This is a genomic window from Micromonospora globbae, from assembly GCF_003610785.1.
GTDB classification, from domain to species: domain Bacteria; phylum Actinomycetota; class Actinomycetes; order Mycobacteriales; family Micromonosporaceae; genus Micromonospora; species Micromonospora globbae.
Window position 1 is genome coordinate 228107 of sequence record NZ_RAQQ01000002.1, and the last position, 115343, is coordinate 343449.

Sequence of the window (115343 nt, forward strand, 5' to 3'; positions counted from 1 at the left end):
TCTTCCATCTGGCCCGCCCGAGCGTGCACCTTGGCCAGTCCGACACCCGCCGTCGCGTCCCCGGCCGCGATGGCTGTCCGGTACGCGGCGACCGCCTCGTCCACGCGGCCTGTCTTGGCGAGCAACGCGGCGAGACGGGACCGAGCGTGTGGCTCGCCCGCCTCCAGCGCTGCCCGCCATGCGGCGATGGCCTCCTCGGTGCGGCCGGCATCCGCCAGCATGTCCGCGAGGCCGCCGTACGCTCCAGGCAGGCCGGCCTCGATGGCGGCCCGCCATCGCGCCTCCGCCTCCTCGACACGGCCGTTCTCCAGGAGGAGGTCGGTCAGGCGGTCCACGTCCCGCCAGTCCCCGTTGCGGGCCCGGGCCTCGAGAATCGTGATCGCCTCGTCGACCCGTCCCCGCTCGACCAGCCAGTCGGCGCGGTCGTCCGGAGCAGTCGGCCCATCGATCATGACGGCACCATACGACCCGGATGTGCGACGGCCGTACCCGATTTCCGCGGTCATGGTTTCCCACCGACGGGCAGCTGGCTCGGCGTGTGCGCTGTCCGGCGTGCCGGGCTCGGGAGCGCTGAGCGCCCGCGCCGACCAGCCGGTCGAAGAGCAGTCCGTCGACGAACGCGACGAACTGTGCGCTGGCCGCGTACGACCGGTTGCGCCGGTCCCGCACCCAGGCCGTCGCCCGCGCGTCGTGGCGGGCGGGGCGGCTCGGCCAGCAACTGCGCCACCCGGCGGCCATCGCGGTCCGCGACGTCCTGATGCGGCTGACCCCGGCGCGCGTCGCCGTGCGCGCGATGACCCGGCAACTGGCACCCGCCGGCCTGACCGGCCGTTCAGGCGGCGGCGCGCCGTCGGACCCGAGGGCGTGCGGGTGTCGGGCGACGTCGAGGCTGGCGCCTCCCGTCTCCCGCCGCCCCGGAAACCAGGGGCCTCCGTGGGCCGTCCGGGACGCTGCCTGGCGTCTCGGACGGGCGCAGGCGGCCGCCTACGCTCCCCGCGACCCGGTCCTTCCTCGATCGCGCGCGCGGCGGCCGGCGGCCGGCGCAGGCCCGGGGGAGCGGGCCGGGGCGTCCAGCGTTCCGGTGTCGGCGTCGCCGGTGCCGGTTCGCCCGGTGTGGTGGTGCAACAGCCTGGTCAGCAGTTCGGTCAAGCGCTGCCGCTCCTCGGGTGACAGCGGAGCCAGTAGTTCGTCCTGGGTCTCGGCGAGCCGCTTCTCCAGTCGCCGCAGCTGCCGCCTGCCCGCGGCGGTCAGCGTGATGATGTTGCGCCGCCGATCGGCGGGATCCGGGGAGCGCTCGACCAGTTCGCGGTCGGCGAGTTCGTTGATCGTCGCCACCATGTCGCTGAGGTGGATGCCGCTACGCCGGCCCAGCGCGGCCTGGCTGGCCGGACCGAACCGCTCCAGCGTCGCGAGCAGGCGGTAGTGGTAACCGCGGGCGCCGACCGACGAGAACCCCTCGGCCACCAGGCGGTGCGCGTGGCCGGCGGTCTGGGTGAGCAGCCAACTGGGCAGGCTCTCCCAGGTGGCGGGCGTCTCCTCGGGCGGGTTCTCCATGTGACGAGTCTAACCAATCGTTCGGAGCACCAACGACTGTGCTACCGTTCGTGGCATAAACGTTAGTCGTATAAACGTTAGGAAGCCGACTGGATCCTTGAGCCGGGACCGCACCCCGCGTCCCTCGGGCCGACATCGCCTGGAGGTGCCGCACCTGTCCGCCGAGGAACTCTTCCGCACCCACATCGAGTGACACGAACGTCACCTGGTCGAACTGAGAGGCCATCATGACCAGCACCGAAACCGTCATCCGCACCCTCGCCGACCGCGCCGAACTCGCCGACCTGGTCGCCCGCCACAGTCTCTGGATCGACGAGCGCCGCTACGGCGAGACCGACCGCCTCTTCACCGAGGACGTCGTCGTCACGTCGCCGCGCGGGGAGGCCCGCGGCATCGAGGCGCTCGTCCACCTCGTGCGCGCCGGCCACGACACCTATGCCCGCACCCTGCACAGCAAGTCCAACCTCGTCATCGAGGTCGACGGCGACACCGCCACGGTGCGGGCCCACGACGTCGCCGTGTTCGTCATCGACGACAAGACCGAGGCCGTCGCGGCCGGTGTCCACCACTACGAGGCGCGCCGCACCGCGGACGGCTGGCGCTTCGACCGCCTCGTGGTCGCCCCGGTCGCCCTGACCGAAGCCCTCGGCCGAGCCCTCTAGGGGTCCCTGCCGGCCGCGAGCCCCCGGCGTCCGGGAGTTCGCGGCCGGCGGGCCGTGCGCCTTCGCCGAGTCGCGCCGGGCCGTCGTGCCCGTGGCGCCGAGAGGCGCGTGGGGGCCCGGCGCGCTCGCGCCCGCCGCACCACGAACCACCCCAGGCGGACGTGTCCGCTCGTCACCAGCCCAGCGCCGGCTGGCCCATGACCTCGCCTCCGACTGCCGCGGCAAGGTCGTACGCGAGCTCCGGTCGTGCGGGGTGGACGTGCACGTAGACGCTGTGGCCTGCCGGTGCGGGAGCGTGCCACAGTTCGGCGCCGTTGACGGCGAGTTCGAACCCGCAGCGGTTGTGCTGGCCCGGCCAGCACGTGTGCCACGAGATCGACGCGGGGTCGGTGTTCGTGGCGGCGAGGACGGTGCGGGCCACGGTGTTCGGCAGCGGGTGTTCGGGAGTGGAGACCTCGGCGTCGATTCGTGGCAGTCGACGGAGTACGGCCACGATGTGGGGCGTCATGTCCGTGACGAGGTAGCCGTTGCCGTCGCCGTCCCGGCTCGGCCGGTCGCCCGCCGGCAGATGGGGCAGCAGCGCGCCCGTGACCGGGCCGAGCGAGCGGGCCGGGATGGACAGAGCGAGGAACGCGGGTCCAACGCCCAGGTACCGGTCCAGATCATGGCTGTCGGTCTCCACCCGGGCACTGACGTCCTGGGGGCAGCGGCAGTCGATCGACCTGAGGGCCACCAGGCGCTGTGCCATCGCGTACGCGGCCTCACGGTCGTCACTGGTGTGTATCCGGTAGACAGCCGAGTTCCCCACGGAGCGCAGTCTCTCAGCCACCCGCACGGGAGCCGACGACCGGCTCGCCGCCCTGGCCACCGCGCTCGACGGAACGCAGCAGCGCGCGTACCTGCGGCTCGCCTCGGAACGCGGGCTGCGTGCTCCGACCCGGGACGCGACCAGGACGACCGACGACGGACGCTACGCGCCGCCGGTCAGGCCGGCGACCGGCCCTTACCCTGCTCGACGCAGAACTCGTTGCCCTCCGGGTTGCGCAGCGTGACCCAGCCGCGTCCGTCCGCGGTGCGGTGGTCCTCGTGGAGCTTCGCGCCGAGGGCGATGACGCGTTCCACCTCGTCGTCGCGGCTGCGTTCGGTCGGCTGCCAGTCGAGGTGGACCCGGTTCTTCACCGTCTTGGCCTCGGGCACCCGGATGAACAGGATGCCGGGCACGGGGGAGGGCGCTTCGACGAGCACCTCGTCGTCGCCCGGCTCGTCCACGTCGGACACCAGCCATCCGGTCACCTCGCTCCAGAAGGTGGCGAGGCGGTAGGGATCGGCGCAGTCGACCGTGACGTGGCGGAGGATCATGCGCCACCCTAACCGACGGCACCGACGTGAGCGGCGCGCCGGCCGCGTCCGCGCAGGTGACGGCATCCTCGCTCGGGCGGGACGACGGACGCCGTTTCGGGTGCGACCGACGTGACCGGCGCTGGTAGCCTGACGCGTCCCGCGCGAGAGGTGGAGTCTGCCCGGTGCCCAGGTTGGTGCTCTGGAGGTTGGTCGCGGTGGGGGCCGTCTGCCTGGCGGCAGCCTGCGGTCCGCCATCGGCTCGTCCCGAGAGCGACGGGATCCCCTCAACGGCAACGGCAACGGCGACGGGCTCGGCCACCGCCACGAAGCCCGCGTACGCGGTCCCGCCGACCGGCGGCCCCGGCTACTCCGCCGCGCTGTCCGCACGCCTGCTGTCCCCGGACTCGGCGCCGCCCGGATTCGACGTCGAGATCGCGACGACCATGTCGCCGGACGCCGGAGACCATCGCCCGGGCGTCGCCGACTCCTGCGCGGGCGGCATGATCCCGCTGCTGTCGGCCGCACGGCTGACCGGGACGCCGTCAGCGATGGCCGCGGCCGTCCTCAGCCTTGACGCGGGTCCCGACAGCCTCTGGGTGGGGAGCGAAGTCCTCCGGACCTACGCCGACGACGGTGCGCGGCGGGCGATGACCGACCTGCGGACCCTCGTCGGCCGCTGCCCGACGGTCGTGTCGCCCGGCGGCGAGGACACGTGGCGCTTCGCGGTGACGCCGGGGCCGCGGCTGGGCGACGAGAGTGTCCACGTCAGCTGCCGCATGACGTCCGGTCCGCACACGTTGGGCTGCGACGGCCTTCTCGTCCGGGTCGGCACCACTCTGGTGGTCGTCAAGGAGGAGGGCAACGAACCCGGTGGCGAGAGGTACCTCGTCCCGCTCGCCGAAGCCGCGGTCCGCCGGTACCAGGCGACCGGATCCGGAACGGCCTGACGGGCCCCGTCGCCGGCACTCTCCACGGCGCGGACGGGTGACCGCAGCACGGTCAACCCGTGGGGTGGGAGCCCGGCGTGTGCCCGAACGTGCGCCGGAAGACGTCGATGAAGGCGCTGGCCGACGACCAACCGCACCGGTGCGCGACGGCGGTGACCGGCGTCCTCTCGGCCAGCAGGACCAGCGCGACGTGAAGCCGTAGCTGGGTGCGCCACTGTGGGAACGTCATGCCGAGGTCGGCGCGGAACAGCCGCGACAGCGTGCGCGCGCTCGCGCCGACCTCCCGGCCCAGCTGGGCGAGGGTACGCCCGTCGGCGGGGTCGGCGCGGAGGATGTCGCACACCGCCCGCAGCAGGGGAGAGGCGGGGGTGGGCAGGTGGAGCGGTTGCTGGGGTGAGGCCCGCAACTGGTCGAGCAACACCGCGCGCAGCCGGGCCCGTTCCGGGCTGTCGTCGTCGGGGCTCCGGGTGAAGGCGACGATCAACTCCCGCAGCAGCGGGCTCACGGCGAGCACGGTCGGCACGTCCAGAGCGAGCGGGTTCTCGGTCGCGGGTAGGCCGACCAGATGCAGTTCGAGTTCCCCGTGGGCCTGGTGGGCGTGCACGGTGCCGGCCGGCACCCAGATGGCCCGGGTCGCCGGGGCGACCCACGTGCCCGCGCTGGTGGTGACCGTCAGCACCCCCCGGCGGGCGTAGACGATCTGGTGGTCGTCGTGCCGGTGGGCGTCGATCGCGCCGCCGGACGCCAGCCGGCGGGTGTCGGTCGGAGCGACCGGCTGGTGGCGGATTTGCGTCATCCTTCGGCAGTTTATCGGAAGTGAGACGCGGCACCGCGCGCCGATGATGACCGGGTGCGAAGGAGTACGTCAATCGGTCTGCTGTCCGTCGGACACGCGTGCGTCGACGTGTACCAGGGTGCCGTGGCAGCCCTGATCCCGTTCTTCGTCGCCGAGCGCGGGTACGGCTACGCCACCGTGGCGGGCGTCGTGCTGGCGGCCTCCCTGTTGTCGTCGGTGGTCCAACCCGTGTTCGGCGCCCTCACGGACCGGCGGGCGATGCCGTGGCTGCTGCCGGTCGGCACGCTGCTCGGCGGTGTCGGCATCGCCGCGAGCGGAGCCTCCGGCTCCTACGGGCTCACCCTCCTGTTCGTGGCGGTCTCCGGGATCGGTGTGGCCGCGTACCACCCGGAGTCCGCGCGGGTGGCCCGGCTCGCCAGCCAGGGCCGGCACAGCGCCATGGGTTGGTTCTCGGTGGGCGGGAATCTCGGCTTCGCGCTGGCCCCACTCATGGTCGGCGCCGTCCTGGCCGCCGGCGGGCTGCGCCGGACACCGCTGCTGGTGCTGCCGGCGCTCGTCGGCGCCGTGCTGTGCCTGCCCGTGCTGCACGCGCTACGGCAGCGGCAGGCCCACGGCACCGCCACGGCGATGCGCGCCGGCGACGACGACAGAGCCTCCTTCGTGAAGCTGTCGCTCGCCGTGATGTGCCGCTCGATCGTCTTCGTCGGCCTGAGCACCTTCATCTCGCTGCACGCCCAGCAGCGGATGGGTGGCAGCACCGCGGCGGGCACGGCCGCCCTGTTCGTGCTCTACCTCGGCGGGGCGGTGGGCTCGGTGCTGGGCGGCGCGTTGGCGAACCGGTGGGACCGGGTCACCGTCTCCGGCTGGTCGTACCTCCTCACGGTGGGAGCGGTCGCGGGCGTGGTGTTCGTGCCGGGCCCGGCTCTCTACCTGTTCGTGGCGCTGACCTCGGCCGGTCTGTACGTGCCGTTCTCCCTCCAGGTCACGCTCGGCCAGGACTACCTGCCCTCGCGGGTCGGCACCGCGAGCGGGATCACCCTCGGTCTCGCCGTGAGCGTCGGCGGCCTGGTGAGCCCCGTCGTCGGCCGCGTCGCGGACGCGACGTCCCTGCGGACGGCCCTGGCACTCCTGGTCGTGATGCCGGCGCTGAGCTGGCTGCTGTTCCGGACCCTGCCCGAACCCGCCCCGCCGCGGTTCGCGGTGGAGACGCCCGCCGGCGACGGGACGCCCGCCGGCGACGCGGAGGCGGTAAGGTCTCGGATCGTCTCAGGTGGACCGGCTCGGTGGGCGGGAGGCGGGCATGCCGATCACAGGTCAGCGGGTGGTACGGCGGACCCTCGGGCGACGTCTGACCCGGCTCCGGCAGGCCAGTGGCAAGACCCGGCGTGAGGTGGCCGAGGCGAGGCTGGGCATCTCCGAGCCGACGCTGCACCGGATCGAGACGGGCAAGGTGCCGGTGACGCCCGCGAACGTGCGGGCGCTGTGCTGGCTGTACGGCGTCGACCAGAGCGTCACCGACGTCCTCGCCGAACTGGCGCTGGGGACCTCGCAGGAGGAGTGGTGGGACGCCAACCCGGTGATCCCCGACTGGTTCAAGCTCTACGTCGGCCTGGAGGCCAGCGCCACACGGATCCACACCTACTACGGCGAGATCATCCCCGGCGAGTTGCAGACCGAGCGGTACGCGCTGGCCGTGTTCGCGGCCGAGGGGGTGACCGACGACGAGACGGCGCGGCGACACGTCAAGCTGCGGATGCAGCGGCAGAGGGCGCTGTTCGCGCGCCGTCCCGCGCCGCGGCTGGTGTTCGTCCTCGGAGAGAACGTGCTGGCGCGGCCGGTCGGCGGCGAGACGGTCATGGAGGAGCAGCGGAAGCACCTGTGGGACGTGGCCGCGAGCGGCGCCGCGGAGATCCGCATCCTGCCGTTCTCGGTCGGCGCGCACGCGGCGATGGCCGGCGCGTTCCGCATTCTGGACTTCGACGACCCCGACGACCCGGACACGGTCTACCTGGAGTCCCACGTCGGCGCGCTCTACCTGGAGGAGCCGCACGAGGTGGACGAGTACCGGCGGATCTTCCAGCTCGTCCACGACGCAGCCGTTCCGCTGGACGAGCACCGGTAGCCCGCGGGACGACACGCCCCGGCCCCTGACGGCCGGGGCGGTACCACTACTACCCACGAAAGAGGCGGCATGACTGGTGTGAGTGGCGACGGCGAGGCGAAGCCGGCGACCGCGGCCAGGATCTACGACTACTACCTCGGCGGCACCCACAACTTCCCGGCCGACCGCGAGGCCGCGCAGGCGATGCTCCAGGTGCTGCCGCTGGGTCCGCAACTGGCCAGGACGAACCGCGCCTTCCTGCGGCGTGCCGTGCGCCACCTCGCCGAGTCCGGGGTGCGGCAGTTCCTCGACGTCGGCTCGGGCATCCCCACCGAGGGCAACGTCCACGAGATCGTCCAGCAGGTCGCGCCCGACGCGCGCGTCGTCTACGTGGACATCGACCCCGTGGCGGTCGCGGAGAGCCTGGAGCTCCTGGAGGGCAACGAGCTGGCCACCGCCATCACGGGCGACCTGCGCGACCCCCGGTCGATCCTGTCGCACCCGCAGGTCACGTCGATGCTCGACTTCACCCGGCCGATCGGCCTGCTGCTCGGCGCCGTCCTGCACTTCGTGCCCGACGACGAGGTGGCGTACGACGCGGTGGGGCAGCTGCGCGCGGCGCTTGCGCCGGGGAGCTACCTGCTCGTGTCGCACGCGACAGCGGATGACGCGCCGCACGAGCAGGACGAGCTGGACGTCGCCCACGACATCTACCGGCGGAAGACCGCGACGCCGCTCGGCCTGCGCACCCGGTCCCAGGTCGAGCGGTTCTTCACCGGGCTCGACCTGGTGGAGCCGGGCTTGGTCTGGCTTCCACTGTGGCGGCCGGCTCCGGACGACCCGCAGTACTTCGCCGACGACCCGAAGCTCAGCTCAGGGCTGGGCGGAGTCGGTCGGATCCCCTAGTCGCGACCGACCGACGGAGCCCGCCGGTGGAAGCCGACGGAGCCCGCCGGTGGAAGCCGGCGGGCTCCGTCGTGCCTGTCGTCGTGGGCGGACGAGCGACGTCGTCCGACCGCGATCTCAGCCCAGCAAGCGGTCGAACTCTCCCCGCTTGGCGCCGTAGAGGAACGAGTCCCACTCCTCGACAGTGAACCGCACGATGCCGGCCGCGGGGTTCTTGCTGTTGCGCACCTCGATCATCCCGGCGTGACGGCGAGCCTCGACACAACTGCCACCGTTGCCCGTCGACCTGCTGGACATCATCCACCCATCGCTGTCAGGCATCAGTTGCTCCTCTGTGGACGGTCGTTTCCGGCCGTCTCGAACGTTGCTTGCCCCTGTGCAATCACACACGACGCGATCACTTTGGGTGACCGGCCGCGGAGAGCGGCGAGGGTCAATCGGGAACGTTTCCCCAGCACATCAGCCATTCTCTGACCCTCGCGTCCTGGATGCGCGCCCTCACTCGAAGATCGCGCCGCACGTAGAGTAACTGATGACCGCTCGGCTGCACGAGTTCACCGTGACATGTCGTCTCCGTGAAATCTTGCACGGTGCGGCTTGCGCTGCCATGCTCATCGGTGCGTACCCGCCACAGTGGAACCAAGGAGGGCGACGATGTCCGCGCCACCGCTGCGCCCACAGGACCATCCGACGACGTCCCCAGCCTCGGCACAGGAGTTCGGCGTGGGCGACCGCGTGTGGGTACGCCGCGACGACTCGTGGCGTCCCGGCGTCATCCTCTGCTCCAGCAGGTCCGCCGCCACGCTGCGGTACCGCCCGGCGGAGACCGTCGGCACCGCGGTGGACACGGTCACCTCGCACAGCCTCCGTCCCCGCCACGACGAGGACCCCTACCTCGATGATGTCCCCCTGGCGGACCCGGACCGGCCGCCGCCGGTCCTCGCCACCCGCCAGCCGGCGACCTCCACGGATCTCCGCGCCTGACCGCCGCGATCCGCACCCTCCACCGCCAGCGCCGCCCGCCTCCGCCGCCCTCCTCACGCACGCACCGTCTTGAGTGGCCAGTGCCCCGGAGAAAAGGTCACGGGGAGGTAACTCAGGGATCCATGTGCGGCGATGATCGCTAGCCTCGGTGGCTGACCAGGCGATCTCGTCTGGAGTTAGGTGGAGAGTGGATGAACATTCGGAGGAGGGTGGTCTCGCCCGTCGCGGCGGCCGGCGCACTGGCCATCATCACGAGCCTCACCACGGGCCTGCCCTCGGTGGCGCAGGCCGCTCCGGCGTCCGCGGCGGCCGACGCCCCGATCACCCACGAGGAGAACCCGCGGGTTCCCAAGGGAGCCGCGTGGACGGAGGCGTACTTCCCGTCCTCGGACGGCAGCGACGTCGAGCTGCACGCCGACGTGCTGCGCCCGGCGCACCTGCCGCCGCACGCGAAGACGCCGGTGATCCTGTCGGTGGGCCCGTACTTCTCGCACGCGGGGGAGACGTCGCCCGGCGGGTGGGACCGGGTCGGGCCCTCGGCGCGCTTCCAGGACTTCATCGACGGCGCGCGGCTCATGGAGCGCGGATACACTTTCGTGATGGTCGACCTGCGCGGCTTCGGCGGCAGCACGGGCTGCCTGGACTTCCTCGGGCCGGGGGAGCAGGCCGACATCAAGGCGGCCGTCGAGTGGGCGGCGAGGCAGCCGTGGTCGACCGGCAAGGTGGGCATGTACGGCAAGTCGTACGACGCCAACACCGGGCTGGCGGCCAACGTCCTCAAGCTCAAGCCGCTGCGGGCCATCGTCGCGCAGGAGCCGACGTGGAACCGGTACAACTACCTGTTCAGCAACGGCGTGCCGCGTTCCAACGCGACCAGCAGCCCCCGGAGCTACTACTCGATCGCCACGATGCCGCCGCTCGCCGACGACAGCGACCGCTACAGGGCGAACGCCGAGTACGAGAAGAACCACCCCGAGTGCGAGATCGACAACCGCACCAACACGCAGAACCCCGACCCGAAGTCGGAGTTCTGGCGTGTCCGTGACTTCGCCTCGCGGGCCGCCGGGTCCCACACGCCGCTGTTCGTCACGTCGGGCTTCATCGAGGACAACACCAAGCCCGAGGACATGCAGAAGTACCTGGCCAACCACCACGGTCCGGAACGCGGGTGGCTCGGGCAGTGGGAACACGTGCGCGGCAACGAGACCGACGCCGAGGGCCGGCTCAAGATGGGTCGGGCGGGCTGGTTCGACGAGGTGATGCGCTTCTACGACCAGCACCTGCGCGGCATCAGGCCGTCGGTGACCGACCCGGCGTTCTCCGTCGAGGACAGCCTCGGCAACTGGCGCGCCCAGCGGACCTGGCCGGTGGTCAACGACTCGTACAGGGCGCGGCTGTCGCCCGGGCGGTACGTCGACGACGGCGGCCAGACGCAGCGCACCGCCCAGCCGATGACGACGTCGCAGGCCGACGGCTGGGACATCGAGTACGCGCCGGAGGCCGGCTCACTGCCGACCGCCCGGACGGAGGCGCTCAGCGCCGACGCGCCCGGCAACAGCTACTGGACCTTCTCGACGCCTGCCGCCACGCAGGTGCGGCTCACCGGCACGCCGGAGATCACCCTGAAGACCAGGGGCCAGGGCAACGTCTGGGTACGGCTGTGGGACGTCGCTCCGGACGGCACGGCGACGATGTTCAACGAGAACGTCGCCGTGCTCGACGCCAGCGGGTCCACCTCGTTCGCCCTCAAGGCGACGGACTGGACCTTCGCGCGAGGACACCGGCTGGGCGTGCAGATCGGGACCATCATGTCGAGGGGGTGGCGACCCGTTCCCTCCGGTCAGACCGTCACGGTCACCGACGCGCGACTCGCCCTGGAGGTGCAGGACGCGCGGTCCGACCGGCCCACCCAGGGTGACCGGTCGCCGTACCTGGACCGGTACGTGGCGGCGAACACCATCACGCTCGACAGCGTCGGCGCCCCCACCTTCCCGTTGAGGGTGTCGAAGAAGGGCTGACCGGCGACGGCTGCCCGGCACCCTGCCGGGCAGCCGTCCGGGCGCGGAGCCTACGAGCGGCGCGGAGCGCCCGAACGGGGGCCGCACCGGTCATCGCCCGTGCGGCCTCCGCCGTCGCGGCGGCCCCGGTCTCCGTCGGGGCGCCGCACCCGGCGGCGTCGCTCATCGTGCGTCGCGCAGCGTGAGGACGTACGTGGCGGTCAGCGCGACGGCACGGTCCTCGTCCCGGGACAGGTCGGCGAGGACCCGGGACGCCGTGGCCCCCGGGATGTCCGCGAGCGCCTGCGCCAGCCGCCGACGTGCGGGCGGCCCGGCGGCGCCGTGCGTGAGGCGGTCGGCCATCCTGGTGGCGATCTGCTCCGCCACCGCGGGGTCGCCCGCCAGCATGCCCAGCGCGTCGGCGGCGTCGACGTCGTTCGCCTCCTCGACGACCATGTCGACGAGCGTCGGGATCACGTCGGCCACCCGACGCGACCCGAGCGCCAGAGCCGCGGACCTGCGGACCGCCACGTCGGAGTCCGTGAGGGCGTCCCGCAGTCGTGTCGTCGCCTCGTCGGTCGGGATCTCGGCGATGGCCCGCACCGCCCGTTCCCGCACCTCGGCCTTCGGCGAGCGGAGGCCCTCGGCCAGCGGCGCCACCGCGCTGTCGCCCGACTGCGCGAGGGCCCATCGGAGGGCACCGGCGACGTTCGGGTCCGTCTCGTGCAACGCGGCCTCGACCAGGGCGTCCACCGGCACCGGGACCCCGTCGACCGAGGACAGGGCGGCGCGCTGGCGCTGCCCGGCGCTGTCCGACGCGAGGGCCTGGAGGAGCGCGACGACGTGGAGGACGTCCTCCCAGTCGGCGGGTTCCGCGGCGCCGATCCGGCGCAGTCGCGTGAGCAGTTCCGTCTCCGCCGCGATGCGCGCGAGCGTCCGGCGGACGAGGTCGTCGACGAGCGCCGAGGGCGTGAAACCGGGATCGTCCAGCGCCCGCCCGACCTCGCGCAGCGACAACCCCAACGACCGCAGGCTCTCGATGTGGAAGATGCGCCGGATGTCCTCGCCCGAGTACTCCCGGTAACCGGACCCGGTGCGTCCTGTCGGCCGGACCAGGCCGAGCGACTCGTAGTGCCGGAGCATGCGGGCGCTCACCCCGGAGCGTCGTGCCACGTCACCGATCAACACTGCCTGTCACCCCTCCTGGGCGGTCGGGCCGATGGCCACGACGCGCTTCGCCTCCTCGATCGCGAACTCGAACCCGGCGTCCGGGTCGCGCAGCAGCCGTTCCGTGGCCCTCGCGTGCTGGCGCACCCGAGGGTCGGCATGCGTCAAGGCGGCGCGCAGGGACGGCACGACCACCTCACCGAGCGCGACCAGCGCGCGGCTGAGGCTCAACTGCGTCTCGCGTGCGCCGCGCCCGAGCTGTGTCACCAACACCCCGGCCAACCCGGGTTCCGCACCCTCGGGCACGAGGACGACGGCCGCTCGCCACGCGCTGCGCGCCACCTCGTCGTCGGCGTCGGTCAGGAGCGCCCGGGTGATGGCCGGCCACGCCCGCCGGTCCCCGATCTTGGACAGTGTGTGCAACGCCTGGCTCCGTGCCTGCGCCCGCTCGGAGCGGAGTTCGTCGACGAGCTTCGGCACCGTCACCGACGACGGGTGACGGGTGAGCGCCCACGTGAGCATGTCGCGCACGTAGAAGTCGGGCTCGACCGCGCACCGCTCGACGAGCGGGCCGACGAGCCGCTCCGCCGGGGTCGTGCCGGCCGCCAGCGCCGCCTGGAGCCGCACCGACGAGCTGCTGTTCGCCAGCCCCTGGAGTGTGCGCGCCGTGTGCGCGTCCTCCGCCGGCACGGTCATGGGGACCACCTCCGCGGCCCAGTGAAGACCTTGTCACTATGTCAAGGTCAAGCGCGGCCGCGCCGCGGGATGGGCACGCGCCTGCCGGGGGAGCGGCGCCGCTCTCAGGCGCGGTAGTAGGCCTCGACGGGTACGCGCGCCTCGTCGAACAGCGCGGGACCGTCCTGCGTCACGGTCGGCCAGGCGCCCGAGGCCGGGTTGAGCTCGACGAGCTGCTCGGTGGCCAGTGCGTAGACGACCCGGCCCAGTCCGGAGCGGACGATGCCGCCCGCGCACATGCCGCACGGCTGGCAGCTCGTGTACATGGTCGTGCGCCGCGCCGTCTCCGGGTCCAGTTCACGGGCCGCCCAGCGGGCGAGCTTCAGTTCCGGGTGGGCGCTGATGTCGTCGTCGCGCCGTACGGTGTTGTGCGCCTCGGCGAGGATCGTGCCGTCCGGCCCGGCCAGCAGCGAGCCGTAGGGCGCGTCGCCCAGGGTGACGGCGTGCGCCGCGATGGCGATGGCACGCCGCAGGAGTTCCTCGTCGGCAGTCGTGATCACGGTGGTGTCCTCCGGTGTCTGGCCAGGGCGGTCGGCGCCTGCCAGGCTACGGTAGGGCTGGCCCTACCCCGAGGATCCAAGGTCGCCATGTGTCGTGCGGCGCCTCCGCCGACCAGGCTGATCACCATGACACCAACGGTCGTCGAGGTCCTCGACGTGACGAAGAGCTACCCGGGCAGCGCCGGCGTGCGCGCCCTCGACGGTGTGTCGGTGGGCTTCGCCGCCGGCACGTTCTGCGCCGTGATGGGCCCCTCCGGGTCCGGGAAGTCGACGCTGCTGCACTGCGCGGCCGGCCTCGACCGGCCGGACAGCGGACGCGTGCTGCTGGCCGGGCAGGAGATCAGCGGGCTCCGCGAGCCGAAGCTGACCACCGTGCGGCGCCGGCGGGTCGGCTTCGTGTTCCAGTCGTACAACCTGATGGACTCGCTGTCCGTCTGGCACAACGTCCTGCTGCCGCAGCGGCTGGCGGGCGTGCGGCCGGATCGTTCCTGGGCGCGCGAGGTCATGCGGCGGGTGGGGCTCACCGGCCGGGAGAACGACCGGCCGGGCCAGCTCTCCGGTGGCCAGCGGCAGCGTGTCGCGCTCGCCCGGGCGCTGGCCGGGCGCCCGGAAGTGATCTTCGCGGACGAGCCCACCGGCGCCCTCGACCTCTCCACCGGACGCGAGGTGCTGGCGCTGCTGCGCGAGGCCGTGGACGGCTTCGGCACCGCCGTCATCATGGTCACCCACGACCCGGCCGCCGCCGCGTGGGCGGATCGCGTCGTCTTTCTCGCCGACGGCCGCATCGTGGCCGAGCTGGCGGACCCCACGGTCGAGAAGGTGGCGGCGCAGATGACGGCGGTGAGCGCCCGATGATGCGGCTCGCGCTCGGCTCGCTGCGCCGGCACCGCGGCGCGTACCTGGGCACCTTCCTCGCGGCCTTCCTGGCGGTGGCGCTGCTGGCCGGCGCCGGCCTGCTGCTCTTCTCGGTGCTGACCGCCAAGCCGCCGGCCGATCGGTTCGCCGCCACCGCCGTGGTGCTCTCCGGCGATCGCGAGGTCACCCTCCAGACGGTCAGGAAGAAGAAGGACAAGGTCAAGACGAAGACCAAGAGCGAGCGGCTGACCGGCGCCGGCACGCTGCCGGTCGACCTGGCCGGGCGGATCGCCGCGGTGCCGGGGGTCGCGGACGCGGTCGCCGACTACGCGTTCCCGGTGGCGTTCCCGGTGCGGGGCGAGGACGGCGCCCCCGTCGTCGGCCACGGTTGGGCGTCCGCCGCGCTCACCCCGTACACCCTGGAGCAGGGCCGCCCGCCGGCGGCGGGCGAGGTGGTGGTCGACGCGGACCTGGCCGCCCGCGGCGGCCTCTCCACCGGGGACCAGGTCCCGATCACGACCAGGACGGGCGTACGGACGCTGCGCGTGTCCGGCGTCGCCGCTCCCGCCGGACGGGACGGCCTGCCCGCCCAGGGCGCCGTGTTCCTCGCCGACCGGGAGGTCCCCGCCGTGTCCGGCCTGGCCGGTCCCACCGCGATCGGAGTGCTCGCCGCGCCGGGTGCGGACCGCGCCGCGCTCGCGGCGGCGGTACGCGCCGTGGCCGGCGACGCGACCCTGCTCACCGGCGCCGACAAGGTGCGCGGTGACCTGCCCGGGGCGCTGCCGGACTACATCGGCCCGATCTCCATCTTCGGCTTCACGATCGGGATCACCGCGTTCGCCGCCGTCTTCGTGCTCACCGGCACGGTCGCGCTGGGTGTGCGGCAGCGGCTGCGCGAGCTGGCCCTGCTGCGCACGGCGGGGGCGACCCCGGGGCAGCTGCGCCGCCTGCTCGGGCTGGAGAGCGTGGTGCTCGCGGCCGTCGCGGCGGTGCCGGCGATGCCGCTCGGTGTCGTGGTGGCCCGGGTGGTGGCCGCCCGGTTCCGCGCCCTCGGCGCGGTGCCGGCGCAGTTCACCGTCGGCGTGAACGTCCTGGTCCTCGGCGGGGCGGCCGCGGCCGGCGTGCTCGTGACGTTCGTCGCGGCCCGGATCGCCGGCCGGCGGGCGGTGCGGATCGCGCCGACGCAGGCACTGGTCGAGACCGCCACCGCCCCGCGCGGCGGCCTGCTCGTCCGCGTTCTCGCCGCCCTGGTCACCGCGGGCGGGGCCGTCGCGGTGCTCAGCTTCGTGCCGCTGGGCGGGCCGCTCGGCATGGGCATGAGCTTCGTGTCGTCCGCGCTGCTGCTGTGCGCGGTGGCCGCGCTCGGCCCGGTGCTGGTGCGCGCCCTGACCGCCGTCGTCGGCCGCCTGACGCGGGTGGCCGGGGTGACCGGCTGGCTGGCCGGCACGGTCGCCCGGGTGGAGAGCCGGCGCGTCGCCGCCGTCGCCGTGCCACTGGTGCTGATGTTCGCCGTCAACGCCACGATGCTGCTGAACAGCTCGCTGCTCGGCAGGCTCACCGCCGACGAGCACGCCGCCCGGAACGCGCCCGCGACCGGCCAGGTGACCGGCCCGGCCGGTCTGCCACTGGACGCGGTCGGCGACCTGGCCGCGCTGCCCGGCGTCACCGGAGCCGCCGCGACGCTGCCCACCCGGGCGATCGTCGCGCAGGGCGGCAAGCCGGAGGACCACCCCTCGCAGGGGCTGTTCCTGGCCGGCCGGGAGGCGGCCATCGACCTCGGCGTCCGGGAGGGGCGGATCGGTGGCGACGACACCTTCGCGGCCAGCTCCTACCTCGTGCGGCAGTACGGTTGGCGGGTCGGCGACGAGGTGCCGATCTGGCTGGCCGACGGGTACCAGGTCACGCTGCGGCTGGCCGCGGTGTACGAGCGGTCCCGGGGCTTCGGCGACATGGCGCTGCCCGCCCGCCTGGTCGCCGCGCACGACCCGCGCGGCCTGGTCGCGGCCGTCGCGCTGCGCTACGACGGAGACGTGGCGTCCCGCATCCGGGAGCGGTGGCCGGCCCTGCGGGTCACCCCGACGGCCGAGGCGGTCCGCGCCGGTGACGCGCAGAACCAGCAGGGCGCCTGGGAACTGATGGTGGTCATCTCCCTCGGCTTCACCGCCATCGCCGTGGTCAACACGTTCGCGATCGCCACCGCGGCCCGCCGGCGGGAGTACGCCGACCTGCGGCTGGCCGGGGCGACGGCCGGCCAGGTGCACCGCATGGTCACCGGCGAGGCGGCGATCACCGTGGCCGTCGGGCTGCTGCTCGGCGCGGCGGTCGCCGGGATCGTGGTGGGCGCGTTCAGCACGGCCCAGGACGGGGTCTTCCGGCTGATCGTGGACCCGGTGACGTACGCCGGCATGCTGGCCGGGGTCGCGGCCCTGGGCATGGTCGCCGGCGCCCTGCCGATCCGGCTGGTCCTGCGCCGCCGCGCGCTGCCCGCCGTGGCCGACGGTCGCTGATCATGGTGGCTATCCTGGTGCCGGTGAGGACGACCGGGCGGGCGCTGGGATACCTGGCCAGCGGTGTGCCCGCCGGGGTGGTGGGTCTCGTCTGGACCCTGGCGGCGACCCTGGTGGTCGGCCTGCTCGCCGTGACCCACCTCGGCGGACCGGCCTTCCTCGGCGCCGCCTGGGTCACCCGTCGGCTCGCCACCCTGGAGCGGCGGCGGGCCGGTTGGGTCCTCGACCGGCCGATCACGTCGCCCTACGTCCCGGTCACCGCCGACACCGTGGGGCGGCGGGTCGCCGCGGTCGCCGGCCAGCCGGCCACCTGGCGGGACGTGGCCTGGCTGGTGGTGCTGTTCCCGATCGGCCTCGCCGGCGGTGTCGCCGGCACGGTGATCGCGGCCGTCGACCTGGGCGCCGTCACCGCGCCGGCGTGGGCCTGGGCGGTGCCGAACCCGCACGCGCCGTTTCCCATGAAGCCGCTGCTCACCACCACGCCGGGCCGCTTCGGGCTCACCCTGATCGGGCTCGCGCTGCTGCCCCTGGCCGTGTGGCTGCTGCGCACCCTGGCCCGCGCCCAGACCGCCGCCGCCCGCGCGCTGCTGGCGCCGGGCCTGCACGCGCAGCTGGTCCAGGAGGCCGCCCGGCTCGCGCAGACCCGGGCCCGGGTGGTCGACGCCCAGGCCGCGGAACTGCGCCGGATCGAGCGCGACCTGCACGACGGTGCCCAGGCCCGGATCGTGGCCGCGGGCATGACCCTGGCGCTCGCGGCCCGCAAGCTGCGCACCGGCGGGGCGGCCGGACCCGACGTCGAGCTGGCCCGGCGCCAGCTCGACGAGGCCCTCGCCGAGCTGCGCCGGCTGGTGCGCGGCATCCACCCGCCGATCCTGACCGACCGCGGCCTTCACGCGGCCCTCGCGGCGCTGGCCGCCGACAGCCCGCTGGCCGTCGAGGTGCGCGGCGACCGGCAGGCGCGGTACCCCGCGGCCGTGGAGTCGGCCGCCTACTTCGTCGTCGCCGAGGGCCTCGCCAACGCCGCCAAGCACGCCGACGCGGCCACCTGCGTCGTCGACCTGACCCGGACCGACGCGGCGATCGTCGTGACGCTCACCGACGACGGCCGCGGCGGCGCCGACCCCTCCGGCGCCGGCCTCGACGGCCTGCGCCGGCGCGTGGAGGCCCTCGACGGCACGCTGACCATCACCAGCCCGCCCGGCGGGCCGACCGTACTGCGGGCGGAGTTCCCATGCGCATCGTGATCGCCGAAGACCTGCTGCTGCTGCGCGACGGCATCGTGCGGCTGCTCACCGACACCGGTCACACGGTCGTCGCCGCGGTGGACACCGCGCCCGACCTGCTCGCCGCGTACGACGAGCACCGGCCGGACCTGGCCGTCGTCGACGTACGGCTGCCGCCGGGCTTCCGCGACGAGGGGCTGCGCGCCGCGCTCCACCTCCGCGCCCGGGACCCGGACGGGCGGGTGCTGATCCTGTCCCAGTACGTGGAGCGGACGTACGCCGCGGAGCTGCTGGCGGACGGCCGGGGCGGGGTCGGGTACCTGCTCAAGGACCGGGTGACCGCGCTCGACGAGTTCCTCGACGCGATCGACCGGGTGGCGGCCGGCGGCACCGTGATGGACCCGGAGGTGGTCCGGCAGCTGTTCACCCGCAACAGCCGCACGAGCGGCGTCGGGGCGCTCACCCCGCGCGAGCGGGAGGTCCTCGGCCTGATGGCCCAGGGCCTGTCCAACGCGGCGATCTGCGCCGCGCTGGTCCTCGCGCCGGTGTCGGTCGAGAAGCACATCACGAACATCTTCGCGAAGCTCGACCTGCCGCCGGACGACGACGCGCACCGCCGGGTCCGTGCCGTCCTGGCCTACCTCAACCAGTGACCCCCACCCGGGTCACGGGTGCCGCGACCCCGACTCGTCCGCGACCTGGATGATCGTCCGGCCGGGCGTACGGCGGCGGCCGGCGAACGCCGAGGCCGCCTCGGACAGCGGCAGCACGGCGCCCACGACGGGCCGGAGCCGTCCGGCGCGGACCCGCTGGGCGAGGTCGGCCAGCCGGGCGCGATCGGGTTCGACGACGAAGAAGATCGCTCGCCCGTCCCGCGGCCGCACGGTGGGCGGCGCGGCGATGGTGACGACGGTGCCGCCGGGGCGTACCAGTTCGGTCGACCGTTCCAGGACGTCACCGCCGATGACGTCGAGGACCACGTCCACCTCGCCGGCGTCCCGCAGGTCGTCGGCGTCCAGGTCGAGGAAGGCGTGCGCGCCGAGGTCGAGCGCGACCTCGCGGTGGTCGGCGCGGCCGGTGCCGATCACGTGGGCGCCCACCTCGCGGGCGAGTTGGACGGCGATCGAGCCCACGCCGCCCGCGGCGCCGTGGACGAGGACGGTCTGTCCGGTCGTGAGGTGGCCGTGGTCGAAGAGCCCCTGCCAGGCGGTCAGTCCGGAGATGGGCAGCGCGGCGGCCACGGTGTGGTCGATGTCGGCCGCGAGGGGCGCGAGGTTGCGCGCCTCCACCGCCGTGTACTCGGCGAGCGTGCCGTTGCGGGCCCAGTCGGTCAACCCGAACACCCGCTGGCCCACCGTGAGGCCGGTGGTGCCGTAGCCGAGTTCCACCACGGTTCCGGACAGCTCGTGCCCCGGAATGCTGGGCGTCCGGTCGCGGCCGGAGCGATCGGTCCAGGTGGCGGGCCAGTCGAGCTCTCCGGGGGTGAAGCCCGCGGCGTGCACGCGCACGATGACGTCGTTCTCCGCCGCGTGGGGGTGGGGCATGTCCGTCAGGGTGAGGCCGCCGACGCCGGCGTCACGGTCTCGTACGGTGATCGCTCGCATGCGAGTCCTTCCGGGAGCGGTGGCCGGCACGGCGTGCCGCACCGACCACCGGGTTGGTGTCTGCTGGCTGTCCGGTCAGCTCGGCCAGGGCGCGCCGATGATGCGCTCGACCGTCGTCGTACGCCGGAAACCGGGGATGAAGTGCTCGATGATGTCGGAGTTCACGGTGCCGTTCGTGGTCTCCGGCCGGTCCTTGAACCCGTCGAACTGGGCGCGCAGGAACTCGTTCTTGAAGTCCCCGCGGGGGTGGACGGCGACGATCTCCGCCACCCGGTCCCGCTCCAGCCCGTCGAGACCGAGGCCGATCACGTCGGTCAGGACGCCGAGCTGCGTGATCGCGATCTCCGGACCCATCCGGTCGGGAATGCCCGGTGTGGTGTGCAGCGCGATCGCCGTCCAGACCGTCTCGGCGGCGGCCGTCGGGAACCCCCGCTCCAGCAGGAACCTCCGCGCGTGGTCGGCGCCGTCGACCTCGAACCGCTGCTCGACGTCGGAGAAGGGGTTCGCGAGGCCGACGTCGTGGAACAGGGCCGACAGGTAGAGCAGCTCCGGGTCCGGTTCCGCGCCGAGCGCGCGGGCGTGCATCAGGCCGAAGAGGAAGACCCGCCGGGAGTGGTGGTAGATGAGAGGGCTGGTCGTCTCCCGCACGAGCCGGGTCGCTTCGGCGACCGCCGCCGTCTCAGGAATCTCCAGTCCCGCGATGACCTCTGGCATGACCTCAGACTTTCCAGGAGCGTGGCTGGTGGTGTGGCCCGGATGGGCGACTTTCATGCTGCCCACCGACCCGGCCGCGGTGCCGCCTTCCTCCGGCCAGGAACCACCGATATCCGGACATGACGAGGACGCACCACCGCCCCACCCGCCACCGGCGGTCCGAAGCCACCCCCGGGGAGGGGTCCCCATCGTCGCCGGCGCGGAGCGTGCTACCAATGAACGGTGTCACGCCCCCCACGTCGCCGCCCGGGCGGCGGCCAGGGTCCGGCAGGTCGCCGCGCGGACCCGGGTTCCGAGGTACGCGCCGATCCGGGGGTGGCGCGGTGGTGAGCAGCGCCCCCCACCGCGTCGCGGTCCTCGTCTACGACGGGGTGACCCTGCTGGACGTCGCCGGTCCCGCGGAGGTGTTCAAGGAGGCGAACCGGTTCGGCGCCGACTACCGGATCGTGTTCCTGTCGCCGACCGGTGCGGACGTCACGTCGAACCTCGGGGTCCGCATCGCCGTCGACGGCGCCGTCGCCTCGGAGCCGGCCGCGGACACCCTGCTGGTGGCCGGATCCGACCGCTACCCGCGCGCCCGTGTCCCCGGCGACCTGGCGGACGCCACGCGGATACCGGCGGCCACCGCCGGCCGGGTCGCGTCGGTCTGCACCGGTGCGTTCGTCCTCGCCGCCGCCGGTCTCCTCGACGGCAAGCGGGCCACCACCCACTGGCAGGTCGCGCACCAGCTCGCCGCGTGGTGCCCGACGTGCCGGGTCGAGGCCGACGCGATCTACGTCCGCGACGGCGCCACGTACACCTCGGCGGGCGTGACGGCCGGCATCGACCTGGCGCTCGCCCTCGTCGAGGAGGACCACGGGCCCGACCTGGCCCGCGAGGTCGCCCGGGCCCTCGTGGTGTACATGCAGCGCGCGGGCGACCAGTCCCAGTTCTCGGCGCCGTTGCAGGGGCCGCCGCCCCGCTCGCCGGCTCTGCGCAGGATCACCGACCTGGTGACGGCGAACCCCCGCGGGGACCACTCCCTCGGCGAACTCGCGAGACACCTCAACGTGAGCCCCCGGCACCTCACCCGGCTCTTCCACGACGAGCTGTCCACGACGCCGGCCCGCTACGTCGAGAGCATCCGATTCGACATGGCCAGGGCACTGCTCGACCAGGGACACACCGCGACGCAGGCCGCGACCCTCGCCGGGTTCCCCAGCTACGAGAGCATGCGACGGGTCTTCGCCCGGAAGCTGTCCATCAGCCCCGCCGCCTACCAGCGCCGGTTCCGCACGACCCGCCGCGCCGGCGCGGGCTAGCTGTCCTGCCCAGGCACGTTGGTTGAGGTTGTGTGACGACATGACCTGACGGAGCGGGCGCGCCGGCGGCCAGCTGCGAGGCGCTTGGTGCCGCCCGCGCGCCGCACGGGCGCGGCACTCAGTCGAGCAGTCCGGCCTGGTGGGCGAGGATCGCGGCCTGGACCCGGTTGGCGAGGTCCAGCTTCGCCAGGATCCGGCTGACGTGGGTCTTCGCCGTCGCCTCGCTCATGTAGAGCGTCGCCGCGATCTCGCTGTTGGACATGCCCCGGCCGATGGTGACCAGCACCTCCCGCTCCTTGTCCGTGAGCACCGCGAGCCGCCGTTCGGCGTCGCCGCGCCGGTCCGGTGTGGGCTCGGCGAACGTCCGGATGAGCCGGCGCGTGACCCGGGGCGAGATCATCGCGTCACCGCGTGCCGCGCTGCGCACGGCGGCGAGCATGTCGTCGGCCGAGGCGTCCTTGAGCAGGAACCCGACGGCGCCGTTGCGGAGCGCGGTGTGCACGTACTCGTCGAGGTCGAACGTGGTGAGGACGACGACGTAGGGCGGCCGGTCGAGTCTCGCGATCCGCCCGGTCGCCGTCAGCCCGTCGGTCCGCGGCATGCGGATGTCCATGAGGACCACGTCCGGCCGGAGCGTCCGGGCGAGCTCGACGGCCTCGGCGCCGTCGGAGGCCTCGCCCACCACCGTGATGTCGGGGGCGGCCTCGAGGATGGTGCGCAGCATGGCACGCACCATCCACTCGTCGTCGACGATCAGCGTCCTAGTCGGTGCGGTCATCGTCCGCCTCGGGTGCGATCGGCATCTCGGCAACCAGCTCGAACGCGCCGTCGGCGGTGGGGCCCGCGGTGAGTGTCCCGCCGATCAGGCGTACGCGCTCGCCGAGGCCGAGCAGCCCGTGGCCGCCGGCGGGCAGGGCCGCACCGGGGGTGGGCCGGCCGCGGCCGTTGCTGATCGTAACCCGCAGCGACCGCCGCGTCTGCTGGACGCGGACGCGGGTCCGGGCGCCCGGAGCGTGCCGGTGCACGTTGGTCAGGGCCTCCTGCACGACGCGGTACACGGCGTGCTCGACGAGGAGCGGCGGACGCGCGCCGGTGGCGTTCTCCATCTCCAGGGTGACCGGTACGCCGAGCCGCCGGGACTCGTCGACCAGCGCCGCCAGGTCGGCGAGGCCGGCCTGCGGAGCCAGCGGCATGTCGTCGTCGGCGCGGAGGACCGCGACGAGGGAGCGCAGTTCCGCGAGCGCGGCGCGCCCGATCGCGCCGATCTGCCGCCCCATCCGCACGGCGTTCTCGCCCCCGGACGCCTCCAGCGCGGTGGCGTGCAGCACCATCAGCGACACCCGGTGGGTGACGACGTCGTGCATGTCGCGGGCGATCTGGGCCCGTTCGTCGCTACGGGCCTGCGCCACCCGCTCGTGTTGTTCGCGTTCGAGCCGCTCGGCCCGTTCCCGGATCCGTTCGACCAGGTTGCGCCGGGTGCCGACGTACAGACCGAGCAGCGCCGGCGCGACGCACACCGCGACGGTGACCGGGATGGCCCCGTCCGCGCCGGCGTACCACCAGATCGGGACGCCGACCAGGACCACCGAGACCAGGATGCTGACGGCGACCTTCGGCCACGCCGTCGTGCGGTCGGCCAGCGTGTAGAGCGCCAGCATGACGGCCACCTGGGCCGGCACGAGGACGTTGGCCACGAGCGTGCCGGCCAGCATGATCGCCGGGGCCCGGCGGCGCCGCCAGGACAGCACGCCGACCGCGACGCCGAGGGGAACGCCGAGCCACGCCGGGGGAAGGCCCGGCTCGAACCCGGCGAGGGTGGGCCCGAAGAAGTCGACCCCGAACTGGCCCGTCGCCACGCACAGCGCCGCGGCGGACGCCACCACCGCGTCGATCACCGGACGGCGGCGGGACCAACGCACCACCTGGTGCAGACGAGGCGAGGTCATCGTGCTCCCACCCTAGGGTCCGCCGACAGCCACCGGCGTCGGCCGAAAGTTGTACGCCACCTGCGCGGATTCTCACCGACCCGACGAGCGGCCATCCCGGATCCGCCGATGTCCGCGCGACCGCCGACGGCGACGCTCGGCACATGGGAAGAAAACGCCTCGACCCGCGAGGGCTGCAGCTCGTCTTCGGAGCCTTCGCCCTCATCGCGGGCACCCTGACCGCGCAGCGCCCCGACCCGCCCCACCCGCTGTTCACGACCGCGGCGACCTACGGCTACGCGGTCGCGGCCGTGCTGTCGATCGTCGGCTGGTTCGCATTGGGGCGCCCCGCGACCGCCGCGTACGCCCGGCGGGTTCTGATCGTCTTCCACCTGATCTTCGTGCCGGCGCAGTTCCTGTTCCTGCTGGCCCACGAGCTGCCGTGGCTGGGCATGGCGCTGTCCTCGGCGATCGTGGTCAGCCAGCGGCCCCGCTTCCCGCGGCTGGGGCGGACGTCGCGCAAGGTGTGGCTGACACTGCACGTCGGCATCGGGGTCGGCTGGTTGGGCGTGGCCACCGGCATGCTGGCGCTGGCGATCATCGGGGCGACGGCCGACACCCACGAGACGCAGCACGGCGCGTACCTGATGCTGCACCGGTTCGACCTTCTCCTCGCGATCCCGAGCGCCTTCCTGTCGATCATCACCGGTGTCGTGGTCTCACTCGGCACGCCCTGGGGTCTGCTCCGGCACTGGTGGGTGCTCGCCAAGCTGGCCATCGCGCTCGCCCTGCCGCTCCTCGCGTCGTTCGAGGGGCCCTGGATCGAGGAGCTCGAGGCCCGCAGCGCGGACGGCGTGATCGAGACCGGTACGACGGGGCTGCTGCTGACCGGTGCCATGGGGCTGTTCGCCGCCCTGCTGTGGACCGCGGTGATCCTCTCCGTCTTCAAGCCCGGCGGCCGGACCCGGTGGGGGCGTCCCAAGGGCGAGCCCCGCCGCACCCCGCGGACCGCGTCCACCGGGGCCGCGCGTCCGGCGCCCGGCGTGGCGCTCGCGCCGCCGGCCGGCAACGTCTGACACCCCCACCAGAAGGAGACAACCCGTGAGCAGTGCGTACGCCATAGAGGTCGACACCCTGACGAAGACGTTCGGTCGGCTCAAGGCCGTCGACGGACTGAGCTTCACCGCCGAGTACGGTCGCGTGGTCGGCTTCATCGGCCCCAACGGCGCCGGCAAGACCACCACCATGCGCGCCCTCGTCGGCCACATCCGGCCGGACACCGGCCGCGCGCACGTGGCCGGACGACCCTACCGGGAGCTGACCGACCCGCTGGGCACCGTCGGCGCCGTCCTGGAGGCCGGCGCCATGCACCCGGGCCGCAGCGGCCGGAACCACCTGCGGATCCTGGCCCGGCAGGGCGGGATTCCCGCGCGACGCGTCGAGGAGGTCATCGACGGAGTCGGTCTCGGTCGCGCGGCCGACCGCCGGGTGGGTGGCTACTCCCTCGGCATGCGCCAGCGGCTCGCCCTGGCCGCGGCGCTGCTCGGCGATCCCGCGATCCTGATGCTCGACGAGCCCGCCAACGGGCTCGACCCCGAGGGCATCCGCTGGCTGCGTGAGTTCCTGCGCGGCCTCGCCGCCGAGGGGCGGTCCGTGCTCGTGTCGAGCCACGGGCTGGCCGAGCTCGCGCTGATGGTGGACGAGGCCGTCGTCGTCGCGCACGGCCGGCTCGTCGTCCAGCAGCCCCTGGCCGAGCTGCGAAGGCTCGTGGGCGGCCGGACGGTGCGCATCAGCGTCCCCGAGCCCGACCGCCTCGCTGCCCTGCTGGCCGAACGGGGCCACCGGGTCCTCGGGTGCGCCGGGGACACCGTCACCGTCGGGGGCGACGACGCCCGCGCCGTCGGGAGGGTCGCCTTCGACCACGACATCGGGGTGGACCGTCTCCTCGTCGAGGAGCCCTCGCTGGAAGAGGCCTACTTCCGCCTCACCGCTGGAAAGGAATCGATCCGATGAGCGCGCTGACCCGCGCCGAGCTCATGAAGCTCCGCACCCTCCGGTCGACCTGGGTGGTGCTCCTCGTCCTGCCGGTCGTGGCTGTCGTCACCCTGATGGATGCCGCGCTGGACCCCGTGGAGCACAACACGCGCATCGTCGACTTCATGGACGTCTCACTCGCCGTGGTGAGCGTGGTCGTGGCCGCCTTCGCGGCGGCGCTGGTCGGCGGCGAGTTCGTCCGCCGGACCGTGGGGCTCGACTACCTGGCGGTGCCGAGGCGCGTCCCCGTGCTCGCCGCCAAGGTGTCGGCCTTCGCCGGCGTCGGCGCCGTCCTCGGGCTGCTGTCCGCGCTGCTGGCCACGGTCGTGGCCGCACCGATCGCCCTGGGGCGCGATGTCGTGCTCGACGGCCCGGGCGACGCCGTCCTGCGCGTCCTGGCGGTGACCGCCGCCGTGGCCGCCCTCAGCGCGCTGGGCGCCGCCGTGGGTGTGCTGGTGCCCCACCCGGCCGTCGCCGTCGGGGCGGTGATCGGGTGGCAGATCGTCGAGATGCTGCTCGGGACGGCCCTCGGCATCGGCGACTACCTGCCGATCCGCCTCGTCACGACGGTCGCGCACCTGGGCGGCACCGTGCCGCTGCCGGTGGCGTTCGGACTCCTGTGCCTGTACGTCGCCGGCGCGGTGGGTGTCGCCCTGCTCGTCGGGAGACGCCGCGACCTCGCCTGAGTCTCCGCGACGTGGCGAGGTGGGCTCCGGCCCGGCGGGGTCCCGCCGGGCCGGAGTGTCACTCGGGTCGGACGATCAGCTCGTCCGCACCGAACCGCTCACCTCGCTGTCGCGCACGGTGGCGCCGATGGCGTCCACCGAGCCGTTCACCCGGCTCTCCACGATCGACACCACGGAGGCGCCGGCGGCGTGGAGGGAGCCGTTGAGCGTCGAGTCGAAGGCGATCAGGCCCGCGCCCGGAGCGACCTTGATCGCGCCGTTCACGGTGGCCCCGTCCAGGCAGGTGACGCCCGAGCTGACCGTGAGGCCGCCGTTCTGCCGCGTGCTCAGAACGGTGGTGCAGGCCGGGTAGCTGGGCTGGGTCTGCACGTTCAGCTCCGCGAAGGAGAACGCCCGGGCGTTGTTCGTCCGCGGGTCGTCCAGCTTCAGGACGTCCAGGCCCTTCTGGATGTCGTTCGAGTAGATGTATCCGTTGTGGTAGTACGTCGACCAGGCCCCACCGAGGATGCGGCGGGTCTCCGAGAGCGGGCCGCGCTCCCAGTAGGCGATCTCGACCGGGTTGGCCGAGTCGGTGAAGTCGATCACCGAGATGCCGCCCTGGTACCAGGCCTGGACCATGATGTCGCGGCCCATGGCCGGGATCAGCGAGCCGTTGTGCGCGACGCAGTTCTCCAGGGTCGTGTTCAACCGCGGGATCTTGAAGTAGCTCCGGAACACCAGCTCACGGTCGGCGCCGGAGCCCACGATGTCGTAGATCGCGTCGGCGCCCTGGTTGGTCCGGTAGCTGCTGGTGCAGATCGCGCTGCTGCCGCCGCCCAGCTCGTCGGTGAAGACGACCTTGGTGCCGGTGTTGTTGAACGTGGCCGAGTGCCAGAACGCGAAGTTCGTGTCCCGGACCTGGCTGAGGACCACCGGGTTCTCGCGGTCGGAGATGTCGAACAGGACGCCGTCACCCATGCAGGCGCCGGCGGCCAGGTCCAGCTCCGGGTACGCGGTGATGTCGTGGCAGCCGCTCGTGGAGCCGGCGCCGGTGGTGCCCGGGAAGAGGACCGGGGTGGCCACCACGGCGGCGCTGGTCGGGTTGTCCAGCGGCACCTTGACGATCGAGATCTTGTCGTGCGGGGGCTTGCAGTAGAACGCGCCGTTCGACGGGCCGTACGACTGGATGTAGACGTAGACGCTCTTGCCGTCCTTGCTCGGCACCAGCGTCTGGGTGTGCGAGCCGCAGTCGGTCCGGACCGACTTGATGTACCGCGGGTTCGCCTTGTCGCTGATGTCGAAGATCCGGATGCCCTCCCAGGAACTCTCGAGGGCGGAGGACGCGCTCGTGCTGCTGCACGAGTCGTTGCTCCGGGGCGCGTCGACAGCGAGGAACAGCAGGTTGCCGAAGACCGACGGGTCGCCCTGCGAGCCGGAGCAGACCACCTGGCTGACCACCTCGGGCGAGGTGGGGTCGCTGACGTCGAAGACGTTGAAGCCCTCGTAGTTGCCGGCGAAGACGTAGTTGCCCTGGAAGGCCAGGTCCGAGTTGTACGCGCCCTCGCTGGCGAAACCGCCGAACTTCGGGATGTTGGCGATCTGCCGGATGTTGTCGCTGCTGGAGATCTCGTCGACGCCGGGGATCTCGGCGGCGGCGGTCACGTCGTCGGCCGCCTCCTCCGCGATGCAGTACTCGGCGAAGTTGTCTCCGGCGGCCCGGAAGGACTCGCAGTTGTCTGCGGCTCCCGTCGAGTCGGCGCCGCTGGCCGGCGCCGCGGCGCCGACGGCGGTGAGGAGCAGGGCGCCGGTGGCGGCGAGGCCGACGGCCAGCTTCCTGCTCCCTCGGGGGATCGGTTGGGACATGTAGTGACACCCTTCGTCGCGGGTGAGCAATGGGTAGCGGGACGATAACCCTGACTCGAAACTCAGTCGGCGTGGGTTTAGATCACGCTTCGGCAACACGGCCGACTTTGTGGCGGCTCAAATATCCGCAGGTCAGGCAATCGAGCCTTTTCGCTACCGGTGAGGCTGCCGTCGCTGGTCAACGCCGCGCTACCATCCCCGCCAACCTCGGGCGTAGGGCGGGAGTCGAGTGGTGGCAGGTGGACGGATGCGGGTCTTCTCCCGGCAGTCGCGGACGGTCGTGCTGGTCGAGCTGGCCGTCGTCGTGATCGTCGCGGTCGCGGCGGCGTTCGCCGTCTGGTGGCCCGACGGTGACCCGCGGCCGGCGGCGAGGACGAACGCGCCGCAGTCGATCGACCTGCCCGGCCTGCCGGACTCCACCGCCCCGGTGCTGATGCCCGGGCGTCCCGGCGAACCGGCGGAGAGTCGCCGGGCGAACGAGATGACGCCCGCGCCGCGCGCGTCGTACAACAACGCCGACATCCGCTTCGTCACGATGATGATCCCCCACCACGAGCAGGCGCTGGTGATGGCCCGGCTCGTCGGGGAGCGGAGCGGGAACCCGCAGCTGAAGATCATCGCCGACCGGATCCTGGCCGCTCAGGAGCCGGAGATCAGGACGCTCGAGACCTGGTTGACGGACCGCGGCCTGGACCGCACGTCCGGCGGGAACCACCAGCACGCGATGCGGGGGATGCAGTCGGCGGAGGCGCTGGACCGCCTCACCGCCGCGCGCGGCGCCGACTTCGACCGGATGTTCGTGAGCATGATGACCGACCACCACCAGGGCGCGATCGACATGGCCGGGGAGGTGCTGGCCCTCGGGGTGGACGGCATCGTCAACGAGCTGGCCAGCGGCGTGGTCGTCGAGCAGGGGGCCGAGATCAACCGGATGCGCCAGGTGCTGGAGGCCGCGCGCTGAGCTGCGCTCCGCGTACGCCCGCCGGCAGTGGGCCGGCGAAGTGAACGTTAACACGGCCGCAAGTGAGCGCTAACATACGCACGACTTCCGATCGTGTCAATAGTCCTACCTGCGCTGATATCTCCCGTTGACAAAGAGGACATGAGGGGTTGACATCTCCTGATGTTAACGCTCACACTTCTGCGCCAGATGGGCAGTGGCTGCCAGGCGGCGGAGTCAGGGCCGGCCGCACGGGAGGGCCCACCATGGCGTCAGAAAGGTGGAGGACAGTCCAATGTCGAAGAGGTTCCTCGCGGCCGTCGCCGGTGTGGTGCTGGCCGTCGGCCTGACCGGGTGCGGCGGGGATTCGTCCGCGTCCGGTGGAGGCGGATCCGACGACGGCACCATCACGATGGGCTTCGCCCAGGTGGGTGCCGAGTCCGGGTGGCGTACCGCCAACACCAAGTCCATCCAGGACTCGGCCAAGGAGGCCGGGATCGAGCTCAAGTTCTCCGACGCGCAGCAGAAGCAGGAGAACCAGATCAAGGCGATCCGGAGCTACATCCAGCAGAAGGTGGACGTCATCGCGTTCAGCCCGGTCGTCGAGACCGGTTGGGACGCCGTGCTGCTCGAGGCCAAGCGCGCCAACATCCCGGTGATCCTCACCGACCGCGCCGTGGACTCGGAGGACACGTCGCTCTACAAGACCTTCCTCGGGTCCGACTTCGTCGAGGAGGGCAAGAAGGCCGGCGAGTGGCTGGTCAAGGAGTCCGCGGGCAAGAGCGAGGTGAACGTCGTCGAGCTCCAGGGCACGACCGGCGCCGCCCCCGCCATCGACCGCAAGGAGGGCTTCGCCGAGGCCATCAAGGCGGCCCCGCAGATCAAGGTCGTCGCCTCCCAGACGGGTGACTTCACCCGGTCCGGTGGCAAGCAGGTGATGGAGGCCTTCCTCAAGTCCAACCCGAAGATCGACGTGGTCTACGCCCACAACGACGACATGGGCCTGGGCGCCATCGAGGCCATCGAGGCGGCGGGCAAGAAGCCGGGCGTCGACATCAAGATCATCACCGTCGACGCGGTGCGCGACGGCATGCAGGCCCTCGCCGACGGCAAGATCAACTTCATCGTCGAGTGCAACCCGCTCCTCGGCCCCCAGCTCATGGACCTCGCCAAGAAGGTCGTCAACGGCGAGCAGGTGCCCGAGCGCGTGGTGACGGAGGAGACGACGTTCACCCAGGAGCAGGCGAAGGCCGAGCTGCCCAACCGCAAGTACTGAGACCGGGCGGACCTCCGCCCACCGGTGCCCCCGCCATCACACCGATGGCGGGGGCCGCAACCCCGGCGCCCGGCCCCGCGGCCGGGCCATGGCCCGCAGCACGTGATGGAGGACCACCATGTCGGTGGACGCGAAGCAGGCACCGGCCGAACCCACCCCGCTCGTGCGGATGCGCGGGATCTCGGTGGAGTTCCCCGGTGTGAAGGCCCTCCAGGAGGTGGACTTCCGGCTGTTCCCCGGCGAGGTGCACGCCCTCATGGGGGAGAACGGCGCCGGCAAGTCGACCCTCATCAAGGCGTTGACCGGCGTCTACACCCCGGCCGCCGGGGTCACCACCCTCGACGGGCGGGAGGTGTCGTTCTCCGGGCCCGCCGAGGCCCAGGCGGCCGGCATCAGCACCGTCTACCAGGAGGTCAATCTCTGCCCCAACCTGACGGTCGCCGAGAACATCCTGCTCGGTCGGGAGCCGCGGCGCTTCGGCGCCGTCGACGGGCGGGCGACCCGGGCCCGCGCCGCCGAGCTGCTCGCCGACATGGGCCTCCACATCGACCCCGGCTCGGTCCTCGCCGAGCACCCCATCGCCGTCCAGCAACTCGTGGCGATCGCCCGCGCCGTCGCCGTGGACGCCAAGGTCCTCATCCTCGACGAGCCGACCTCCAGCCTCGACCAGGACGAGGTCGCCGAACTCTTCCGCATCATGCGCCACCTGCGGGACCGGGGCGTCGCCATCCTCTTCGTGTCGCACTTCCTGGAGCAGGTCTACGAGATCTCCGACCGGATGACGGTGCTGCGCAACGGCCGGCTGGTGGGGGAGCACCGCACCAGCGAGCTCAGCCGCCTCGACCTGGTCTCTCTCATGATCGGCCGGGAACTCGGCGCGCTGGCCGAGGTCGAACGGCTCGCTGGACAGGCCGGTGAGGAGGCCTCGACCGTTCCGGTGCTGGAGGCCAGGGGAGTCGGTCGCAAGGGCTCGGTCGCGCCGTTCGACCTGCGGATCAACCGCGGCGAGGTGGTCGGCCTGGCCGGTCTCCTCGGCTCCGGTCGCACCGAACTCGCGCGGCTGCTCTTCGGCGCGGACCGCCCCGACAGCGGCCAGGTGACCGTCGACGGCAGGGCCCTGCACCTGCGCGGCCCCCGCGCCGCGATCGCCGCCGGAATCGCCTTCTGCTCCGAGGACCGCAAGGGCGAGGGCGTGGTGGCCGACCTCAGCATCCGCGACAACCTGATCCTCGCCATGCAGGCCGCCAACGGCTGGGCCCGCCCGATTCCCCGCCGGGTCAAGGACCAGCTCGTCGAGAAGTGGATCAAGGCGCTCGACATCCGGCCGGCGAACCCCGACGCGCTCGTCGGCAAGCTCTCCGGCGGCAACCAGCAGAAGGTGCTGCTCGCCCGCTGGTTGGTCACCGAACCGAAGCTGCTCATCCTCGACGAGCCCACCCGGGGCATCGACATCGGGGCCAAGACCCAGATCCAGAAGCTCGTCGCCGAGCTCGCCCAGGAAGGCATGGCCGTGGTCTACATCTCCGCCGAACTCGAGGAGGTGGTGCGCCTGAGCCACCGCGTCGTGGTGATGAAGGACCGGGCCAAGGTCGCCGAGCTGGACCAGAACGCGACAGTGGACGACATCATGCGGCTCATCGCCCACGTCGACGAGCGTCCCGAGGCGGTGGCGGCATGACCTCCACCCGCCCCCTGGACCGCTTCCGCGCCAGCGGCCTGCTCTGGCCCCTCGTCGCCCTCCTGGTGCTGCTCGCGGCCAACGCCGTCGTACGCCCGTCGTTCCTGGCCCTGCGGATCCAGGACGGCCACCTCTACGGCAGCCTCGTCGACATCCTCAAGAACGGCGCGCCGACCATGCTCATCGCGCTCGGCATGTGCCTGGTCATCGCGACCCGGGGCATCGACCTGTCGGTCGGCGCGGTCGTGGCCATCTCCGGCGCGGTCACCTGCTCGTACATCGCGGGAGCGGGCGACCCCACCGGCGCCGGGGCGGCCTTCGCCGGCATGGGCATCGCGCTGGCGCTGTGCGCCGTCCTCGGCCTCTGGAACGGGTTCCTCGTCGCCGTCGTGGGCATCCAGCCGATCATCGCGACGCTCGTCCTCATGACGGCCGGGCGGGGCATCGCGATGCTCATCACCGACGGCCAGATCATCACCGTACGCAACCCGGCGTACCGCACCGTCGGCGCCGGCTTCCTGCTGCTGCCCGTCTCGATCCTCATCGCCGTCGCCGTGTTCGCGCTCGTCGCGCTCGTGACCAGGAGGACCGCCCTGGGCCTGCTCATCGAGTCCGTCGGCATCAACCCCGAGGCCAGCCGCCTGGCCGGTCTGCGCGCCCGCACCATCCGGTGGACCGTCTACGTGTTCGCCGCGATCTGCGCGGGCGTCGCGGGCCTGATGATCAGTTCGAACGTCAGCGCGGCCGACGCCAACAACGCCGGCCTCTGGATCGAGATGGACGCCATCCTCGCCGTCGTGATCGGCGGCACCTCGCTGGCCGGCGGCCGCTACAGCCTCACCGGCACCATGCTCGGCGCCCTGATCATCCAGACACTCACCACGACGGTGTACAGCATGGGCATCGCGCCCGAGATCACGCTCGTCTTCAAGGCCGTCGTCGTCATCGCGGTGTGCCTCCTGCAGGCGCCCAAGGCGCGGGCCGTGCTCCTGCGCCGCACCCGGCGACGGCACACGCCCCCCGATCCCGACGCCGAGGCCGCGGGGCGGCCGAGCACGCACACCCCGACCTCAGCGATGGTGGAGAAGGTGGCCCAGCCATGACGACCTCAGCGACGCCCGTCAAGGGCAAGAGCCCGCTCGCGCTCCCCGGCCGCCGGTCCGTCCCCGGCCGCGTCGTCCCGGTGATCGCCACGTTCGTGCTGTTCGTGCTCCTCTTCGGCGTGGGCACCGCCCGCTACGACGGTTTCCTGTCCGGCCAGGTCGTGGCCAACCTCTTCATCGACAACGCCTTCCTCATCGTCCTGGCCGTCGGCATGACCTTCGTCATCGTCACCGGCGGCATCGACCTGTCGGTGGGCGCGGTCGTCGCCCTGTCGACGATGGTGGCCGCCGCCGGCCTCCAGGCCGGGCTCCCGGCCCCGCTCGTGGTGCTGCTCGTGCTGGCCATGGGGTCGACGCTCGGCCTGCTCATGGGCCTGGTCATCCACTACTTCGAGATCCAGCCGTTCATCGTCACGCTCGCCGGCATGTTCCTCGCCCGCGGGCTGTGCTTCGTCGTCGGCGTCGAGTCGATCTCCATCAAGGACCCCACCTTCCGCACCTTCGCCACCGCCGCCATCCCGCTGTCCGGCACGGTCTCGATCACCTGGAGTGTGGTGATCGCCCTGGCGATCGTGGCGGTCGCCGTGTGGGTGCTGCACCGCACCCGCTTCGGACGGACGGCGTACGCGGTCGGCGGCAACGAGAACTCGGCGATGCTCATGGGTCTGCCGGTCGCCCGGGTCAAGGTCGGCGTCTACGTCATCAGCGGGCTCTGCTCGGCCATCGCCGGCCTGCTCTTCAGCCTCTACATGCTCTCCGGCTACGGCCTGCACGCCGTCGGGATGGAGCTGGACGCCATCGCCGCCGTCGTCATCGGCGGCACACTGCTGTCCGGCGGCGCCGGTTACGTCCTCGGCTCCCTGCTCGGCGTCCTCGTCCTGGGTGTCATCCAGACACTGATCTCGTTCCAGGGAACGCTCAGCTCCTGGTGGACGAAGATCGCCATCGGCACCCTGCTGCTCCTCTTCATCGTGATGCAGCGGGTCTTCATGCGGCGGCAGCCGTGACGACGTCCGCCGCCAAGGCGCCGGTGATGGCGGATGTCGCTCGTTTGGCGGGCGTGTCGCATCAGACGGTGTCCCGGGTCATCAACGGCTCGTCCAGCATCAAACCGGAGACCCGTGAGCGGGTGTTGCAGGCCATCGAGCGGTTGGGGTATCGGCCGAACACGGCGGCCCGTGCGCTCGTGCGCGGTCGGTCGGGGATCATCGGCGTCATCGGTACTGCCCGGACGTTGTTCGGTCCGATGAGTATTCATCGGACGGTGGAGGACGCGGCGCGGGCGGCGGGGTTTTTCGCGACGTCGGTGAGTTTGTCGGAGGTGACGCGGCAGGCGCTCAGTGATGCCACGGAGCATCTGATGCGTGTCGGTGTGGAGGGGATCGTGATGATCGCCGGTCATGACGAGGCGTTGGAGGTGGTGCGGACGCAGCGGTCGCGGGTGCCGTTCGTGGTGGTGGAGGGGGATCTGTCGAAGGCGTCGCTGACCGTCGGGGTGGATCAGGTGCTGGGTGCGCGGATGGCGACGGAGCATCTGCTGGGGCTCGGGCATCGTGAGGTGGTGCATGTGAGTGGTCCGCTGAACTGGGCGGAGGCGCGGGCGCGGGTGGATGGGTGGCGTCTGGCGATGGGTGGGGCGGGTCTGCGTCCGGTGGAGCCGGTGTCGGGGGACTGGAGTTCCCGTAGTGGTTATGTGGCGGGGCGGCGGATCTGTGAGATGCCGGGGGTGACGGCGGTGTTCGCGGCCAATGATCAGATGGCGATCGGTGTGTTGCGGGCGTTGCAGGAGTGTGGTTGTCGGGTGCCGGGGGACATCTCGGTGGTGGGGTTCGATGATGTGCCGGAGGCGGCGTATCTGATTCCTCCGTTGACCACGATCCGGCAGGACTTCGAGGCCGTCGGTCGCCGGGCGATCGAGGTTGTCACGCAGGCGATCCGGGGTGCGGAGTTGCACCCGTCGCCGTTGGTCGTTCCCACCCTCGTGGTGCGCGAGAGCACCGCGACTCCGACAAGGACCGAGACATGAGCGACGACAGGTACGTGGTGGGTGTCGACTTCGGCACGCTGTCGGGACGGGCCCTGGTGGTCCGGGTCTCCGACGGCGCCGAGCTGGGGTCGGCCGTGCACGAGTATCCCCACGCCGTGGTCACCGACGCCCTGCCCACCGGGGAGACGCTGCCTCCCGAGTGGGCGCTTCAGGTGCCCCAGGACTACCGCGAGGTCCTGCGGGTGGCGGTGCCGCGGGCCGTCGAGGCGTCGGGGATCGACCCGGCCGACGTCATCGGCATCGCCACCGACTTCACGGCGTGCACGGTGCTCCCGACCACGGCCGACGGCACCCCCCTGTGCGAGCTGCCGGCGTACGCCCGCCGGCCGCACGCCTACGTGAAGCTGTGGAAGCACCACGCCGCCCAGGGGCAGGCCGACCGCATCAACGAGCTGGCACGCCGGCGCGGTGAGGCGTGGCTGCCGCGCTACGGCGGGCTCATCTCCTCCGAGTGGGAGTTCGCCAAGGCGCTGCAGGTCCTCGAGGAGGACCCCGAGGTGTACGCGGCGACCGAGCGCTGGGTGGAGGCCGCCGACTGGATCGTGTGGCAGCTGTGCGGCCGGTACGTCCGCAACGCCTGCACCGCCGGCTACAAGGGCATCCTCCAGGACGGCGCGTACCCGTCACCGGAGTTCCTCGCCGGACTGAACCCCGCCTTCGCGGGCTTCGTGGCCGACAAGCTCGAACATCCCATCGGCCAGCTCGGCGAGGCCGCCGGCCGGCTCACCGCGCAGGCGGCCGCCTGGACCGGCCTGCCCGAGGGCATCGCGGTGGCCGTCGGCAACGTCGACGCCCACGTCACGGCCCCCGCCGCCCAGGCCACCGAGCCCGGCCAGATGGTGGCCATCATGGGCACCTCGACGTGCCACGTCATGTCGAGCACCGTCCTGCGGGAGGTGCCCGGCATGTGCGGCGTCGTCGACGGCGGGATCATCGCGGGGCTGTGGGGCTACGAGGCCGGGCAGTCCGGTGTGGGGGACATCTTCGGCTGGTTCACCCGGACCGGCGTGCCCGCGGCGTACGAGGCCGAGGCGGCGCGACGCGGCATCTCGGTGCACGACCTGCTCACCGAGCGGGCCGCCCGCCAGGCGGTGGGTGAGCACGGGCTCGTGGCGCTCGACTGGCACAGCGGCAACCGGTCCGTCCTCGTCGACCACGAACTCTCCGGGGTCGTCGTCGGGCAGACCCTGGCCACCCGCCCGGAGGACACCTACCGGGCGCTGCTCGAGGCCACCGCCTACGGCACCCGGGTGATCCTCGAGACGTTCCGCGACAGCGGCGTCCCGGTCGAGGAACTCATCGTCGCCGGCGGCCTCACCAGGAACCGGCTGCTCATGCAGATCTACGCCGACGTGACGCGGATGCCGCTGTCGGTCCTCGCCTCCGAGCAGGGCCCGGCGCTCGGCTCCGCGATCCACGCCGCGGTCGCCGCTGGCGCGTACCCCGGTATCACCGCGGCGGCCAAGACCATGGGCCGGGTCACCCGGGCCGCGTACCTGCCCGACCCGGAGCGGGCGGCGGCCTACGACGCGCTGTACGCCGAGTACCTGACGCTCCACGACTACTTCGGCCGGGGAGCGAATCCCGTCATGAAGCGGCTCAAGGAGATCCGCCGTTCCGCCCGGATCTCCGCCGGTCGAGAGGAGAGCTGACGTGACCGTCCTGGCCGACGTCGACGCGACGATCCGGAGCCTGCGCGAGGAGGTGTGCCGGCTGCACGCCGAGCTGACGCGCTACGAGCTCGTGGTGTGGACCGCCGGCAACGTGTCGGCGCGGGTGCCGGACCGCGACCTCCTGGTCATCAAGCCGAGCGGGGTCGCCTACGACAGGCTGACACCGGAAAACATGGTCGTCTGCGACCTGTACGGCCGGGTCGTCGACGGGGGACTGGCCCCCTCGTCCGACACCGACGCCCAGGCGTACGTCTACCGCCACATGCCCCACGTCGGCGGCGTGGTACACACCCACTCGACGTACGCCACGGCCTGGGCCGCGCGGGGCGAGCCGATCCCCTGTGTGCTGACGATGATGGCCGACGAGTTCGGCGGCGACATCCCGGTCGGCCCGTTCGCGCTCATCGGCGACGACTCCATCGGGCGCGGGATCGTCGAGACCCTCGCGCACAGCCGGTCGCCCGCCGTGCTCATGCGCAACCACGGCGTCTTCACCATCGGCCCGACGGCCCGGGCCGCCGTCAAGGCCGCCGTGATGTGCGAGGACGTGGCCCGCACCGTCCACATCGCCCGGCAGCTGGGTCAGCCGCTGCCCATCGACACACGCGACATCGACTCCCTCTACGACCGTTACCAGAACGTCTACGGGCAGCGCTGACCCGCCCGGCTACGCGAGGAGATCCACCCATGCCTGCTGACCCCCAGTACGCCCCCGAGTTGTGGTTCCTGACCGGTAGCCAGCACCTGTACGGCGAGGAGACGCTGCGTCAGGTCGCCGAACAGTCGCAGGCCATCGCCAAGCAGCTCGACGCCAGCGGGGTCGTGCCCGCGAAGGTGGTCTGGAAGCCGGTCCTCACCGACTCGGCCGCGATCCACGCCCAGGTGCTCGAGGCGAACGCGGCGACACGGTGCATCGGTGTGGTCACGTGGATGCACACGTTCTCGCCGGCGAAGATGTGGATCGCCGGGATGGACGCGTTGCGCAAGCCGATGCTGCACCTGCACACGCAGGCCGGCGCCGAGCTGCCGTGGTCCACCATCGACATGGACTTCATGAACCTCAACCAGGCCGCCCACGGCGACCGGGAGTTCGGATACCTCACGGCCCGCCTCGGTGTGGCCCGCAAGATCGTCGCCGGGCACGTGAGCAACCCGCGCGTGGTGGAACGCGTCGCCGCCTGGGCCCGGGCGGCGCTCGGCGCGCACGAGCTGCGGACGCTGCGGCTCGCGCGGTTCGGCGACAACATGCGCGACGTGGCCGTCACCGAGGGCGACAAGGTCGAGGCGCAGCTGCGGTTCGGGGTGTCCGTCAACACGTACGGGGTGAGCGACCTGGTCGAGCTGGTCGACCAGGTTCCCGACGCGGTGGTCGACGACCTGGTGACCGAGTACCTCGACAGCTACGACGTGGCGGCCGAGCTGCGCCCGGGCGGGGACCGCCACGAGTCCCTGCGCTACGGCGCCCGGATCGAGGCCGGCCTGCGGACCTTCCTCACCGACGGCGGCTTCCGGGCCTTCACGACCAACTTCGAGGACCTCGGCGGCCTGCGCCAACTGCCCGGCCTCGCCGTGCAGCGGCTCATGGCCGACGGTTACGGCTTCGGCGGCGAGGGCGACTGGAAGACCTCCGTCATGCTCCGCACCACCAAGGCCATGGAGGCCGGCCGGCCCGGCGGCACCAGCTTCATGGAGGACTACACCTACCACCTCGTTCCGGGGCAGGAGAAGATCCTCGGAGCCCACATGCTGGAGGTCTGCCCCAGCATCGCCGGCCGGAGGCCGACCCTGGAGATCCACCCGCTCGGTATCGGCAACCGGGAGGACCCGGTGCGTCTGCGGTTCACCGCGGCACCCGGCCCCGCCGTGGTGGTGGGCATCGCCGACCTGGGTGACCGGTTCCGCCTGACGCTCAACGAGGTCGACGTCGTCGAGCCCGACGAGGCGCTGCCGAAGCTGCCGGTCGCGTGCGCCGTGTGGCGGCCCCGGCCCAGCCTGTCGACCTCCGCCGAGTGCTGGCTGCTCGCCGGCGGTCCGCACCACACCGTCCTCTCGCGCGCGGTGGGCACCGAGGAGTTCCGCGAACTGGCCGAGATGCTGCGCACCGAACTCGTCGTCATCGACGCCGGCACCACGCCCGAGGCCCTCCAGCGCGAACTCCGCTGGACGGCCGCGTACCACCGCCTCGCCGCTCGCCTGTAACCCCGCTCCGACCACCGGGACCACCCGTTCGCACCGCACCGCGCGGACGGGCGGTCCCGCCTGCCTGCGTGCACCGCGCACGCGTGCCTCGAGAGGAGTCCCCATGTCACGTAGCCACCGCGCGTCCCACACCCGGCGGCGGCGACTACTCGCTGCGGCGCTCGCCGCAACCGTCACCTCGGCCCTGGCCGGCGCCCCGGCCCGGGGAGAGCCCGCCGCCGCTCACAAGCAGCGGGTCGACCTGGCGCCGCTGTCGCGGCCGTTCGTCATGCCCGGCTTCAAGGAGCAGGAGTTCAACGGCGCGCTCTTCGTCGGCGAGGGGGAGACCCGGTTCTCCGTGTCGGTCGACCTGCTCACCGGGGACAACAAGGTCGTCCACGAGAACATGGTCCCGAACATCCGACGCATCGGGCCCATCGCGACCGACGGGTCCTACTACGAGGTCGAGCTGAGCACCGACGACCGGACCCTCACCGCCGAGAAGCTCGGTGGCCTGCAGGCCATGCTCGACAACCCGGAGAGCTGGGACGCCGAGGACGTGGCGGCGGCACGGACCCAGCTGCCGACCCTCCGGGCCCGCTACGAGCAGATCCAGCGGGACCGGCGCGACATCGTCGTCCGCTTCGCCCGGGTCGGGCCGACCGAGCTCGTCGGATCCGTCACCGCGCTCGACGACGACACCACCGTGTTCATCGACGCGAGCGCGCCCTGGTCGGAACCGAGCCGGTACGTCGTGGCCGGCGAGCGGACGATGACGGGCACCACCACCGGACTGACCGATCCCGGCAGGCGGGCCCACCTGCGCGTCGACACCGACGCACCCGCCGACAGCGGCGCCTCGTACGCCTCCCTGAAGGACATGCTCAACGCGATGGTGGGCAAGAGCGGCGCGGCCGGCGACGCCGCGGCGGCCCTGCGGTGGGAGCTCGACCGCGACGAGACGGTCACCTTCACCGCCCGCATGGGAGACACGGAGCTGGCGCCGTCGGAGCGCTCGCAGGCCGAGGCACTCGCGATCCTGGCACAGGCCCGCAGCCGGGTGGACGACGGCAGCGTCGACGGCAGCGGGCCGGTCGGCCAGACGACGACGTACATGCGCGACGCCATGGCGCTCAACGCCAACTACGACGAGAAGTTCCGCCGCAGCTTCGTGATGTGGGGCCTCGGCGGCGGCGGTGACGACATCTTCAAGGGTTGGGATTCGGCCTGGGACGGCATCACCGCCCTGAGCCTCGACCCGGCGCTCGCGCTCGACCACATCCGGGACTTCTACGACCAGGGTGGGCCGCGGTACGACCAGCTCCACGCCGGCCCGATGCACGCCTACCTCGCCTGGCGGGCCTACGTCCGCACCGGCGACCGCAGCATCCTCGACCTGGTCTACCCGGTGATGGTTCCCTACATCGACCGGATGCGGGAGTTCGACACCGATGGTGACGGCCTGCTCGAGAGCCCGTGGGCGGGCGAGCGGCTCGGCGGCCGCGGCAACCACCTCGGCCTCGACGACAGCCCGCAGTACTACCACTTCGTCCAGGTCCCGACCGACGGCACCGACGACCGGGACAACACCAACCTGACCGACGTCGCGCTCAACTCGTACTACGGCCTCTTCGCCGAGACGCTCTCGCAGATGGCGGGTGTCCTCGGGCACGACGCGGACCGGACCCGGTTCGCGCAGTTGCACGACCGGCTGAAGCAGCGGGTCAACGACCGGCTGTGGAACGCCGAACGCGGCCTCTACCTGAACCGGTACCTGGACGGCTCGTGGGAGCCGACCACCACGCCCACGGTGTTCTACCCGCTGTTCGGCGGGCTGGCCGCCCCGGACCGGGCCGAGATCCTGGTACGTGACCACCTGCTCAACCCCGAGGAGTTCTGGGGCGAGTACGCCATCCCCAGTGTGGCGCGCAACGACCCGGCGTACTGCGCCGCGGGGGAGAGCCACGAGGAGGTTCCGGCCTACCGCTACTTCCAGAAGCACGACGAGGAGAACGCGTGCGAGGAGTGGCAGGGGGCCGTGTGGCCGCCGATGAACGCCACCGTCTACGACGGCCTCAAGCGGTACGGCTTCGACGGGCCGGCCGCGCAGCTGGCCGCCAAGAGCAGCGACCTGTGGCTGTCCACCTGGAAGGAGCTGGGCTGGTTCCCCGAGTACTGGGACCCGGAGCCGGGCCAGGTCATCAACGGCGCGGCCACCGACACCGCCTGGCGGACCTACAGCTGGTCCAACCTCATGCCGCTCATGGGCACCCAGGAGCTGATCGCCGACGAGCCGTGGGGCGACCCGCGGGGCGTGCGCTTCGGTACGCTCGGCCTGCCGGGCACCAACTCGGTCAACGAGGTGCCGCTGCACGGGCACCGGTACACGGTCGTGGCCGGACCCAGGTCGACGGTGGTCCACCAGGACGGCAGGCCCCTCTTCAAGGCGAACGGGGCGCGGGTCGTCGTGCGGGACTTCGTGGTCGACGGCGGGAGCGTGACCTTCACCGTCAAGGCCGACGGTGACGCCAGGATCACCGTCTTCACCGGCAAGGGGCAGCCCCGCACGGTGACGGTGCCGGAGGGCAGCACGCACGTGCGGCTCTGAGCCGGGGGTTCGGGCAGCGCCCTGCGCGGCGCTGCCCGAACCCGCCGACGCTCAGGCACGACCGGCCGCGGGGCGTCCGGGCGACCCGGAACCGTGCGCTCAGACCTCCAGCGGCAGCCCGTCCTGGTGCAGCCGGAAGGATCCGAGGGCGCCGGGGTCGGCCGCGAGCCGGAGATCGGGAAGTTGCCGTGCGATCCGCTCGACCATGATGCGGCTCTCCAGCCGCGCCAGGTGTGCCCCGAGGCAGAAGTGGATGCCGTGGCCGAAGGCGAGGTGCCGGCGGACGTCGCCGCGGTGGATGTCGAACACGTGCGGCCGGTCGAAGACGGCGGGGTCGCGGTTGGCGCCCCACAGCGACAGCGCCACCCGGTCGTACGCGGGGACCACTCCGCCGGCCAGCGCGACGTCCTCGAACGCGAACCGGGGTGGCACGATCTCGACCGGGCCCCGGAACCGCAGCGTCTCCTCGACGACCGCGTCCGCCAGCGACGGGTCGTCCCGCAGCGCCCGCCACTGCGCGGGGTGGGTGAGCAGCAGGCGGAGGCCGTTGACGATCAGGTCGACGGTGGTCTCCTGCCCCGCGATGAGCAGCAGTTGCACCAGGGCCACCAGCTCGTCCCGGTCGAGCTGGTCGGCCTGGTCCGAGCGCGCCACGAGCTCGGACACGAGGTCGTCCTCCGGGGCCGCCCGGCGGCGGGCCGCCAGCTCGTCGAGGTACGCGCCGAACTCCAGGGTGGCCGCCGGGCCGTCCGCGCTGGCCGACACGATTGCGGCGGACCAGGCGCGGAAGCGTGACCGGTCCGCCTCGGGGATGCCGACCAGCTCCGCGATGACGTTGACCGGCACCGGGTCCGCGAGGTGGGTGACCGCGTCGATGCGGCCCCGCCGCCGGGCGTCCCGGACCAGCCGGTCGGCGAGGTCGCCGATCCACGGCTCCAACCGGGCCACCGCCCGGGCGGTGAAGGCGCCGCTGACCAGCCCCCGCAACCGGGTGTGGTCGGGTGGGTCGAGGTTGATGAGCTGGCGGGACTCGATCCTCGCCACCTCGGCCAGGTGGTGCCGGGCGGGCTCGGGCAGGCCGGGGTGGTGGCGGTGGACCTCGTGCCCGATCGCCGGGTGACGCAGTCCCGCCAGCACGTCGGCGTGTCCGGCCACGACCCAGAACCGGTTGCCGGCCGGATCGATCTGCAGGACCGGCCCCGGGTTGTCCCGCACCCGGTCGTAGAAGGCGTGCGGGTCGCGGCGGACCGCCGGGTCCCACAACTCGGAGATGCCGAACGTGGCCGCCACACCGCCTCCTCAGGGCGTCCGATCGGCCCGGCGTGCGGACCGCGCGCCGGCGCGTCCGGAGGTCGCGTCGGCGCGCCGGGGGGTGTCGCGGCGCGCGACAGGGCAGCCCGCAGGACCGTCCGACGGGGAAGGTGAGCGTTAACATATGCGCGTTTCCAGGACGTGTCAATCGATAGACCTACTTGTACGTAGGGGATTGACGACGGGGTTTGTTAACGCTCACACTCCTGGCAACGGCCGAGCTCGGCTGCCGAGGGTCCGCGGTGGACGGCGGGGGCGTCCACCCTCCTGACCGGACCCCGGAACGCACGCTCGCCGCGTTGCGCGCGCGGCCAACCCGTCCTGCGGATGCCGATGTGCCAGGAGCCGTTCCGACCGGCGACCTGGCCCCCACACCACTGGAAGGACTGACCCAGGAGTGGCCCAATCCGACAAGGTCTCCGTCAATCGACGTCAACTGCTCCAGGCATCGGCGGCCGGGGTGGTGGCCGTCGCCGCCACCACCGCTCTCCCGACGGCGGCCGCCCACGCGGCGCCGGAGGCCGGGGCGGCGTCCGGCCCCTCACCGCTCGGCGTGACCCCACCGGACCCCGGTCCCGGCGGCACCGCTCCCGTCAGACCGTTCCCGCTGCACGACGTGCGGCTGGGCGACGGCCTGCTCCAGGAGAAGCGCGACCGCATGAAGAACTTCCTCCGGCAGTACGACGAACGGCGCTTCCTCGTGCTGTTCAACAACCAGGCCGGGCGGCCCAACCCGCCGGGCGTCTCCGTCCCCGGGGGCTGGGAGGACGGCGGCCTGCTCAGCGGCCACTGGGCCGGGCACTTCATGACGGCGCTCGCGCAGAGCTACGCCGACCAGGGCGAACCGATCTTCAAGAGCAAGCTCGACTGGATGGTCGACGAACTCGCCGCGTGCCAGGAGGCGATCACCGCCCGGATGGGCACCGGTGGTGGTTCGGGCGGCGCGGATCCACAGGCGCCGGCGATCGGCCGGGTGCCCGGCAGGTTCGGCCGGGGCCTCCGCCTGAACGGCCCGAGCGCCGCACAGCACGTGGCCCTTCCCCAGGAGACGATCAGCCAGCTCGGCAACTTCACGATCGCCACCTGGGTGAACCTGGCCTCCGCCCAGAACTGGAGCCGGGTGTTCGACTTCGGCCAGAACACCACCGTCAACATGTTCCTGACCGCGCGCGCCGGCGTCACCGGCAACGCGCCGCGGTTCGCGATCACGACCAGCGGTTCCGGCGGCGAGCAGCAGATCAACGGCGACGCGGCACTGCCGATCAACGAGTGGGTGCACCTGGCCGTCACGCTGTCGCAGAACACCGGCACCCTTTACGTGAACGGCCGGGTCGCCGGCCGGAACACGAACATGACGCTCAACCCGTCGCACCTCGGCAACCCGGGCAACCGGTGGATCGGCCGCTCGCAGTACGGCGACCCGTTCCTGGACGCGACCATCGACGAGTTCCACGTCTTCGACCGGGCGCTGAGCCAGCAGGAGGTCGAGTCGCTGCTGGACTCGCCGGCCGGCACCACCGGTGGCGGGACGATCGCCTGGTACCGGTTCGACGAGGAGGGCGGGACCACCCTCACGGACTCCTCGCCCAACGGCCGGGACGCGGGAGTCGTGGCCGTGCAGAGCGGGACCGAGCTGTGGGTCCCGACCCACCCCGGCTATCTGGGGGCGCTCCCGGAGGACACGGTGCTCCGGCTCGGCCCGCCCAGGTGGGCGGTCTACGGCGGCAACAAGGACACCAACACCTGGGCCCCCTGGTACACGCAGCACAAGATCATGCGCGGGTTGCTCGACGCCTACTACCACACCGGCAACCAGAAGGCGCTCGACGTGGTAGTCAAGATGGCCAACTGGGCCCACCTGGCGCTGACCGTCGGGGACAAGAACCACCCCGACTACACCGGCCCCATCACGCGGGACAACCTGAACTACATGTGGGACCTCTACATCGCCGGCGAGTCCGGGGGCGCGAACGAGGTATTCCCCGAGATCTACGCGCTCACCGGCGACGGAAAGCACCTGGAGACCGCCAGGTTCTTCGACAACCGGGAGTCGCTGTTCCAGGCCTGTGTGGAGAACCGCGACATCCTCGTCACGACGCCACAGACACGCCCCGGCCGGCGCCGCCCGGACCGCCTGCACGTCAACCAGCACGTCCCGCAGTTCGTCGGATACATGCGCGTCTACGAGCACAGCGGGGACCCGGAGTACTTCCAGGCCGCCAAGAACTTCTTCAAGATGGTCGTCCCGCACCGCATGTACGCGAACGGCGGCACGGGCGGCAACTTCCCCGGCTCCAACAACAACATCGAGATGTTCCAGAACCGGGACAACATCGCGAACTCGATCGCCCAGGGCGGCGCGGAGACCTGCAGCGCGTACAACCTGGGCAAGCTGGCGCGCAACCTCTTCCTGCACGAGCACGACCCCGCGTACATGGACTACTACGAGCGGGGCCTCATCAACCAGATCGCCGGCTCGCGGGCCGACACCTCCAGCGTCAGCAACCCGCAGGTCACCTACTTCCAGCCGTTGACGCCGGGCGCCAGCCGCAGCTACGGCAACACCGGCACCTGCTGCGGCGGGACCGGCCTGGAGAACCACACCAAGTACCAGGACACGATCTACTTCAGGTCCGCCGACGGCGGGACGCTCTGGGTCAACCTGTTCCTGGCGTCGACGCTGACGTGGGCCGACAAGGGTTTCGTCGTCACCCAGGAGACGAACTACCCGCGCGAGGACCACACCAGGCTGACCGTCGACGGCCGCGGCCGGCTCGACATCAAGCTGCGGGTGCCGGGCTGGGTGCGGCGGGGCTTCTTCGTCACGGTCAACGGCGTCGCGCAGGACGTCGACGCCACGCCGGGCAGCTACCTCACGCTGAGCCGCGACTGGGAGCCCGGCGACACGATCGAGGTCCGCATGCCGTTCAGCATCCGGATCGAGCGGGCGATCGACCGTCCCGACACGCAGGCGATCTTCTGGGGCCCGACCCTCCTGCAGATCCTCGGGAACCCGGGGGCGGGCAGCTACCGCGAACTGTCCCTCTACCGGTACCTCAAGCGGGACGGCGACTACGCCCGCGCGGCCATCACCCACGCGAGCACCACGCCGGCCGGTGACATGCTCTTCACCATCCACGGCTTCACCCTGCGGCCCTACTACATCAGTGACACCCAGCCCGTCTCGTCGTACTTCCGGCGGGTCGAGCCGACCATCGTGTTCGGGTCCGTCGACACGGGCGTGCCGAACCGCAAGCGCAACGACGGCCTTCCGAACTACGACGTCCCCGTGGCGGGCATCCCGTCGCCCGGCACCGACGGCCCGACCTTCCTCGACCTGGTGTGGGACGAGGCGCCCTTCGCCACCCACGGCGCGTTCGTCTCCACCGTCGCCCGCACCGCCGAGGCGTTCGTCGAGGCGGGAGTCTTCACCGACGCCGAGAAGGACGTCGTGGTCTCGCACGCCGCCCGGGCGAGCAGGGAACTCGCCCCGTAGGAGCACCGCGGTCGCCGCCAACCGTGTGGCGACCGACGTCGTGAGCCAGACGGCGGTCTGACCGACTCTCGTCGGTCAGACCGCCGTGCCACCCCCTGCCGGCGGCGAGCCGGGCAGTCTCCACTCCTTCCGCACACCGCCCCAGGCGGGAAGGCCGTCGGCTCTCGCGCACGCGCCGGCACGTCGCCGCACGGACCGCCGCTGCCCGCCGGGCCCGGGCGTAGGGCCGGCGGCACGACCAGTGCTGGCGCCTCCAGGACGTGGAGGCGACCCGAACATGAGGAGTGTGAGATGAGCAAGCAGTTCTCCCGCCGGTCGGCCCTGCGCCTCGGTGCGTTGGCCGCCTCGGCTCCCGCCGTGGCGTCGCTGCTTCCGGCCACCGCCGCCCACGGGGCACGTTCCACCACGGACCCGGCCACGACCGTCCCCCGACCCGGCTGGGTCGGCCCGAACTGGTCCGTCACACCGTTCGCGCTCAACCAGGTGGCGCTGCGGGACGGCATCTTCCAGCAGAAGCGCGACCGGATGCTCCACTACGCCCGGCACTACCCCGGCACCGGAGGCGTCCTCGACGGGCCCGACCGGATGCTGCACCTGTTCCGCGCCAACGCCGGGCTTCCCGCCCCCGGCACCTACCCGGGCGGCTGGGACACCCCGCGGCATCTGCTGCGCGGCCACTTCACCGGTCACTACCTGACGCTGCTCGCCCAGGCGTACGCCGCCACCGGCGAGGACGTCTTCGTCGACAAGCTCGACTATCTGGTCGAGGAACTCGGCAAGTGCCAGCGGGAACTGGACAAGCGGAACCTCGGTCGCGTGCCGGGCAGGTCCGGCAGGGCGGTCCGCCTCGGCGACCCGCACCCGAACCAGTACGTGCAGCTACCGGCGGGCATGCTCGACGGCGTCACCGAACTCACCATCGCCGTCTGGGTGAACCCGGCCGTCGCGCAGACCGGCGCCCGGATCGCCCACTTCGGCGCGAGTCCCACCTCGTACCTGTCCCTGACCGCGGACAGCGCGGGCCCGCGGTTCGCCATCACCAACCTCGGCAGCGCCAACGAGCAGCAGATCACCAGCAACACGGGGATTCCCGCCGGCCAGTGGACACACCTCGCGGTGACGCTCTCGCCGACCGGCGTCGGCCGGGTCTACGTCAACGGGGTCGAGGCCGGCGCCAAGGTGCTCGCGCTGACCGCCGCCGCGCTGGGACGGACCGTCGACAACTGGATCGGACGGTCCCGGAACGACAACGACCCCTTCCTGAACGCCACCGTCGACGACTTCCGGCTCTACCGCCGGGCGCTCGACCCCGCGGAGGTCCAGGCGCTGCACTCGGACGGCGCGCCGGCCCCCTCCGACCTCGTGGCGTGGTACCGCTTCGACGACGAGGGTGAGACGGCCGTCGACCACTCGGCGAACCACCGTGACGCCCGCATCGTCGGCGTCGGCTACCCCGGCTTCCTGGCGGCGTTCCCGGAGGGCCAGTTCGTCCGGCTCGAACCGCCCACCTTCCAACCGAACAGCGGCCCGAACGCGGTCTGGGCCCCCTGGTACACCTGCCACAAAATCATGAGAGGCCTCCTGAACGCCTACGACCTGACCGGCAACGAGGAGGCCCTCGACATCGCGTTCCGGATGGGCGACTGGGCCCACCAGCGACTGAGCCGCATCAGCCGGGACGACCTCAACCGCATGTGGGACATCTACAGCGCGGGCGAGGCCGGGTCGATGAACGAGGTGATGGCGGAACTCGCGGCGCTCGCGTCGGACGAGGACCGGAAGGCCCGCTACCTCGCGACGGCGAAGGCCTTCACCTTCGACACGCTGTTCGACGCCTCCGTGGCGGGACGCGACGAACTGAACGGACGCCACGCCAACCAGTACATGGCCCCCAACATCGGGTACCTGCGGATCTACGAGCAGACCGGCGAGGCGGACTACCACACGGCGGCCCGGAACTTCTGGTCCATGGTCGTCCCGCACCGGATCTTCAGCAACGGCGGCGCGGGCCGGAGCGAGCACTTCCGCCAGCGAGGTTCCATCACCTCCGGATTCACCTCCTCGTCGGACCCGAGACACGCCGAGACGTGCTGCGCGTACAACATGCTCCGCCTCACGAGGAACCTGTTCTTCCACGAGCAGGATCCGGCGTACATGGACTACTACGAGAAGGCCCTGCACAACCAGATCCTGAGTTCACGGCGCGACATCGACAGCGTCACGAGCACCGAGGTGACCTATCACCAGAACATGTGGCCGGGCAGGTCGCGCAGGATCGGAAACGTCATCGAGTACAGCCGGTACGGCGGCAACGGCAGCTGCTGCAACGGGACCGGCCTGGAAAGCCACACGAAGTACCAGGAGTCGATCTACTTCAGGTCCGCCGACGAGTCGACGCTCTACGTCAACCTGTTCATCGCGTCCACGCTCACCTGGCCGAGCCGGGGATTCGTCATCACCCAGGACACCGCCTACCCGACCCGGGGGGCCACCAGGCTGAGGTTCGACACGGGCGACGGCCCACTCCAGATCAAGCTCCGCGTGCCCTCCTGGGCCCGCAAGGGCTACACGGTGACGGTCAACGGCGTCCGCCAGGCCCTGGACGCCGCTCCGGGCACGTACGTCACGCTGGACCGGCACTGGACGGAGGGGGACGTGGTCGACGTCTCCATGCCCTTCAGCTTCCGCGTCGAGAAGGCGCTCGACGACAGGGCCATCCAGTCGATCCTCTACGGGCCGACGCTCATGGTCGTCCGTGACGACACACCGAGCTACCGGCAGTTCAGCTTCTACAAGGACCTCAAGCTGGACGGGGACCTGGCCCCCGCCATCGCGCCGACCGACGTCCCGATGCACTTCACGACGCACGGTTACACGCTGGCCCCGTACTACGTCTCCGACCCGGTCCCCGGCGAGTTCAACGCCTACCACCCCTACGTGAAGCGGGTGGAGCCGGAGGTCGTGTTCGGATCGGTCAGGACGGGTGTGCCGAACGACGGCATCCGCGACGAGGACGGCGAGACCTTCCTGGACCGGGTCTGGGAGGCGGCGCCGTTCGCCAACCACGGTCAGTTCGTCCGCCGCGTGGAGGAGGTCTCCGGCCAGTGGCTCGCGGCCGGCCGCCACACGCGGGAGCAACGCCAGGCGATCCTCGCCGGCACCGCGCGGGCCGAACGGGACCTGCGCGGCTGACCCCGGTCCGGAGACACGTCGGGATCGGGCGCGCGGTCGAAGGGCCCGTCCCGACACGGGCGGAGGGGCTGCCGGGAGCAGCCCCTCCGCCCGTGTGTCAGCTCGCCGTCATCGAAGGTGGAACAGCGCCCGGAGGGCGGTCCCGTCGTCCGCCGTGGCGGTGACCGCGTAGCAGGCGCCGGGCGTGGTGGGTGTCTTCCAGGTGAAGACGAACTGCCCGGCCGTGGTGTCGTAGCGCAGGGCGGTGCTGCCCGGGGTGAGGACCTCGACGGCCTCGACGCCGGACGAGGTGGCGCAGTCGATCCGCGCGGCCGTCATGGTCACGGCGTCGGTGTCGGTGATCTCGTCGGCCGCGAACAGCTCGAACTTCAGGGGCACGGTGCTGCCCGCCCTGACCTGGTTGCGCACGCCGTCCATCTCGACCGGCTGGTGGAACCCCTTCGCGGTCCAGGGCAGCACCGTGTACGTCTGCGTCGCCGTCGCGGTGTTGCCCGCGACGTCGGTCGCCGTGGCCGTGACCGTGTGCGTCCCGACGGTGGTGCGGTAGCCGCTCACGACGCACCCCGCCGGACCGGAGGTGGTGTCGCTCGCCGTGCACGTGGGGGCGGGCGGCACGGAGCCGAAGTGGACGACGCCGATGGTGGAGTCGAAGGTCGCGGTCGGCGCGACCGTGTCCACCCGGACCGTCGCCGATCCCGGCTCCTCGACGTTGCCGCGGCGGTCGGTGGAGCGGTACTCCACGCGGTGGGTGCCCTGCTGGTCGACCGGGACCGCCGTGCCGGGGTACGCCGTCCACTCGCCGCCGTCGATCCGGTACCGGGTGTCGGCCACGCCGAACGCGTCCGTCGCGGTGAGCGTGAAGGACGGGACGGTCCGGTACCACCCGTCGTCGCCGTCCGGTTCCGCCGGCGACCAGGCCACGGTCGTCGTCGGCGCCACCGTGTCGCCCGGGTCGTCGGCGAAGACCCGCCAGTCGGTGAGCGCCACCGCGGACCAGGTGGTGCCGTTGCCGTTGGCCCGGATGGTGGCCCGCACGCGGGGCGTGGTGACCGGGTCGAACGTCACGGTGTTGAACGCCGTCGTGCTCGTGCCGTAGCCGGACGCGCCGGGCACGTCGCGCCAGGTGGAGCCGGCCTCGTCCCAGTACTGCAGCACCCACCCGTCGGGCTCGGCGACGCCCTCGCCGCTGCCGCGGTTCGAGTCGCGCCAGAACTTCAGCTCCGTCCCGGTGATCCGCACCGGGCGGGACCAGTCGTACTGGACCCACTGTGTCGCCGGGCGGCTGCCGGACCAGGTGCCCCAGATCTGCGCCTGGCTCGGGTTCGGCGGGTCGGCGCCGTCGTTGAGCGCGGTGAGACTGTTCCAGCCGGCGGTGTAGGACGCGGACGGCGTCGCGAGCGGGGCGATGTTGCCGGTGAGCGGCCCCGACAGGTCCGCCGGGACGGTGGCCGTCCTGGCGGTGCCCAGGTTGCCCGCCACGTCGACCGCGCGGAACGACACGGTGTGCCGGTCGGCGTCGGGCGCCGCGATCGGGCCCGTGTAGGTGGTCCACGCTCCGGTGCCGATGGCGTACTCGATGCGGGCCACCCCGGAGGTCGCGTCGCTCGCGGTCACCGTGACCGTGCGGGTGTCGCCGTCCACGGTGCCCGTGCTGACCGGCGCGGTGGCGTCGATCCGTACGGCGAGGTCCGCGACCGCCGACACGTTGCCCGCGCGGTCGGTCGCGGTCGCCGTGACCGTGTGCCGTCCGTCTCCGGAGACGGTGACGTCGACGTACCGCACGTCGGTGGCGACGGCCGGCTCCCCGTCGTCCAGGTGGGCGGTGATGGTCATCCGGCCGCCACGGTCGTCGACCGCGGCGACCCGCACCCGTACGGCGGACCGGAACCACCCGGCCGCGCCGGCGCTGCCGACGGGCGTGAGGGTCAGGGTCGGCGCCGTCTCGTCGCCCTCGGTGTCGCCCGGCGAGATCACGGTGACCTGCGCGGCGACGCGGTCGGCGGCGTAGCCGAGCACGGTGCCCCGGACGGTGAACGTGCCGGGGGCGGCGACCTGCTCGGGTGTCACCGGGTCCCAGAAGACCGGCACCCGCAGCGTCTCGTCGCCGAACGACACCGGGACGGTGCCGGGCAGGTCGGTCTCACCCACCTCGACCGTCATCGGCGGTGGGGTGACCGACGGCGGTTGTGCGGCGAGGATCTTCCACTCCTCGACGGCGACGGCCGAGTAGGTGCTGCCGTTGGTCGACGCGTCGAAGATCGCCCGCACCTGCGTGGTGGTCACCGGGTCGAACGTGGTGTCCTGGAAGCCTCGGGTGCCGGTCGGGTAGCCGCTCGGGTTCGGCACGTCGACCCACTGCCCGGTGGCGAGGTTCCAGTACTGGATGCGCCAGCGCGCGGGCGCCGCGACGCCCACGCCGGTGCCCTGCGGCTGGTCGTTCCAGAAGTCGATCTGGGAACCGGAGATCCGCATCGGCTGGTCCCACGTGTACTGCACCCACTGCTGCGGCGGGTTGTCACCGGTCCACGTGCCCCACATGTCCGGTGGCAGCGGGTTGGACCGGACGATCTCGTCGTTGAGCGCCTTCACCCAGTACTGGGTGGGTACGGGGTCGTTGGAGACGGTGACCGTCGCCTCCTGGGCGATGTTCGGCCGAGGGGTGAGGTCGCGCCCCTTGACGGGCGTCGGCGTGACCGGCCTGATCCGCGGCGGGGTGAGGCTGTCGTCCCACTCGAGCCTGTCGATCGCCACGGACCGGCGGAAGTGGCCGCCGCCCACGGCGTCGGCGGTGTGGTAGGCCAGGTACCACCGGCCGTCGAACTCCACGATGCCGGGGTGGCTCGTCGTCGAGGAGACCGGCCGCAGGATGGTGCCCCGGTAGGTCCACGGCCCGGTGGGCGACGACGCCGTCGCGTACGCGATGCAGGCGTGGTAGTTCGCCGGGGTGCACGGCGAGGTCGGGCCGGCGTTGTTGCCGGCGTACGCCAGGTAGTAGGTGCCGTCGCGCTTGAAGATCCAGGGCGCCTCGAAGAGGCCGGTCAGGCCGGAGACGGCACGCTGGGTGCCGACCGGCGTCTTCATGTCCTGCGCGAACTCGAGCATCCGCAGCTGGCCGAACGTGCCCCAGTAGACGTACACCCGCTGGTTCGGGGCGGCACCGTCGATGAGGATCGTCGGGTCGATGTTCTGGATGGTGTTCGCCGTGGGCACCCGCTGGGAGATCAGCGGGCCGCCCACGTGGTCGCTCCACGGGCCGGTCGGGCTGTCGGAGACGGCCAAACCGATGGCGAACCTGTCGGCCGCCGGGCTGTCCCGTTCGTAGACCGGGACGTACCAGTAGTAGCGGCCGTCCACGCCCTGGATCATCTGCCCGGCGTACGCGCGGCCCGGTGTCGCCCAGGCGAAGACCGCCTCCGGGCGCATCAGTGACGGGAAGTGGGTCCACTGCCCGGACGCGACGTCCCCGGTCCGGAACGCGCCCCACTCGTTCATGACGAAGTCGTTCGTGGACGGCCCGGCCTGGTCGTGGCCGGTGTAGATGTAGAGCTGGTCCCGGCCGCTGTCGTTGCCGGGGGCGCCGGCCGGCACGACCACGGGCGCCGGGTCGGCGGAGTAGTAGCTGCCGTCGCCGAGGATCGGGTTGCGGGTGTTGGTGAAGGTGTACGAGTCGGCGGCGTGGGCCGGCGTGGCGACCCCGGTGATGCCGCCGGCGACGAGACCGGCCACCGCCGCCGCGGCGAGCGCGGCGCGGAAGCGGCTCACCGGTCCGCGGGTCCGTGGCGCGGCGTCGCGCCGGATGCTGTTCACGGTTCCGACCTCCTCGTCACGACTGCGCCGAGCCCTGGTCGTCGGTGGTGTCCGCCGTGACCGGCGGCGTGGCGACGGGCAACCACACGCGCATGGTGGACGGGCCGCGTTCGGCCCACTCGTGGTACGGGATGAGCGGCACGTCGAACGACACCGACGGCGCCGGCTCCAGCGGCCGCTCGGCGTACGGCCAGGGGCGGTCCCGCCCGGCGCCCGGCGCCGCGACGAGACGCACGAGCGGCCGCCCGTCCTGGTCGTCGACGCCGGCGGCGGTGTCGATCCGGACGTCGGCGACGTCGGTGACGGTGCCGTGGCTCGCGCGGTCCAGGTCGACGGACTCGAGGCAGCAGACCTCGGGTCCCCGCTCGACGGCGACGCTGCCGCGGACCGCGTCGATCCGGGGATCGGGGTGGGTGAGCCGGGGCCGCATCGGGAGGACCAGCTCGACCACGTCCCCGGCGCGGAAGGCGCGACGCACGGTGACCCACCCCGGGGCGGCGGACTCGGTGCTGGCGTCGCCGGCCGCGTCGTGCACCACCAGTCGCGCCCCGTCCGCCCACGCGGGCACGCGGATCGAGAGCGTCCAGGGGTCGACGGCGTCGCGCCTCGCGGTGACGCGGACCGATCCGGAGCGGGGATAGTCGGTCTCCACGTCGAGGGCCACGACCTCGCCGCTGTCCAGCCGGGTCCGGATCTCGCAGGTGGCGAACTGGTGGAGCTGGACGCCCTGCGGGTCGGCCGTGGCGACGAGCGCGTCGAGGCTGGCGAAGGTGCGTGCCACGTTCGGGGGGCAGCAGGAGACCCCGAACCAGGGGGCCCGGAGGGAGGACTCGGCGCGCAGCGATGCCGTGTCCGGGTCCGGCACGGTGCCGGGAGTGCGCTGGTGCAGGGTGTTGGCGTAGTAGAACGCGGTTCCGCCCGCCGAGGGGGACGTGGCGACCACGTTGTAGAGCGTCCGCTCGATGAGGTCGCCGTAGCGCGTGTCGCCGCGGGCCAGCGACAGCCGCCAGCTGAACATGATCGAGGCGATGGCGGCGCAGGTCTCGGAGTACGCCCGGTCCGGTGGGAGGACCCAGTCCTCGCCGAAGGCCTCGTCCTGGTGGTGGGAGCCCTGGCCTCCGGTGATGTACGTACGCCGGGCCACCGTGTTGTCCCACTGGGTGGCCAGGGCGGCGAGCAGCTCCTCGTCGCCGGTGTCGACGGCCACGTCGACCGCGCCGGCCGCCAGGTAGTTGGCCCGGACGGCGTGACCGCGCAGCACCGTGGCCCGGCGGACCGGCACGTCGTCCTGGAAGTACTGCTGGCCCCACTCGATCGGGCGCAGCGTGCCGGTGCCGCGGCGGGCGACGAACAGTTCGGCCTGCCGCAGGTAGCGCGGTTCGCCGGTGAGGCGGGCCAGCTCCGCGAGACCGACCTCGATCTCGGGGTGCCCGCACACGCCCTGGACGCCGTCGGGGCCGAACACCGCGCAGACCAGGTCGGCGGCGCGGCAGGCGACGGCCAGCAGGCCGTCGTCGGCGTCCGGCCGGGTGCGGCCCCGGGCCACGGCGGCCTGGAACAGGTGGCCGAGGCAGTACAGCTCGTGGCCCCACTCCAGGTCGGACCAGCGGGGCGCCTGCCCGGGCCGCCCGAAGTTGGTGTTGAGGTAGCCGTCGGGCTCCTGGGCGCGGGCCACCCGGTCGACCGCGGCCCGGAAGGTGGCCTCCAGCGCGTCGTCGCCGGTGCGGCCGATCTCCCATGCCAGCGCCTCGAGGTACTTGTAGACCTCGGAGTCGGAGAACTCCCGCCCGCGCCGGCCCTCGGGCAGGGAGCCGGCGGCGGCCCGGTCGAAGTTCGGGAGCCAGCCCTCCCGCTCCAGCCAGTGGCCGATGTGCGCCAGGGTGTGCCGGTGGTTGACCGACTGCCGCTGGGCCCAGAAACCGCCGGTGATGTGGACCTCGTCCAGGCCCAACGGGCGCAGCCGCCCGGTCGTGGGAGCGGCGGGGACGAACCCGGCCCGACGGCGGGCGGTCCGTGGATCTGCGATGGTCATCGTGGGGTTCATCCTTTGAAGGCGCCGGACATGAAGCCGCGGACGTAGTGACGTTGCAGAAGCAGGAACAGGACGATGCAGGGCAGGGCCAGCACCACCACCCCGGCCTCCGTGGCCCCGTAGTCGACGACTCCCTGCACCTGCCCGCGCAGGTTGGAGACGGCGAGCGGCAGGGTGAGCTTGTCGGAGTCGTTGATCAGGATCAGCGGTGCCATGAAGTCGTTCCACGCCGTCAGGAAGGCGAAGAGGCCGACGGTGATCAGGCCGGGTTTGACGGCCGGGAGCAGCACCCGCCACAACGCGGCCCAGGAGGAGCACCCGTCGACGAGGGCCGCCTCGTCCAGCTCGCGCGGGATGGCCTCGAACGAGATCCGCATCATGAAGGTGGAGAACGGCAGCTGGAACATCGTGAGGACCAGGGCCACGCCGATGAGCGAGTTCTGCAGGTTCAGCTCGTTGAGCAGGACGTAGAGGGGGATCAGCATGGTCGCGTACGGGACCATGAGGATCGCCAGGGTGGTGAGGAACAGGATGTTCCGGCCGGGGAAGCTGAAGCGGGCGAACGCGTACCCGCCGAGCAGGGAGATCGCCAGCGTGAGCACGACGGTGGTCAGCGAGACGAACGCCGAGTTGGCGAGGTACTGCCAGATGCCGGCCTGGTAGTCGGCCAGCGTGCGGTAGTTGCCGACTCCCCACCCGTCGGTCTGGTTGGTGCCGGCCTGCGGCGACACGGACGAGACGGCCGTCCAGACCAGCGGGAACAGGAAGATGACGGCCAGGCTCCCGGTGAAGATCCAGTACGGGGTGCGCAGGACGAGGCCGGCCACGCGGGTCGTGGGGGCACGGCGGACGGGACGGCGGCGTGGCGGCGCGGGCCTCGCGGCGCCGGGCAGGGGGTGTGCCGACGGGCCGGCGTCCGGTTCGGTGGCGACCGGGGCGCCGGCCGGGGTGGGTACGTGGGTGCTCATGTCGCCCTCACTTCTCGTCCGGGTTGTGGAAGGCCCGTAGCTGGACGGCGTTGATGACGACCAGGGCGATGAGGGCGATGACCGACAGCGCGGCCGCCACGCCCAGGTCGTTCTGCCCCTGGAAGGCCATGATGTAGATGAGCTGGACGACCGTGATGGTGCTGTTGTCCGGCCCGCCCTTGGTGAGGATGTAGAACTGCTCGAAGGCCAGCAGCGAGCCGGTGACGCACATGATCGTGGTCAACGCCAGCGTGGGCCTCAGCAGCGGCAGGGTGATCCGCCGGAACGTCTGCCAGCGGGACGCGCCGTCGATCCGCGCCGCCTCGTAGAGCTCGGAGGGGATGCCCTGAAGACCCACCAGCATCAGCAGCATGTAGAAGCCGGCGAACCGCCAGACGATGAGGAACACCGTGGAGAACAGGGCGGCGTTCGGGCTGCCGAGGAACGTCCAGCCGAAGTTCGCCATGAGGTCCGCGGCGGGACCGGCGATCGGTGAGTAGAGCACGTAGAACAGCAGGGACGCGGAGGCGAGCCCGAGGGCGCTGGGGATCAGGAAGGACGCCCGCAGCAGCCCCTTCCAGCGGCTGGACTCCTGCACGAGCAGGGCCAGGCCCAGGCCGAGCGCGATGAGCAGGACGGTGGCCAGGACGGTGTACTTGACCGTGAAGACCACCGAGTCGGCGAAGAACCGGTTGTCGAGGACCTTCGTGTAGTTGTCCGGGGCGTTGAAGCCCTGGTCGCCGGTGAGCAGCGGCCAGCGCGACAGCGACATCCTGACGACGAGGAGCAGCGGCACGACGAACAGGACCGCGACGAACACCGCGGTCGGCGAGACGTAGAGCCACCCCTTGACGGCCTGACCGCGTCGTGCGGGTGATGCCGGGCCGGAGCGCCGGCGGGACCGTCCGGCTCGGCCGGACATCATGGACACACTCATGGTGTGGCCTCCAAGAGAACTGCGGGGGCGGGGGAGCGGGACACGGCGGCGCCGGACCCGGACGGTCGACGGACCGGGCCCGGCGCCGGGGGCGGTGGGCTGCTACTGGGACAGCACCGAGGTGATCTGCTCGTTGTTCGACTGGAGTTTGCCGCCGTCGCCGAGCACGTAGTCACGCACCAGGCTCAGCCACGGGCTGTTCGCGGCGTTGTACGCCTGCTGGAAGTTCGTCGCGACGGGCGTCTGGCCCTTGCCGGCCACCTCGTTGATCGTCACGAGGCGCGGGTCCTTGGCGGCGTACGTGTTGTTGGCCAGGTCCTCGCGGGAGACGACGTCGTTGTTCTTGGCCAGCACCTCGACCTGGGCCTCCTCCGACATCATCCAGTTGAGGAAGTTCCAGGCCTGCGCGGCCTTCTTGGAGTCCTTCGAGATGCCGATGCCGTCGCCACCGACGAACGTGGACGCACCGCCGCCGGGACCGGGGATGCCGGCCACGCCGGCGTCGAACGGGGTCGAGGAGAGCAGCGTGGCCGGGTAGAACATCAGGCCCACCTTGCCCTCGGTGAACCCCGCGGTCCAGGTGGCGCCGGTCTCGTCCTTCGACGACGGCAGCACGGCGCCGGACCTCCAGAGGTCCCGCCACGTGTCGAGGACCTTCGTGCTCTGCTCGCTCGTGAAGGTGGCCTGCGTGCCCTCGCTGTTCATCACCTGGCCGCCGGCGGCCCAGATGCTCGGGAACCAGGTGAAGACGAGGCACCCGCCGCAGTTGAGGCCCGTGGCCGTCCCGTACACGTCCTTCCTGCCCAGGGCCTGGATCTTCTTGGCGGCGTCGGCGTACTCCTCGAGCGTCGCCGGCGCCTTCTCGGGGTCGAGCCCGGCCTCCTTGAACAGCGCCTTGTTCCAGAACAGCATCGACAGGTCGAGCACGAACGGCAGGACGTGCTCCTTGCCGTCCACGGTGCCCGCGCCGAGGTGGCCCTTGTTGATCGAGTCCTTGAAGCTCAGCCCGTCGATGTTGGCGCTGATGTCGCGGAACAGGCCCTGCCGGACCCAGTTCGGCACGTACACGATGTCGGCGGCGAAGAGGTCCGGCAGCCCGCCGGAACCGGCCGCGGCGCCCACCTTGGCGACGTAGTCGTCGTTCGGGACGACGGTGAGGGAGACCTGGTTCTTGTGGCTCTTGTTGTAGGCCTCGACGAGGAGCTTGGCCTGCTTCTCCAGGGGCGCGCGCGTCCAGAGCGTGAGTTCGCTGCCGTCGTCGGTCCCCTCCGCGGCGACGCTGACCGCCGCTCCCGGCGTCCCGTTTCCTCCGCCGCCGCAGGCGGCCAGCGCGAGGACGGCCGCGCTGAGCCCGAGTGTCATGGCGGCCCGCAGACCGCCACGCCGGTGGAATATCTTCATCGCTACTCCTTCGCCCATCGGTGAGCGGGAGCCGCTGCACGGCCCCGGTGGTGGTGTGGTGCCCCCGTCTTGCCGGCCCCGCGACGATGCCGGTACGGGTGGCCCGGGATGCGTCGGAGTCCGTCGTTGTCGTCGAAGATCGCGTAACGAACCGTGATCGGTGCCTGTCGCCGAAAGCACCGAAACCCTTTTCGTTTCGTGTAAAGTAGTGGCCGACGTCACCCTCGTCAAGCACTCGGCGTCCTGACGCAGGGAGCGGCCGCAACGATGGAGGAGAGCGCATGGCGGGCAAGGACCAGGCCGGGGGCGGCAAGGCCGTGACCCTGACGGACGTGGCACGGGTTGCCGGCGTCTCGGTGGCCACGGCGTCGAAGGCGCTCAACGGGCGCAGCCAGGTGGCGCCGCGGACGCGGGCCCGCGTGCTGCAGGCGGCCGAGCAGCTGTCCTTCGTCCCCAACACGCTCGCGCAGGGCCTGCTGGTGGGCCGCACCGGCACGGTCGGCCTGCTCACCAGCGACCTTCAGGGCCGGTTCGTCATCCCCATCCTCATGGGCGCCGAGGACGCCTTCGGGGCGGGCCGGGTCAACGTCTTCCTGTGTGACGCGCGCGGCGACACCATCCGCGAGCAGCACCAGCTCAAGGCGCTGCTGAGCCGCCGGGTCGACGGCCTCATCGTGGTCGGGAGCCGGACCGACGCGCGCCCGTCCATCGGCCACGACCTGCCGGTTCCCGTCGTGTACGTGTACGCCCCGTCCGAGGATCCGGAGGACCTGTCGCTGGTGCCGGACAACGTCGCCGCCGGGCGGCTCGCCGTCGAGCACCTCATCAGCTGCGGGCGCCAGCGCATCGCGCACGTGACGGGCGACCCCTCCTACGCGGCGGCCCAGGACCGGGTCCGGGGCGCCCTGGAGGCGCTGGACGCCGCCGGTCTGGAACTGGTCGGCGAGGTGATGTACTCGGAGTGGTCGGAGCGCTGGGGCCGCGACGCCACCGCCGTGCTGCTCGAACGCCACCCGGACATCGACGCGGTCCTGTGCGGCTCGGACCAGATCGCCCGGGGCGCGTTGGACACCGCCCGGGACCAGGGCCGCAAGGTGCCGGGCGACATCGCGGTCATCGGGTTCGACAACTGGGACGAGATGGTCACCAACTCCCGGCCGGAGCTGACGAGCATCGACCCGAACCTGCAACTGCTCGGCCGGTCCGCGGCCCAGCGCGTGTTCGCCGCCCTCGACGGCGAGGACCTGGGCAGGGGTGTACACACCCAGGCGCCCCGCCTGGTCATCCGTGGCTCCACGGTGGCCCGCCGGTGACCTGACCACCGCCGCGGGCGACGGGCGGCCCCGGCCGCGGCGCGGCCGGGGCCGCCTCGCCGTGCGGGGTGACGCCGGCGTCGCCCCGGTGGACCCGTGACCCCGTCGCGGCCGAATTGACATCGGCGGGCATCTTGCCGAAAAGGTTTTCGTACGCCAAGGTGAGCGCTAGTGACTCCGGTCACGTGAACGCACGGAGCGTGTCCGACCACCACTGCTTCCCATCCCGGCGGACCCCCCGCGCCCGTGCGTCGCCGTCCCCACACCGGCTCACGGAGGTAGGAGATGACCAGTAGACGCACGCGGAGAGGGCCGGTCTGGACGGCCCTGGCCGCGCTCATGGTGGGAGGGATCGTCGGGCTGCCCTCCGCCGCCCACGCCGACGGCCCCGTCCTGCCCGGCAACGAGAGCGACATCGGGCGCTACACCGACGGGCGAAGCCATGTCATGGACATCGGCGACCCCGTCTACAGCAATGTCGGCGACGTCGCCGCGCAGCTCGCACCCGGGGTCCCGTTCACCGCCGGCAACATGCACCAGTCGATCTTCGAAAAGGACCTGGCCGCCGGCGGGACCGACTACTACCTCGACCGCGTCCTCGGGGTGCGCGGAACCCTCGGGTCAGCGGTGCTGATGACCCGAGGCCGCTCCCTGTACATGCGCGGCGCGAGCAACAACAACTTCACCGTCATGGGCTTCGCCGGCAGCACGTACGTCGGCGGGCCCAACAACCTCGGCAACCTCTACACCGTCACGGTGCCCGGCCAGACGGTCACCGAGGTCAACGCCGACCGGTTCAACGCGCCGAGCCACGCGAGGAGCCGGTACACGATCGGCACGACCGGAGTCACGGCCGACCTCACGAAGTTCATCACGTACGACAACGTCGCGGTCACCGCCATCGACTTCAGCAACCCCGGCAGTTCCCCGGCGACCTTCACCGTCCGCGCCGCCTCGCCGCTGGCCACCCGGGCCGGAGACGGCGCGGCCGAGCTCACCGGCACCCGCACCATCACCAGCGGCGCCAACAACGGCCTGGTCGACACGCCCTGGAACACCGTCACGATCGACCTCACCGGCGCCGGCTTCACCCGCGACGGCAGCAACCTCGACCGGCAGGTCACCGTGCCCGCCGGCGGGTCCGTGTCGCTGTCGGTCGTGGGCGCCGTCTCGTCGGCGACGCTGCCCGGGACGGTCACGAGCTACCGGCAGTACGCGCAGATGCCGCCGGCCGAGGCGGTGCGCACCGGCATCACCGAGTTCCACCGCCGCTGGGCCCAGGACGTCCCCTACATCGACGTGCCCGACCCCGCGCTCGAGAAGGCCATCGTCTACCGCTGGTGGGGCGAGCGCTACAACACCCTCGACGCCAACGCGCCCGGCTACGTCTACCAGTACCCCACGACGGTCGAGGGGTCGCACCTCTACCAGAACGCCGTGGCCCTGACCCAGCCGATGCACCTGCAGGACACCAAGTGGCTGCGGACGCCGTACCTGCCGTACGGCCAGATCCTCAACATCGGTGAGCTGTCCGGCTCCTCGGCCTTCCTCGACAGCCCGGGCCACACGAGCTGGAACAACCACTACTCGCAGTACCTCGGCACGGCGGGGCTCGAGGCGTACAACGTGCACGGCGGCGGCCGGGAGATCGCCCGGAAGTTCGCGCACTACTTCGAGGGTGACGGCGTCGGTCAGCTCGAGCACTACGACGGCAACGACGACAACCTCATCGCCTACGACACCAACTACATGCCGGGCAACGACGCGGACGCCATCAGCTTCGGCTTCCCGAAGGCCAACGCCGGCGCGCCCGGTGCGCGGACCATCGAGCGTCCCGAGTCGGCGTACGTCTGGGGCGCGTTCGACGCCGCCCGCCAGCTGTACCAGCTCTCCGGCGCCGACCGGGCCACGGTGGACGCCATGGCGGCCCGGGCCGACGAGATCCGCGCGGCCGTCCTCGGCCGGCTGTGGAGCCCCGACATGCGGATGTTCCTCGCCGGCACCTCGCACGGCGCCACCTCGGCGGCCAGCTCCAACGGCCGGCCGAACCCGCTGCCCGCGGACGCCCGCGACCTGATCCCGGCCAAGGAGTCGAACCTCTACGACGTCTACGCCGAGAACCTCATCCCGTTCGACGAGTGGCAGAAGTACGTCGACGGCTTCCGGTTCCTGACCTACGGCGACAACTTCCCGATCTTCCCGTTCTACACCGCCAACCAGTACGACCGGGCGGCCTACGGGATCGGCGGCTCCAACAACTTCTCCAACATCAACTTCACGGTGCAGTACCGCGGCGTCCGCTCGGCGCTGCGCCACTACGACCCGGAGCAGAAGTACATCACCCCGGCGTACGCCAAGCGGCTGCTCGACTGGATGGCCTGGAGCATCTACCCGAACGCCGACCTGCGCGCCCCGAACCAGGCGGAGTACTACTCCAACTGGAACCCGACCACGAGGACCTACAACCGCAACAACCCGAACCACGTGATGCTCGGGAACATGAACTACATCTTCGTCGAGGACATGGCCGGTCTCCAGCCACGCTCCGACGACAGGATCGAGCTGTGGCCGATCCGGTTCGGCTACGACCACTTCATGGTCAACAACCTGCGCTACCACGGGCACGACGTCACCGTCGTGTGGGACCCGGACGGCAGCAGGTACGGTCTCGGCGCCGGCTACAGCCTGTTCCTCGACGGCGAGAAGAAGGTCAGCACCGACAAGCTCGGCCGGCTCACCTACGACCCGAACACCAACAGGGTGGAGGCCGAGGACGGCCTGACCGTCACCTTCACCGCGTCCGGCGGGACCACGTTCCCGAGCGCCGTGGACACCCCGATCACCGACGACCGGGTCGTCACGTACCTCAAGACGGCCGGCATCGACCTCACCGAGGACGCGCCGAACCTGGCGGCGGGCGCGGAGCTGAGCTCGTCGTACACCCAGCAGGGCGCCCGGCCGACCCCGTGGCGGCAGTTCCACACGCCGGGGTGGAGCACCACCTCGATGAACTACACGCCCGGCGCGATCAGGGAGACGGAACGGCCGGTGTCCCTGTCCGCCGTGACCGACGGCGTGACCGCCAACGAGCCGTACTGGGGCAACCACGGCACCACCGAGAAGAACGGCTACGTCGAACTCGACCTGGGATCGGCCAAGGCGTTCGACAACGTGAAGGTGACCTTCGTCAGCGACCGGCAGGCCGGCGGCTACCACGAACCCGCGCGCTGGTGGGTCCAGGTGCCCGACGGCGACGGAGGGTGGAAGGAGGTGCCGGGCCAGTTCAAGAACCCGACCGTACCGGCGGCCAAGTTCAACGAGGCGCTCTTCACGACCGTGACCTCGGACAAGCTGCGCGTCGCCTTCACCAACAGCCCGACGTACTACACCGCGATCTCCGAGATCCAGGTGTTCGACTCCGGCCGTGAGGTGCCGCCCGTCGCCAACCAGGCGCCGGTCGTCACGGCCACCCGTGACGCCTCGGCGGACGGCAACCTGTCCACCCGCCTGGTCGGCACGGCGTCCGACGACGGCATCCCCTACGACGACGAGCTGCGCTTCGGCTGGGAGACCGCCTCGGCGCCGGAGGGGGCCGGCGTCATCTTCTCCGACCCGAAGGCGCTGGCCACCCGGGTGACCGGCACCGTACCCGGCGACTACGTGTTCCGGTTCGTCGCCGACGACGGCGACAAGCGGTCGGAGGCGACCGTCGCCGTGACTCTCACGAGGCGGGCGGTCTCCGCGGAGTTCGGCTCCTCGGCGACGGTCACCACCAGCGGCACGGCGTCGTGGGAGAACCACCAGCGGGTCAACGAGGCCACCAACCCGGCCAACTCGAACCCGGGCACCGGCAACGGCTGGGGCAACTGGGGCCAGCCGCAGAACGGCACGAGCGTGGCCCGGGAGGCGTGGATCCAGTACAGCTGGACCTCGCCGGTGCGGCTGTCCTCGACCGACATCTACTGGTACGACGACAACGGCGGCACCCGCCGGCCGACGGCCTCGACGTACGCCGTCGAGACCTCCTCGGACGGCACCACGTGGACGCCGGTCACCCTCACCAAGGGGTCGACGTACGCGGGTGGGCTGGCCCTCAACGCCTACAACCACCTCGACTTCGCGCCGATCACGACGAGCCGGTTGCGCATCCGCATCTGGGGCGTCATGGGCAGCGGCGCGGGCACCGGTGTGCTGCGCTGGCGCGCCAACGGCGAGACGGTCGACTCGGTGCGCTCACCCGTGCTGATCCGGACCGCTGTGGGCCAGGTGCCCACCCTGCCGAGCGAGCTCGACGCGGTCTACGCGAGCGGCGCCCGCGGCAAGGCCGCGTTCAGGTGGCAGGAGATCACGCCCGAGATGGTGGCCGAGCCCAACGTCGATCCGTTCGTGGTCTACGGCACGAACGACGCGTACGGACTGGTCGCCGAGGCCCGCGTCTACGTGCGGCCCGAGATGTCCCACGGCGGCATCTCGATCCAGGGCGTCGAGACGTTCGCGCAGACCGTGGAGGTGGGTGAGCTGCCCTACCTGCCGGACAAGGTGGAGGTGTCCTACAACGACGGCTCCCGGGACAACCAGGCCATCGGCGTCGAGTGGCGCTTCGACCGGAGCGTGGTCGACACGCCCGGCCGTCACACCGTCATCGGCGACCTGGTCCTGCCCGACTACGTCAGCGAGGCCGGCGCGACGCGGACCACGCTGACGCTGACCGTCGGCGAGGACACGGTGGCCCCCACGACGGCGCTCACCCGGTCGCCGGCGCAGCCGGACGGCAGCGACGGCTGGTACACGAGCGTCCCGTCCTTCACGCTGGCCGCGTCGGACGCCTTCGCCGTGGCCCGCACGGAGTACCGGCTCGACGACGGACCGTGGACGACCTACCCGGGCAGCCCGGTCGTGGTCGACCAGCAGGGCAGCCACCGGGTGGAGTACCGCTCGACCGACGAGCGCGGCAACGTCGAGGAGGCGAAGGCCGTCACGATCAAGGTCGACACGGTCGCGCCGACCGCGAGGTTCGACGCCACCCTCGGCATCGTCCGGTTCGGGGCGGTGCCGCCCGCTCCGACGTGCACCGCGAGCGACGCCACCTCCGGGCCGGCGGGCTGCGTGGTCACGGGCTACCGCACCGACGTCGGCACGCACACCCTCACGGCCACGGCGACCGACGTCGCCGGCAACGTGGGCACGGCCACGCAGACGTACACGGTGCTGCCGTGGACGGTGAAGGGCTTCCACGAGCCGGTCGACATGGGCGGTGCCGTCAACACGGTCAAGGGCGGCAGCACGGTGCCCCTGAAGTTCGAGGTGTTCTCGGGCGACACCGAGCTGACCGACCCCGCGCTCGTGACGATGGCCGCCGAGCGGGTAGCGTGCGGCGACGCCACCGGGACGGACGACGTCGAGACGGTCACCAGCGGCGCCACCGGGCTGAGGTACGACCCGGACGCCGGCCAGTTCGTCTACAACTGGAAGACGCCGGCCACCCCCGGCGCCTGCTACACGGTCACGGCCACGGCACGTGACGGGTCGAGCGTCACCGCGCTGTTCGCGCTCCGGTAACGACCGACGTATCCACACGGAGGGGCCGCCTCGTGCGGCCCCTCCGCCTGCCCGCCCGGCTCGCACCGAGCGGCCGCCGGCCCGTGGGTAGGGACAGGGCGTTATCGGCGGAACCGGGCGCATCGGGTCGGCGCAGGGCATAGCGTCACGGTGGCGGCGCGACCGCCGGCCGCCCGTCCGGCGGCCCCGCCCCGGTGGAGGAACCGACGTGAACCGTATCGACGGAGTGCTCCTGCCCGAGCTGGAGGATCCGACCCGTGACCCCCTGCTGCCCCGGGCGCTCGGCTGGCTGAGCCTCGCGCTCGGAGCGGGCGCCGTGGCCGCGACCGGTCCGCTCGCCCGGCTGACCGGCGTGGACGACTCACCCCAGGCCCGTACGCTGATCCCCGCCGTCGGCGCCCGTGAGCTGGGGCACGGCCTCGGGCTCGTCCTCAGCGGCGGCCGGGCCGGCTGGGCCTGGAGCCGGGTGGCGGGCGACGCCGTGGATCTCACCCTGCACGCCCGCGCCTGGGCGGACCGGATCGGCGAGCGGCGCCGCCGCGTCGCCCTCACCGGGGCCGTCGTCGCCGGCATCACGGCCCTCGACCTGATCGCGGCGGTCGGCGCCACCCGGGCCCACCGCGCCCGGGGCCGGATGATCCGCGTCGACCTCGGGGTGACGGTCAACCGCACCCCGGCGGAGGCGTACCGGTACTGGCGCGACGTCGAGAACCTGCCCCGCTTCCTGTCCCACCTGGAGGCCGTCCGCGCCGACGACCTGCGCCGCTCGCACTGGATCGCACGCGGCCCGGCCGGCCGGCACATCGAGTGGGACGCGGAGATCGTCGACGACCAGCCGAACCGGTCGATCGCCTGGCGGTCGCTGCCCGGCGCCCGGGTGCCCAACGCCGGCCGGGTCCGGTTCGTGCCCGCGCCCGGCGACCGCGGCACCGAGGTTCGGGTGCAGCTCGGCTACGCGCCGCCCGGCGGCGCGGTGGGCCGGGCCGTGGCGAAGCTCTTCGGCGAGGAGCCCGAGCAGCAGGTCCGCGACGACCTGCGCCGCTTCAAGCAGGTGCTGGAGACCGGGGACGTGGTGCGGTCCGAGGGCAGCCCCGACGGGATCTCGGTGCGGCAACAGGTCATGCAGCGGCCCGCGCAGCCGCTGCCGGCCGGCCTGCGGCGCTGAACCGGGCGAGTGCGAGGAGGGGAACGATGAAGGCCACCGCCTGGATGGGCAAGGACAAGGTCAAGGTCATCGACGTGCCGGAGCCGTCGATCATGAATCCGCGCGACGCGATCGTACGGATCACGACGACCGCGATCTGCGGCTCCGACCTGCACCTCTACCACGGCTACATCCCCGCCATGCGCAAGGGCGACATCCTCGGGCACGAGTTCATGGGCGAGGTCGTCGAGGTGGGCCCCCAGGTGCGCAACCTGCGCCCCGGCGACCGGGTGGTGGTCCCGTTCCCGATCGCCTGCGGGCACTGCAACTCCTGCCAGCGCGGCCTCTTCTCCGTCTGCGAGAACTCCAACCCCAACGCGGGCGTCGCCGAGAAGATCATGGGTCACTCGCCGGCCGGCATCTTCGGCTACTCCCACCTGCTCGGGGGGTACGCCGGCGGCCAGGCCGAGTACGCCCGCGTGCCGTTCGCCGACGTCGGCCCGGTGAAGGTGCCCGACGAGGTGCCCGACGACCAGGCGGTGATGCTCGCCGACGTCCTCCCCACCGGCTACATGGGCGCGGAGATGTGCGACATCAAGCCCGGGCACGTCGTCGCGATCTGGGGCGCGGGACCCGTGGGCCTGCTCGCGGCGGCCAGCGCGCGTCTGCTCGGCGCCGAGCGGGTGTTCGTCATCGACCGGTACCCGTACCGGTTGCGGCTCGCGCGCGAGCACGTGGGCGCCGAGACCATCAACTACGAGGACACCGACGTGCTCGACGCGCTCAACGAACTGACCGCGGGACGGGGCCCGGACGCCTGCGTCGACGCCGTCGGCCTGGAGGGGCACCACGGCAACGCGGCCATCTACGCGTACGACCGGGCCAAGCAGGCGGTCCGCGCGGAGACCGAGCGCCCCTTCGCGCTGCGGCAGGCGATCCTGGCCTGCCGCAGCGGCGGCGTGGTCTCGGTGGTGGGCGCGTACGGGGGGATGGTCGACAAGTTCCCGATGGGCGCCTTCATGAACCGGTCGCTGATCATGCGCGCCGGGCAGTGCCACGTGCAGCGCTACACCCGGCCGCTGCTGGAGCGCATCCAGCGCGGGGAGATCGACCCCAGCTTCATCGTGAGCCACCGGATGCCGCTCAAGGACGCGCCGAAGGGTTACAAGATCTTCCAGAAGAAGCAGGACGAGTGCTCCAAGGTGCTGCTCTCGGTCTGACCGCCGGGGCTCGCTAGGCTGTCGCCATGCGCGCCACCACCCATGATCGCCGTGTCGGGACGCTGGTGGCGGAGCCGATCGGCCGGTGAGCGGCACCCCCGTGCCCCGGCCGCGGCGGGGGACCGGCGCGTCCACGTCCGGCCGGCCGACGCTGTCCGACCGCTGCGCCCGGGCCGTGCGGTCCCGGCCGTTCGAGGTCGCCATCGTCGTCCTCATCGTGGCCAACGGGGTCGTGCTCGGCGTCGAGACGTTCCCGCACCTCGGCACGGCCGGGCCGGTGCTGCGCTGGTTGGAACTCGCGTTCCGGGTCGCGTTCGTCACCGAGATCGCCATCCGGCTGCTCGCCTACGGACGCCGCCCGCAGGACTTCTTCCGGCACGGCTGGAACATCTTCGACTTCCTCGTCACGCTGGCGATCTTCGTGCCCGGCCTGCACGGCGACCCGGCGCTGCTGCGGGTGCTGCGCGTGGCCCGGGTGCTGCGCCTCGTGCGCTTCTCCCCGGGGCTGCGCACGATCGTGGCGGCACTGCTGCGCAGCCTCCCCGGCGTCGCCGGGTTCCTCGCGCTGGCCGTGGTGACGCTGTACGTCTACGGCATGGTCGGCTGGCTGATCTTCGCCGACACGTACCCGGAGCAGTACGGCGACATCGGCCGCTCCCTGCTGACCCTGTTCGTGCTGCTGTCCCTGGAGACCCTGCCCGACCTGATCGAGCAGGGCATGGCCGTGTCCCCGTGGACGCTGCTCTACTACGTCAGCTACGTGGTCATCACCGTCAACCTGCTGCTCAACATCCTCATCGCGGTCATCGTGAACTCCATGGAGGAGGCCCGGCGTCTGGAGATGACCGAGCGCCTGGCGCCCGGGTACGACGAGGACGGCGACGGCGTACCCGACGAGGTGGACCGCATCGCGCTGACCCAACGGCTGGACGACCTGCGGGCCGTCGTCGCGGAGCTGGAGCGGGAACTGCGCATCGACCGCGAGGACGGGCACGCCCGGCAGGGGACGGGCCGGCCGTCGGCCGGCTGACGGGCGACGCGGGCCGACCGGTCAGGGCAGCGGCCACTCGTGCACGGGCCGGTTGCTGTGCATGAGGTCGACGTAGTGGCGCACCACCTCGCGCAGGGCCGCCGGCCGGTCCAGGTGGTCGGCGGACTCCAGCCGGTGCAGCGTCTCCACCTGCCAGGTCGCCCCGTTGCGCCCGGTCAGGCAGCGCTGCTCGACGATGCCGAGCAGCCGGTCCCGCTCCCGCGGGTCCACACCCCACCGGTCGAGGCCGTGGTGGGCCAGCGGCAGCAGCCGGCGCAGCACCAGCTCGGTCACCGGCAGGTAGCCCAGGCCCGGCCAGAACACCTGCGCCTCGATGCCGTACCGGGCGCAGCTCGTGAAGTTCTCCTCGGCGGCGCTGAACGACATCTGCGACCACAGCGGCCGGTCCGCCTCGGCCAAAGCCCGCACCAGCCCGAAGTAGAAGGCGCCGTTGGCGACCGTGTCGACGACGGTCGGCCCGGCGGGCAGCACCCGGTTCTCGACGCGCAGGTGCGGCCGGCCGCGCAGCACGTCGTACACCGGCCGGTTCCACCGGTAGATCGTGCCGTTGTGCAGCCGCAGCTCGGCGAGCTTCGGCACGCCGCCGGCCGCCAGCGCCTCGGCCGGGTCCTCCGGATCGCAGACCGGCAGCAGCGCCGGGAAGTAGCGCACGTTCTCCTCGAACAGGTCGAACACGCTCGTGATCCAGCGTTCGCCGAACCACACCCGGGGACGTACGCCCTGCGCCTTGATCTCCTCGGGCCGGGTGTCGGTGGCCTGCTGGAACAGCGGGATCCGCGTCTCCCGCCACAGCTCCCGCCCGAAGAAGAGCGGCGAGTTGGCGCCGACCGCCACCTGGACGCCGGCCACGACCTGGGCGGCGTTCCAGTAGTCGGCGAACTGCGGCGGGCTGACCTGGAGATGGAACTGCGTGCTGGTGCAGGCCGCCTCCGGGGTGATGGTGTCGGCCGTGACCGCCAGCCGCTCCACGCCGTTGATGGCGATCCGCAGATCCTCGCCGCGGGTGGCGAAGATCTGCTCGTTGAGCAGCTCGTAGCGGGGGTTGGCCGAGAGCGTCCGGGCGGTGAGGTGGTCGGGACGCAGGGTCGGCAGGATGCCGATCATGACCATGTGGGCGCCGACCGTCCGGGCCTTCTCCTCGGCGGCGTTCAGGCTGGCCCGCACGTGCTCCTCGAACTCGGCGGTGCCGGTGCCCGACAGGCGTCGCGGCGGGACGTTGATCTCGACGTTGAACTGGCCGAGCTCGGTCTGGAAGTGCGGGTCGGCGACGGCCGCCAGCACGTCGGCGTTGCGCATGGTCGGCTGCGCGTCGTCGTCGACGAGGTTCAGCTCGATCTCCAGCCCGGTCATCGGGCGGTCGACGTCGAAGCGGGACTCCCGCAGCATCTCGGCGAAGACGTCCAGGCAGCGGCGGACCTTGTCGCGGTACCGCGCCCGGTCCTCCCGGCTGAAGCTCCGCACGCCGACTTCTTCGCCCATGGTCACCACCCAGTCACCGCCGGTCCTCCTAACCTCGCACGCGAACGGCGGGCGGGGGAAGACCACGAGCACTTCTCCGTACCCATCCCCGGCCCGGGTGATCCCTGTCGCGTCCGGCCGGTCGTGCCCGGTCCGGAACGCCACCACCGCTAGCATGGCCCGCCGAGAGGTGGTGGCGGTGGCGAAGCGAGACACGGTGACGCGGCTCTTCATCGGAGCGGCGATCGCCGAGGCGTGTTCCTGGCTCGGCCTGCTGGTGGGGATGGCGGTCAAGTACGGCCCGCCCGGGAACGAGCTGGGTGTGAAGGTCTTCGGGCCGATCCACGGCGGGCTGTTCGTCGCGTACCTGCTGCTCGTCCTCCTCGTCGCCCGCCGGCACCGGTGGAGCCTGCTGGCCACCGGGGTGGCCCTCGCCTGCGCCGTGCCCCCGTTCGCGACGCTCGCGTACGAGCGCTGGGCCCACCGCCGGGGGATGCTCGGCGCCGCGCCCGCCCCGGCGCGGCCGGAGCCGGCGGCGGTGCGCTGACGCCGCCGCACGACCTCACCCCGGCCGTCGGCGGGCTGGCCGCCCATCCCGGCCGGGGAGCACGCTGACCGCCGGCGCGCGGCTCGGCCGGTCCGCGCGCGGACCTCGCCTCAGCCGCTGCCGCCGTCCGACCCGAGCGCCGCGGCCCTGCGGGCCAGCGCCGTCAGCGTCGCCTCGTCCCGCGATCGGACCGCCGCGGCCGGGGTCAGCCAGGAGCCGCCCACGCACGCGACGTTGGGCAGCGCGAGCCATCGCGGGGCGGTGTCGGCGCTGACGCCGCCGGTGGGGCAGAACGTCAGGTCGGGCAGCGGCTGGGACAGCGCCGCCAGGTAGGCGGGGCCGCCGGCGGCCGCCGCGGGGAAGAACTTGACCGTGGTGAGGCCGGCCTCGGCCAGGGCCATCATCTCGCCGACGGTGCCGGCCCCGGGCAGGTACGGCAGGCCGGTGTCCAGGGCGGCCCGGGTGAGCCGGGCGGTCGCGCCGGGGCTCACGAGGAACCGGGCGCCGGCCGCCGCGGCCTCGTCCACCTGCGCGGCGGTCAGCACCGTGCCGGCGCCGACCACCATCTCCGGCACCCGCGTGGCGACCTCCCGCAGCGCGGGCAGCGCGGCGGGGGTGCGCAGGGTGATCTCCATGGTCCGCACGCCGCCGCGCAGCAGCGCCCGGGCCAGCGGTACGGCGTCCGCGGCGTCGTCCAGGACGACGACCGGGATGACCGGACCGAGCCGGACGAGGTCGGCCGCGGAGCGGATCGTAGTGGGCGCGTCCATCGTCAGAACACGATCGGTTGCAGCGGGATGCCGTGTTCCCGGCAGTGGTCCTCGTACCGTTTGAGCTTCGTCTCCGCCGTCTCGACGTACGCGAGGTCGCCGGTCTCCGTCACGTACTCGATCGGGCCGTGGATGGCGAACAGCGTCAGCATCGGCTCCGCGTCGGTGACGTCGGCGACCAGCGTGTGGACGTCGCCCGGCGGCTCGTAGACGTACGCGCCGGGTTCGGCCTGCCAGTCGTGCTCCAGGTAGTGCCAGCGGCCCTGCACGACCCAGCCCTCGACCTCGGACAGGTGGCGGTGCCGGTTGACGACGCCGCTGCGGGCGACCTTGAGCAGGTTGACCCAGCTTCCGGCGCGCAGGTTGATCCGCAACGGCTTGAACCAGACGTTGGCGGACCCCTGCGGGATCCAGGGCAGGTCCCGGGCCCGGACCAGCGAGTCCGAGACGGGCTGGACGTTCTCCATGATCCTCCTTGACGGTGGTGCCGGACGTGTGGCGGGCGGCGACCCCTCGGGCCCGCCGGTCAGTGCGGGTGGTGGTGGCCGTCCTCGCCGTGCCGGTGCCCCACGTGGAAGTCGACGACGCGGCTGCTCACCGTGCCGGTCACCGCCGCCTCGGTGGTGAGCAGCATCCCGGTCACCGACGCCGCGGCCTCCAGGGCGCGCAGCACCACGCCGACGGGGTCGCCGACGCCCTCACCCAGCAGGTCCCGGTAGTCGCCCGTGCGCGCGTCGTACCCGACGTGCCCGGGCAGGTCCGCGACGCGCTCGGCCACCGAGGCCCCGTCCGCGCCGCCGTTCGCCGCGATCCGGCGCAGCGGTTCGCCGAGCGCGTGGCGGACCACCTCCACGCCCGCGCGCTCGTCACCGGAGGCCGGCAGCGCGGCGAGGACCGCGCGGGCCTTCACCAGGGCGCTGCCGCCGCCGGCCACCACGCCGTCGCGGGCCGCCCCGCGGGCGGCGGCCAGGGCCTCCGCCACCCGCTGCCCGCGCGCCCGCCGCTCCACCTCGGTGTGGCCACCGACGCGCAGGACGCAGACCCCTCCGGACAGCCGGGCGATCCGCAGCCGGTGCCGCTCCCGCTCCCAGTCGGAGGTGGCGGCGGCCAGCTGGGCGCGGATCCCGGCGACCCGCCGGTGCCGCGCCGCCTCGGTCCCGGCGCCGCCGACGATGGTGGTGTCGGTACGGGTGACGACGACGCGGCGGGCCTCGCCGAGCATCCCGAGCCCCACGTCGGCCAGCCGCAGACCCGCCTCGGGCGTGACCAGCTCACCGCCGGTGAGGGCGGCCACGTCCCGCAACGTCTCCCGGCGGGTCTCGCCCAGCTCGGTCGCCCGCACGGCGACGCTGCGGAACGAGTCCTCCACGTTGTTCAGCAGCAGCGTGGCCAGGGCGTCGTCGACCACGTCCTCGGCGATGACGAGCAGGGGACGTCCGGTCGCCACCACCTGCCGCAGCAGCGGCAGGAACTCGGCGACCGCGCCGATGCGGCCGTCGTGCGCCAGGACGTACGGGTCGTCGAGGACGGCGACCGTCCGCTGCGGGTCGGTGACCATGTACGGGCTCAGGTAGCCCCCGGGCAGCCGCATCCCGTCGAGCAGGTCCGCCTCCGTGCCGGTCGCGTCCCACTCCTCGACGGTCACCACGCCGTCCGGTCCCACCTTCTCCCACGCGGCGGCCACCAGCTCGCCCACCTCCCGGTCGCCGGCGGCGGTGGTGGCGACGGCGGCGAGGTCGGCGAAGCCGGCGACGGGCCGCGCCTCGCGGCGCAGGTGCGCGCGGACCGCGTCGACGGCGGCGTCCATGCCGCGCCGGACCGCGACGGGGGAGGCGCCGGCGGCGACCGCCCGCAGACCGTGCCGGGCCATCGCCTGGACGAGGACGACCGCCGTGGTGCCGCCCCCGCCGGCCTCCCGCCGCGTGACCTCGGCGGCCGCCCGGACCAGCCGCCGCCCCAGGTCGGCGTACGGGTCGTCGAGGGTCAGGGCGGCGGCGACCTCGGCGCCGTCGGAGGTCACCCGGGGCGGGCCGGCGGGGCGGGCCAGCACGACCGTCCGGCCGCGCGGGCCGAGGGTCACCGCGGCGGCCTCGGCGAGCGCGTCGACACCCGCCCGGAGCCGGCGACGTGCGGACTCCGCGAACAGGATCTCGGGCATGGCGGGCGCGTCCTTCCGGTCGGGGGAGCGGGGGTGCGCGGGCGCCTCCGGCTCCCGTCGCGGCTCAGGTGGGCAGCTGCGCCTTGAGGTACGCGGCCATCGACGTCAGCGACGCGCGGGCCTCCGCGTCATCGACCCCCTCGGCCACGTCGGCGAACCGGTCGATGGCCGCCTCGCTCTGCTCGGCCAGCCGGTCGGCCGCCTCGAGGCTGGCCCGCATCCGCGCACGGTCGGCGAGCTTGACCGCCCCGGCCGCGTAGAAGCGGTTCACCAGCGCCTCGGCGTCGTCGAGCACCGGCCTGCGCCCCCGCTCCATGATCAGCGCGGCCTGGAGCATGGCGCGGGCGTAGCCGGTGTCGTAGAGCTCCCCGCCGTGCCCGCCGCCGCCGACCCCGGCGTACTGGCCGCCGATGGAGCCGTTCTCCCGGTCGAAGTCCAGCGCGCGGGGGTGTTCGGCGAGCACCCCGCGGTCGTAGCCCTGCCGGACCAGCTCCCGCATGAAGGCGAACATGTCGGTCTCGCCGTTGTCGGGGAACACCTCCGCGTACCGCTCCCGCGGCTTGTCCACCGTGACGTTGCGGTAGTGGATGTGGTTCACGCGATCCTTGGCGCCCACGTAGCGCAGGAACTCGACGGCGTCGTGGCCCACCTCGGGCGTCACCCCGGCGTGGACGGTCAGCCCGTTGGCCGGGCTGTCGTACGTGTCGATGAGGCGCTTCCAGTCGGCCACCGACGCGAGCACCTGCGGGTTGCCCCGGCTGATGACGGCGGGCGGGTCGTTGGGGTGCACGGCCAGCCGGACGCCGGCCGCCTCGGCGACGGGCACCACCCGGTCGAGGAAGTACTTGTAGTTGTCCCAGATCTGCTCGTACGTCAGCAGGGGGGTGCCCGGGCGTGGCGGCAGGTCCTTCACCGGGACGCCGTCCACCTCGCGGTGGTAGTCGAAGGCCGTGTAGCCGGCGCCGAGCCGGTCCTCGTCGTCGATCAGCTCGTAGTAGCCCTCGGTGAGCCGGTGGACGTAGAAGTTTGTACTCGACCACGCGGATGCCGGCCTGACCGGCGGCGACCAGCGACTGCCTGATGTACTCGATCTGCTGGTCGCGGCCCTCCTGCCCGCGCACGATGCTGTCGGTGATGTTGATGAGGTAGGCGGTGATGTGCAGCCCGGCCGCCTCCAGCCGCTGCCGGTCGGCGATGAGCGTGGCCGCCGTCCAGGGCAGGGGCGGCGGGTTGGTGATGAGGGCGCCGGTGACACCGGCCTGGCGCCAGCGGCGGACCGTCGCCTGGCTCGGGTTGCGCGAGAACCACTGGCACAGCCGCGGCGTGTTCGCGCTCTCCTTCACCTGCTCGGGCCACTTCAGGTACGGGTACGGCAGGCCGCTCGACCCGGCCGTACCCGCCTCGCTCGCCTCGGCGGCGGCCGGCCCGCCGCTGCCCGCGATGGTCAGACCGGCGGCCGACACGGCCGCCAGCGATGCGCCCTGCCTCAGGACGTCCCGGCGGGATTGCGCCATGATGCGCTACCTCTCGTTCGTCGGTACGGGTGGCGGTGCGGGGGTGCGTAATCGACGCCGACACGGCCGAAACTGTCTGTTACCGCGCCGTGATGCGTTTTCCGGCACTGCGGTAGGACGATGTGGCGGCGCCGCGATTGGGCGTGCGAAATCGCCGCCGGCGCCCGGTGAGGGTGGGGCTTTCGGCTCGTCCGGGTGGGCGGAAATGTGTCGACCGGGCGCGCCCTGCCGATTTCGGGCGTGGCCCGCCCCGCCGGGTCGGTGGCCCGCCACCTGCGGGGACACCGCGCGCTCAGGATGTCGGATCTCGTGCCACGGCGCCTCCCGGCGAGGTCGAATGGACACAGTCGACACAGCAGGACCAACCGTGAAGGGATCGACGGTCCCCATAACAACGCAGTAACGAAGAACCCGGGTTCGTGTTGGCAGACGCTAGCCTCGGCCCTCGTCGGTTGTTAAGAACGAGTTACGAATGATGCCATCCGCATCCTTGATTACTCGTTGTCGACGCTGATCCGGTGACGCACACCCACCGATCGGCGGCGTGCCTGGCGGCAGGGGGTTCTCGGTGCTCAGGACGGATACCCGGCTGGAGTGGTTCGTCTCGTTTCTCGGCGTGGTGGACACCGGGAGCTTCGTGGCCGCCGCGGAGGCCACGCACCGGTCGCAGCCGCGGGTGAGCATGCACGTGGCGGCGCTGGAACGGGAGGTGGGGCTGCCCCTGTTCGACCGCCGCAAGCGGCCCGTCGAGCTGACCGAGGCGGGCGCCGTCCTCGCCGTGCACGCACGCGCCGTCCTGCGCGAACTGGAGGCCGCCGAGGCGGCGATGGCGCCCTGGCGGGGCGGCGCGCGTGGGGTCGTCACACTCGGCTGCTACCCGAGCGCCAGTGCGGCGTTCGTTCCGGCGCTGCTGCGCGAGTTCGCCCGGACCGTCCCGGACGTCAAGGTGGTGCTCATCGAGCGCGCGACCCTGGAACTCGACCACGCCCTCACGACGGGCGAGGTGGACGTCTGCCTGCGTCCGATGTCACCGCCCCCGACGACCCCGTCGGTCGTCGGCCATCCTCTGTGGCGGGAGCCGCTGGTGGTGCTGCACCCGATCGACCACCCGCTGTCCGAGCTCCCGGAACCGTTGGCCGTCGCCGACGTGGCGACGTACCCGCTGGTCTCCATCGGACGCCTCGACGACGCCCAGTCCTCGGAATTCGAGGTCTACCGGCTCTTCCGGGAGCACAGCCGCGAGCTGGAACCGGTGCAGGCGACCAACCAGCCGCAGACCCTCGTCGAGATGATCCGGGCGGGGCTCGGCGTCGGCGTCACGAACTGGCTGGCCGTACGCATCGCCGACACCGAGGGGGTGCGGATCCGCCGGATCGAGGGCGACTGCGGTCGCCGGGTCGCCGTCTACCGGGACATGTCGCGGCCCATGAACCCGGCCGCCCGCAGCCTGCTCGAACGCATCGTGCAGGCGCCCCGGCCGCCCGGCACGCAGCCCCCCGGCGCGGTGCCGGAGGCCCCCGCGATGGCGCGCTGACGTGCCACCTCGGTGCATCCGTTGTGCGGATAGGTCCATTCCGTTTCCGTTGTTAACGCCCTGCAACAACTCGCCTAGTGTCATCCGCACGCAACCGCCGGAACGGCTCGACGGGGAGGGAGGACACGGTGCGTACGCCACAGGAACCGTCTCCGACCTTCCTCCTCACCGGACGGCGGGCCCTCGTGACCGGAGCCGGAAGCGGCATCGGCCGGGCCATCGCCGTCGCGTACGCGGCGGCCGGCGCCGACCTCGTGCTGCTCTCCGAGCGGGACAACCTCGACGAGGTGGCGGAGGCGGTGCGGGCGCACGGCGCGACGGCCACCTGTGTCCGGTTCGACCTGGCCGACGTGGCCGGCCGCGCCGGGTTCGTCGAGGCCCTCCTCGACGAGCACGAGGTGGACGTCCTGGTGAACAACGCGGGTGTCATCCGCCGCGCGCCCAGCGAGACGTTCCCCGACCACGACTGGTACGACGTCATCGAGGTCAACACCCACGCGGCGTTCCACCTCGCCCGCGCGGCCGGCCGCCGCATGCTCGCCCGCGACGGCGGGAAGATCATCAACATCGCCTCGGTGCTGAGCTTCCAGGGCGGCGTCTTCGTCCCGTCCTACGCCGCGAGCAAGCACGCGATCGCCGGCCTCACCCGGGCCCTCGCCAACGAGTGGGCCGGCCGGGGTGTGAACGTCAACGCCATCGCGCCCGGCTACGTCGAGACCGCCGTCACCGAAGGGCTGCGCGAGGACCGGGAACGCCGGGCCGAGATCACCGTCGGCATCCCGGCGGGCCGGTGGGCCACGCCGCAGGACATCGTCGGGCCGGCCGTCTTCCTCGCGTCCGCGGCCGCGGACTACGTCCACGGACACATCCTCGTCGTCGACGGCGGCTGGCTCTGCCGTTGACGCTTCGCCGACAACCTCGAAAGGAGCGGGAGCACGTGACTTCCGTACCGACGCACGACATCGTCGAGGCCTACCGCGGCCTGGCGACCGCCTCGGTGGCCGACGCCGTGGAGAAGACCGGTGAGCGCGGGTACCTGACCGGTGCCATCGGCCCGGTCCTGCCCGGCAAGCTGGTCGGTCCGGCGGTGACCGTGCTCGAGGAGCCGTGCGACTGGGCCGAGCCGCCGACCCTCGCGCTGCGGGCGATCGACGAGTCGCCGGCCGGCAGTGTCCTGTGCATCGCCGCCGGCGGCGCGGACGTCGCCGTGTTCGGCGGGCTGATGGCCGCCGGCGCGGTGGTGAACGGGATCGCCGGCGCCGTGCTGGACGCCCGGGTGCGCGACATCGAGGAGATCCGGCGCGACTACCCCCAGCTGGCGATCTACGCGCGGGGCGGCGTCCCCTCGACGACGGTCGGCCGCTACCGGACGGTGAGCCTCAACGAGCCGGTCGAACTCGGTGGTGTCGTGGTGTCGCCGGGGGACCTGATCGTCGCCGACAGCGACGGCGTGGTGCGGGTGCCGGCCGACCGGATCGTCGAGATCCTCGAGATCGCGCAGGGCATCGAGAAGGCCGAGCGCGAGCAGACGCAGCTGATCCACGAGTCGGGGTCCCTGCTCACCGGCCTCGCCAAGCACAACCGGGTCTGAGGCCGTGGACATCCTCGCCCTCGGCGAGCCGCTGCTGGAGTTCACCGCCGGCGACGACCGCCCGTTGGAGGCGGCGCGGACCTTCGCCGTGGGGTACGGCGGCGACACCTCCAACGTCCTCATCTCGGCCAGCCGGTGCGGCGCCGCCACCGGCTACATCACCCGCATCGGCGACGACGGCTTCGGCACGGCGCTGCTGCGACTGTGGCAGGCCGAGGGCGTGGACACCGCGCACGTCGTCCGCGAGCCCGGCGGCCGGACCGGCATCTACTTCATCTCACGCGACGCCGCGCACAGCTCCTTCACGTACTACCGCGCCGGCTCGCCGGCCAGCCGGCTGAGCCCCGCCGACGTGCCGGGCGACGCGGTCGCCCGGGCCCGGGCCCTGCACGTCTCGGGGATCACCCAGGCGATCAGTGTGTCGGCCTGCGACGCCGCCTTCCACGCCATGCGGCTGGCCCGCCGCCACCAGACGCTGGTCACCTACGACCCGAACCACCGGCCGGCACTGTGGCCGCTGGACCGGGCCCGGGCCGTCGTGACCCGCAGCGTCGAGCTGTGCGACGTGGCACTGCCCAACGTGGAGGAGGGGCGGCAGCTCACCGAGCTGGACGACCCCGAGGCCGTCCTCGCGTGGTTCGCCGCGCGCGGCCCGCGCATCGTGGCGTTGAAGATGGGCGACCGGGGCGTCCTGCTCTGGGACGACGGCCACGTCAGCGAGATCCCGCCGCACCCGGTGGTCCCGGTGGACAGCACCGGGGCCGGTGACGCGTTCGACGGGGCGTTCGTCGCCCGGCTGGTCCAGGGGGCCACGCCGTCCGACGCCGCCCGCTACGCCGCGGTCGCCGGCGCCCTCACCACCCAGGGCGACGGCGCCGTCCACCCGATACCGCGGGACGCGGCGATCCGCTCCGCCCTGCGGAAGGACCCGATCACGATTCACCAGCGGAGGCGATAACCATGCCGTTGCGAGACGTCTGCGACTCGCCGCCGTCGGCACAGCGGTGGTCCTGCTGGCCGCCGCCTGCGGCGGTGGCTCCACGGTCGACGACGACGACGGCGCCGGCGGGGCGGCGCTCACCAAGGTCCGTGCCGGCTACGTGTCGGCCATCGACCAGATCGGGCTGCCGGTCGGCCTGGAGGGCGGCTACTTCGAGGAGGAGGGGCTCGACGTCGAGCTCGCCCAGCCGTTCCCGACCGGCGTCGACGCCCTCAACGCGTTGCAGGCCGGCACCGTCGACATCATCCAGGTCGGCACGCCCCTCATCGCCGCCGCCCAGAAGGGCATCGACCTCGTGCTGCTGGGCAACTACACCGGTTCGGCGAGCCAGCGCAGCATCGACGAGACGATGGCGGTCGTGGCCGCGCCCGGCGCCGAGATCGACCCGGCCGACCTGAAGACGCTGCGCGGCAAGCGGATCGGCGTGTCGGTGGCCTCGATCAACCACCTCTACCTGCTGGGCCTGCTCGACTCGGTGGGCCTGTCGACGAACGACGTGAAGATCGTCAACACCGCGCCGCCGGACATGGGCGTCGCCCTGCAGACCGGCGGCGTGGACGCGGCGGTCATCTGGGACCCGTGGCCGATCGTCGTCACCGAGCAGGTGCAGGGCGCGCGGGAGATCCTGCGCGGCGGCGGCCACATCCCGTTCGTCGGGTACATCGTCGCCACCCGCCAGTTCGTCGACGGAAACCCCGAGGTCGTCGAGAAGTTCCTCACCGCCCGGGCGGCGGTGGACCAGTGGATGCGCAAGAACCCGGACGAGGCCGGGGAGTCGGCGACCCGGTGGCTGCCCGGCACCAAGCCGGAGGTGGCCAGGAAGGCGATGCAGTACAACACCAAGCAGCTCGACCCCCGCTTCAGCGCGTGCAACTACCTGGCGCTCGACACGATCAGCCGGCTCCTCGCCGAGCAGGAGGTGGTGCAGCCCGGCTTCGACGTGAGCAGGTACTTCGCGCCCGAGCCGATCCTCGGCATCATGTCGGCCGAGCCGGCGCTCTTCGACGACCTTCCGGCCGTCCCGGAGGCGGCGGCGATCGGTGCCGGGTACACCTTCAACCGTGACGAGGCGGTGAAGGCTTGTCCGTGACACTCGGCCGGACGGCCGGCCCGGGCTTGCGGGGGCGCACCGCCGCCCCCGCGAGCCGCGGCCCGCGCGGCCGCCTGGCCTCAGCGTTCTGGTTCCTGCTGCCCTTCGCCCTCCTCCTGGTCGTCTGGGCGGTCGTGGTCGCGGCCACGGGCACACCGATGCGGATCTTCCCGCAGGTGACCGACGTCGGATCGGCCATCGCCGACATGTGGGCCAGCGGCGACCTCCTGCGGCACCTCGGCGCCAGCCTGCGGCGCGTCGGCGTCGGCGCCCTGCTCGCCGTGGCGACGGCGCTGCCGTTCGGCATCGCACTCGGCGCGAGCCCCAAACTGGCCGCCTTCTTCACCCCGCTGCTGCGGTTCTCGGTCTCCCTGGCCGGCATCGCCTGGATCCCGATCGCCACGCTCTGGCTCGGCTACAGCGACCAGGCCGTGATCTTCATCGTGTGGAACGCCATGTTCTTCGCCCTCACCTACAACGCGCTGCTCGGCGTGCAGCAGATCCCGATCGAGCTGATCCGGGCAGCGCGGTCGATGGGCACCGGGCGGCTGCGGATGTTCTGGGAGGTGCTGCTCCCGGGCGCCCTGCCCAGCGTCGTGACCGGCCTGCGGATCGGCCTCGGGTACGGCTGGCGCGGCCTGGTCGCCGCCGAGATCATCGCCAGCAGCGCCGGTCTCGGATACGCGTTGTTCCTGGCCCAGAAGAGCTTCGACACCGACGTGGTCATCGCCTCCATGGCGATCATCGGGGTGCTCTGGCTCCTCATGGACCGGCTCGTCCTGTCGCCGTTGGAGCGGCGCACGGTCGAGCGGTGGGGCATGAAGTCGGTGGTGAGCTGAGGTGGCGGACATGGTGGCACCCACCGACGGCGCGCTGGACCGGGCCGCGACGCGGACTCCCCGCCGTCGGCTCGCCGTCTGGCTGCGACGCGTCACCCGGACCGGGGCGGTCCGCACGCTCGGCCCGTTCGTGCCGATCGTCGTGCTGTGGTGGCTCGCCGCGGAGCTGGAGGTCTTCCCGGCCGCGTTCTTCGTCGGCCCGGACGCCGTGCTGACCGAGTTCCTCGACCTCATGCGCAAGGGGGTGCTGCCCGGCTACCTGTCGGACTCGCTCACCCGGCTCGCGTACGGGATCGGGTTCGGGCTGCTCATCGGCCTGCCGATGGGCTTCCTCGTGGCGATGTCGGCCTGGGCGCGGCGGCTCACGTGGCCGTTGCTGCTCTTCTTCCAGGCCATCGCCGACATCGCCTGGCTGCCCATCGTGATCGTGTGGTTCGGCTTCAGCCTGACCGCGGTGACGTTCGTGATCGTCTACACGATCGTCTTCCCGCTCGTCCTGGCCGTGGTGTCCGGGGTGGAGCAGGTCCCGCAGGAGCTGGTCCGCGCCGCGCGCAGCCTCGGCGCCGGCCGGTTCCGGGTCTTCGTGGAGGTCATCGTGCCCGGTGCGCTGCCGGCGGTGGCCGGCGGCATCCGCACGGGCCTGGGCTACGGCTGGCGCGCCCTGATCGCCGCCGAGATCATCGTCGGGACCAGCGGCGTCGGCTTCATGATGTTCGACGCCCGCCGCGTCGGCGACGTCTCGGAGGTGTTCCTGGGCATGATCGTTCTCGGCGTCCTGTGGTACGCGATGGACGCCCTCGTCCTGGCTCCGTTCGAACGGGCCACCGTGGAGCGTTGGGGAATGGTGCGACAAGTGGAGGCCGGCAGGTGACCGCGCTCGAGATCAGTGGGCTCGCCAAGGAGTACGTCGACAGCTACAGCGGTGACCGGGTGACCGCGATCGGCGAGGTGACCTTCACCGTCGAGGAGGGGGAGTTCGTCTCGATCCTCGGCCCCAGCGGCTGCGGCAAGACGACGGTCCTCAACATCATCGCGGGGTTCGTGGAGCAGACGGCCGGCACGGTGAAGGTCGGCGGCCGGGTGGTCGACGGTCCCGGGCCCGACCGGGGCGTCGTCTTCCAGAACCACGCCCTGTTCCCCTGGAAGACCGCGGCCTTCGGCCTGCGGATGAAGGGGATTCCCGCCGCCCGGCGCCGGGAGATCGCGCTGGAGCACCTGGAGCTGGTGGGGCTGGCGGGCTTCGAGAACCGGTATCCGCACGAGCTGTCCGGCGGTATGCGGCAGCGGCTCGGCGTCGCGCGGGTGCTCGCCAACGAACCGGCGGTCATGCTCATGGACGAGCCCTTCGCGAGCATCGACGCGCAGACCCGGCGCAAGCTCCAGGAGGACCTCACCCGGGTGTTCGAGCTGCGCCGGCCGACGGTCTTCTTCGTCACCCACGACATCGACGAGGCCGTGTTCCTCTCCGACCGGGTGGTCGTGCTCTCCCGCCGGCCGAGCCGGGTCCGGGAGATCGTGACCGTCGACCTGCCCCGGCCGCGCGACTGGCAGGGCACCACGGCGCTTCCGGAGTTCCGCGAGATCGCCAACCACATCACGGCGCTGCTGTCGGAGGGGGGTGACCGTGAGGGACCGGAGCTCACCGCTGCGTAGGGCGTGGCGGGCCCGCACCCTCCGCCGGGTCGTCGTCGTCCTGGTCCTCGTGCTGGCCTACCAGGCGTGGCTGGCGATCCAGGCGTCCGGCAAGGTCGCCGAGGGTGTCGGCGAGCGGCGCGACGCGCGGGGACGGTTCACGGTGTCCGTCGAACTCGGTTTCGCCCCCGAGCGCTACCACATCCTGGAGCTGCAGAAGCACGGCCGGATCGCCGGCACCGACGGCAACACGGTCCGGCTGCGGTCGGTGTCCGACGCCGGTGTGGACGCGCTGGCGAGGGAGTACTGGATCGAGCGGATCGTCCCCGCGCGCTGACGGTGCCGTCCGCCGCGCGGGCGGTCACCGCAGCGCGGACCAGAGGGCGACGCCCAGCGCGACCAGCAGCCCGACGACGGCCTGGAGCAGCAGCGGCGGGCCGAGGTGCGTCCAGAGCGTCGCGGTCCGCGGGGTCAGCAACTGGCCGGTCGTGAGGTTGACGATCCGCTCGATCCGTGGCGGCAGCTCCGGGTCGCGTTGCGGACGCAGGGTCAGCTGGACGTGGTCGGCGGGGTGCAGCGCGCTCTGCGGCAGGTGCCCGTGCAGCTCGACCTCGCAGAGCCGGCCGGCGCCGTCGCGCAGCCGCAGCGGGGTGACGAGGTACTCCGGGCCCTTGCGCAGCTGTTTCCAGCTCCGGCGACCGCCACCGCCGGAGCCGGGCAGGATCGCGCGCGCCAGCAGGCGCAGCAGCGCGCCCACGCCCGCCGCGGCCAGCACCACCACCAGCACCGGCTGACTGACCGGCAGCTCCCGCGTGTACCCCTCCAGGAGCCGGACGACCCGGCCCGTGAGGATCCGTTCGGTGGGATGGGCGATCCGCCGGGTATCGAGTCCGCTGTCCATGGTCACCACCGAGAGTCCTGATCGGTTCACTCATGGTATCGGCGTGTCGGGTTGAACGGCGTGAATGAAACCTGGTCATGCGCTCACGACCGGTCAGGTGACATCCGGGACGGCACGGGTAAGCGCAGGGCCGAGCTGGAAAGGGGTCGAGCATGCAGCTGTCCTTCCTGCGCCCGCTCTACGACCGCCCCGGGCCGTGGTGCTCGGTGTACCTGGACGCGTCGGCCGACACGCACGACGCCCACCCGGCCCTCGACCTGCGCTGGCGCGCACTGCAGGGCCAACTCACCGACCAGGGCGCGGACGAGCCGACCGTCGCCGCACTCGACCGGGTGGTGCGCGGGCACGACCCGATGCCGGGGGACTACGGTCTCGCCGTCTTCGCCACCCGCGGGCGGGTGGTGCTCACCGAGTTCCTCTCCGCGCCGCCGCTGCGCGACCTCGCCTCGTACGCGCCGCTGCCGCACGTGATGCCGCTGCTCGCCCAGCGCGGCGAGCAGGTCGCCTGGGTGCGCGTCCTGGCCGACCGCACCGGCGCCGACGCCATGGCGGTCAGCGCCGGCGGCGTGCCGCGGCGGGCCAGCGTGGTCGGGCGCGAGGAGCACCAGCTGCGGCGGGTGCAGCCCGGCGGCTGGTCGCAGTCCCGTTACCAGCGCGCGGCCATGGAGGCCTGGCACCACAACGCCGGCGACGTCACCGCCGCGACCGTCGAGCTGGCCGAGCGGGTCGGCGCGGACGTCGTGGTGGTGGCCGGCGACGTACGCGCCACCGGCATGATCGCCGCGCAGATGCCGCCGCGCTGGCAGGACCTCGTGGTCCGCACCGACGCCGGCTCCCGCGCGGGCGGCGCCGACCAGACCCTCCTGGACGACCTCACGGTGCAGACCATCGCCGAGGTGGCCGACCAGCGCATCACCGCCGCCCTGGACCGCTTCGGCATGCAGGAGGACGTCGGCGCCGGCCTGGACGCGGTGGTCTCCGCGTTGCAGCGCAACCAGGTCGAGAACATGCTGATCGTGGACGACCCCTCCGCCAACGGGGAACTCTGGATCGGGCCCGAGCCCACCGAGATCGCGGTCGACCCGGGGCAGCTGAGCGCCATGTCGGTCGACGACCCGCAGCGGGTGCGCGCCGACGCGGCGCTGGTGCGGGCGCTGGTCGGCACCGACGCGGAGCTTACCGTGCTCGGCCCCGACGAGGCGCCGGAGCTGACCGACGGCGTCGGCGCCGTGCTGCGGTACGTCGACCCGAGCACCCCGGGGCGGGGCAATGGCTGAGCGGACCGCCGCCGACCTGGTGGTCGAGCGGCTGCGCGCCTGGCGGGTGCCGCGGGCGTTCGGCTACCCCGGCGAGGCCATCGCACCGGTCGTCGCGGCGCTGGACCGCGCCGGCGGCGACCCGGAGTTCGTTCCCGCGCGGCACGAGGAGACCGCCTCCTTCATGGCCACCGGGCACGCGAAGTTCACCGGCGAGATGGGGGTCTGCCTGGCCACCCAGGGACCGAGCGCGGTGCAGCTGCTCAACGGCCTCTACGACGCCAAGCTGGACAGCAAGCCGGTGGTCGCCATCGTCGGCGAGGACGTCGCCGGGCCGCTGGGCGGCGCGCACCAGGAGATCGGCCTGAGCCGGCTCTTCGCCGACGTGTGCAACCAGTTCGTCCACTACGCCCGCAGCGCCGGCCAGGTGCCGACCCTGCTCGACCAGGCGTTCCGGACCGCCGCGGCCACCCGCAGCCCGGTCTGCGTCGTGCTGCCCCGGGCCGTGCAGGAGGCGGCCGTGCCCGACCTCCAGTCGCACGCCGCCGGGGTGATCACCGCGACGCCCGGCGAGCCGCTGGCGCGCGTACTGCCGCACGAGGTGGACCTGGCGGCCGCCGCGCAGCTGCTGGAGACCGGCTCGCGCGTGGCCGTCGTCGTCGGCCAGGGCGCCCGGGACGCGGCGGACGAGGTCCTCGCGCTCGCCGACCGTCTCGGCGCCGGTGTGGCCAGCTCGCTCCTGGGCAAGCCCGTGCTCGACGAGCGGCTGCCGTTCCACGCCGGCGTCCTCGGCGAGGTCGGCACGCGGGCCGCCGCGGAGCTGATGGGCGGCTGCGACCGGCTGCTGCTCGTCGGCACCAACAACCCGTGGACGGGCTACCTGCCGATGCCCGGTCAGGTGCGGACCGTGCAGATCGACATCGACGGCCGCCGGATCGGCAGCCGCTACCCGGTGGACGTCCCGCTCGTCGGTGACGCCGCCGAGACGCTGCGCGCGCTGCTGTCCCGGCTGCCGGACCGGCCCAACCCGCGGTGGCGGGCCACGGTCGAGAACTCGGTGGACCGGTGGCGGCGCGAGCTGGCCGACCAGGCCGCCGCCCCCGCCGAGCCGGTGAACCCACGGCTCGTGCTTCAGGAACTCTCCACGCGGATGCCGCGCACCGGCTCGGTGGCGGTCGACGTCGGCTCGGTCATCTACTGGTACGCCCGCCACCTGGAGCTGCCGCCCGGTGTGAACGCGCAGCTGTGCGGCACGCTCGGCTCGATGGGCTGCGCCCTGCCGTACGCGGTCGCCGCGAAGCTGGCCGCGCCGGACGAGCCGGTGCTCGCGCTCGTCGGCGACGGCGCCATGCAGCTCAACGGCCTCGCCGAGCTGATCACCGTGGCGAACCACTGGTCGCGGTGGCGCGACCCGAGGCTCGTGGTGCTCGTGCTCAACAACCGCGACCAGTCGGGCACGGGCGGCGGACGGCAGCCGGTGCACGATCCCGCACGGCGGCGCCCGGACGTGCCGTACGCCGGCTGGGCCCGGCTGCTCGGGCTGCACGGCGTACGCGTGGACCGCCCGGAGCTGGTCGGCGCCGCCTGGGACGAGGCCCTGGCCGCGGACCGGCCGTGCGTCGTGGAGGCGGTGGTCGACGCCCGGGTCCCGCTGTCGCCCCCGGAGCCGGCCTTCGCCGACCTGCGTGGCGTGTTCGCCGACGGCGACGCCGCCCGTCGGGTCCGTGAGCAGGTCGACCGGCAGCTCTCCGTGGCCGCGGAGGACCTGGTCTAGCGGTCGGCCGAGCCCGTCGTCCACGCGGCTCTGGCGTGTCGACGCCGGCGGCACCCGGGCCCGGGTGACCCGGACGGCCCCGGTGCCGCCGAGGTGCGTCGTCCCGCGCGTGCGGGCCGGGCCTCGTCGTGCCCGGCGCTCGTCGTGGGGCGCGTCCGCCACCACCGGGGACGCCCCGCCCCGCGCGACCACCGGCGTCGTGGCGCGCGCGTCCCCGAGCCGCGCTCCCGTCTGGGGGACGCCCGGCAGAACCGGCCTCATCGGCGGGGTTGGTCGTCGTCGCGTGGTCCGGTCGCCGTGGGCGACCCGTCCCCGGACCGCGTCAACCGTCCGGGACCGGCGAAGCGTCCCCCATCAGCGGAATGGTCCCGACAGGTGGGGGAGGGCCCGTTTGAACCCCATCCGGACGGGAAGCCGGGCCGCGTGGTGAGCGAACGAGGCAAGGTGGGGCCGGTGCGCAAGATGCGCGAGGGGCTCGTGGCGGCCGACGCCGGGCTGGCCGGCGACCGGGTCGTGGCGGCCGGCAGTACCGCCCGCATCCTGGTCGCCGCCACGGCCCGCGCGCTGCGCGGCATGGACTGCGCCGATCTGGGACATCCGGGGCCGGTGTCCCGGTTCCCCGGCGCGCCGGACCCGGTCCGCCGGGCGGCGGCGACGCGGGCGGCGGGCCGCGTCGCGCTCACACCCGCGCAGGTCGCCGAGGTGGACGCGGAGCGGGTGGCGCGCTGGTTCGTCGACCAGTACCCGCGCCGCAGCTACGCGGGCGCGGTGCTCGGCTCGCCGCACGGCGCCGCCGCGCACCTCGCCGTCGCCCTCGGGGTGCCCTGGCTGCCCGCCGGCTTCGAGATGACCGCCCACTGGGCGCAGGGCGGGGTGGACCGACCCGGCGCCGCCCTGGAGCACGGGGCCGGACTCGCCGCGCGGCTGCTCGCCGGCAACGACGACCTGCACGTACGCCAGGTGCACTGCCCGGCGAGCCGAGGCGCGCTGGCCGGGGCCACCGTGCTGCTCGCGGCCCGCTGGCGGTCCCTGCCGGCCGCGTACCGGCGGTTCCTCACCGACCGGCTGGCCCCCGGCGCCCCGGTGCTGCTGCTGCGGGACGCGCGGACCTGGCCGGTGGTGGACCCCGGGCAGGGGCACAGCTTCCAGGTCGGCTGCCCCGGCAGCGGGCTGGACCCGGTGGACTTCCACCCGGACAGCCACGCCCTGCGCCAGGTGCTCCGCTCCGCGGGCGGTGACGCCGCCCGGTGGGAGCCACCGCAGGTCTCGTCGCCCTCCGGGTACGCCGAGCACGGCGTGGAGTCCGGTTTCGAACTCAGCGCCCGGGACTGGGCCGGGCGCGCCGGTCGCCGCCTGCACCGGGTGCTCTTCCCGCGGCCGGAGGCGCTGAGCGCGGCAATCGCCGACCTGTACCGGCGGTGGCTGCGCGCCGCGGGGAAGACGGGGGACCGGTTGGTGGTGGAGTGCGGGCGGCTGCTCGACCCGTGGCAGGTGGTGCGCGCGGGGATGGTGCCGTACTGGTGCGAGAACGCCACCCGGCGCAGCGTCGAGGGGGTCGAGTGGTGGCTCGCCGGCAGCGAGCCGTTCAGCTCGGTGGACGTGCTGCCCGAGCCGCCGGGGGTGCGGTCGCCGGCGCTCGCCGGACTGCCGCAGTGGCTCGCGGTGGCCGGGTTCGGCCGCCGGCGGCGGGCCCTGGACCGCACCTCCGCCCGGGGTTACCCGGTCACCTCGGTGCCCACCCGCCGGGCCACGGAGGTACTCCGCGCCCAGCCGTACGACCTGCCGGTGCCGCCCCCGCTGACGGCTGCCGAGGCCCTGGAAGCGCTCCGCGACAGCGGCACCCACCAGGGGTTGCTGGTCTCTTGAGGGGAGCCTAGCGAAACATCCTCGCGAACCCGGGATCCCGTGATTGAGTACCTACGGAGCGGGAACATCGCTGGCTGCGATGGACTGATCACGTTGCGCAGCGTGTCGTCGCCCGCTGGCGTCCCAGTCACGTAACCCACTTCCGGCCCGGTGCGTGGCCCGACCACGCGCACGACCGGTTTCCCAATCCGGGCGGGGGACCTTCCTGAGGGAGGCGCGGATGTTCGGACAGACCACCACAAGCACACCACCACCGACCGAGCGGGGCCTGGAGGACCTCGACGCGGCCGCCCTGGCGTACGCGGCGCGGATCCAGGGACTTCCACCCGAGCGGCGGCAGGAGGCCCGTGACGACCTCGTCCGGTTCGCCCTGCCGTTCGCCGGCCGGCTCGCCCGCCGGTACCGGGGGCGCGGTGAGCCGCTGGAGGATCTGGAGCAGGTGGCCCGACTGGGGCTGGTCAACGCCGTCGACCGGTACGACCCGGAACGGGGCTCGTTCACCGCGTACGCGGCGATCACCATCGTCGGCGAGATCAAGCGGCACTTCCGCGACCGCACGTGGGGCGTGCACGTGCCCCGCCGGCTGCGTGACCTGATCCTGGAGGTGGGCCAGGCCACCGCGGCGCTCACGAGCGAGCTGTCCCGGGCGCCGTCCGTGGCCGAGCTGGCCGAACGGCTGGAGACGCCGGAGGAGGAGATCCTCGCCGCGCTCGAGTCGGCCGCCGGCTACAGTCCCGCCTCGCTGAACGCGCCGGTCGGCGGGGAGAGTTCGGCCGAGTTCGGCGACCTGGTGGGCGAGTCGGACAACGCGCTGGAATCCGTCGACGACCGGGTCACCGTGAGCGGTCTGCTGCACCGCCTGCCCTGGCGGGAGCGGCGCATCCTCGCCATGCGCTTCTACGGCAACCAGACGCAGGCGGAGATCGCCGCCCGCTTCGGCATCTCGCAGATGCACGTCTCCCGGCTGCTGTCGCGCGCGTTGACCTGGCTGCGCCAGGCGATGCTCGCCGACACACCGCCGCCCTGGCAGAACGGTGCCGCCGAGGAGCCGGCCAAGCCGCGCATCTCCGTACGGCAGAACGGCGACCGCGTGGTCGTCGAGGTCGGCGGCGACGTCGACCGGGACGGCGCGGACCAGCTGCGACGGGCCATGCTGGAGGCCGTGACGGGCCAGCCGAGCGAGGTGGTGGTCGACCTCGTCGGCGCCGGCGGGGTCGACGCCGGCGGGATCGCCGCGCTGGTGGCCGGCCGCGACGCGGCGGCCCGCACGGGCGTGCCCCTGCGGCTCACCCGCGTGCAGCCGGCGGTGCGCCGCTCGCTCACCGCGGCCGGCCTCGCACCGGCCCGCGACTGAGCCACGACCGACGCGGGGCCGGGCCTGCCCGGCCCCGCCGTCGGCCGGTCGACGGCGACCGCGGGCGGGCGCCGTCCACCCACACCGGCGCGGGGCCGGCACCCGGAGAGGGTGCCGGCCCCGCGGCCGTCGTGCCGCCGCGTCACTCGGGCGGGTCGCCGTGGCTGCGCGGGTGCCGCCACTCGTCGTTCTCCTGTGGTGCGCGCTGGGCGCCCAACCGGGTCTCCTCGGGCTCGTCGGTCTCCTCGAAGCTGGGCCGGCGGACGTGCTCCGGGTCCGGCACGTTGACCGGGCGGGCGCCGGACTGCGGCGCCGGGGTGTACTCGGTCGCCTCGCGCGGGCCGTGCGCGCCCTCGGCGGCCGGGGACTCGGGCACCTTGCGGACGTGGCGCATCTCCTCGCGGAACTCCTGCGGCGGCCGGGTGGTGCGCTGCGGGAGGTCGCGGCCGAGGTCGGCGACGACGGGGCCGTACTTCGCGTCGAACGCGGGCCGCTCGGAGCGGATGCGGGGCATCCGGTCGAAGTTGCGCAGCGGCGGCGGGCAGGTGGTGGCCCACTCGAGCGAGTTGCCGTAGCCCCAGGGGTCGTCGACCGTGACCATCGCGCCGTACCGCCAGGACTTCCACGCGTTGTAGATGAAGAACAGCGTGGAGAAGCCGAGCACGAACGCGGAGATGGACGAGATGGTGTTCAGCGTGGTGAAGCCGTCGGTGGGCAGGTAGTCGGCGTACCGCCGCGGCATGCCCTCGTTGCCGAGCCAGTGCTGCACGAGGAACGTGCCGTGGAAGCCGAGGAACATCGTCCAGAAGTGGACCTTGCCGAGCCGCTCGTCGAGGAGCCGCCCGGTGAACTTCGGCCACCAGAAGTAGAAGCCGCCGAAGAGCGCGAACACCACGGTGCCGAACAGCACGTAGTGGAAGTGCGCGACGACGAAGTACGTGTCGTGGGTGTGGAAGTCGACCGGCGGGGCGGCCAGCTGCACGCCGGTGAGGCCGCCGAGCAGGAAGGTGACGAGGAAGCCGATGGCGAACAGCATCGGCGTCTCGAACGTGATCTGCCCCTTCCACATGGTGCCGATCCAGTTGAAGAACTTCACGCCGGTCGGCACGGCGATGAGGTAGCTGAGGATGCTGAAGAACGGGAGCAGCACCTGGCCGGTGGCGAACATGTGGTGCGCCCACACGGTCATCGACAGGAAGGTGATCGCCATGGTGGCGAGCACCAGACCGGTGTAGCCGAAGATCGGCTTACGGGAGAAGACCGGGATGATCTCGGTGATGATGCCGAAGAACGGCAGCGCGATGATGTAGACCTCGGGGTGGCCGAAGAACCAGAACAGGTGCTGCCAGAGCATCGGCCCGCCGGTCGCGGCGTCGTAGACGTGGGCGTTGATCAGCCGGTCGGCCGCGAGGGCCAGCAGCGCCGCGGCGAGCAGCGGGAAGACCAGGATCACCAGCACGCTGACGAAGAGCATGTTCCAGGTGAAGATCGGCATCCGGAACATGGTCATGCCGGGGGCGCGCAGCGTCAGGATCGTGGTGATCATGTTGACCGCGCCGAGGATCGTGCCCAGGCCGGAGACGACCAGCCCGAGCACCCACAGGTTCGCGCCGACACCCGGGGAGTGCTCCACGTCGCTCAGCGGCGTGTACGCGGTCCAGCCGAAGTCCGCCGAGCCGTTCGGCGTCGCGAAGCCACTGATCACCATGAGGCCGCCGAACAGGAACAGCCAGTAGGCGAGCGCGTTGAGCCGGGGGAACGAGACGTCCGGCGCGCCGACCTGGATCGGCACGATGAAGTTCGCGAAGCCGAATGCCGCGGGGGTGGCGAACAGCAGCAGCATGACGGCGCCGTGCGAGGTGAACAGCTGGTTGTACTGCTCCGGCGACAGGAACTGCATCCCGGGCCGGGCCAGCTCGGCGCGCATCAGCATCGCCTCCAGGCCGGCCACGAGGAAGAACCCGAACGAGGTCAGCAGGTAGAGGATGCCGATCTGCTTGTGGTCGGTGGTGGCCAGGAACCGGATGAGCGAGGACCCGGGGAGGGACTTGCGGAGCGGCCCGGGGTACCCGCCGAAGCGGGCTGGCGCCAGGATCGCCGGTCCCCGATCTCGGCCTGGCTCCGTCGTCACCCGCTCGGGCATGGCTCTCACCTCATGGTCGGCACAAGGGGACGGGCGTGCCTACCCGACCCGCTCCCTATGAAACCAGGCCGAAGGGGTAAATCTGCTCAATTCGCGGTGCCGGTCAGTTCACCGGCAGCATGGCCCAGACCGCCTTGCCGTCCCCGACGGGCGCGCTGCCCCAGCGCTGGGCCAGCTCCCGGACGAGCAGCAGGCCGCGGCCGCCCTCGGCGCGCGGCTGGGGAGCGCGGGCCTGCACCGACCTGCGGCACCCGTCGACCACCGCGAGATGCAGGTACGGCGGCCGCAGCGTCAGTGTCACCTGCATCGGTGTGCCGGCGTGCCGGACGACGTTGGCGACCAGCTCGCTGAGGACCACCGAGGCGGGCCCGGCCACCTCCGGCAGGTTCCACCGGGCGCAGGCGTCCCGGACCAGCTCCCGCGCGCGTCGGCACGCCTCGGCCACCGGCTCCAGGCGGGCGCCCAGCCGGGGCGCGACCGCGGCCCGGGCCGCGCGGGTCGCCTCGTCGCAGTCCCGCCGCACCGGCACCACCCGGCAGGTGGTCGACTCGGCCAGCCACCGCGCGGCGGGCGGCGGCGGGGCGCACAGCACCACGGGCACGGCCGGCCACTCCTCGGCGCGGCGGGCCGCCGCCGCGAACACCGAGAGCGCCAGGCGGTCGCGGACGGCGACCCCGCCCAGGTCCACCACGAGGGCGTCGGGCTGCGCGGTGAGGCACGCGTCCAGCGCCCGGTGGACCGCACGCATCGTGCCCAGGTCGAGCGTCCCGTCGAGACGGACGACGGTGACCGGCGAACCCTCGCGCACCTCGCAGGTGATCCGGCTCGACATCAGGACCTCTTCGCGTCTCGTCGGTGGGACTCAGGAACTACCCCCCGCCCCGACCGACGAAACCGGCCTCACGCGAGCCGCCCTCGCGCTCCCGGGATCGGAGCGCGACGGCGTCGCGGCCGAGCGTGCCCGCGTCCGCGCGGGCTCGGCTCAGCGGCGTCGGCCGGTCAGCGCCCCGAGCGCGATCATGATCACGCCGAGTCCCAGGTGCAGCCAGTTGTCCGCGGCGTTGAGCGGCAGGACGTTCGCGCCGCTGTCGGCGTCGACGGCGAGCCCGTAGAGCCAGAGCACCAGGTAGATCGCGCCGCCACCGACCAGGTAGGTCCGGGCGCGGGTGACCGTCCGGGCCATGACGAGGCCGGCCACCCCGAAGGCGAGGTGGACGAGGTTGTGCAGCACCGAGACCTGGAAGGCGCCGAGCAGCGTGGCCCCGGAGTGGTGGCCGGCGAGGCGCAGGTCCCCGATGGGGTCGGTGACCCCGGGAACGAAGCCGAGAACGCCGACGATCAGGAAGACCACGCCCACGACACCGGCCGCCCGGCGTACCGGCGGCTTGCCGTCGGCCGGGTTGGCCCGGGCGCGGGAGTGGGCCATGGGTCCGGTCACCGCCGTCTCCTCCCTCTGCGGGCCTCGGCCGGGGCGCGGCTACCCGGGATCGGGACGGACAAACCGCGCCCGGCGGTGGCGGGGCGCCGGCGTCACGACGGACCCCCGGCCATGTCGAACGCCGTGAGGTGGGACTCCTCCCGCCAGGCCGGCCGGCGGGGCGTCGCGGCCAGCTTCCGGACCCGCTCGTAGAGGGTGAGGTACCGCTCGGCCATCACCGCCGGGGTGAACCGGGCGACCGCCTCGCGGCGGCACTCGTCCGGGTCGAGGACGCTCGCCGCGAGCACCAGCTCGCCCAGCTCCTCCTCGTCGGCGGTGAGCAGGCCGGTGCGGCCGTGCGCGACCAGCTCGGGCAGGCAGCCCCGGGCGATCCCCACCACCGGGGTGCCCAGGGCCAGCGACTCGACCACGGCCGTGCCACCGGGCTCCTCCCAGCGCAGCGGGAACAGCGCCACCCGGGCGGTGGCCAGCAGGTCGTCGCGCTCCCGTCCGGCGACCGTCCCGACCCAGCGCACCAGGTCCCCGTCCACGTACGGCGCGACCTCCTCGACGAAGAAGCGGACGTCGGGGTTCTGACGGGCCTCCTCGCCGGCGGCGGCGAGGTCCTCCGGCCGGTGGTACGGGCCGACGGGGCCGGCGAGGACCAGCCGGAAGCCGACCCGGTGGGCGAGCCGGGCGCCGAGGTCCTGGCCCTTGCCCGGGTTGATCCGACCGAGCACCACCACGTGGTCGCCCTTGGCGGGCCGGGGCCGGCGGTCGGCGTCCACGGCGAGGGGGGTGGACAGGTGCACGTGCCCGACCGAGTGGTCCCGCAGCGCCTGCGGCGCCCGCGCCAGCTGGGAGGCCGAGACGCCGTTGACCCGTACCCGGCCGCCGCCGTCGAGGGTCCCGTAGAGGGCGGGGTGCTTGGCCAGGTCCCAGTGCAGCGTGTGCAGCACGGGCGGTGCGTCGGCGCCCATCGCGGTGAGGGTGGCCAGGCCCACCGCCTCGACGTGGTCGTGCACCAGGTCGATGTCGTCGCGGGTGTGCAGCTCGCGGACGACGCCCGCCAGGTGCGCCTGCGCGACGCCGCAGACCTGGTTGTACGGCCGCTGGAGGGAGGCGAACTGGCCCTCGGGGAAGACCGACACCAGCTCGTCCACCGGCAGGGTGCTGTCGCCCACCGAGGCGAGCACCACCCGGACCCCGAGGCGCCGCAGTTCCGGCACCAGCGTCGCGATCACGTTCTCGATGCCGCCGTAGCCGGGCGGCGGCACCGACAGCCAGGGGCCGGCGTTCATCAGCACGGTGAGGCTCATCGCGCCCACCTCCGTCCGTGGGCGCGGCGGGCGGTGGACGGCCGGCCGTTCACGCCGCCGCCATCCGCCGGCGCGGCACCCGGTGCCGCAGCTCCGCGAGGGGCGGACGTTCCTGGATGGACACGTCGCTCACCACGATCTCCCGCTCCAGGTTGGGCAGCGCCTCGGAGCCGCCGCGGCGGAACTGGGTCAGCAGCGGGGTCGGGTCCGCGCCCGGCGCCGCCCAGCCGCGGCGCTGCAACCGGGACCAGACGGTCAGCAGGATCTGGGCGGACATCCGCCCCAGCGCCGCGGTGTCCTGGTGCCGGTGCTTGCGCTCGCCGAGGTCCACCTGCGCCAGCGCGTCCAGCCCGACCAGTTCGAGCAGGTCGATGAGCATGGCCGTCTCCACGCCGTAGCCGGAGACGAACGGCACCTGTGCGAGGACGTCGCGGCGGCCGGCGTACTCGCCGGCGAGCGGCTGCACGAATCCCGCGAGCTCCGGCCAGAACAGGTTGAGCAGCGGCCGGGCCATCAGCTCCGTCACCCGCCCGCCACCGTCCGGCTCCACGCTCGTCGCCCCGACCAGGGGCCGGTGGTAGAACCCCTTCACGAACTCGACCGACGGGTCGGTCAGCAACGGGCCGACCAGCCCGGTCACGAAGTGCGGGCGGAACTCCCGCAGGTCGGCGTCGACGAACGCCACCACGTCACCCTCGGCGGCGGCCAACCCCGCCCACAGGGCGTCCCCCTTGCCGGTCAGCCGGGGCAGCCCCCGGGTCATCGCGTCCTGGCTCACCACCTCGGCGCCCGCCGCCCGCGCGACCTGCGCGGTCCGGTCGGTGGACCGCGAGTCCACCACGATCAGCTCGTCGACGAGGGCGACCCGGTCCATGAGGTGCTCGCGGATGGTGGACACGATCGCACCGACGGTCGCCTCCTCGTTGCGCGCGGGCAGCACGACGCTCACCCGGCTCGCCCCCTTGGCCCGGACCAGCCGTCGGGCGTTCCACTCGGCGGCCGACGTGGTCCGGTAGGTGGCCCAGGCCTCCACCACCGGAGAGACGGTCGAATCACTTTCCCGCACGGGACACACCCCCAGATCGTGGCGGAAAACACGGCCTCGCATTTCCCAGTGCCGGCGTCGCGCTAACCGGATCATGCCTACCAGCTTGATCACGATTCGTGCCGCGTCGGGTTCCCTCATCGTGAACGTTTGGTTGCCCGGCCCCCGGGGGAGTGCTTGCGTCGATACACGAATCCCTGGCGGGAGAGGGCGGGTCGCATGCGTACGTGCCGGGTGGGACTGGTCGGTGCCGGCGGGGTGGCGCAGCGCCACGCCCGCGTGCTGTCCGGATTCGAGGACGTCGAACTGGTGGGGGTGACCGACGTGCGCCCCGCCGCGGCGGCGGCGCTGGCCGGCACGCACGGCGCCCGGACCTTCCGCGACGTCGACGAACTGCTCGCGGCCGGGCCGGACGCCGTGTACGTCTGCGTGCCGCCGTTCGCCCACGGCGCCGTCGAGGAGGCGGTCGTGGCCGCCGGGGTGCCGATGTTCGTGGAGAAGCCGGTCGCCGTCGACCTCGTCACCGCCGAGCGGATCGCCGACCTGGTCGCCCGGCGCGGGCTGCTCACCGCCGTCGGGCACCACTGGCGGTACCTGCCCGTGGTGCAGCACGCGCGGGACCTGCTCGCCGGCCGTACCGTGCGGATGGTCAGCGGCGCCTGGTGGGACAGGGTGCCGCCGGTCGACTGGTGGTGCCGGCGCGACGGCTCGGGCGGCCCCGTGGTCGAGCAGGCTGCCCACGTGCTCGACCTCGTCCGGCTCCTCGTCGGCGAGGCGACCGAGGTGACCGCGTACGGCGACGGGAGCCCCCCGCCGGTCGAGGGGGCCGACATCGACTCGGTCACGGCGGCCACCCTCCGCTTCGCCGGCGGCGCGGTCGGCACCCTGACCGCCGCCTGCGTGCTCGGTTGGAAGCACCGGGCCGGGGTGGAGATCCTCGCCGACGGGCTCGCGCTGACCCTGACCGAGGACGGCCTGCTCGTCTGCGACGGCGACGGGGAGCGGCGCCTGCCCGCCGACCCGGAGGCCGCCCGGGTGGCCGTCGACCGGGCCTTCGTCGACGCCGTCCGGGGCCTGGGCGACGACGTCCGCGTCCCGTACGCCGAGGCCCTGGCCACCCACCGGCTGGCGCTGGCCGTGGCCGACTCGGCCCGCACCGGACGCGCCGTACGCCTCGACCAGCCGGCCCCGGCGACGCTCCCGGCCAGCGGGGTGACCGTCGATGCGTGACCGGGTCGTGGTCGTCGAGGGCCCCGGCCGCGTACGCGTGGTCGAGCAGGACGCCGGGCCGCTGCGACCCGGCACGTTCCGGGTCCAGACGCTGTTCAGCGGCGTCTCCGCGGGCACCGAACTCAGCTACGTCAAGGGCACCAACCCCTATCTCAACGTCACCTGGGACGCCGACCTCGGCCTGTTCCGCCCCGGTCCGCCGAGCAGCCCGTACCCGGTGACCCGGCTCGGCTACATGCAGGTGGGCCGGGTGGTCGAGAGCGCCACCCCGGCGGTCGCGGAGGGCGCGGTCGGCGCCATGACGTACGGCCACCGCACCGGCTGGGTGGCCGACCCGCTGGCCGAGCGGTTCGTGCCGCTCCCCGACGACCTGGACCCGCTGCTCGGCGTCTACGCCGCCCACATGGGCCCGATCTGCGCCAACGGGCTGCTGCACGCCGCCGCCGACCTGCACGGGAGCGACGTGCGCTCCCTCGACGACGGGGTGGCCGGCCGCCGCGTCGCCGTGGTCGGGTGCGGGGTCGTGGGCCTGCTCACGGCGCTGTTCGCCCGGCGGCACGGCGCGGCCTCCGTCGTGGTGCTCGACCCGACGCCGCAGCGGCGGCAGGTCGCCGAGGCGCTGGGGCTGGAGGCCCTCGACCCGGACGCCGACGACGCCGCCGTGGTGCTCAAGACCCGCTGGGCGCACGCGGCCGGCGACCGGGGCGCCGACGTGGTGTTCCAGTGCCGCGGCCAGGCGTGGGCCCTGCACCTGGCGCTGCGCCTGCTGCGGCCGCAGGGGACCGTGATCGACCTGGCGTTCTACCAGGCGGGCGCCGACGAGGTGCGCCTCGGGGAGGAATTCCACCACAACGGCCTCTCCGTCCGGTGCGCCCAGATCGGGCGGGTGCCCCGTGGTCTCGCTCCCACCTGGGACCGGGAACGCCTCTCGGCCGCGACCGTCGACCTGCTGCGGGACGACGGCGACGCGATCGGGAAGCACCTCGTCTCGGCGGTGGTGCCGTTCGACGAGGCGCCCGCCGTGCTGACCGACCTCGCCGCCCGGCGGCGCCACGAGCTCCAGGTGGTGCTGGCGGTCTGAGGCGCCGGTCGGGCGCCCGTGCCGACATGCCGACCGGGCGGGACGCGGAAGGCGGCCGAGTTCGCGTACCGTTGCGGCTCATGGGTGTGTCGCAACGGTTGAAGAGCAGGTTCCGGCGGTTCCTCCAGCGCCCGGGCACGACGGTGGACCTCGCGCCGCTGGAGAAGCTGCTGCCGGCGATCGCCGCGCGCGAGGACGACCTCGCGGCGCTGGACGACGCCGAACTCACCGAGGCCGCCGGCAAGGCCACCGGCTACGAGGAGATCTGCGCGATCGGCCGGGAGGCCGCCCGGCGCGGGCTCGACCAGCGCCCGTACGATGTCCAGCTGCTCGGCGCGATGGCGCTGCTGTCCGGCAAGGTCGCCGAGATGGCCACCGGCGAGGGCAAGACGCTCACCGCGACCATCGCCGCGTACGGGCACGTCCGGATGGGCAACGGGCCGGTGCACGTGCTCACCGTCAACGACTACCTGGCCCGCCGCGACGCCCAGTGGATGGAGCCGGTCTACACCCTGCTCGGCCTCACCGTGGGCTGGGTCAACGAGGCGTCCACCCCGCAGGAGCGCCGGGAGGCGTACGCCTGCGACGTCACCTACGTCTCGGTGAGCGAGGCGGGCTTCGACTACCTGCGCGACCAGCTCGTCACCGACATCGCCGACCGGGTCCAGCGGCCGCTGAGCACCGCCATCGTCGACGAGGCCGACTCGATCCTCATCGACGAGGCCCGGGTGCCGATGGTGCTCGCCGGCACGGTCCCCGGCGAGCAGGACCCGGTGCACACGGCCGCCGCCCTGGTGCGCGGCCTGCGCAAGGGCAGGCACTACACGGTGGCCGAGGACGGCCGCAGCGTGGCGTTCACCTCGGCCGGGCTCGCCGCCGTCGAGGCGAAGCTCGGCATCGACCTGTACGACGAGGAGAACGTCCAGCAGCTCTCGGCCGTGAACGTGGCGCTGCACGCGCACGCCCTGCTGCACCGTGACGTGGACTACATCGTCCGCGACGGGTCGGTGGAGCTGATCGACGAGATGCGCGGCCGGGTCGCCCAGCGGCGGCGCTGGCCGGACGGGCTCCAGGCGGCCGTGGAGGCCAAGGAGGGCCTCGACGCGACGGCCGAGGGCGAGGTGCTCGGCACCATCGCCGTGCAGGCGTTCATCGGCCTCTACCCGAGGGTCTGCGGCATGACGGCGACCGCCGTCCTCGTCGGTGACCAGCTGCGCGAGTTCTTCGGCCTCGAGGTCGCCGTGATCCCGCCGAACACCCCGTGCATCCGGGAGGACGAGCCGGACCGCATCTACGCCACCCGGGCCGAGAAGGAGGAGGCGCTGATCGACGAGATCCGGCGCTGCCACGAGGTCGGCCGTCCGGTGCTGGTGGGCACGCTGGACGTCAAGGAGTCCGAGCAGCTCGCCGCCGGCCTGCACGCCGCCGGCGTGCCGTGCGCCGTGCTCAACGCCAAGAACGACGACGAGGAGGCGGCGATCATCGCCGAGGCCGGCGCGTTCGGCGCGGTGACCGTCTCCACGCAGATGGCCGGCCGGGGCGTCGACATCCGGCTCGGCGGCAGCGACCAGGCCGACCGGGAGCGGGTGGCCGCCCTCGGCGGCCTCTACGTGATCGGCAGCGGCCGGCACGACAGCCGCCGGGTCGACGACCAGCTGCGCGGCCGGGCCGGCCGCCAGGGCGACCCGGGCGGCTCGGTGTTCTTCGTCAGCCTCGAGGACGACCTGGTGGTCCGCCACGCCGCCGACGTGGTGCCGCCGTCGCCGCGGATGCACGCCGACGGCCTGGTCACCGACGAGCAGGTCGACTACGCGGTGGAGCACGCCCAGCGGGTCGCCGAGGGCGTCGACCACGAGATCCACCGCAACACGTGGCGCTACAGCGTGGTCATCGAGCAGCAGCGCAAGGCCCTCGCGGAGCGGCGGGAGCGGCTGCTCACCACCGACGTGGCGGCGCTGATGCTGCTGGACAAGGTGCCGGAGAAGGCCGGCGAGATGGACGAGGACCTGCTCTGCCGGGTGGCGCGGTCGATCGCGCTCTACCACCTCGACCGGCTCTGGGCCGAGCACCTGGCCGAGCTGTCGGAGGTCCGCGAGGGCGTGCACCTGCGCGCGCTGGGCCGGCTGGACCCGCTGGACGAGTTCCACCGGGCCGCGGTCCCGGCGTTCAACGCGCTGATCCCGGAGATCGAGGCGCGCACCATCGCCACCTTCACCGAGACCGAATTCGATGAGGACTGGGAGCCGGACGAGGCCGCGCTGGTCCGCCCGAGCGCCACGTGGACGTACCTCGTGCACGACAACCCGTTCGGCTCGGAGCTCGACCGGCTGATCGCCTCGGTGGGCCGCCGGCTCACCGGCGCGTCCCGCTGACGTCACCCGGGGCCCGCGCGGCGCAGGCCGGTGCCGGGCAGGCCCCGTTTTGGCCCGTTTCGACCCGTGTACGCGGGGGTAGTAGGGCGGGTCCGAAGACTCGGGAGAGAACAGAGCATGACACAGGTGATGGCACCGGCCGACCGCGCCGTGGCCGGCGGCGGAGCGGGGGCTGGGCGCCGGTGAACCTCGACACCGACCAGCCGGCGGTCGCGACCGTCGGCGTCCTGGAGACCGCCGCGCTGTTGCGCGAGCTGACCGCCGGCCTGATCGCCGCGACCGATTTCGACGAGGCGCTGGCCGCGCTGGTCCGGATCACCCGGGACGCCGTGGCCGGGGTGAGCTGGTGCGGTTTCACCGCCCTGCGCGCCGGGGAGCCGGCCGCTGCCGCCGCCTCCGATCCGCGCCTCGCCGGCCTGGACGACCTGCGGCACGGCCCGGACACGCCGGCCATGGACGCGATCCGCCGGCGGGAGATGGTGCTGTCGGAGAATCTGCGCCACGAGCGGCGCTGGCCGGACTGGACGCCCCGCGCCGTCGACCTCGGCGTCCGCGGGGTGATCTCCGCCCCGCTCGACGTCGACGACCACGTGCTGGGCGCCGTCAACCTGTACGCGGGCGCCGCCGACGCGCTCACACCTCAGCACCAGCTCACGGCCATGCTGCTCGCCGAACACGCCGGCCTGCTGCTGGCGGCCGTCCGCGACCGCGCCCGCCAACTGGAGGCGGCCGGCGAGCGGGACGCCTCCCTGCTCGACGGCGGGGTCGTCGGCCAGGCCATCGGGGTGATCATGACGCAGCGCGGCTGCCCGGCCGAGGAGGCGTTGGAGGTGCTCCGCACCGCCGCCTCGTCCCTCGACATCCCGCTGCGCGAGGTGGCCGAACGCCTGGTCCGCACCGTTTCCCGACCCCGGGACAACTGACGGCCGTCCCCTCCGCGTCGTTTCGGCCCGTTCGCACCCGGGTAGCACCCTGGGCTCAGGGGCGAGGCGACCAGAGGAGGGGACGATGCAGAGCCGGCTGCGGGTGCAGGGGCACCCCATCCAACCGATGCTGGTGACGTTCCCGTACGGGCTCTTCGTCAGCGCCGGGATCTTCGACCTCACCGACGTGATCGGCGGGCCCGCGTTCCTCGGCGAGGTCGGCTACTGGACGGCGGTCGCCGCGCTCGTGAGCGCCGCGCTGACCGCCGTGGCCGGGATGGTCGACCTGTGGGACGTGCCGGGTGACCGCACCCGCGCGACGGCGATCGCCTTCAACCTCGTGAACCTGGCGACGGCCGGGCTCTTCCTGCTGGCCTGCCTCATCCGGGCCGACTCCCCGCAGCGGGGCGCCTCGGTCGCGCTGCTCGCCGTCGAGGTGCTGGCCCTCGCCGTGGGCGGGGTCGGCGTACGGCTCGGCGCGCGTCTGGTGCGCCGGTTCGACGCGGGCCGGGCCGCGGAGACCACGAGCCTCGACGCGCTCGACGGCGTGGCCGGCTCGACCGTCGAGATCGTCACCCCGACCCGGTCCCTGCGCGGCCGCTGACAAACGGGTTGCCGCCGGCCGGCGCCGGCCGGCACCCTCGCCCGGTGGACACCGATCCGGACTTCGCGCGACTGATCGAGGAGGGCGCCGCGGCGCCGGTCGAGGGCTGGGCGTTCGACTGGCTGGCCGGTCGCGCCACCGAGGAACGTCCCCCGTGGGGGTACGCCCGCATGGTCGCCGAGCGGATGGCGACCGCCGACGCGGCCCTGGACGTGGACACCGGCGGCGGCGAGGTGCTCGCCGAGGTGCCCCGGCCGCCGCGGCTGCTGGTGGCCACGGAGGGTTGGCCGCCGAACGTGCCGGTCGCCCGCCGGGCGCTGCGCCCGCTGGGCGCCACCGTCGTGGCCGTCACCCCGGACGCCCCGCTGCCGTTCCGCGACGCGAGCTTCGATCTCGTGGTGAGCCGGCACCCGGTCCGCACCGACTGGCCGGAGACGGCCCGGGTGCTCCGCCCCGGCGGCACGTTCCTGTCCCAGCAGATCGGTCCCGGCACCGTGCGGGAGCTGAGCGAGGCCATCCTCGGACCGCTGCCTCCGCCCGCGCAGCGGCATCCCCGGCAGGCGGTGGCGGCGGCCCGGGCGGCCGGACTCACCGTGGTGGACCTGCGGGAGGCGACGCTGCGGACGGTCTTCAACGACATCGCGGCGGTGGTCTGGTTCCTGCGCAAGGTCGTCTGGACCGTGCCCGGCTTCACGGTCGACCGGTACCGCCCCCAGCTGTACGCCCTGCACCGCCGCATCCTGGCCGAGGGCCCGTTCGTGGCCCACGCCCGCCGGTTCCTCGTCGAGGCCCACCGCCCCACCCGCTCCGGCCGATCATGAGGTTGGCGGGGCCGGGCGCCCGCCGAGTGGTCAGCGGGGTGCGGCGGCGGTGTGGTGGGCGGCGAGGACGTCCTGGCCGAAGTCGCTCTCGGGGCGGCGCAGCACGGTGTGCGCGTGGTTGCCGTCGTCGGTGGTGTTGTCGTACTCGATCAGCAGGTCGTCACCCTGCACCCGGTAGTAGTGCCGCTGGCCCGGCTGGACCGGGCCGGCCCAGGCGACGTGCAGCTCGCGGCCGTCCAGCCGGCGCGCCTCGCGGGTCGCGAGCTCCGGCGGGAGCCGGTCCAGGTAGACGGCGACGAGCTGGTCGAGCAGCGCCCGGGCGGTCGGGCCGAGCCGGTCGGCCGGGACGCCGAGCGGCTCCACCGGCCCGCGCACCCGGGGGCGGGTGGCGCTCACGATGTCCCCGGGCGCCTCATCGGCGATGATCGCCCGGGCCCGGGCGGCCGGGCCCATCGAGTCGAGCAGCGCGCGGGCCAGGTCCTCCTCGACGCCGAGCGGCCGGGAGACCGGGTGCCCGGCGTGCCGGACCGTGGCCGGGTTCGCGCCGAAGAAGATCGGGGCGGGGGAGACCTGGTCGTCCACCACCGTCATGCTGACCGACAGGTGGTGGCCCTCCAGCCGCCAGGCCCAGCGGTCGTCCCGCACGGGGTCGCCGAAGACGGCCACCCAGTAGTCGCCGCTGTGCCGGCCGCCCCGCCACCCCTCGGCGCGGTCCAGCACCTCCTCCAGCGCGACGATCGCCATGGCCTGCGCGTACGCGGCGGGGCTCAGCGCGGTGGCCAGCAGCCGGTGCGCGGCCTTGCGGGCGGGGCGGCCCAGGTCGTCCAGGCAGACGCCGGGCCGGGGACGCGGCCGGTACCCCAGCCACTGCCGGGCGTCGGTGTCGTCGAAGCGGTACACCGCACGGGCCCGCGCCGGCTCGTCGAGCGCCGCCAGGAGGTCGCCGGCGGCGGCGCGCATCTGTTCGGGCAGCGGGTCGTCCACCGCCTCTGTATACCGGGCCGGACCGCGGCCCGCCCGCGATGTCGGCGGGAAGGCCGCGACCCCGCCGGGGCGCGGTGACCGCGGGGCGGCGGGAAGCGGGCGCCCTGGTACGGTCTGGCGCGCGTGGGGGAGGGCGATGGACGACGCGATCTACGTGGGTAACGCGGGTGTCGACGGCGCGACCAACGGTGGATGGCTGCTGGGGCACTTCATGCCGCCGGGCGAGGTCCGGCACAGCACCGACGTCGAGATCAAGTGGGGTGTGCACCCGCCGGGGGAGACCCGGGCACGGTGGGCGACCGGGGAGCGGCGTACGGCGTTGCTGGTGCTGGTGAGCGGGCGGTTCCGGGTGGAGTTGCCGGACCGCACGGTGGTGCTCGGCGCCCCCGGCGACTACGTGGTGTGGGGCCCCGGGGTCGACCACTCCTGGTACGCCGAGCGGGAGTCGGTGGTCCTCACGGTCCGCTGGCCGTCGGTGCCGGGCTACCGGGTGGAGCCGCCCGTCATCCGGTGAGCCGGCCGCGCCGCGGAAGGGTCCGCGCGCGCGTGAGCGGTGGCCGGGGTCCGCGAGCGGGAACGCCCGCCCGAGCCCGACGACCCGGAATCCCAGCATCCGATATCCCCACTAAACCGATAGGGTTTATGGGCTATGGTGGACGGTGTCGCCGACCCGTGAGGACAGCCCGATGACCCACCGCACCACCGATCTGCTCGCCGTGGCCGCCCGGTGGGCGGCGGACCCGGGCGGGTGGCCGGAGCCGCTGCGCTTCGATCCCGTCACCCGCTGGTACGCGCGACTCGCCGCCGACGCCGACCACGAGGTGTGGGCGCTCAGCTGGCTGCCGGGGCAGGGCACGGACCTGCACGACCACGGTGGCTCGGCGGGGGCGTTCCTCGTCGTCGCCGGAGTCCTCACCGAGGAGACGGTCAGCGGCGGCCGGCTGCGCCCCCACCGGCTGCCCGCCGGCGCCGGCCGGCGCTTCGGCGCCCGCCACGTGCACCTCGTCGCCAACCGGGGCGACGCCCCGGCGGTCAGCGTGCACGTCTACCGTCCGGCGCTGCGCTGGATGACCCGCTACGACCTCACCGGCGGCCGGCTGCGGGTCGCCGAGGTGGCCGAGGCCGGGGTGGCGTGGTGACGACCGCGCCGCGCCGTCCGCTCCCGCCCACCCGGCCCGGCCGGTCCCGCTGTCGACACCGGAAGGACACGACCATGAGCCAGCTCCAGGCCACCGGTGCGCCGGCCTCGCCGCCGCCCGGCTCCCGCGGCATCGACGAGATCCTGGCCGCCGCCCGGGCCCGGCTCGACCGACTCGACCCCGAACGGGCGCACGTCGCCTGCCGGACGGGGGCGCTGCTGGTCGACATCCGCCCGGCCGCCCAGCGGGCCGCGCACGGCACCGTCCCGGGGGCGCTCGCCGTCGAACGCAACGTCCTCGAGTGGCGCTTCGACCCCCGCTGTCCCGCCCGGCTGCCCCAGGCGGTCGGCTACGACCTTCCCGTCGTGGTCATCTGCCAGGAGGGCTACACCTCCTCGCTGGCCGCCGCCGCCCTGAAGGACCTCGGGCTGTGGCGGGCCACCGACGTAGTCGGCGGATTCGCCGCCTGGCGGATCGCCGGCCTGCCGGTACTCGGCCCGACCCCGCTGCCGCCGTCCCCGTTCCCGCCCCCGGTCACCGCCGCCCGGGCACGTCGCTGACCGCCGCGCTCCACCGGGCGCGGCGGGCGTACGCCGCAACAGGAGGCACCATGTCCGTCGTCGCCGTCCCGCCCCGACCCCGCCCGCCGGCCCGCGCCGACCGCCCCGGGCCGCGCCGCGCCACCGCGACCCTCACCCTCACCGTCGACCTCCCGCCGGGCCCGCTCACGCCTCGGCTGGCCCGGCTGCTCGACCTGATCGGTGAACTCGCCGAGTCCGGCGAGGGCAGGCTGCGCGCCGCCGGCGCCGCGCCGGCCGTACCCGGCCCGCCGTCGCCCGTACCGGCGCCGGGCCCCGCGGCGTCCGGCCCGCTCCCACCCGGCCCGGCCGCCGCCGGACCCGAGGAGGTCCGCATCCTGGCCGGCCCGCGGGTGGTGCGCCACGGCGGGCGTACGGTGACGCTGACCCGCATCGAGTACGACCTGCTGCTCTTCCTGGCCGAACGCCCCCGTCGGGTCTTCACGCGGCGGCAACTGCTCAGCAGCGTCTGGGGATACGACCACGCCGTGGCCCGCACGGTCGACGTGCACGTCCGCCGGCTGCGGGCCAAGTTCGGCCCCGGCGCCCCGCTCGTGACCACCGTGCACGGCGTCGGCTACCGGCTCGCCGACGACGCGCGGATCACCGTGGAGCGGGACGGGTGACGGCCCCGGATCCACATGGGAGCGCGCCCGGTCGAGGTGAACGATCCTCACCGGACGCGGCCCGCGCCGGGCGGCGTGGAATGTGAACCGGGCGGGGACCCCCCGTATCGGGTCATCTCGGCGGCTCTGCTGTAATCATCAGGCCTCGTACGCAGAGCGAGCATTCGGCTCCGATGTGTTCGTCAATTGTCACATTCATGCAACGCAGCCGCCTCTTGACCCTCGCACGGGTGCCGGGAAGCATCGATGAAGCGGCGTCCCGGGCCGTGGGGATATACCCGGACCAGCCAAGGAGGACCATGTCGGTCAGCCCCGCCTCGTCGCGCGCCGGATGGCATACGTCCCAACCCGCGGTTCCCGGTCGGCCCCCCGGCGGCCAGCGCCGCCCGGCGAGCACGCCCGCACCGGTGCTCACCGTCACGCTCTCCATCCCGCTGGCGTGCGAGGAGTCGCTGACGCCGCCCGCGCGCCGGTTGCTGGAGGCCGCCCGGGAGCTGATCGAACGCGGCGAGGGCACCGTGACCGGGGTCCCCGCGACCGTCGAGCGTCGGGTCGACGTGCCGGCGAACCGGGCCGCCTCCCGATCGGTCGCCCCCACGATCCCCACCCTGCACATCCTCGCCTCGTCCCGCTCGGTGCTGCGCGACGGCGAGCCGCTGCCGCTGACCCGCCTCGAGTTCGACCTGCTGCTGCACCTGGTCGCCCACCCCCGCCGGGTCTTCACCCGGCTGCAACTGCTCAACGCCGTCTGGGGCTACGAGCACGCCGGCGTACGCACCGTCGACGTGCACGTACGCCGTCTGCGCGGCAAGGTCGGCGTGGACGTGCCGCTGGTCACGACGGTGTACGGGGTGGGCTACCGCCTCGCCGACGACGCGCGGGTCACCGTCGACCGCAACGGCTGACCCCGCCGCCGGCCCGGCAGGATGGTCGGGTGCGCATCCGTCCCATCTCGCCCGAGCGGCTCGTCGCGGAACTCACCGACCACCTGGCGGAGCGGGCCGCCGGCACCGGCACCGGGCGGCTCCGGGTCGGCGTCGACGGCCCGGACGCCGCGGCCCCGGACGAGCTGGCGGCCGCCCTGGTCGACCCGTTGCGCGCCCGGGGCCGCCCGGTGCTGCACGTGCGGGCCGGCGACTTCCTGCGCCCCGCCTCCGTCCGCCTCGAACGGGGGCGCACCAACCCGGACGCGTACTACGAGGGCTGGGTGGACGAGTCCGGCCTGCGCCGGGAGGTGCTCGACCCGGCCGGTCCGGGCGGCTCGGGCCGGATGCTGCCCTCGCTCTGGGACGCCGACGCCGACCGGGCGAGCCGCGCGGCGTACGTGCGACTGCCGCCCGGCGGGGTCGTGCTCGTGAGCGGGGCGCTGCTGCTCGGCGGAGGGCTGCCCTTCGACGTCACCGTCCACCTGGCTCTCTCCGCGGCCGCGCTGCGCCGGCGCACCGCACCGGAGCGGCGGTGGACCCTGCCGGCCTTCGACCGGTACGCCGCGGAGGTCGCCCCCGACTCCTTCGCCGACGTCGTCGTGCGGGTCGACGACCCCCGCCACCCGGCCCTCGTCGAGCCCGCGGAGCCCGCCTGAGCGCGCCGACGGCAAGCCCGGCGGGCGGCGCACGGCACCAGCGCGGGCGGGTGGGCGAGGCGCCGGCGAGCGTGGCGCGCTCGCTCCGGCGCAGGGGTGACGGAACCGCACCGGCGTCCGGAAAATCCCCGGTTTGATCGACTGGCGGGGTGGGTATTCGCCCGGCTCACAGAGCACGGGTGACCGCTCGTGCACCGGACGCGACGACCGGGGCCACCGCGCACCGGGCCCCGGTTGACCAGAGGCCAGGAAAGGCAGGCAGTCATGCTCGTCCACGACACGGTAGGAACGGGCCGTACCCAGGCGGAGATCGACCAGATCCGGCAGTCCCTCCAGGCGCGCTACGACGAGCTGTCCGCGGAGTACGAGCAGGCGGTGCTGCAGAGCCAGGTGCTGCGGCTGGTCGAGGTCGGCGACACCGCCGGCGACGACCAGGCCGACAGCGGCACCAAGACCGCCGAGCGGGACACCGCCCAGTCCCTGCTGCGGACGATCCTCGACCGCCGCGCCCAGTACGAGCACGCCCTCACCCGCCTCGAAGAGGGCACCTACGGCTTCTGCGAGGGCTGCTCGGCGCCGATCCCCGTCGAGCGGCTGGAGATCTTCCCCTCCGCCACCACCTGCGTCACCTGCAAGCAGACCCGGGAGCGGCGGGCGGCCTGACGAGCCAGCGGTTGCCGGTCGGTCCGGAGCGCGGTGGACTCCACCCATGGGTGACATCAAGGTGGGCACCGCGTCCTGGACCGACCGGACGCTGTTGGACTCCGGCTGGTACCCGCAGACCGCGGACACCCCGGAGAAGCGGCTGGCGTACTACGCCCGGCAGTTCCCGCTGGTCGAGGTGGACGCCACCTACTACTCACCGCCGGCCGAGCGGACGGCGCGGCTGTGGGCCGAGCGCACCCCGGCCGGCTTCACGTTCAACGTCAAGGCGTTCAGCCTGCTCACCGGGCACCCCACCCGGGTGAGCGCCCTCTACAAGGACCTGCGGCCGCAGACCGACAAGCGCAACGTCTATCCCGACGACCTCGCGCCGCAGGCGTACGAGGAGGTGTGGACGCGCTTCCTCACGGCACTCGACCCGCTCGTCGAGGCGGGCAAGCTCGGCGCGCTGCTGTTCCAGTTCCCGCCGTGGTTCACCATCCGGCGCGACAACAAGCAGTACCTGCTGGAGGTCGCGAAGCGCTGCGCGCCGCTGCGGCCGGTGATCGAGTTCCGGCACGCCTCCTGGTTCGACGGGGACAACCGGGACGAGACGCTGGAGTTCCTGCGCAAGCACCACCTGCCGTACGTCTGCGTGGACATGCCGCAGGGACACCGCTCGTCCGTCCCGCCCGTCCTGGCCGCCACGGCGGACCTCGCCGTGGTGCGCTTCCACGGGCACAGCGAGAAGTGGACCAGCACCGACATCCACGAGAAGTTCGGCTACCGCTACTCCGACCGGGAACTGCGCGACTGGGCGCCGAAACTGCGCGAGCTGGCCGACTCGGCGCGGGAGACGCACGTGCTCATGAACAACTGCTACCGCGACTACGCGCAGACCAACGCCGCCACCCTCGCCGGGCTGCTCGGCGCCGACTGACCGGGCTCACCCCGGACGGGTGACGCCACCTCACCCACCCGAGCGGCACCGTGGAGGGTGCGTGCGGTCGGTCCACCGACCGGCGCACCACGAGGAGGTGACCGGGAATGACGGCTCGGGTGGTGACGGATCCCCGGCGCGGGGCCGTCCTGCACGTGGTCGGCGCGTCCGGCGACGCCCGGCAGGCCCCGCGGGCCGGCCGGCGCAGCCCCGTCCGGGCGCGTCCCGGACCGGCGGGTCCGCCGCGACGCGACGACGACCGACGCTGGGTAACCGACGAACGGGGGTGGGAAGATGGCTGAGCAGTTGGTGTCGGCGTTCGAGTCCTCGATGGACAAGACGAACCTGATCCTGAAGGACATCGAGAACGCCTACGGCTGGCCCAAGGAACAGCGCAACCAGTCCTACGCGGCGCTGCGCACGGTGCTGCACCTGCTGCGCGACCGGCTGCCGGTGCAGGAGAGCGCCGAGTTCGCCCAGCAGCTGCCGGTGCTGGTGCGCGGCATCTACTACGACGGGTGGAACCCGTCCGACGTGCCGATCAAGCTGAACCGGGACGACTTCCTCTACGAGGTCCGGCAGGGCTTCCCGTACGACGTGGAGGGCGGCCCGGAGCGGGTCGTGCAGGTGGTGCTCGACACCCTGCGCCGGCACGTCACCCAGGGCGAGTGGGAGGACGTCAAGGACACCATGCCCCGGGACCTGGCCCGGATGATGCCGTGAGGTGACGCCGGCCCGCCCCGCCTCCGGGGCGGGCCGAAGGTCACCCGGCGGGGACGCGGCTCACCGGCAGCCCGGCCCGCCGGGCCAGGCGGGCGAAGGCGACGGCGTCGACGATCGCCGCCCCGCCCGGATCGTTGTTGAAGTAGACGTACGCCGGCGCGTCGCCGAACGCCTCGGCGATCCGGCGCACCCAGGAGGCGAGCGCCGCGCGGCCGTACCGCGGATGCGGGTGCGCACGCCCCTCGTGCAGCCGCAGGTAGCCGAAGTCGGTGGTGCGCCACAGCGGCGTGACCGGCCGGCCCCGGCGGTCCGCCCAGACCAGCGCCGCCCGGTGCCGCTCCAGCACCGCCCGGGTGGCGGCCGTCCACCACGACGGGTGGCGCGGCTCGACGGCCACCCGCACGTCCGGCGGGAACAGCCGCAGGGTGCCGTCGAGCGCCGCGGTGTCGGCGCCGAGGGTCGGCGGCAGTTGCAGCAGGACCGGCCCGAGCCGGTCGCCGAGCGCGGTGGCCCGGCCGAGGAAGCGGGCGACCGGTTCGGCGGGCTCCGCGAGCCGCCGGATGTGGGTCAGGTAGCGGCTCATCTTCACCGCCACGCAGAAGTCGTCCGGCGTACGGGCCCGCCAGGCGGCGAACGTGTCCCGCTCCGGCAGCCGGTAGAAGGCGTTGTTGACCTCCACGGTGGCGAACCGCTCCGCGTAGTGCTCCAGCCAGAGCCGCTGCGGCAGCCCGGGCGGGTAGAACCGGTCGCGCCAGTCGCGGTACTGCCATCCCGAGGTGCCGACCAGGACCATCGCCGGCTACCAGAGGTCGAAGCGGAACACCTCGAACGCGACGCCGTAGCGGACGCCCAGCCGGGTGCCGGTCGGCCGCGCGAGCCCCTCCAGGAACTCCTCGGCGTCGAAGCCGCCGTCGCCCAGCCCGGCCAGGTACGCCTCGTGCGCCCGCAGGGAGGCCACCCCCCGGTCGAACGTGTCGGTCACGTCGACACCGTGCGCGGCGAGGGGCGACGCCGCGGCCCACACCTGCCGGACCCCGGCCCACCGCTCGAGGCCGTCGGTGAGCTGCTCCGGGAACACCCACCGGTTGCCGGCGTCGCGCACGGCGTCCAGCACCGCCCGCCCCGTGGCGATGTGGTCCGCCTGGTTCAGGGCGTACGCGCCGTCCCACGTCTCCCGGAAGTTCGTCGTGATGACGATCTCGGGCCGGTGCCGCCGCACCACCTCGGCGATCGCGCGTCGCAGTGGCACGCCGTACTCCAGGACGCCGTCGGGCAGCCCGAGGAACTCGACGGTGTCGACCCCGACGAGCGCCGCCGAGTCCCGCTGCTCCTGCTCCCGGATCTGCCGGGCGCGCTCGGGCGGGATCCCGTCGATGCCCGCCTCCCCGCTGGTGACGAGGCAGTAGGCGATCCGCTTGCCCTGGCCGGTCCAGCGCGCGATGGCCGCGGCCGCGCCGAACTCCAGGTCGTCGGGGTGGGCCACGACCGCCAGCGCGCGCTGCCAGTCCTCTGTCACCGGTTCGAGCGGAAGCATGGTGGGCTCGGTCATCGACACCTCCTGCGCGTCCGCCCCATCCTGCCACCGCCGTCCGCGGCGTGCCGCCCGCCGTCCGCGCGGCCGGCGCCGGCGGGTCGGACCGTCGGTGCGGCCGCGCTGGCCGAACCGCCCGTGCGCGCCCTACCGGCCGTCTACGGTGTGGTTAGAGGAGACCGAGGGTGGGGTAGCACCCGCTGCACGACGGACCCCGGCGTAGGCGGGGCGGCATGAGGGAGCAGCGATGGCACTCAGCGACGACGACATGACGACCAGCGGCGCCGGTGGCGGCGAGGGTCCCGCCGACGGGGGCGCGACGCCGGGCAAGCGCGACGGCGGCGCGGACGGCAGCGCCGACGAGGGTGTCGAGCGCGGTCTCGACCGGGGGGCCGACGAGGGCGCGGAGGGCCCGGCGGACGGCGGCGCCACTCCCGGCAAGCAGGACGGCGGCGCCGACGGCGCGGCCGAGGGCCCGGCGGACGGCGGCACCACCCCGGGCAAGCAGGACGGCGGCGCCGACGGCCCGGCCAACTGACCGATCGCCATGACGGACATCGACCCGCCGGGCGGCAACGGCCGCCCGGCGGTGCCGTCGCAGGCCGCGGCGGACGCCCTCGCCCGCTGCGTGGCCGTGGAGCCCGCGAAGTTCGCCGCCGCGCACTGGGGCCGGACCCCGCTGCTGTCCCGGGCCGACGAACTGCCGAACCGGGCCGGCTTCACCGACCTGTTCAGCCCCGACGACGCCGACGAGCTGCTCAGCCGGCGCGGCCTGCGTACGCCGTTCCTGCGGATCGCCAAGGACGGCGAGCTGGTGCCGCCGGCCCGCTGGACCGGCGGGGGCGGCGCCGGCGCCGAGATCGGCGACCAGGTCCTCGACGAGCGGGTGCTGGAGCAGTACGCCGCCGGAGCGACCCTCGTGCTGCAGGGCCTGCACCGCACCTGGCCGCCGCTCATCGACCTCGCCCGCGACCTGGGTCTCGCGCTGGGCCAGCCGTTGCAGGTCAACGCCTACCTCACGCCGGCCGGCAACCAGGGGTTCGCCACCCACTACGACACCCACGACGTCTTCGTGCTCCAGGTCGACGGCCGCAAGCACTGGCGGATCCACCCGCCGGTGCTGCCCGACCCGCTGGAACGGCAGCCGTGGGGCGGCCGGGCCGACGAGGTCGCCGCGACCGCGGCCGGACCGGCCACGCTCGACGTCGTCCTCGCCCCGGGCGACGCGCTCTACCTGCCGCGCGGCTGGCTGCACAGCGCACAGGCGCAGGAGTACAGCTCGCTGCACCTGACCGTGGGCGTGCGCGCCCTCACCCGGTACGCGCTCGTCGAGGAGCTGCTGGCGCTGGCCGCCGAGGACGGCCGGTTGCGGACGAGCCTGCCGCTGGGCATCGACGTGGCCGACCCGGACGCCGTCGAGCCGGAACTCACCGAGACGGTGGAGGCGCTGCGGGACTGGCTGCTGCGCGTCGACCCCGCGGCGGTGGCCGGGCGGCTGCGGAGGCGGGCCTGGCCCGCGGCCCGGCCGGCGCCCATCCGCCCGCTCGCTCAGGCCGCCGTGCTCGCCACACTGGACGCCGACACGCGGGTCGCGGTGCGGCCCGGGCTGCGGTGGCAGCTCGAACCCGAGGGCGACGACCGGGTCGCGCTGCGGCTGTTCGACCGCACCATCACGCTGCCCGCCCAGTGCGCGCCCGCCGTCCGGGCGCTGCTCACCGGCGCGGTCGGCCGGGTCGGTGACCTGCCGGGCCTCGACGACGACGCCGACCGGGTGACGCTGGCCCGCCGGCTGCTGCGGGAGGCCGTGCTGGTCCCCGCCTGACGCCGCCGCCCACCGGCCGGCGACCCAGCGGCACGACGCTGGTCACCGGCCGGCGACCAGCAGCACGACGGTGGTCACCAGCCCGGCGGTCAGCACCACGATCATCGGGCGGGGGCCGAGGACGGCGTGCCGCCGGTCGGCGAGCACCTTCGCCGGTACCAGGCCGACCAGCGGGCCGAACAGCGTCACCACGAGGGCGAGCACCGGCATCCCGACCGCGAGGTCGCCGCCGTAGCCGACGCCGGCGGCCCGGGCGGCCGCCCCGAGGGCGTACGCGAGCACGGCGCCGGCCACCCCGCAGAGGGCGAGCAGCGGGTTCGTCGAACCGGGCAGCTCGCCCGGCTTGCGGGTCCGGTCGAGCAGTTCGCGGACCCGGTCGAGCAGCAGGACCGGGTCGGCGTCGACACCGGACGTGGGCGCCGGGGGTTCGGCGAGCCGCCGACCGGCGGCGCCGAGCCGCTCCCGCAACTGCTGCCACAGGTGCGCCACCTCCGCGTCCACCCGCTCCTGGAGTTCCCGCGCCTCGGCCAGGTCCCGCTCGGCCCGCCGGACCCGCTCCTCGGCCTCGGCCACGGCCCGGTCGGCCGCCGCGCACTGCCGCTCGTGCCAGGCCCGCGCCTCCTCCCGCTGGGCGTGCACCCGTTCGCTCACGTCGGCCAGCCGCCGCACCTGCGCGGCGTACGTCTCACTGGGCACCGGTTGGTTCATCGCGACGGTCCGTAGGGGATGATGACCTGGCCGGTGCGGTGCACCGCCCGGTCGAAGAAGAGTCCGCGCCACGGGCGGGGATACCAGTCGGGGCCCCCGGTGCCCGGGTGGAGCGAGCCCAGCTCGCCGCCGTGCGTGTCGAGCGCCACCCACGCCCCGATCTGGTCGGTGCGCGCCGCCGGCCCGCCCAGGTCGGCGCGCATCCGGGCCACACCGCGCCACCAGGCCAGCACGTGCGTACGCCGCTCCGGCCCGTCGTGCAGGATGCGGCGCAGCCGCTCCAACCCCGTACGCCCGCCGGCGCGGGCGGCCAGCGCGCCGGAGGCCGCGTCCACGGCGAACAGCAGCAGGTAGTGCGGGTCCGCCGCGGCCGCCAGCCCGTCGGCGGTCTCGGCCATCAACTCGGGCACCGTCTCCTCGTCGTACCAGGCGGCGTCGTCGGCCAGGTCCTCGTAGAGGGCCCGGGCGACCGGGTCGGCGTCCGGGTCGAGGCAGGCGATGGAGAAGCGGGCGG

The 115343-nt window shown here is 73.1% G+C and carries 98 protein-coding genes and 2 pseudogenes (2 of these 100 running past the window's edge); 63 read left to right on the forward strand and 37 right to left on the reverse strand.

Going from position 1 to position 115343, the window contains the following annotated elements:
* Positions 1-452, reverse strand: partial view of a tetratricopeptide repeat protein gene (locus D7I43_RS03430; protein WP_158610069.1) — the 5' portion only. It extends 451 nt beyond the left edge of the window; only the first 452 of its 903 coding nucleotides appear in the window; it begins with the start codon at positions 450-452; the stop codon falls past the left edge of the window.
* 532 nt (positions 453-984) lie between these two features.
* On the reverse strand, positions 985-1554 hold the full coding sequence (locus D7I43_RS03435; RefSeq protein WP_120326888.1) for a MarR family winged helix-turn-helix transcriptional regulator: 570 nt from the start codon (positions 1552-1554) through the stop codon (positions 985-987).
* Between the two features lie 227 nt (positions 1555-1781).
* On the opposite strand from D7I43_RS03435, the gene D7I43_RS03440 reads away from it, so the two are divergent.
* Positions 1782-2216, forward strand: coding sequence for a nuclear transport factor 2 family protein (locus D7I43_RS03440; protein WP_120326889.1), 435 nt, complete (start codon positions 1782-1784; stop codon positions 2214-2216).
* A gap of 172 nt (positions 2217-2388) precedes the next feature.
* On the opposite strand, the gene D7I43_RS03445 is transcribed toward D7I43_RS03440, so the two are convergent.
* Entirely contained in the window at positions 2389-3024 is a 636-nt protein-coding gene (locus tag D7I43_RS03445; protein WP_120326890.1) for a hypothetical protein, read from the reverse strand.
* Positions 3025-3200: 176 nt separating this feature from the next.
* Positions 3201-3575 carry a VOC family protein gene (locus D7I43_RS03450; protein WP_120326891.1) on the reverse strand — a complete coding sequence of 125 codons (375 nt, stop codon included), beginning with the start codon at positions 3573-3575 and terminating at the stop codon, positions 3201-3203.
* A gap of 164 nt (positions 3576-3739) precedes the next feature.
* Here D7I43_RS03450 and D7I43_RS03455 point away from each other — a divergent pair, with 164 nt between their 5' ends.
* Positions 3740-4504, forward strand: coding sequence for a sensor domain-containing protein (locus tag D7I43_RS03455; RefSeq protein ID WP_120326892.1), 765 nt, complete (start codon positions 3740-3742; stop codon positions 4502-4504).
* 52 nt (positions 4505-4556) lie between these two features.
* On the opposite strand, the gene D7I43_RS03460 is transcribed toward D7I43_RS03455, so the two are convergent.
* Entirely contained in the window at positions 4557-5300 is a 744-nt protein-coding gene (locus D7I43_RS03460) for an AraC family transcriptional regulator (RefSeq protein WP_120326893.1), read from the reverse strand.
* Positions 5301-5354: 54 nt separating this feature from the next.
* Here D7I43_RS03460 and D7I43_RS03465 point away from each other — a divergent pair, with 54 nt between their 5' ends.
* The 3 genes and pseudogenes from D7I43_RS03465 to D7I43_RS03475 all read left to right on the forward strand — a co-directional run.
* Positions 5355-6689, forward strand: coding sequence for an MFS transporter (locus D7I43_RS03465; protein ID WP_120327082.1), 1335 nt, complete (start codon positions 5355-5357; stop codon positions 6687-6689).
* 1 nt (position 6690) lies between these two features.
* Positions 6691-7422 carry a helix-turn-helix domain-containing protein gene (locus tag D7I43_RS03470; RefSeq protein WP_240032780.1) on the forward strand — a complete coding sequence of 244 codons (732 nt, stop codon included), beginning with the start codon at positions 6691-6693 and terminating at the stop codon, positions 7420-7422.
* A 59-nt stretch (positions 7423-7481) separates the two neighbouring features.
* Positions 7482-8307 (forward strand): annotated as a pseudogene (locus D7I43_RS03475) (SAM-dependent methyltransferase); the annotation flags it as partial.
* A gap of 117 nt (positions 8308-8424) precedes the next feature.
* Here the strand turns inward: D7I43_RS03475 and D7I43_RS03480 are convergent.
* Positions 8425-8628, reverse strand: a complete 204-nt coding sequence (locus tag D7I43_RS03480) for a DUF397 domain-containing protein (protein ID WP_120326896.1) — start codon at positions 8626-8628, stop codon at positions 8425-8427.
* Positions 8629-9030: 402 nt separating this feature from the next.
* Here D7I43_RS03480 and D7I43_RS03485 point away from each other — a divergent pair, with 402 nt between their 5' ends.
* Both D7I43_RS03485 and D7I43_RS03490 read left to right on the forward strand, forming a co-directional pair.
* A complete protein-coding gene (locus D7I43_RS03485; RefSeq protein WP_120326897.1) occupies positions 9031-9291 on the forward strand; it encodes a hypothetical protein in 261 nt (86 codons plus the stop codon).
* Positions 9292-9482: 191 nt separating this feature from the next.
* A complete protein-coding gene (locus tag D7I43_RS03490) occupies positions 9483-11309 on the forward strand; it encodes a CocE/NonD family hydrolase (protein WP_120326898.1) in 1827 nt (608 codons plus the stop codon).
* 162 nt (positions 11310-11471) lie between these two features.
* Here D7I43_RS03490 and D7I43_RS03495 read toward each other — a convergent pair whose 3' ends face one another.
* The 3 genes from D7I43_RS03495 to D7I43_RS03505 form a co-directional block, all read right to left on the reverse strand.
* Positions 11472-12476 carry a HEAT repeat domain-containing protein gene (locus D7I43_RS03495; protein WP_120326899.1) on the reverse strand — a complete coding sequence of 335 codons (1005 nt, stop codon included), beginning with the start codon at positions 12474-12476 and terminating at the stop codon, positions 11472-11474.
* A 6-nt stretch (positions 12477-12482) separates the two neighbouring features.
* Complete coding sequence (locus D7I43_RS03500) at positions 12483-13151, reverse strand: HEAT repeat domain-containing protein (RefSeq protein ID WP_120326900.1); 669 nt, start codon at positions 13149-13151, stop codon at positions 12483-12485.
* A 104-nt stretch (positions 13152-13255) separates the two neighbouring features.
* Complete coding sequence (locus D7I43_RS03505) at positions 13256-13690, reverse strand: nucleoside deaminase (protein WP_120326901.1); 435 nt, start codon at positions 13688-13690, stop codon at positions 13256-13258.
* Positions 13691-13816: 126 nt separating this feature from the next.
* Between D7I43_RS03505 and D7I43_RS03510 the strand changes: the two genes are divergently transcribed.
* The 4 genes from D7I43_RS03510 to D7I43_RS03525 are packed head-to-tail and all read left to right on the forward strand — an operon-like array spanning position 13817 to position 18928.
* Positions 13817-14545, forward strand: coding sequence for an ABC transporter ATP-binding protein (locus D7I43_RS03510; RefSeq protein WP_120326902.1), 729 nt, complete (start codon positions 13817-13819; stop codon positions 14543-14545).
* The gene (locus D7I43_RS03515) at positions 14542-17052 is read left to right on the forward strand and encodes an FtsX-like permease family protein (RefSeq protein WP_120326903.1); all 2511 of its coding nucleotides are present in this window, start codon (positions 14542-14544) and stop codon (positions 17050-17052) included. The genes D7I43_RS03510 and D7I43_RS03515 overlap by 4 nt, the downstream gene beginning before the upstream one ends.
* A gap of 23 nt (positions 17053-17075) precedes the next feature.
* Complete coding sequence (locus D7I43_RS03520; protein WP_240032781.1) at positions 17076-18296, forward strand: sensor histidine kinase; 1221 nt, start codon at positions 17076-17078, stop codon at positions 18294-18296.
* On the forward strand, positions 18284-18928 hold the full coding sequence (locus tag D7I43_RS03525; RefSeq protein WP_120326905.1) for a response regulator transcription factor: 645 nt from the start codon (positions 18284-18286) through the stop codon (positions 18926-18928). The genes D7I43_RS03520 and D7I43_RS03525 overlap by 13 nt, the downstream gene beginning before the upstream one ends.
* A gap of 12 nt (positions 18929-18940) precedes the next feature.
* Here D7I43_RS03525 and D7I43_RS03530 read toward each other — a convergent pair whose 3' ends face one another.
* Both D7I43_RS03530 and D7I43_RS03535 read right to left on the reverse strand, forming a co-directional pair.
* Entirely contained in the window at positions 18941-19819 is an 879-nt protein-coding gene (locus D7I43_RS03530; RefSeq protein ID WP_240032782.1) for an NADP-dependent oxidoreductase, read from the reverse strand.
* 135 nt (positions 19820-19954) lie between these two features.
* Positions 19955-20593 (reverse strand): HD domain-containing protein, encoded by a 639-nt coding sequence (locus tag D7I43_RS03535; RefSeq protein ID WP_120326907.1) that lies wholly within the window; start codon positions 20591-20593, stop codon positions 19955-19957.
* A 326-nt stretch (positions 20594-20919) separates the two neighbouring features.
* Here D7I43_RS03535 and D7I43_RS03540 point away from each other — a divergent pair, with 326 nt between their 5' ends.
* The gene (locus tag D7I43_RS03540; RefSeq protein ID WP_240032783.1) at positions 20920-21894 is read left to right on the forward strand and encodes a GlxA family transcriptional regulator; all 975 of its coding nucleotides are present in this window, start codon (positions 20920-20922) and stop codon (positions 21892-21894) included.
* 118 nt (positions 21895-22012) lie between these two features.
* Here D7I43_RS03540 and D7I43_RS03545 read toward each other — a convergent pair whose 3' ends face one another.
* Positions 22013-22672, reverse strand: a complete 660-nt coding sequence (locus tag D7I43_RS03545) for a response regulator (protein ID WP_120326909.1) — start codon at positions 22670-22672, stop codon at positions 22013-22015.
* A complete protein-coding gene (locus tag D7I43_RS03550) occupies positions 22656-23840 on the reverse strand; it encodes a sensor histidine kinase (RefSeq protein WP_120326910.1) in 1185 nt (394 codons plus the stop codon). The genes D7I43_RS03545 and D7I43_RS03550 overlap by 17 nt, the downstream gene beginning before the upstream one ends.
* A gap of 143 nt (positions 23841-23983) precedes the next feature.
* On the opposite strand from D7I43_RS03550, the gene D7I43_RS03555 reads away from it, so the two are divergent.
* Genes D7I43_RS03555 through D7I43_RS03565 form a run of 3 tightly spaced genes read left to right on the forward strand, consistent with a single transcriptional unit; the run spans position 23984 to position 26539 of the window.
* Positions 23984-24895: a hypothetical protein gene (locus D7I43_RS03555; RefSeq protein ID WP_120326911.1), complete on the forward strand. Its 912-nt coding sequence runs from the start codon at positions 23984-23986 to the stop codon at positions 24893-24895.
* Positions 24896-24920: 25 nt separating this feature from the next.
* Positions 24921-25832 (forward strand): ATP-binding cassette domain-containing protein, encoded by a 912-nt coding sequence (locus tag D7I43_RS03560; RefSeq protein ID WP_120326912.1) that lies wholly within the window; start codon positions 24921-24923, stop codon positions 25830-25832.
* Positions 25829-26539: a hypothetical protein gene (locus D7I43_RS03565; RefSeq protein WP_120326913.1), complete on the forward strand. Its 711-nt coding sequence runs from the start codon at positions 25829-25831 to the stop codon at positions 26537-26539. The genes D7I43_RS03560 and D7I43_RS03565 overlap by 4 nt, the downstream gene beginning before the upstream one ends.
* A 75-nt stretch (positions 26540-26614) precedes the next feature.
* Here D7I43_RS03565 and D7I43_RS03570 read toward each other — a convergent pair whose 3' ends face one another.
* Positions 26615-28381 (reverse strand): LVIVD repeat-containing protein, encoded by a 1767-nt coding sequence (locus D7I43_RS03570; RefSeq protein WP_420870180.1) that lies wholly within the window; start codon positions 28379-28381, stop codon positions 26615-26617.
* Positions 28382-28628: 247 nt separating this feature from the next.
* On the opposite strand from D7I43_RS03570, the gene D7I43_RS03575 reads away from it, so the two are divergent.
* The 10 genes from D7I43_RS03575 to D7I43_RS03620 all read left to right on the forward strand — a co-directional run bounded on the left by D7I43_RS03575 (position 28629) and on the right by D7I43_RS03620 (position 41884).
* Positions 28629-29342 carry a DUF305 domain-containing protein gene (locus tag D7I43_RS03575; protein ID WP_120326914.1) on the forward strand — a complete coding sequence of 238 codons (714 nt, stop codon included), beginning with the start codon at positions 28629-28631 and terminating at the stop codon, positions 29340-29342.
* A 274-nt stretch (positions 29343-29616) separates the two neighbouring features.
* Complete coding sequence (locus D7I43_RS03580; protein ID WP_120326915.1) at positions 29617-30597, forward strand: ABC transporter substrate-binding protein; 981 nt, start codon at positions 29617-29619, stop codon at positions 30595-30597.
* Between the two features lie 118 nt (positions 30598-30715).
* Positions 30716-32275 (forward strand): sugar ABC transporter ATP-binding protein, encoded by a 1560-nt coding sequence (locus D7I43_RS03585; protein ID WP_204985150.1) that lies wholly within the window; start codon positions 30716-30718, stop codon positions 32273-32275.
* On the forward strand, positions 32272-33378 hold the full coding sequence (locus D7I43_RS03590; RefSeq protein ID WP_120326916.1) for an ABC transporter permease: 1107 nt from the start codon (positions 32272-32274) through the stop codon (positions 33376-33378). The genes D7I43_RS03585 and D7I43_RS03590 overlap by 4 nt, the downstream gene beginning before the upstream one ends.
* Positions 33375-34385: a galactofuranose ABC transporter, permease protein YjfF gene (yjfF, locus tag D7I43_RS03595; protein WP_120326917.1), complete on the forward strand. Its 1011-nt coding sequence runs from the start codon at positions 33375-33377 to the stop codon at positions 34383-34385. The genes D7I43_RS03590 and yjfF overlap by 4 nt, the downstream gene beginning before the upstream one ends.
* Positions 34382-35404, forward strand: a complete 1023-nt coding sequence (locus D7I43_RS03600) for a LacI family DNA-binding transcriptional regulator (protein ID WP_240032784.1) — start codon at positions 34382-34384, stop codon at positions 35402-35404. The genes yjfF and D7I43_RS03600 overlap by 4 nt, the downstream gene beginning before the upstream one ends.
* Positions 35401-37077, forward strand: coding sequence for a ribulokinase (araB, locus tag D7I43_RS03605; RefSeq protein WP_120326918.1), 1677 nt, complete (start codon positions 35401-35403; stop codon positions 37075-37077). Before D7I43_RS03600 ends, araB begins: the two co-directional genes overlap by 4 nt.
* Before the next feature lies 1 nt (position 37078).
* Positions 37079-37756, forward strand: coding sequence for an L-ribulose-5-phosphate 4-epimerase (locus D7I43_RS03610; protein WP_120326919.1), 678 nt, complete (start codon positions 37079-37081; stop codon positions 37754-37756).
* A gap of 29 nt (positions 37757-37785) precedes the next feature.
* The gene (gene araA, locus D7I43_RS03615) at positions 37786-39297 is read left to right on the forward strand and encodes an L-arabinose isomerase (protein ID WP_120326920.1); all 1512 of its coding nucleotides are present in this window, start codon (positions 37786-37788) and stop codon (positions 39295-39297) included.
* 103 nt (positions 39298-39400) lie between these two features.
* A complete protein-coding gene (locus D7I43_RS03620; RefSeq protein WP_120326921.1) occupies positions 39401-41884 on the forward strand; it encodes an amylo-alpha-1,6-glucosidase in 2484 nt (827 codons plus the stop codon).
* 99 nt (positions 41885-41983) lie between these two features.
* Here D7I43_RS03620 and D7I43_RS03625 read toward each other — a convergent pair whose 3' ends face one another.
* Positions 41984-43174 (reverse strand): cytochrome P450 family protein, encoded by a 1191-nt coding sequence (locus D7I43_RS03625; protein ID WP_120326922.1) that lies wholly within the window; start codon positions 43172-43174, stop codon positions 41984-41986.
* Positions 43175-43592: 418 nt separating this feature from the next.
* Between D7I43_RS03625 and D7I43_RS03630 the strand changes: the two genes are divergently transcribed.
* Both D7I43_RS03630 and D7I43_RS03635 read left to right on the forward strand, forming a co-directional pair.
* The gene (locus D7I43_RS03630; protein ID WP_120326923.1) at positions 43593-46691 is read left to right on the forward strand and encodes a beta-L-arabinofuranosidase domain-containing protein; all 3099 of its coding nucleotides are present in this window, start codon (positions 43593-43595) and stop codon (positions 46689-46691) included.
* A 291-nt stretch (positions 46692-46982) separates the two neighbouring features.
* Complete coding sequence (locus tag D7I43_RS03635; protein ID WP_120326924.1) at positions 46983-49883, forward strand: beta-L-arabinofuranosidase domain-containing protein; 2901 nt, start codon at positions 46983-46985, stop codon at positions 49881-49883.
* A gap of 108 nt (positions 49884-49991) precedes the next feature.
* On the opposite strand, the gene D7I43_RS03640 is transcribed toward D7I43_RS03635, so the two are convergent.
* The 5 genes from D7I43_RS03640 to D7I43_RS03660 form a co-directional block, all read right to left on the reverse strand.
* The gene (locus D7I43_RS03640; protein ID WP_192902052.1) at positions 49992-53690 is read right to left on the reverse strand and encodes an OmpL47-type beta-barrel domain-containing protein; all 3699 of its coding nucleotides are present in this window, start codon (positions 53688-53690) and stop codon (positions 49992-49994) included.
* Positions 53691-53706: 16 nt separating this feature from the next.
* Positions 53707-55722, reverse strand: a complete 2016-nt coding sequence (locus tag D7I43_RS03645) for a glycoside hydrolase family 127 protein (protein ID WP_120326925.1) — start codon at positions 55720-55722, stop codon at positions 53707-53709.
* A gap of 8 nt (positions 55723-55730) precedes the next feature.
* Complete coding sequence (locus D7I43_RS03650; protein ID WP_120326926.1) at positions 55731-56690, reverse strand: carbohydrate ABC transporter permease; 960 nt, start codon at positions 56688-56690, stop codon at positions 55731-55733.
* 7 nt (positions 56691-56697) lie between these two features.
* Entirely contained in the window at positions 56698-57627 is a 930-nt protein-coding gene (locus D7I43_RS03655; RefSeq protein WP_120326927.1) for a carbohydrate ABC transporter permease, read from the reverse strand.
* Positions 57628-57729: 102 nt separating this feature from the next.
* A complete protein-coding gene (locus tag D7I43_RS03660) occupies positions 57730-59028 on the reverse strand; it encodes an ABC transporter substrate-binding protein (protein WP_240032785.1) in 1299 nt (432 codons plus the stop codon).
* Positions 59029-59309: 281 nt separating this feature from the next.
* On the opposite strand from D7I43_RS03660, the gene D7I43_RS03665 reads away from it, so the two are divergent.
* The 5 genes from D7I43_RS03665 (at position 59310) to D7I43_RS03685 (ending at position 69294) form a co-directional block, all read left to right on the forward strand.
* Positions 59310-60341 carry a LacI family DNA-binding transcriptional regulator gene (locus D7I43_RS03665; RefSeq protein ID WP_120326928.1) on the forward strand — a complete coding sequence of 344 codons (1032 nt, stop codon included), beginning with the start codon at positions 59310-59312 and terminating at the stop codon, positions 60339-60341.
* A 285-nt stretch (positions 60342-60626) separates the two neighbouring features.
* Positions 60627-65900, forward strand: coding sequence for a PxKF domain-containing protein (locus tag D7I43_RS03670; protein ID WP_192902053.1), 5274 nt, complete (start codon positions 60627-60629; stop codon positions 65898-65900).
* 208 nt (positions 65901-66108) lie between these two features.
* Positions 66109-67065, forward strand: a complete 957-nt coding sequence (locus D7I43_RS03675; protein WP_120326929.1) for an SRPBCC family protein — start codon at positions 66109-66111, stop codon at positions 67063-67065.
* A gap of 26 nt (positions 67066-67091) precedes the next feature.
* Positions 67092-68264 carry a zinc-dependent alcohol dehydrogenase gene (locus tag D7I43_RS03680; protein ID WP_120326930.1) on the forward strand — a complete coding sequence of 391 codons (1173 nt, stop codon included), beginning with the start codon at positions 67092-67094 and terminating at the stop codon, positions 68262-68264.
* Positions 68265-68349: 85 nt separating this feature from the next.
* Positions 68350-69294 (forward strand): ion transporter, encoded by a 945-nt coding sequence (locus D7I43_RS03685; RefSeq protein ID WP_120326931.1) that lies wholly within the window; start codon positions 68350-68352, stop codon positions 69292-69294.
* A 21-nt stretch (positions 69295-69315) separates the two neighbouring features.
* On the opposite strand, the gene D7I43_RS03690 is transcribed toward D7I43_RS03685, so the two are convergent.
* Positions 69316-70794, reverse strand: coding sequence for a glutamate-cysteine ligase family protein (locus tag D7I43_RS03690; RefSeq protein WP_120327087.1), 1479 nt, complete (start codon positions 70792-70794; stop codon positions 69316-69318).
* 178 nt (positions 70795-70972) lie between these two features.
* Between D7I43_RS03690 and D7I43_RS03695 the strand changes: the two genes are divergently transcribed.
* The gene (locus tag D7I43_RS03695; RefSeq protein ID WP_396844462.1) at positions 70973-71320 is read left to right on the forward strand and encodes a DUF3817 domain-containing protein; all 348 of its coding nucleotides are present in this window, start codon (positions 70973-70975) and stop codon (positions 71318-71320) included.
* 110 nt (positions 71321-71430) lie between these two features.
* Here D7I43_RS03695 and eda read toward each other — a convergent pair whose 3' ends face one another.
* From eda to D7I43_RS34310, 5 genes and pseudogenes are all read right to left on the reverse strand, one after another.
* Positions 71431-72090: a bifunctional 4-hydroxy-2-oxoglutarate aldolase/2-dehydro-3-deoxy-phosphogluconate aldolase gene (eda, locus tag D7I43_RS03700; protein ID WP_120326933.1), complete on the reverse strand. Its 660-nt coding sequence runs from the start codon at positions 72088-72090 to the stop codon at positions 71431-71433.
* Between the two features lie 2 nt (positions 72091-72092).
* Positions 72093-72557 carry a 2,4'-dihydroxyacetophenone dioxygenase family protein gene (locus D7I43_RS03705; protein WP_120326934.1) on the reverse strand — a complete coding sequence of 155 codons (465 nt, stop codon included), beginning with the start codon at positions 72555-72557 and terminating at the stop codon, positions 72093-72095.
* Positions 72558-72616: 59 nt separating this feature from the next.
* The gene (locus D7I43_RS03710; protein ID WP_120326935.1) at positions 72617-74248 is read right to left on the reverse strand and encodes an Hsp60 family chaperonin; all 1632 of its coding nucleotides are present in this window, start codon (positions 74246-74248) and stop codon (positions 72617-72619) included.
* A 64-nt stretch (positions 74249-74312) separates the two neighbouring features.
* Entirely contained in the window at positions 74313-75176 is an 864-nt protein-coding gene (locus D7I43_RS33185; protein ID WP_204985151.1) for a mannonate dehydratase, read from the reverse strand.
* Between the two features lie 106 nt (positions 75177-75282).
* Positions 75283-75762, reverse strand: a pseudogene (locus tag D7I43_RS34310) (mannonate dehydratase); the annotation flags it as partial.
* A 568-nt stretch (positions 75763-76330) separates the two neighbouring features.
* On the opposite strand from D7I43_RS34310, the gene D7I43_RS03720 reads away from it, so the two are divergent.
* From D7I43_RS03720 to D7I43_RS03760, 9 genes are all read left to right on the forward strand, one after another.
* A complete protein-coding gene (locus D7I43_RS03720; protein WP_120326936.1) occupies positions 76331-77296 on the forward strand; it encodes a LysR family transcriptional regulator in 966 nt (321 codons plus the stop codon).
* Between the two features lie 128 nt (positions 77297-77424).
* Positions 77425-78198 (forward strand): SDR family NAD(P)-dependent oxidoreductase, encoded by a 774-nt coding sequence (locus D7I43_RS03725; protein ID WP_120326937.1) that lies wholly within the window; start codon positions 77425-77427, stop codon positions 78196-78198.
* A 35-nt stretch (positions 78199-78233) separates the two neighbouring features.
* Positions 78234-78887, forward strand: a complete 654-nt coding sequence (locus D7I43_RS03730; RefSeq protein WP_120326938.1) for an RraA family protein — start codon at positions 78234-78236, stop codon at positions 78885-78887.
* A 4-nt stretch (positions 78888-78891) separates the two neighbouring features.
* On the forward strand, positions 78892-79845 hold the full coding sequence (locus D7I43_RS03735) for a sugar kinase (RefSeq protein WP_120326939.1): 954 nt from the start codon (positions 78892-78894) through the stop codon (positions 79843-79845).
* Between the two features lie 46 nt (positions 79846-79891).
* Positions 79892-80977, forward strand: a complete 1086-nt coding sequence (locus tag D7I43_RS03740) for an ABC transporter substrate-binding protein (protein WP_204985152.1) — start codon at positions 79892-79894, stop codon at positions 80975-80977.
* On the forward strand, positions 80974-81816 hold the full coding sequence (locus tag D7I43_RS03745) for an ABC transporter permease (protein WP_240032792.1): 843 nt from the start codon (positions 80974-80976) through the stop codon (positions 81814-81816). Before D7I43_RS03740 ends, D7I43_RS03745 begins: the two co-directional genes overlap by 4 nt.
* 10 nt (positions 81817-81826) lie before the next feature.
* A complete protein-coding gene (locus D7I43_RS03750; protein ID WP_120327089.1) occupies positions 81827-82687 on the forward strand; it encodes an ABC transporter permease in 861 nt (286 codons plus the stop codon).
* Positions 82684-83469, forward strand: coding sequence for an ABC transporter ATP-binding protein (locus D7I43_RS03755; protein ID WP_120326941.1), 786 nt, complete (start codon positions 82684-82686; stop codon positions 83467-83469). Before D7I43_RS03750 ends, D7I43_RS03755 begins: the two co-directional genes overlap by 4 nt.
* Positions 83441-83785 (forward strand): hypothetical protein, encoded by a 345-nt coding sequence (locus D7I43_RS03760; RefSeq protein WP_120327090.1) that lies wholly within the window; start codon positions 83441-83443, stop codon positions 83783-83785. The genes D7I43_RS03755 and D7I43_RS03760 overlap by 29 nt, the downstream gene beginning before the upstream one ends.
* A gap of 24 nt (positions 83786-83809) precedes the next feature.
* Here the strand turns inward: D7I43_RS03760 and D7I43_RS03765 are convergent, their stop codons facing one another.
* Entirely contained in the window at positions 83810-84358 is a 549-nt protein-coding gene (locus D7I43_RS03765; RefSeq protein WP_120326942.1) for a hypothetical protein, read from the reverse strand.
* A 143-nt stretch (positions 84359-84501) separates the two neighbouring features.
* Between D7I43_RS03765 and D7I43_RS03770 the strand changes: the two genes are divergently transcribed.
* The 4 genes from D7I43_RS03770 to D7I43_RS03785 all read left to right on the forward strand — a co-directional run bounded on the left by D7I43_RS03770 (position 84502) and on the right by D7I43_RS03785 (position 90599).
* Positions 84502-85626 carry a baeRF2 domain-containing protein gene (locus tag D7I43_RS03770; protein ID WP_120326943.1) on the forward strand — a complete coding sequence of 375 codons (1125 nt, stop codon included), beginning with the start codon at positions 84502-84504 and terminating at the stop codon, positions 85624-85626.
* Complete coding sequence (locus D7I43_RS03775; protein ID WP_120326944.1) at positions 85619-87379, forward strand: thiamine pyrophosphate-binding protein; 1761 nt, start codon at positions 85619-85621, stop codon at positions 87377-87379. Before D7I43_RS03770 ends, D7I43_RS03775 begins: the two co-directional genes overlap by 8 nt.
* A 462-nt stretch (positions 87380-87841) precedes the next feature.
* Complete coding sequence (locus tag D7I43_RS03780) at positions 87842-89245, forward strand: hypothetical protein (protein ID WP_120327091.1); 1404 nt, start codon at positions 87842-87844, stop codon at positions 89243-89245.
* 220 nt (positions 89246-89465) lie between these two features.
* Positions 89466-90599, forward strand: a complete 1134-nt coding sequence (locus tag D7I43_RS03785) for a SigB/SigF/SigG family RNA polymerase sigma factor (RefSeq protein ID WP_120326945.1) — start codon at positions 89466-89468, stop codon at positions 90597-90599.
* Positions 90600-90741: 142 nt separating this feature from the next.
* On the opposite strand, the gene ctaD is transcribed toward D7I43_RS03785, so the two are convergent.
* From ctaD to D7I43_RS03810, 5 genes are all read right to left on the reverse strand, one after another.
* Positions 90742-92742: an aa3-type cytochrome oxidase subunit I gene (ctaD, locus tag D7I43_RS03790; RefSeq protein WP_120326946.1), complete on the reverse strand. Its 2001-nt coding sequence runs from the start codon at positions 92740-92742 to the stop codon at positions 90742-90744.
* A gap of 103 nt (positions 92743-92845) precedes the next feature.
* On the reverse strand, positions 92846-93574 hold the full coding sequence (locus tag D7I43_RS03795) for an ATP-binding protein (protein WP_120326947.1): 729 nt from the start codon (positions 93572-93574) through the stop codon (positions 92846-92848).
* A 150-nt stretch (positions 93575-93724) separates the two neighbouring features.
* Positions 93725-94180: a DUF4383 domain-containing protein gene (locus D7I43_RS03800; protein ID WP_240032786.1), complete on the reverse strand. Its 456-nt coding sequence runs from the start codon at positions 94178-94180 to the stop codon at positions 93725-93727.
* A 92-nt stretch (positions 94181-94272) separates the two neighbouring features.
* The gene (locus D7I43_RS03805; RefSeq protein WP_120326948.1) at positions 94273-95478 is read right to left on the reverse strand and encodes a glycosyltransferase; all 1206 of its coding nucleotides are present in this window, start codon (positions 95476-95478) and stop codon (positions 94273-94275) included.
* Between the two features lie 49 nt (positions 95479-95527).
* The gene (locus D7I43_RS03810; RefSeq protein ID WP_396844458.1) at positions 95528-96586 is read right to left on the reverse strand and encodes a glucosyl-3-phosphoglycerate synthase; all 1059 of its coding nucleotides are present in this window, start codon (positions 96584-96586) and stop codon (positions 95528-95530) included.
* Between the two features lie 156 nt (positions 96587-96742).
* On the opposite strand from D7I43_RS03810, the gene D7I43_RS03815 reads away from it, so the two are divergent.
* The 6 genes from D7I43_RS03815 (at position 96743) to D7I43_RS03840 (ending at position 103554) form a co-directional block, all read left to right on the forward strand.
* Positions 96743-97753 carry a Gfo/Idh/MocA family protein gene (locus tag D7I43_RS03815; protein WP_120326950.1) on the forward strand — a complete coding sequence of 337 codons (1011 nt, stop codon included), beginning with the start codon at positions 96743-96745 and terminating at the stop codon, positions 97751-97753.
* The gene (locus D7I43_RS03820) at positions 97746-98834 is read left to right on the forward strand and encodes a zinc-binding dehydrogenase (RefSeq protein WP_120326951.1); all 1089 of its coding nucleotides are present in this window, start codon (positions 97746-97748) and stop codon (positions 98832-98834) included. Before D7I43_RS03815 ends, D7I43_RS03820 begins: the two co-directional genes overlap by 8 nt.
* An 80-nt stretch (positions 98835-98914) precedes the next feature.
* On the forward strand, positions 98915-101206 hold the full coding sequence (gene secA2 / locus D7I43_RS03825) for an accessory Sec system translocase SecA2 (RefSeq protein WP_120326952.1): 2292 nt from the start codon (positions 98915-98917) through the stop codon (positions 101204-101206).
* Between the two features lie 182 nt (positions 101207-101388).
* The gene (locus D7I43_RS03830) at positions 101389-102129 is read left to right on the forward strand and encodes a GAF and ANTAR domain-containing protein (protein ID WP_120326953.1); all 741 of its coding nucleotides are present in this window, start codon (positions 101389-101391) and stop codon (positions 102127-102129) included.
* 85 nt (positions 102130-102214) lie between these two features.
* On the forward strand, positions 102215-102733 hold the full coding sequence (locus D7I43_RS03835; protein WP_120326954.1) for a DUF2231 domain-containing protein: 519 nt from the start codon (positions 102215-102217) through the stop codon (positions 102731-102733).
* A 44-nt stretch (positions 102734-102777) separates the two neighbouring features.
* Positions 102778-103554: a class I SAM-dependent methyltransferase gene (locus tag D7I43_RS03840; protein ID WP_120326955.1), complete on the forward strand. Its 777-nt coding sequence runs from the start codon at positions 102778-102780 to the stop codon at positions 103552-103554.
* A gap of 30 nt (positions 103555-103584) precedes the next feature.
* Here the strand turns inward: D7I43_RS03840 and D7I43_RS03845 are convergent, their stop codons facing one another.
* Positions 103585-104538, reverse strand: a complete 954-nt coding sequence (locus D7I43_RS03845; RefSeq protein WP_120326956.1) for a DUF3500 domain-containing protein — start codon at positions 104536-104538, stop codon at positions 103585-103587.
* A 136-nt stretch (positions 104539-104674) separates the two neighbouring features.
* Here D7I43_RS03845 and D7I43_RS03850 point away from each other — a divergent pair, with 136 nt between their 5' ends.
* The 9 genes from D7I43_RS03850 (at position 104675) to D7I43_RS03895 (ending at position 110768) form a co-directional block, all read left to right on the forward strand.
* A complete protein-coding gene (locus tag D7I43_RS03850) occupies positions 104675-105052 on the forward strand; it encodes a cupin domain-containing protein (RefSeq protein ID WP_120326957.1) in 378 nt (125 codons plus the stop codon).
* 172 nt (positions 105053-105224) lie between these two features.
* A complete protein-coding gene (locus tag D7I43_RS03855) occupies positions 105225-105677 on the forward strand; it encodes a cysteine dioxygenase (RefSeq protein ID WP_120326958.1) in 453 nt (150 codons plus the stop codon).
* A gap of 74 nt (positions 105678-105751) precedes the next feature.
* A complete protein-coding gene (locus D7I43_RS03860) occupies positions 105752-106237 on the forward strand; it encodes a rhodanese-like domain-containing protein (protein WP_120326959.1) in 486 nt (161 codons plus the stop codon).
* Between the two features lie 50 nt (positions 106238-106287).
* Positions 106288-106881 carry a winged helix-turn-helix domain-containing protein gene (locus D7I43_RS34030; protein ID WP_120326960.1) on the forward strand — a complete coding sequence of 198 codons (594 nt, stop codon included), beginning with the start codon at positions 106288-106290 and terminating at the stop codon, positions 106879-106881.
* Positions 106882-107180: 299 nt separating this feature from the next.
* Entirely contained in the window at positions 107181-107786 is a 606-nt protein-coding gene (locus tag D7I43_RS03870) for a winged helix-turn-helix domain-containing protein (RefSeq protein WP_120326961.1), read from the forward strand.
* Between the two features lie 29 nt (positions 107787-107815).
* Positions 107816-108463, forward strand: coding sequence for a nucleoside/nucleotide kinase family protein (locus D7I43_RS03875; RefSeq protein WP_120326962.1), 648 nt, complete (start codon positions 107816-107818; stop codon positions 108461-108463).
* Positions 108464-108727: 264 nt separating this feature from the next.
* Positions 108728-109126 (forward strand): TraR/DksA family transcriptional regulator, encoded by a 399-nt coding sequence (locus D7I43_RS03880; RefSeq protein WP_120326963.1) that lies wholly within the window; start codon positions 108728-108730, stop codon positions 109124-109126.
* Between the two features lie 46 nt (positions 109127-109172).
* The gene (locus tag D7I43_RS03885) at positions 109173-110045 is read left to right on the forward strand and encodes a DUF72 domain-containing protein (RefSeq protein ID WP_120326964.1); all 873 of its coding nucleotides are present in this window, start codon (positions 109173-109175) and stop codon (positions 110043-110045) included.
* A gap of 294 nt (positions 110046-110339) precedes the next feature.
* Positions 110340-110768, forward strand: a complete 429-nt coding sequence (locus D7I43_RS03895) for a DUF2267 domain-containing protein (protein ID WP_120326966.1) — start codon at positions 110340-110342, stop codon at positions 110766-110768.
* A gap of 40 nt (positions 110769-110808) precedes the next feature.
* Here D7I43_RS03895 and D7I43_RS03900 read toward each other — a convergent pair whose 3' ends face one another.
* A complete protein-coding gene (locus tag D7I43_RS03900; protein WP_120326967.1) occupies positions 110809-111561 on the reverse strand; it encodes a DUF72 domain-containing protein in 753 nt (250 codons plus the stop codon).
* 6 nt (positions 111562-111567) lie between these two features.
* Positions 111568-112317, reverse strand: coding sequence for a PIG-L deacetylase family protein (locus tag D7I43_RS03905; RefSeq protein WP_120326968.1), 750 nt, complete (start codon positions 112315-112317; stop codon positions 111568-111570).
* 229 nt (positions 112318-112546) lie between these two features.
* Between D7I43_RS03905 and D7I43_RS03910 the strand changes: the two genes are divergently transcribed.
* Both D7I43_RS03910 and D7I43_RS03915 read left to right on the forward strand, forming a co-directional pair.
* Entirely contained in the window at positions 112547-112837 is a 291-nt protein-coding gene (locus D7I43_RS03910; RefSeq protein ID WP_120326969.1) for a hypothetical protein, read from the forward strand.
* 9 nt (positions 112838-112846) lie between these two features.
* Positions 112847-114121 (forward strand): cupin domain-containing protein, encoded by a 1275-nt coding sequence (locus D7I43_RS03915; protein WP_120326970.1) that lies wholly within the window; start codon positions 112847-112849, stop codon positions 114119-114121.
* Positions 114122-114163: 42 nt separating this feature from the next.
* On the opposite strand, the gene D7I43_RS03920 is transcribed toward D7I43_RS03915, so the two are convergent.
* Both D7I43_RS03920 and D7I43_RS03925 read right to left on the reverse strand, forming a co-directional pair.
* Complete coding sequence (locus D7I43_RS03920) at positions 114164-114829, reverse strand: hypothetical protein (protein ID WP_120326971.1); 666 nt, start codon at positions 114827-114829, stop codon at positions 114164-114166.
* A protein-coding gene (locus D7I43_RS03925) for an FtsK/SpoIIIE domain-containing protein (protein WP_120327093.1) crosses the window boundary here: on the reverse strand, positions 114826-115343 show its 3' end. It continues 2140 nt past the right edge of the window; only the last 518 of its 2658 coding nucleotides appear in the window; its start codon lies beyond the right edge, outside the window — the gene reads right to left on this strand; the stop codon is at positions 114826-114828. Before D7I43_RS03925 ends, D7I43_RS03920 begins: the two co-directional genes overlap by 4 nt.

Excerpts from the sequence above, each read along its gene's own strand:
- D7I43_RS03810 (WP_396844458.1), bottom strand. The coding sequence starts at position 96,586 with ATGCGAGGCCGTGTTTTCCGCCACGATCTGGGGGTGTGTCCCGTGCGG.
- D7I43_RS03570 (WP_420870180.1), bottom strand. The coding sequence starts at position 28,381 with ATGTCCCAACCGATCCCCCGAGGGAGCAGGAAGCTGGCCGTCGGCCTC.
- D7I43_RS03575 (WP_120326914.1), top strand. The coding sequence starts at position 28,629 with ATGCGGGTCTTCTCCCGGCAGTCGCGGACGGTCGTGCTGGTCGAGCTG.
- D7I43_RS03590 (WP_120326916.1), top strand. The coding sequence starts at position 32,272 with ATGACCTCCACCCGCCCCCTGGACCGCTTCCGCGCCAGCGGCCTGCTC.
- D7I43_RS03895 (WP_120326966.1), top strand. The coding sequence starts at position 110,340 with ATGGCTGAGCAGTTGGTGTCGGCGTTCGAGTCCTCGATGGACAAGACG.
- D7I43_RS03530 (WP_240032782.1), bottom strand. The coding sequence starts at position 19,819 with ATGCCCCACCCCCACGCGGCGGAGAACGACGTCATCGTGCGCGTGCAC.
- D7I43_RS03805 (WP_120326948.1), bottom strand. The coding sequence starts at position 95,478 with ATGAGCCTCACCGTGCTGATGAACGCCGGCCCCTGGCTGTCGGTGCCG.
- D7I43_RS03870 (WP_120326961.1), top strand. The coding sequence starts at position 107,181 with ATGTCGGTCAGCCCCGCCTCGTCGCGCGCCGGATGGCATACGTCCCAA.
- D7I43_RS03460 (WP_120326893.1), bottom strand. The coding sequence starts at position 5,300 with ATGACGCAAATCCGCCACCAGCCGGTCGCTCCGACCGACACCCGCCGG.
- D7I43_RS03835 (WP_120326954.1), top strand. The coding sequence starts at position 102,215 with ATGCAGAGCCGGCTGCGGGTGCAGGGGCACCCCATCCAACCGATGCTG.
- D7I43_RS03580 (WP_120326915.1), top strand. The coding sequence starts at position 29,617 with ATGTCGAAGAGGTTCCTCGCGGCCGTCGCCGGTGTGGTGCTGGCCGTC.
- araB (WP_120326918.1), top strand. The coding sequence starts at position 35,401 with ATGAGCGACGACAGGTACGTGGTGGGTGTCGACTTCGGCACGCTGTCG.
- D7I43_RS03705 (WP_120326934.1), bottom strand. The coding sequence starts at position 72,557 with ATGGAGAACGTCCAGCCCGTCTCGGACTCGCTGGTCCGGGCCCGGGAC.
- D7I43_RS03880 (WP_120326963.1), top strand. The coding sequence starts at position 108,728 with ATGCTCGTCCACGACACGGTAGGAACGGGCCGTACCCAGGCGGAGATC.
- D7I43_RS34030 (WP_120326960.1), top strand. The coding sequence starts at position 106,288 with ATGTCCGTCGTCGCCGTCCCGCCCCGACCCCGCCCGCCGGCCCGCGCC.
- secA2 (WP_120326952.1), top strand. The coding sequence starts at position 98,915 with ATGGGTGTGTCGCAACGGTTGAAGAGCAGGTTCCGGCGGTTCCTCCAG.
- D7I43_RS03565 (WP_120326913.1), top strand. The coding sequence starts at position 25,829 with ATGAGCGCGCTGACCCGCGCCGAGCTCATGAAGCTCCGCACCCTCCGG.
- D7I43_RS03660 (WP_240032785.1), bottom strand. The coding sequence starts at position 59,028 with ATGAAGATATTCCACCGGCGTGGCGGTCTGCGGGCCGCCATGACACTC.
- D7I43_RS03650 (WP_120326926.1), bottom strand. The coding sequence starts at position 56,690 with ATGAGCACCCACGTACCCACCCCGGCCGGCGCCCCGGTCGCCACCGAA.
- ctaD (WP_120326946.1), bottom strand. The coding sequence starts at position 92,742 with ATGCCCGAGCGGGTGACGACGGAGCCAGGCCGAGATCGGGGACCGGCG.
- D7I43_RS03545 (WP_120326909.1), bottom strand. The coding sequence starts at position 22,672 with ATGACCGCACCGACTAGGACGCTGATCGTCGACGACGAGTGGATGGTG.
- D7I43_RS03665 (WP_120326928.1), top strand. The coding sequence starts at position 59,310 with ATGGCGGGCAAGGACCAGGCCGGGGGCGGCAAGGCCGTGACCCTGACG.
- D7I43_RS03860 (WP_120326959.1), top strand. The coding sequence starts at position 105,752 with ATGAGCCAGCTCCAGGCCACCGGTGCGCCGGCCTCGCCGCCGCCCGGC.
- D7I43_RS03900 (WP_120326967.1), bottom strand. The coding sequence starts at position 111,561 with ATGGTCCTGGTCGGCACCTCGGGATGGCAGTACCGCGACTGGCGCGAC.
- D7I43_RS03500 (WP_120326900.1), bottom strand. The coding sequence starts at position 13,151 with ATGACCGTGCCGGCGGAGGACGCGCACACGGCGCGCACACTCCAGGGG.
- D7I43_RS03780 (WP_120327091.1), top strand. The coding sequence starts at position 87,842 with ATGCGCGAGGGGCTCGTGGCGGCCGACGCCGGGCTGGCCGGCGACCGG.
- D7I43_RS03850 (WP_120326957.1), top strand. The coding sequence starts at position 104,675 with ATGGACGACGCGATCTACGTGGGTAACGCGGGTGTCGACGGCGCGACC.
- yjfF (WP_120326917.1), top strand. The coding sequence starts at position 33,375 with ATGACGACCTCAGCGACGCCCGTCAAGGGCAAGAGCCCGCTCGCGCTC.
- D7I43_RS03440 (WP_120326889.1), top strand. The coding sequence starts at position 1,782 with ATGACCAGCACCGAAACCGTCATCCGCACCCTCGCCGACCGCGCCGAA.
- D7I43_RS03620 (WP_120326921.1), top strand. The coding sequence starts at position 39,401 with ATGTCACGTAGCCACCGCGCGTCCCACACCCGGCGGCGGCGACTACTC.
- D7I43_RS03820 (WP_120326951.1), top strand. The coding sequence starts at position 97,746 with ATGCGTGACCGGGTCGTGGTCGTCGAGGGCCCCGGCCGCGTACGCGTG.
- D7I43_RS03690 (WP_120327087.1), bottom strand. The coding sequence starts at position 70,794 with ATGGGCGAAGAAGTCGGCGTGCGGAGCTTCAGCCGGGAGGACCGGGCG.
- D7I43_RS03795 (WP_120326947.1), bottom strand. The coding sequence starts at position 93,574 with ATGTCGAGCCGGATCACCTGCGAGGTGCGCGAGGGTTCGCCGGTCACC.
- D7I43_RS03450 (WP_120326891.1), bottom strand. The coding sequence starts at position 3,575 with ATGATCCTCCGCCACGTCACGGTCGACTGCGCCGATCCCTACCGCCTC.
- D7I43_RS03585 (WP_204985150.1), top strand. The coding sequence starts at position 30,716 with ATGTCGGTGGACGCGAAGCAGGCACCGGCCGAACCCACCCCGCTCGTG.
- D7I43_RS03775 (WP_120326944.1), top strand. The coding sequence starts at position 85,619 with ATGGCTGAGCGGACCGCCGCCGACCTGGTGGTCGAGCGGCTGCGCGCC.
- D7I43_RS03535 (WP_120326907.1), bottom strand. The coding sequence starts at position 20,593 with ATGCCAGAGGTCATCGCGGGACTGGAGATTCCTGAGACGGCGGCGGTC.
- D7I43_RS03680 (WP_120326930.1), top strand. The coding sequence starts at position 67,092 with ATGAAGGCCACCGCCTGGATGGGCAAGGACAAGGTCAAGGTCATCGAC.
- D7I43_RS03815 (WP_120326950.1), top strand. The coding sequence starts at position 96,743 with ATGCGTACGTGCCGGGTGGGACTGGTCGGTGCCGGCGGGGTGGCGCAG.
- D7I43_RS03555 (WP_120326911.1), top strand. The coding sequence starts at position 23,984 with ATGGGAAGAAAACGCCTCGACCCGCGAGGGCTGCAGCTCGTCTTCGGA.
- D7I43_RS03490 (WP_120326898.1), top strand. The coding sequence starts at position 9,483 with ATGAACATTCGGAGGAGGGTGGTCTCGCCCGTCGCGGCGGCCGGCGCA.
- D7I43_RS03770 (WP_120326943.1), top strand. The coding sequence starts at position 84,502 with ATGCAGCTGTCCTTCCTGCGCCCGCTCTACGACCGCCCCGGGCCGTGG.
- D7I43_RS03910 (WP_120326969.1), top strand. The coding sequence starts at position 112,547 with ATGGCACTCAGCGACGACGACATGACGACCAGCGGCGCCGGTGGCGGC.
- D7I43_RS03905 (WP_120326968.1), bottom strand. The coding sequence starts at position 112,317 with ATGACCGAGCCCACCATGCTTCCGCTCGAACCGGTGACAGAGGACTGG.
- araA (WP_120326920.1), top strand. The coding sequence starts at position 37,786 with ATGCCTGCTGACCCCCAGTACGCCCCCGAGTTGTGGTTCCTGACCGGT.
- D7I43_RS03645 (WP_120326925.1), bottom strand. The coding sequence starts at position 55,722 with ATGACCATCGCAGATCCACGGACCGCCCGCCGTCGGGCCGGGTTCGTC.
- D7I43_RS03885 (WP_120326964.1), top strand. The coding sequence starts at position 109,173 with ATGGGTGACATCAAGGTGGGCACCGCGTCCTGGACCGACCGGACGCTG.
- D7I43_RS03855 (WP_120326958.1), top strand. The coding sequence starts at position 105,225 with ATGACCCACCGCACCACCGATCTGCTCGCCGTGGCCGCCCGGTGGGCG.
- D7I43_RS03670 (WP_192902053.1), top strand. The coding sequence starts at position 60,627 with ATGACCAGTAGACGCACGCGGAGAGGGCCGGTCTGGACGGCCCTGGCC.
- D7I43_RS03710 (WP_120326935.1), bottom strand. The coding sequence starts at position 74,248 with ATGCCCGAGATCCTGTTCGCGGAGTCCGCACGTCGCCGGCTCCGGGCG.
- D7I43_RS03655 (WP_120326927.1), bottom strand. The coding sequence starts at position 57,627 with ATGAGTGTGTCCATGATGTCCGGCCGAGCCGGACGGTCCCGCCGGCGC.
- D7I43_RS03920 (WP_120326971.1), bottom strand. The coding sequence starts at position 114,829 with ATGAACCAACCGGTGCCCAGTGAGACGTACGCCGCGCAGGTGCGGCGG.
- eda (WP_120326933.1), bottom strand. The coding sequence starts at position 72,090 with ATGGACGCGCCCACTACGATCCGCTCCGCGGCCGACCTCGTCCGGCTC.
- D7I43_RS03515 (WP_120326903.1), top strand. The coding sequence starts at position 14,542 with ATGATGCGGCTCGCGCTCGGCTCGCTGCGCCGGCACCGCGGCGCGTAC.
- D7I43_RS03785 (WP_120326945.1), top strand. The coding sequence starts at position 89,466 with ATGTTCGGACAGACCACCACAAGCACACCACCACCGACCGAGCGGGGC.
- D7I43_RS03435 (WP_120326888.1), bottom strand. The coding sequence starts at position 1,554 with ATGGAGAACCCGCCCGAGGAGACGCCCGCCACCTGGGAGAGCCTGCCC.
- D7I43_RS03915 (WP_120326970.1), top strand. The coding sequence starts at position 112,847 with ATGACGGACATCGACCCGCCGGGCGGCAACGGCCGCCCGGCGGTGCCG.
- D7I43_RS03750 (WP_120327089.1), top strand. The coding sequence starts at position 81,827 with ATGGTGGCACCCACCGACGGCGCGCTGGACCGGGCCGCGACGCGGACT.
- D7I43_RS03525 (WP_120326905.1), top strand. The coding sequence starts at position 18,284 with ATGCGCATCGTGATCGCCGAAGACCTGCTGCTGCTGCGCGACGGCATC.
- D7I43_RS03480 (WP_120326896.1), bottom strand. The coding sequence starts at position 8,628 with ATGCCTGACAGCGATGGGTGGATGATGTCCAGCAGGTCGACGGGCAAC.
- D7I43_RS03635 (WP_120326924.1), top strand. The coding sequence starts at position 46,983 with ATGAGCAAGCAGTTCTCCCGCCGGTCGGCCCTGCGCCTCGGTGCGTTG.
- D7I43_RS03550 (WP_120326910.1), bottom strand. The coding sequence starts at position 23,840 with ATGACCTCGCCTCGTCTGCACCAGGTGGTGCGTTGGTCCCGCCGCCGT.
- D7I43_RS03510 (WP_120326902.1), top strand. The coding sequence starts at position 13,817 with ATGACACCAACGGTCGTCGAGGTCCTCGACGTGACGAAGAGCTACCCG.